The organism is Polyangium jinanense, assembly GCF_028435265.1.
Classification (GTDB): Bacteria; Myxococcota_A; Polyangia; order Polyangiales; family Polyangiaceae; genus Polyangium; species Polyangium jinanense.
Window position 1 is genome coordinate 461,373 of the sequence record NZ_JAGTJK010000003.1, and the last position, 115,343, is coordinate 576,715.

Annotated in this window: 90 protein-coding genes and 1 tRNA gene (2 of these 91 cut by a window edge); 53 read left to right on the top strand and 38 right to left on the bottom strand. The window is 68.3% G+C overall.

Annotated features, from left to right (window positions below; translation table 11 throughout):
- The 4 genes from KEG38_RS10500 to KEG38_RS10515 all read right to left on the bottom strand — a co-directional run.
- Positions 1–300, bottom strand: partial view of a roadblock/LC7 domain-containing protein gene (locus KEG38_RS10500; protein ID WP_272419090.1) — the 5' portion only. The gene continues 75 nt to the left of window position 1, outside the view; 300 of the gene's 375 nt are visible here — the first part of the coding sequence; it begins with the start codon at positions 298–300; the stop codon falls past the left edge of the window.
- A gap of 192 nt (positions 301–492) precedes the next feature.
- A complete protein-coding gene (locus KEG38_RS10505; protein WP_272419092.1) occupies positions 493–906 on the bottom strand; it encodes a V4R domain-containing protein in 414 nt (137 codons plus the stop codon).
- A gap of 689 nt (positions 907–1,595) precedes the next feature.
- The gene (locus tag KEG38_RS10510) at positions 1,596–3,710 is read right to left on the bottom strand and encodes an ATP-binding protein (protein ID WP_272419094.1); all 2,115 of its coding nucleotides are present in this window, start codon (positions 3,708–3,710) and stop codon (positions 1,596–1,598) included.
- 41 nt (positions 3,711–3,751) lie between these two features.
- The gene (locus tag KEG38_RS10515) at positions 3,752–5,470 is read right to left on the bottom strand and encodes an ATP-binding protein (RefSeq protein WP_272419095.1); all 1,719 of its coding nucleotides are present in this window, start codon (positions 5,468–5,470) and stop codon (positions 3,752–3,754) included.
- Between the two features lie 193 nt (positions 5,471–5,663).
- On the opposite strand from KEG38_RS10515, the gene KEG38_RS10520 reads away from it, so the two are divergent.
- Positions 5,664–7,040: a vWA domain-containing protein gene (locus tag KEG38_RS10520; protein WP_272419097.1), complete on the top strand. Its 1,377-nt coding sequence runs from the start codon at positions 5,664–5,666 to the stop codon at positions 7,038–7,040.
- 124 nt (positions 7,041–7,164) lie between these two features.
- The gene (locus tag KEG38_RS10525) at positions 7,165–7,629 is read left to right on the top strand and encodes a DoxX family protein (protein ID WP_272419098.1); all 465 of its coding nucleotides are present in this window, start codon (positions 7,165–7,167) and stop codon (positions 7,627–7,629) included.
- Here the strand turns inward: KEG38_RS10525 and KEG38_RS10530 are convergent.
- The 3 genes from KEG38_RS10530 to groES form a co-directional block, all read right to left on the bottom strand.
- Positions 7,569–8,495: a YihY/virulence factor BrkB family protein gene (locus KEG38_RS10530; protein WP_272419100.1), complete on the bottom strand. Its 927-nt coding sequence runs from the start codon at positions 8,493–8,495 to the stop codon at positions 7,569–7,571. The genes KEG38_RS10525 and KEG38_RS10530 overlap by 61 nt on opposite strands.
- A 146-nt stretch (positions 8,496–8,641) precedes the next feature.
- On the bottom strand, positions 8,642–10,270 hold the full coding sequence (gene groL, locus KEG38_RS10535; RefSeq protein ID WP_272419102.1) for a chaperonin GroEL: 1,629 nt from the start codon (positions 10,268–10,270) through the stop codon (positions 8,642–8,644).
- Positions 10,271–10,307: 37 nt separating this feature from the next.
- Complete coding sequence (groES, locus tag KEG38_RS10540) at positions 10,308–10,604, bottom strand: co-chaperone GroES (protein WP_272419104.1); 297 nt, start codon at positions 10,602–10,604, stop codon at positions 10,308–10,310.
- Positions 10,605–11,109: 505 nt separating this feature from the next.
- On the opposite strand from groES, the gene KEG38_RS10545 reads away from it, so the two are divergent.
- Positions 11,110–11,667 (top strand): hypothetical protein, encoded by a 558-nt coding sequence (locus tag KEG38_RS10545; RefSeq protein WP_272419106.1) that lies wholly within the window; start codon positions 11,110–11,112, stop codon positions 11,665–11,667.
- A complete protein-coding gene (locus tag KEG38_RS10550) occupies positions 11,667–12,275 on the top strand; it encodes a hypothetical protein (RefSeq protein ID WP_272419108.1) in 609 nt (202 codons plus the stop codon). Before KEG38_RS10545 ends, KEG38_RS10550 begins: the two co-directional genes overlap by 1 nt.
- Here KEG38_RS10550 and KEG38_RS10555 read toward each other — a convergent pair.
- Complete coding sequence (locus tag KEG38_RS10555; RefSeq protein WP_272419111.1) at positions 12,272–13,279, bottom strand: NAD-dependent epimerase/dehydratase family protein; 1,008 nt, start codon at positions 13,277–13,279, stop codon at positions 12,272–12,274. The two genes, KEG38_RS10550 and KEG38_RS10555, sit on opposite strands and share 4 nt — an antisense overlap.
- A 251-nt stretch (positions 13,280–13,530) precedes the next feature.
- Between KEG38_RS10555 and KEG38_RS10560 the strand changes: the two genes are divergently transcribed.
- From KEG38_RS10560 to KEG38_RS10610, 11 genes are all read left to right on the top strand, one after another.
- A complete protein-coding gene (locus tag KEG38_RS10560; RefSeq protein ID WP_272419112.1) occupies positions 13,531–14,301 on the top strand; it encodes a response regulator transcription factor in 771 nt (256 codons plus the stop codon).
- Between the two features lie 289 nt (positions 14,302–14,590).
- Positions 14,591–16,588: a DUF8809 domain-containing protein gene (locus KEG38_RS10565; RefSeq protein ID WP_272419113.1), complete on the top strand. Its 1,998-nt coding sequence runs from the start codon at positions 14,591–14,593 to the stop codon at positions 16,586–16,588.
- Between the two features lie 52 nt (positions 16,589–16,640).
- Positions 16,641–17,642 (top strand): AAA family ATPase, encoded by a 1,002-nt coding sequence (locus KEG38_RS10570; RefSeq protein WP_272419115.1) that lies wholly within the window; start codon positions 16,641–16,643, stop codon positions 17,640–17,642.
- Positions 17,643–17,656: 14 nt separating this feature from the next.
- A complete protein-coding gene (locus KEG38_RS10575) occupies positions 17,657–18,604 on the top strand; it encodes a DUF58 domain-containing protein (protein ID WP_272419116.1) in 948 nt (315 codons plus the stop codon).
- A gap of 3 nt (positions 18,605–18,607) precedes the next feature.
- Positions 18,608–20,503 (top strand): vWA domain-containing protein, encoded by a 1,896-nt coding sequence (locus tag KEG38_RS10580; protein ID WP_272419117.1) that lies wholly within the window; start codon positions 18,608–18,610, stop codon positions 20,501–20,503.
- Complete coding sequence (locus KEG38_RS10585) at positions 20,500–23,304, top strand: VWA domain-containing protein (protein ID WP_272419118.1); 2,805 nt, start codon at positions 20,500–20,502, stop codon at positions 23,302–23,304. Before KEG38_RS10580 ends, KEG38_RS10585 begins: the two co-directional genes overlap by 4 nt.
- A 196-nt stretch (positions 23,305–23,500) precedes the next feature.
- Positions 23,501–24,445 carry a homocysteine S-methyltransferase family protein gene (locus KEG38_RS10590; protein WP_272419120.1) on the top strand — a complete coding sequence of 315 codons (945 nt, stop codon included), beginning with the start codon at positions 23,501–23,503 and terminating at the stop codon, positions 24,443–24,445.
- Positions 24,446–24,494: 49 nt separating this feature from the next.
- Entirely contained in the window at positions 24,495–25,856 is a 1,362-nt protein-coding gene (locus KEG38_RS10595; RefSeq protein WP_272419122.1) for a glutamate--cysteine ligase, read from the top strand.
- Positions 25,857–25,927: 71 nt separating this feature from the next.
- Positions 25,928–27,280: a hemolysin family protein gene (locus KEG38_RS10600; protein WP_272419123.1), complete on the top strand. Its 1,353-nt coding sequence runs from the start codon at positions 25,928–25,930 to the stop codon at positions 27,278–27,280.
- A 43-nt stretch (positions 27,281–27,323) separates the two neighbouring features.
- Positions 27,324–29,645 (top strand): S9 family peptidase, encoded by a 2,322-nt coding sequence (locus KEG38_RS10605; protein WP_272419125.1) that lies wholly within the window; start codon positions 27,324–27,326, stop codon positions 29,643–29,645.
- 283 nt (positions 29,646–29,928) lie between these two features.
- A tRNA-Pro gene (locus KEG38_RS10610) sits at positions 29,929–30,005 on the top strand.
- A 7-nt stretch (positions 30,006–30,012) separates the two neighbouring features.
- Here the strand turns inward: KEG38_RS10610 and KEG38_RS10615 are convergent.
- From KEG38_RS10615 to KEG38_RS10625, 3 genes are all read right to left on the bottom strand, one after another.
- Positions 30,013–31,020, bottom strand: coding sequence for a glycoside hydrolase family 19 protein (locus tag KEG38_RS10615; protein WP_272419127.1), 1,008 nt, complete (start codon positions 31,018–31,020; stop codon positions 30,013–30,015).
- Between the two features lie 63 nt (positions 31,021–31,083).
- Positions 31,084–31,500 (bottom strand): SpoIIAA family protein, encoded by a 417-nt coding sequence (locus KEG38_RS10620; protein ID WP_272419128.1) that lies wholly within the window; start codon positions 31,498–31,500, stop codon positions 31,084–31,086.
- Between the two features lie 433 nt (positions 31,501–31,933).
- On the bottom strand, positions 31,934–32,707 hold the full coding sequence (locus KEG38_RS10625) for a TetR/AcrR family transcriptional regulator (RefSeq protein WP_272419130.1): 774 nt from the start codon (positions 32,705–32,707) through the stop codon (positions 31,934–31,936).
- 43 nt (positions 32,708–32,750) lie between these two features.
- Here KEG38_RS10625 and KEG38_RS10630 point away from each other — a divergent pair, with 43 nt between their 5' ends.
- The 3 genes from KEG38_RS10630 to KEG38_RS10640 all read left to right on the top strand — a co-directional run bounded on the left by KEG38_RS10630 (position 32,751) and on the right by KEG38_RS10640 (position 37,373).
- The gene (locus KEG38_RS10630; protein WP_272419132.1) at positions 32,751–34,325 is read left to right on the top strand and encodes an FAD-dependent oxidoreductase; all 1,575 of its coding nucleotides are present in this window, start codon (positions 32,751–32,753) and stop codon (positions 34,323–34,325) included.
- Positions 34,326–34,483: 158 nt separating this feature from the next.
- On the top strand, positions 34,484–37,003 hold the full coding sequence (locus tag KEG38_RS10635) for a S8 family serine peptidase (protein ID WP_272419135.1): 2,520 nt from the start codon (positions 34,484–34,486) through the stop codon (positions 37,001–37,003).
- Positions 36,990–37,373, top strand: a complete 384-nt coding sequence (locus KEG38_RS10640) for a hypothetical protein (RefSeq protein ID WP_272419137.1) — start codon at positions 36,990–36,992, stop codon at positions 37,371–37,373. Before KEG38_RS10635 ends, KEG38_RS10640 begins: the two co-directional genes overlap by 14 nt.
- Before the next feature lie 87 nt (positions 37,374–37,460).
- Here the strand turns inward: KEG38_RS10640 and KEG38_RS10645 are convergent, their stop codons facing one another.
- From KEG38_RS10645 to KEG38_RS10655, 3 genes are read right to left on the bottom strand one after another with little or no spacing between them, the layout of a single operon-like run.
- Positions 37,461–38,261, bottom strand: a complete 801-nt coding sequence (locus KEG38_RS10645) for an SDR family NAD(P)-dependent oxidoreductase (RefSeq protein ID WP_272419139.1) — start codon at positions 38,259–38,261, stop codon at positions 37,461–37,463.
- A gap of 27 nt (positions 38,262–38,288) precedes the next feature.
- Positions 38,289–40,007 carry an SMP-30/gluconolactonase/LRE family protein gene (locus KEG38_RS10650; RefSeq protein WP_272419140.1) on the bottom strand — a complete coding sequence of 573 codons (1,719 nt, stop codon included), beginning with the start codon at positions 40,005–40,007 and terminating at the stop codon, positions 38,289–38,291.
- 45 nt (positions 40,008–40,052) lie between these two features.
- Positions 40,053–41,849: a flavin-containing monooxygenase gene (locus tag KEG38_RS10655; RefSeq protein WP_272419142.1), complete on the bottom strand. Its 1,797-nt coding sequence runs from the start codon at positions 41,847–41,849 to the stop codon at positions 40,053–40,055.
- 118 nt (positions 41,850–41,967) lie between these two features.
- On the opposite strand from KEG38_RS10655, the gene KEG38_RS10660 reads away from it, so the two are divergent.
- Complete coding sequence (locus KEG38_RS10660) at positions 41,968–42,522, top strand: TetR/AcrR family transcriptional regulator (protein ID WP_272419143.1); 555 nt, start codon at positions 41,968–41,970, stop codon at positions 42,520–42,522.
- A 21-nt stretch (positions 42,523–42,543) separates the two neighbouring features.
- Here KEG38_RS10660 and KEG38_RS10665 read toward each other — a convergent pair whose 3' ends face one another.
- On the bottom strand, positions 42,544–43,620 hold the full coding sequence (locus KEG38_RS10665; protein WP_272419145.1) for a glycosyltransferase: 1,077 nt from the start codon (positions 43,618–43,620) through the stop codon (positions 42,544–42,546).
- A gap of 1 nt (position 43,621) precedes the next feature.
- Entirely contained in the window at positions 43,622–46,186 is a 2,565-nt protein-coding gene (locus KEG38_RS10670) for an efflux RND transporter permease subunit (RefSeq protein WP_272419148.1), read from the bottom strand.
- Between the two features lie 275 nt (positions 46,187–46,461).
- Between KEG38_RS10670 and KEG38_RS10675 the strand changes: the two genes are divergently transcribed.
- The 4 genes from KEG38_RS10675 (at position 46,462) to KEG38_RS10690 (ending at position 51,161) form a co-directional block, all read left to right on the top strand.
- Complete coding sequence (locus tag KEG38_RS10675; RefSeq protein ID WP_272419151.1) at positions 46,462–47,358, top strand: CDP-alcohol phosphatidyltransferase family protein; 897 nt, start codon at positions 46,462–46,464, stop codon at positions 47,356–47,358.
- Positions 47,355–49,226 carry an ArnT family glycosyltransferase gene (locus KEG38_RS10680; protein WP_272419152.1) on the top strand — a complete coding sequence of 624 codons (1,872 nt, stop codon included), beginning with the start codon at positions 47,355–47,357 and terminating at the stop codon, positions 49,224–49,226. Before KEG38_RS10675 ends, KEG38_RS10680 begins: the two co-directional genes overlap by 4 nt.
- Positions 49,227–49,731: 505 nt before the next feature.
- A complete protein-coding gene (locus KEG38_RS10685) occupies positions 49,732–50,280 on the top strand; it encodes a hypothetical protein (RefSeq protein WP_272419154.1) in 549 nt (182 codons plus the stop codon).
- A gap of 8 nt (positions 50,281–50,288) precedes the next feature.
- Positions 50,289–51,161: a hypothetical protein gene (locus KEG38_RS10690; protein WP_272419156.1), complete on the top strand. Its 873-nt coding sequence runs from the start codon at positions 50,289–50,291 to the stop codon at positions 51,159–51,161.
- 9 nt (positions 51,162–51,170) lie between these two features.
- Here KEG38_RS10690 and KEG38_RS10695 read toward each other — a convergent pair whose 3' ends face one another.
- From KEG38_RS10695 to KEG38_RS10715, 5 genes are all read right to left on the bottom strand, one after another.
- On the bottom strand, positions 51,171–51,812 hold the full coding sequence (locus KEG38_RS10695) for a hypothetical protein (protein ID WP_272419158.1): 642 nt from the start codon (positions 51,810–51,812) through the stop codon (positions 51,171–51,173).
- A 7-nt stretch (positions 51,813–51,819) separates the two neighbouring features.
- A complete protein-coding gene (locus KEG38_RS10700) occupies positions 51,820–52,410 on the bottom strand; it encodes a hypothetical protein (protein WP_272419159.1) in 591 nt (196 codons plus the stop codon).
- Positions 52,411–52,505: 95 nt separating this feature from the next.
- Positions 52,506–53,867: a sigma 54-interacting transcriptional regulator gene (locus KEG38_RS10705; protein ID WP_272419160.1), complete on the bottom strand. Its 1,362-nt coding sequence runs from the start codon at positions 53,865–53,867 to the stop codon at positions 52,506–52,508.
- A gap of 7 nt (positions 53,868–53,874) precedes the next feature.
- The gene (locus KEG38_RS10710; RefSeq protein ID WP_272419161.1) at positions 53,875–55,308 is read right to left on the bottom strand and encodes a serine/threonine-protein kinase; all 1,434 of its coding nucleotides are present in this window, start codon (positions 55,306–55,308) and stop codon (positions 53,875–53,877) included.
- Entirely contained in the window at positions 55,305–56,234 is a 930-nt protein-coding gene (locus tag KEG38_RS10715) for a hypothetical protein (protein WP_272419162.1), read from the bottom strand. Before KEG38_RS10715 ends, KEG38_RS10710 begins: the two co-directional genes overlap by 4 nt.
- Positions 56,235–56,370: 136 nt before the next feature.
- On the opposite strand from KEG38_RS10715, the gene KEG38_RS10720 reads away from it, so the two are divergent.
- The 4 genes from KEG38_RS10720 (at position 56,371) to KEG38_RS10735 (ending at position 60,683) form a co-directional block, all read left to right on the top strand.
- On the top strand, positions 56,371–56,781 hold the full coding sequence (locus KEG38_RS10720; protein WP_272419164.1) for a hypothetical protein: 411 nt from the start codon (positions 56,371–56,373) through the stop codon (positions 56,779–56,781).
- A 125-nt stretch (positions 56,782–56,906) separates the two neighbouring features.
- The gene (locus KEG38_RS10725) at positions 56,907–58,229 is read left to right on the top strand and encodes a fibronectin type III domain-containing protein (RefSeq protein WP_272419166.1); all 1,323 of its coding nucleotides are present in this window, start codon (positions 56,907–56,909) and stop codon (positions 58,227–58,229) included.
- Between the two features lie 177 nt (positions 58,230–58,406).
- Positions 58,407–59,753 carry an extracellular catalytic domain type 1 short-chain-length polyhydroxyalkanoate depolymerase gene (locus KEG38_RS10730; protein ID WP_272419168.1) on the top strand — a complete coding sequence of 449 codons (1,347 nt, stop codon included), beginning with the start codon at positions 58,407–58,409 and terminating at the stop codon, positions 59,751–59,753.
- Positions 59,754–59,831: 78 nt separating this feature from the next.
- Positions 59,832–60,683 carry a hypothetical protein gene (locus KEG38_RS10735; RefSeq protein WP_272419170.1) on the top strand — a complete coding sequence of 284 codons (852 nt, stop codon included), beginning with the start codon at positions 59,832–59,834 and terminating at the stop codon, positions 60,681–60,683.
- A 3-nt stretch (positions 60,684–60,686) separates the two neighbouring features.
- Here the strand turns inward: KEG38_RS10735 and KEG38_RS10740 are convergent, their stop codons facing one another.
- The 4 genes from KEG38_RS10740 to KEG38_RS10755 are packed head-to-tail and all read right to left on the bottom strand — an operon-like array spanning position 60,687 to position 65,050.
- Entirely contained in the window at positions 60,687–61,451 is a 765-nt protein-coding gene (locus KEG38_RS10740) for a hypothetical protein (RefSeq protein ID WP_272419172.1), read from the bottom strand.
- Positions 61,452–61,491: 40 nt separating this feature from the next.
- Entirely contained in the window at positions 61,492–62,103 is a 612-nt protein-coding gene (locus KEG38_RS10745; protein WP_272419174.1) for a hypothetical protein, read from the bottom strand.
- Positions 62,104–62,120: 17 nt separating this feature from the next.
- Positions 62,121–63,194 carry a type IV pilus twitching motility protein PilT gene (locus KEG38_RS10750; protein ID WP_272419176.1) on the bottom strand — a complete coding sequence of 358 codons (1,074 nt, stop codon included), beginning with the start codon at positions 63,192–63,194 and terminating at the stop codon, positions 62,121–62,123.
- Positions 63,194–65,050 carry a type IV pilus twitching motility protein PilT gene (locus tag KEG38_RS10755; RefSeq protein WP_272419178.1) on the bottom strand — a complete coding sequence of 619 codons (1,857 nt, stop codon included), beginning with the start codon at positions 65,048–65,050 and terminating at the stop codon, positions 63,194–63,196. The genes KEG38_RS10750 and KEG38_RS10755 overlap by 1 nt, the downstream gene beginning before the upstream one ends.
- 106 nt (positions 65,051–65,156) lie before the next feature.
- Between KEG38_RS10755 and KEG38_RS10760 the strand changes: the two genes are divergently transcribed.
- The gene (locus tag KEG38_RS10760) at positions 65,157–65,447 is read left to right on the top strand and encodes a hypothetical protein (RefSeq protein WP_272419181.1); all 291 of its coding nucleotides are present in this window, start codon (positions 65,157–65,159) and stop codon (positions 65,445–65,447) included.
- A 124-nt stretch (positions 65,448–65,571) separates the two neighbouring features.
- A complete protein-coding gene (gene ung / locus KEG38_RS10765; protein ID WP_272419183.1) occupies positions 65,572–66,306 on the top strand; it encodes a uracil-DNA glycosylase in 735 nt (244 codons plus the stop codon).
- Here ung and KEG38_RS10770 read toward each other — a convergent pair.
- The gene (locus KEG38_RS10770; protein WP_272419185.1) at positions 66,285–67,784 is read right to left on the bottom strand and encodes a serine/threonine-protein kinase; all 1,500 of its coding nucleotides are present in this window, start codon (positions 67,782–67,784) and stop codon (positions 66,285–66,287) included. The genes ung and KEG38_RS10770 overlap by 22 nt on opposite strands.
- A gap of 303 nt (positions 67,785–68,087) precedes the next feature.
- Between KEG38_RS10770 and KEG38_RS10775 the strand changes: the two genes are divergently transcribed.
- The 16 genes from KEG38_RS10775 to KEG38_RS10850 all read left to right on the top strand — a co-directional run bounded on the left by KEG38_RS10775 (position 68,088) and on the right by KEG38_RS10850 (position 89,102).
- A complete protein-coding gene (locus KEG38_RS10775) occupies positions 68,088–68,945 on the top strand; it encodes a hypothetical protein (protein ID WP_272419186.1) in 858 nt (285 codons plus the stop codon).
- A gap of 59 nt (positions 68,946–69,004) precedes the next feature.
- On the top strand, positions 69,005–73,072 hold the full coding sequence (locus KEG38_RS10780) for a serine/threonine-protein kinase (protein WP_272419188.1): 4,068 nt from the start codon (positions 69,005–69,007) through the stop codon (positions 73,070–73,072).
- Between the two features lie 41 nt (positions 73,073–73,113).
- Positions 73,114–73,641: a hypothetical protein gene (locus KEG38_RS10785; protein WP_272419189.1), complete on the top strand. Its 528-nt coding sequence runs from the start codon at positions 73,114–73,116 to the stop codon at positions 73,639–73,641.
- A 387-nt stretch (positions 73,642–74,028) separates the two neighbouring features.
- Positions 74,029–74,436 (top strand): RNA recognition motif domain-containing protein, encoded by a 408-nt coding sequence (locus KEG38_RS10790; RefSeq protein WP_272419191.1) that lies wholly within the window; start codon positions 74,029–74,031, stop codon positions 74,434–74,436.
- Positions 74,437–74,560: 124 nt separating this feature from the next.
- Entirely contained in the window at positions 74,561–74,743 is a 183-nt protein-coding gene (locus tag KEG38_RS10795; protein WP_272419193.1) for a hypothetical protein, read from the top strand.
- A 121-nt stretch (positions 74,744–74,864) separates the two neighbouring features.
- Positions 74,865–76,046: a hypothetical protein gene (locus KEG38_RS10800; RefSeq protein WP_272419195.1), complete on the top strand. Its 1,182-nt coding sequence runs from the start codon at positions 74,865–74,867 to the stop codon at positions 76,044–76,046.
- Positions 76,016–76,978, top strand: coding sequence for an AEC family transporter (locus KEG38_RS10805; RefSeq protein WP_272419197.1), 963 nt, complete (start codon positions 76,016–76,018; stop codon positions 76,976–76,978). Before KEG38_RS10800 ends, KEG38_RS10805 begins: the two co-directional genes overlap by 31 nt.
- Before the next feature lie 143 nt (positions 76,979–77,121).
- On the top strand, positions 77,122–77,595 hold the full coding sequence (gene greB, locus KEG38_RS10810; RefSeq protein ID WP_272419199.1) for a transcription elongation factor GreB: 474 nt from the start codon (positions 77,122–77,124) through the stop codon (positions 77,593–77,595).
- 59 nt (positions 77,596–77,654) lie between these two features.
- Positions 77,655–78,431 carry a hypothetical protein gene (locus KEG38_RS10815; protein ID WP_272419201.1) on the top strand — a complete coding sequence of 259 codons (777 nt, stop codon included), beginning with the start codon at positions 77,655–77,657 and terminating at the stop codon, positions 78,429–78,431.
- A 14-nt stretch (positions 78,432–78,445) separates the two neighbouring features.
- Entirely contained in the window at positions 78,446–79,426 is a 981-nt protein-coding gene (locus tag KEG38_RS10820) for a fatty acid desaturase family protein (protein WP_272419202.1), read from the top strand.
- Positions 79,427–79,439: 13 nt separating this feature from the next.
- Positions 79,440–80,012 carry a CDP-archaeol synthase gene (locus KEG38_RS10825; RefSeq protein ID WP_272419204.1) on the top strand — a complete coding sequence of 191 codons (573 nt, stop codon included), beginning with the start codon at positions 79,440–79,442 and terminating at the stop codon, positions 80,010–80,012.
- A complete protein-coding gene (locus KEG38_RS10830; protein WP_272419207.1) occupies positions 80,009–82,564 on the top strand; it encodes a PEP/pyruvate-binding domain-containing protein in 2,556 nt (851 codons plus the stop codon). Before KEG38_RS10825 ends, KEG38_RS10830 begins: the two co-directional genes overlap by 4 nt.
- Positions 82,548–83,210 (top strand): hypothetical protein, encoded by a 663-nt coding sequence (locus tag KEG38_RS10835; RefSeq protein ID WP_272419208.1) that lies wholly within the window; start codon positions 82,548–82,550, stop codon positions 83,208–83,210. Before KEG38_RS10830 ends, KEG38_RS10835 begins: the two co-directional genes overlap by 17 nt.
- An 11-nt stretch (positions 83,211–83,221) precedes the next feature.
- Complete coding sequence (locus KEG38_RS10840) at positions 83,222–84,199, top strand: class I SAM-dependent methyltransferase (RefSeq protein WP_272419210.1); 978 nt, start codon at positions 83,222–83,224, stop codon at positions 84,197–84,199.
- On the top strand, positions 84,196–84,945 hold the full coding sequence (locus KEG38_RS10845) for a lysophospholipid acyltransferase family protein (protein ID WP_272419212.1): 750 nt from the start codon (positions 84,196–84,198) through the stop codon (positions 84,943–84,945). The genes KEG38_RS10840 and KEG38_RS10845 overlap by 4 nt, the downstream gene beginning before the upstream one ends.
- Positions 84,942–89,102: an AMP-binding protein gene (locus KEG38_RS10850; RefSeq protein WP_272419214.1), complete on the top strand. Its 4,161-nt coding sequence runs from the start codon at positions 84,942–84,944 to the stop codon at positions 89,100–89,102. The genes KEG38_RS10845 and KEG38_RS10850 overlap by 4 nt, the downstream gene beginning before the upstream one ends.
- Positions 89,103–89,127: 25 nt before the next feature.
- Here the strand turns inward: KEG38_RS10850 and KEG38_RS10855 are convergent, their stop codons facing one another.
- Positions 89,128–89,640 (bottom strand): response regulator, encoded by a 513-nt coding sequence (locus KEG38_RS10855; RefSeq protein ID WP_272419216.1) that lies wholly within the window; start codon positions 89,638–89,640, stop codon positions 89,128–89,130.
- A gap of 174 nt (positions 89,641–89,814) precedes the next feature.
- The gene (locus KEG38_RS10860) at positions 89,815–90,360 is read right to left on the bottom strand and encodes a GNAT family N-acetyltransferase (RefSeq protein WP_272419218.1); all 546 of its coding nucleotides are present in this window, start codon (positions 90,358–90,360) and stop codon (positions 89,815–89,817) included.
- Between the two features lie 171 nt (positions 90,361–90,531).
- Between KEG38_RS10860 and KEG38_RS10865 the strand changes: the two genes are divergently transcribed.
- From KEG38_RS10865 to KEG38_RS10875, 3 genes are read left to right on the top strand one after another with little or no spacing between them, the layout of a single operon-like run.
- Entirely contained in the window at positions 90,532–91,152 is a 621-nt protein-coding gene (locus tag KEG38_RS10865) for a hypothetical protein (RefSeq protein WP_272419220.1), read from the top strand.
- Entirely contained in the window at positions 91,152–91,925 is a 774-nt protein-coding gene (locus KEG38_RS10870) for a DUF4159 domain-containing protein (RefSeq protein WP_272419222.1), read from the top strand. Before KEG38_RS10865 ends, KEG38_RS10870 begins: the two co-directional genes overlap by 1 nt.
- Positions 91,922–94,231 carry a glutamine amidotransferase gene (locus tag KEG38_RS10875; RefSeq protein ID WP_272419223.1) on the top strand — a complete coding sequence of 770 codons (2,310 nt, stop codon included), beginning with the start codon at positions 91,922–91,924 and terminating at the stop codon, positions 94,229–94,231. Before KEG38_RS10870 ends, KEG38_RS10875 begins: the two co-directional genes overlap by 4 nt.
- A 16-nt stretch (positions 94,232–94,247) precedes the next feature.
- Here the strand turns inward: KEG38_RS10875 and KEG38_RS10880 are convergent, their stop codons facing one another.
- Complete coding sequence (locus KEG38_RS10880; protein ID WP_272419225.1) at positions 94,248–96,563, bottom strand: nitric-oxide reductase large subunit; 2,316 nt, start codon at positions 96,561–96,563, stop codon at positions 94,248–94,250.
- Between the two features lie 145 nt (positions 96,564–96,708).
- On the bottom strand, positions 96,709–97,401 hold the full coding sequence (locus KEG38_RS10885; RefSeq protein ID WP_272419227.1) for a hemerythrin domain-containing protein: 693 nt from the start codon (positions 97,399–97,401) through the stop codon (positions 96,709–96,711).
- Positions 97,402–97,528: 127 nt separating this feature from the next.
- On the opposite strand from KEG38_RS10885, the gene KEG38_RS10890 reads away from it, so the two are divergent.
- On the top strand, positions 97,529–98,659 hold the full coding sequence (locus KEG38_RS10890; RefSeq protein WP_272419229.1) for a TauD/TfdA family dioxygenase: 1,131 nt from the start codon (positions 97,529–97,531) through the stop codon (positions 98,657–98,659).
- Positions 98,660–98,724: 65 nt separating this feature from the next.
- On the opposite strand, the gene KEG38_RS10895 is transcribed toward KEG38_RS10890, so the two are convergent.
- Together KEG38_RS10895 and KEG38_RS10900 are read right to left on the bottom strand one after the other, a co-directional pair.
- On the bottom strand, positions 98,725–99,015 hold the full coding sequence (locus KEG38_RS10895; protein ID WP_272419231.1) for a hypothetical protein: 291 nt from the start codon (positions 99,013–99,015) through the stop codon (positions 98,725–98,727).
- Between the two features lie 145 nt (positions 99,016–99,160).
- Entirely contained in the window at positions 99,161–99,799 is a 639-nt protein-coding gene (locus KEG38_RS10900) for a peroxiredoxin (RefSeq protein ID WP_272419232.1), read from the bottom strand.
- Positions 99,800–100,187: 388 nt separating this feature from the next.
- Here KEG38_RS10900 and KEG38_RS10905 point away from each other — a divergent pair, with 388 nt between their 5' ends.
- Positions 100,188–100,475 (top strand): hypothetical protein, encoded by a 288-nt coding sequence (locus tag KEG38_RS10905; RefSeq protein ID WP_272419235.1) that lies wholly within the window; start codon positions 100,188–100,190, stop codon positions 100,473–100,475.
- A gap of 24 nt (positions 100,476–100,499) precedes the next feature.
- Here the strand turns inward: KEG38_RS10905 and KEG38_RS10910 are convergent, their stop codons facing one another.
- Together KEG38_RS10910 and KEG38_RS10915 are read right to left on the bottom strand one after the other, a co-directional pair.
- Positions 100,500–101,402 carry a hypothetical protein gene (locus tag KEG38_RS10910; RefSeq protein ID WP_272419237.1) on the bottom strand — a complete coding sequence of 301 codons (903 nt, stop codon included), beginning with the start codon at positions 101,400–101,402 and terminating at the stop codon, positions 100,500–100,502.
- A gap of 62 nt (positions 101,403–101,464) precedes the next feature.
- Positions 101,465–102,382 (bottom strand): alpha/beta fold hydrolase, encoded by a 918-nt coding sequence (locus KEG38_RS10915; protein ID WP_272419239.1) that lies wholly within the window; start codon positions 102,380–102,382, stop codon positions 101,465–101,467.
- Between the two features lie 82 nt (positions 102,383–102,464).
- Between KEG38_RS10915 and KEG38_RS10920 the strand changes: the two genes are divergently transcribed.
- The gene (locus KEG38_RS10920; RefSeq protein ID WP_272419241.1) at positions 102,465–104,315 is read left to right on the top strand and encodes a hypothetical protein; all 1,851 of its coding nucleotides are present in this window, start codon (positions 102,465–102,467) and stop codon (positions 104,313–104,315) included.
- A gap of 119 nt (positions 104,316–104,434) precedes the next feature.
- On the opposite strand, the gene KEG38_RS10925 is transcribed toward KEG38_RS10920, so the two are convergent.
- From KEG38_RS10925 to KEG38_RS10940, 4 genes are all read right to left on the bottom strand, one after another.
- A complete protein-coding gene (locus tag KEG38_RS10925; RefSeq protein WP_272419243.1) occupies positions 104,435–109,360 on the bottom strand; it encodes an AAA family ATPase in 4,926 nt (1,641 codons plus the stop codon).
- A gap of 297 nt (positions 109,361–109,657) precedes the next feature.
- Positions 109,658–109,987 (bottom strand): DUF6968 family protein, encoded by a 330-nt coding sequence (locus tag KEG38_RS10930; protein ID WP_272419245.1) that lies wholly within the window; start codon positions 109,985–109,987, stop codon positions 109,658–109,660.
- A gap of 3,145 nt (positions 109,988–113,132) precedes the next feature.
- On the bottom strand, positions 113,133–114,335 hold the full coding sequence (locus tag KEG38_RS10935) for a hypothetical protein (RefSeq protein ID WP_272419247.1): 1,203 nt from the start codon (positions 114,333–114,335) through the stop codon (positions 113,133–113,135).
- A 14-nt stretch (positions 114,336–114,349) separates the two neighbouring features.
- Positions 114,350–114,808 carry a hypothetical protein gene (locus KEG38_RS10940; RefSeq protein ID WP_272419248.1) on the bottom strand — a complete coding sequence of 153 codons (459 nt, stop codon included), beginning with the start codon at positions 114,806–114,808 and terminating at the stop codon, positions 114,350–114,352.
- 138 nt (positions 114,809–114,946) lie between these two features.
- Between KEG38_RS10940 and KEG38_RS10945 the strand changes: the two genes are divergently transcribed.
- A complete protein-coding gene (locus KEG38_RS10945; protein WP_272419250.1) occupies positions 114,947–115,189 on the top strand; it encodes a hypothetical protein in 243 nt (80 codons plus the stop codon).
- Between the two features lie 73 nt (positions 115,190–115,262).
- Positions 115,263–115,343, top strand: partial view of a hypothetical protein gene (locus KEG38_RS10950; protein WP_272419251.1) — the start only. The gene runs 303 nt beyond the window's last position; the window shows 81 of its 384 coding nt (coding positions 1–81); it begins with the start codon at positions 115,263–115,265; the stop codon falls past the right edge of the window.

Sequence of the window (115,343 nt, forward strand, 5' to 3'; positions counted from 1 at the left end):
CGTGAGCACGATGAGCAGCGATTCCGCGCCGACCGCGTTCAGGATGACGTAGCCCTGACGGCCACGCACGTACGTCTGCTCCATGGCGCCACCCATGAGCTCGTGGGCGATACGCTCACCGACACCGAGGAGCGCGGCGGCCATACCGGACACCAACTCTTCGTCGATCTCGTTCGGGAGCAGCGAGGCGATGATGAAGCCGTCGGTGCTCACCATGGCCGACCCGATGATGTCGGGCGATACCGAACGAAGATTGCGAAGAATTTCCTGGATTTTTTCGACTCGACTTCCAGCTGCCACGTCTCCTCCTGTGCGGGCAAGCCGAGCCCGAGTTCGTGCTCGAGCTCATCAATCAACCCGGGCGCCGCGTCCGGGACATGTTCTGCCCTCTCGCACTGCTCTCCGGAATCCCTCGGGCCACCGTCCTACGCCGAGGGCCTATCGGAAAACCGGTGAGTGGGCGAGGCCGCCACCACCACGTGGCGGCGTCGTCTAGCCCAATTCGACCGTCACCTGGCACGTACCTTCGCCGTTGGCGCCGCACTTCGTCTCGTACGCCTTCGGCTTCTTCTTGATCAGGACCTCGGTGATCCCTGCGACGAAGCCGACCTCGAAGTGGCAAATACGCTTCGAGATGCTCGCCATGCCCGCGCACGTGATGCACTCGTCCAGGTCCACCACGAGAAGCTTGTCGTCGAGCTGGCGAGGGATGAGAATGCCAATACGTGAATCGCGCACGAACTGGACGACCTCCTTGAGGTATTCGTCCGTGCTCGGCTTGTACAGCATCTGGCCGGCTTCCTTGCCGAGCTCCCTACCACCGTTCTGGAAAACGACCGCCGCCCCGCGTCCCAGCACCTCCTCCACGTAACCCGCGGAGAAGTGACGGAACACGCGAAAGACCAACAGCGGAATGTCGTTTCCCAGAATCGGCCTGTGGGTCTGAGCGACTTCTTGGATGAGACCCATTAGAGCACCTCATTGTCCTTGGATTGACCTGGACTCACACCAACCTCCCTGTGATGCGGACCCAACCCTGCGCGGCCGGCGCGGGGACACCCGCCACCCACCGTCTGCACACGCCCTCGCACAGGCAGGACAGCGGGCGAACCCACGTGCCAGCTCGGCGGGGTAGAAGCAGAGTGTACCGTCGGTTCGACCATCGCGTGAAAAATCGGCGGGAAATCCAAGCGTTGACGTTGCACCCCGGGGCGTGTGCCTACGAGGTCGCGGAGGCCGGGTGCGGTCCATGGACCCGCCCCGGGTTCCGCAGAATACCTTGAACCAAGGCAGGATAGACTGAAACGGACCCCGATGCTAGCCAAGAAATCCCCGCCAAGGGGCTCCGGGCACCGCGAGGATACGCGGCATCGCACGCGATCACAAGAAAGCATCCAGCTCGCCGATCAGGTCCGACAGACCCGCTCGGAAAACCGGACGAACAGTGGGTCATCTCGCTTCGGATGACTCTTGTGATCTAATTGTGTGAATTGAGATGCTGATTTGGATCGCCGGCACATGCGCATCCATGTGCCGGACTGTGTGAGACTGGGCCTCCGAAGGGCGAGGACCAGGGGGGCGGACGGGAAAAACCGTCAGGCAGCGACCGAAGGTACGGACTGGAACGTGGCAGCAAGGACGTCGGGCGCAGGTAGGGCAACCGACGAAAGTCCACGCCGCGCCGCCGGGAGCCACGAGGACGGATCGCCCACGAGGCCCCGCGCCATCGACTCGAGGAGCCGTCGCCGCAGGAGATCCTTGCGCCGGTAAAAACTCGCCCCGTGCTCAGCGTTCGCATGCGGGACGTAACTCGCAAGCGAGACGTGCGTCTTCTCGTGCAGCATCAGATCCACGAGCGCCCCGAACGCCGCCGGATCGTCCTGCTGCAGCACGGACACGAGCAGCGCACGCACCCGCGCCGACGCGAGGTTGACGCTGATGCCGCTGCCGTCCGTGTGCGCCATCTCGTCCGGGCCGTAGAGATCCTGATGCACCGAGATCGGCGAGGGCGTGAGCTCCGCCGCGATCGAGATCGCCGCGTCGATCCCCTCGAGCACCGTCATCGCCGCCGCGAGCGCATCGACACCCGGCACCGCCTTCGCCGTCGCGAGCAAGGTCTCCCGATCGATGCGCTGCATCGCGAGCGCGCCGATGCGTCGGCCCCGACGGTCCTGCGAGCTCGCCGCCGCCGCCGCCGCGGAGGTCGCGACGAGCCGCCGCCAGAGTGCGTCCGCGAGCGGATCGTCGAGCGAGATGTACGTGCGACCCGGCAGCTGCGGCTCGCCCATAGGCCGGAGCGTGCCCGCACGGTAAGCGCCAAGAAGATGGCGCAAGGTGACGATGCGCGGGTGCTGCTCGTGCTCGTCGTCGATGGTGAGCACGCGGATGGCCGGCGTGTCGAGCAGCGCGTCCGCGAACCGCACGACCTCCTCGGGCGCGGCCACCGTGGGGCGCCGCTGCGGTCGTCGCTCGGACTCCGGCGGCACGGAGCTCGGCGGCGTGATGAGCGGCCAGGGCTTCGACGAGCGGGTCGCCTCCGTGAGCTCCTCGGGTGCGCTCGCCGTCGCAGGCTGCGTGGGCTGGCCCGCGAGCGCAGCACAGAGCAGGCGATCGAGGACCGACGAGAGGCGATGATCCACGGCGCGGAGGAGTTCGCGATCGTAGAGCGCGTCGTGGAGCACGAAGCGCTCGAACGCCGCGATGAGCGCGGACTCGACGGCCGCGGATGCATGCGCGGCCACCGCAGATCGACCCTTGTTGAGCGGCACCTCGGCGGGCAGCTCGACGACGATGCCGAAGCCCGCCGACACGATCGCCCGCGCGAGGTCGCGGTGGAGCGAGAGCTCGGGCGCGGTGAAGAGATCCTGGCGGACCGCGACGAGCAATCCGCGCTGCGTGATCGTGACGTGCGGCAAGGCGCCGTCGCCGCGGCCGACCCAGATCGAGAGCTCGCCAAGTGGGCCGGTGAGCGGGCCCGCGACGTGCGCGCGCGCGACGCGGCGCATGCGCGTGCGGGCGACGTTGATGAGCACACCGTCGACGTAGATCCGAGCGACGGCGGGATCGACGAACGAGGCGGCCGCAGCGACCTCCGAGGCGAGGACCGAGCGGCTGATCGGCTCGTCGAGCAGGAGCCGCACCGACGTGCCCGTCCAGCCCTCGACGTGCGGCAGCGGCCGAAGTGACCAGGCGAAATCGGCGTAGGGCGGGCCCTTGCCGAGTGGCTCGACGCGCAGGAGGTGGCCCTCGGTGCGCGTGCGTGTCTTCACCTCGAGCCGCGGCGCGATCTCGAGCGCGCTGAAGAAGCCGATGCCGTGCTCGCCGATCGCGAGCTCCTCGCCTTCCTTGCCGCTGCGAAACGGGACGAGCAGATCGCCGAGGACCTCGTCGGCCGTCATGCCGCGCCCGCGATCCGTCACGATGATCTCGGTGCCGCCGAGGCCCGACTGCACGTCGATCGCGGAGCCGCGCGGCGAGGCGTCGAGCGCGTTCTGCACGAGCTCACGCAGCGGCGCGATGCGCGAGGCGCTCTGCGCGTAGATCGTGCGAGAGAGGATCCGCTCGGCGAGATCGGGGACCGTCGCCTCTCTGCGGCAAGCCTCCACGATGCCCGGGCGGGCCGCGCGACTCGCCGCGAGGTAGGCCGCGGAGCGACCATGCACGCGTACGAGGAGCAGGTCCGAGAGACGGCCAGCGTAGACTTCGGTCATCGGTTCCCCCCTGATTTCCCCACCGTCCGAGGCGCGCTCGGTTACGCCGCTCCCATGACCCCGATCGGCTCGCTGACGATGAGCTCGCGCTCGAGATCCGGTTCACGCATGCCCGTCGCGCGATCGAACGCGACGCGCAGCGCGTACTGCTCCGCCCAGCCCACGCGCCGCGCGACCGCAGGCGCGTCCTCGCGCACGAGCAGCGCATGACGTGTCCCGAGGCAAGGCAGCGGACCCGGCGCGTTCTTGCGGCCGCGCGCGAGCGCCACGGGGACGGCCTCGGGCCGCTCGGATCGACGCGCGAGCTCCAGGATCCCGGGCAGATCTGGGCGGCGACGCGCGAGGCTCGAGAGGCTCTCGGCGTGATCGATCTCGAGCTCGCGCGCGAGCAGCTCCCGCTCGCCGGGGATGAACCCTTGCCACTCGCGTTCGGCCCAGAAGCTCTCGGGGACGAAGAGCCGGCTCTCCACGTTGCTGCCGAGGAAGCCGATGAGAGGCTCGCGCCGCTCCGGCCCGACGAGGTACCGATCGGGGCCGAGCAAGGCCCGCGCGAGCTCGGGCGCGACCTCGTTCCACGCCGCGGATTGCAGCATCAGCGCGCTGATCTGCGCGGCGACCTCCGCGAGGCGATCGGCTGTCTTGCGGGTCGTCCCCGGGGCGCGGGCGAGGTCCGTGAGCTTGCGGTAGAACGCCGCCGCGGTCGCGCGGAAGTTGCGGCAAGGCTTGAGCGCGTCGCGACCCTCGGTGAGCTCTACCGCGGAGGGAAAGTCGATCAGCGCGAGCTCCGGGATCGCTAGGCAGCCTTCGACCTTCACGCCGGCGTGGTACGTCGCGGCGCAGATCCCCGTCACGAGCGAACGGCCGCCCACGTAGAAGCGCGCGACGCGACTCGGATCCTCGGGCGCGAGCGGGTCGGTGAAGTGCGTGCCTCCCGAGAGGTAACGGCCGTCGTTCAACGGCACGCCGTCGAGGTTCACGATCGCGCGCTCCTTCGGGAAGAAGTGCAGCGCGTCGCGCAGGTACGCGCGGAGCGACTCGGCCTCGATGAGCGACGAGCGCACCTGCACGCGCGTCCCGGCGCGCGGCGTGAGCCTGCGGATCGCGCAGATGAGCGATGAAGGCTCCGGTCCGTCGGCGAGCACCGACAGCGACCAGCCCGACGCACCGTCACCCGTCTCCACCTCGATCGACAGGCTGGCCGGATCGGGCAGCCCCAGGCCGATGACCGAGAAGAAGCCCACGCCGAAGCGCCCGAGGTCCAGGCCTGGCCGCTTGTCGGTGGCGAACGGCACGAGCAGACGTGACAGGATCGTCCGCAGATCCATGCCGATCCCATCGTCGGTCACGGTCACCACGCCCTCGCGCACCCGTACGTCCACGCGTGCGGGGTGCTCGGGTGTCGCGTCGATCGCGTTCAGCACGAGCTCGACGACCGGCCGCAGCGGGTGGCCGAACTGCCGGCCCACCTCCTCATCGAGGATCTTGAGCAGGTAGGCTCGATCCATCGGCGGGCGGGCCGGCGTCCCGGTGCCCGAGACGAGCGCCGAGAGTGCGGGCCGGTAGAGCCCGATGGCGACGAGCTCGTGCAGCGAGCCCAGGAAGCAGAGCTCGCCCTCGCGCACCCCGCCGCGGGCGATTCCGCCGGCGCGGGCTGCGGCGAGGTCGATGTGCGTCCTCGTGAACGGCCCTGCGTGCGCCGATTGCTCGGCCGGAGGCGTCCCGAGGGGCGAGGAATCCGGAGCGCTGCGTGCCGTCGCCATCGAGCAAGCAATGGTGGGCCAAGTTACCTCCCGCGCAAGGGGGGGTTCCGCTGCCGAGCGTTCTCTTTGGCGTGTGTTCTGGGCGTCGCGACGCGATCCGCCCATTTCGTTCACAGCGCGCTCGTCGTGGTCGATTTCGAGGTCTGGCTTCTGATACGCTCGGGTCGTTTTCCTTACGACTGAGGAGGAAACGATGGGGCGCGTTCTGCGGTGGCTCGGCGTGAGCCTGGGGCTTTTCGTTTCGATTGGAATCGGGCTCGGGGGAGGCTGCGCGGCGGGCGGCAACAGTCGGCCTGGCAGCGGGGGAGAAGGCGGCGAGGATGGCTCGGGGGGATCGGGCAATGGTCCTGTCGGGCCTGGAGGCGGCGGCGTTGGTGGATTCGGCGGAGGCGTGGGCGGCGGCGGCCCGGCTTGCGCGAAGTTCACGGCCGAGGCCACGCAGGCGCCCGCGGCCATGCTCACCGTGCTCGACGCGAGCGCCAGCATGAACAAATCGTCCAAGTGGGGGACGGCGCAACTCGCGGTCAAATCGGCCATCGACAAGGACGTCTTCGATACGATGTCCCTCGGCCTCACGGTCTTTCCGTCGAGCTTCGTCAACCCCCCGCCTTGCGTTTGCGCCTATGTGGGGCTCGATCAGGCGACGTGCAATGCCCTCCTCGCCCCGGGTGTCTCATGCGGCGTCTCCGTCCTGCCGCAGGTGCCCGTCGCGCCGGCCGGGAAAGACAAGACGAACGCCCCGACCGGCGTGCGCCGCCAGATGTACGATTGGCTCGTCGCCCATCCGCCGCTCAGCAACGGCGACGACGGATCCCCGATTTACGACGCTCTCCGGGCCGGCTACGAATCGCTGAAATCCGAGAACATCGCCCGGCGCATGCTCGTTTTGATCACGGACGGCGGCTTCTCGTGCACCTCCGTCGCGAGCCCGACCCGGCCCGGGTACGCCGACGATTACAGCTGCCCCGACTGGGAGTACCCGGACAGCGTCAATACGCTGATCGCGGCCGCGCGCACCGACCCGAACAAGCCCATTTTCACGTTCATCGTGGGCGTGCCCGGCTCGAACAGCACGGGCGTCGCCGTCGACGGGTTCGCCACGCCGCCCTACAACATGCTCCTCGCGCTCTCGACCTACGCCGTCAGCGGCTCGCCGGACACCGTGGATCCGGCCTGCTCGAAGGACGCCACCTTCACGCAAGGGGGGGCCGCCCCTGCCAAACCTTGCCATATCGATCTCTCGAACGGCGCGCAGTTCAACGCCGACGCGCTGGCCCAGGCGATCGCCGACGTCCGCGGCAAGGCGCTCGGCTGCATCTACGACCTGCCGCCCCCGCCGCCCGGCGAGCAGATCGACAAGAACCAGGTCAACGTGAACCTCACGCTCGACGGGATGCTACAAAACCTGAAGAAGCGCACGGATCCGCTGGATTTGTGCCCGCAGGACGGCTGCTGGGACTACACCCCGGATGGCAAGGTTGAGCTCCTGGGCAAGGCCTGCGAGGGCCTCGGCGCCGCCACCGATGCGAAGGTCGACATCCAGGTCGGCTGCGAGACGATCCTCAAATAGAAAACGGTTTTTCGAGCCAATCGTTTTTCCTGCGTGTCCTCCCCTCACGTCGCATTCGTGCGCCCCGCCGCGTAGCTCGCCCGGCTCTCGCCTCGCTTGGCGTGCGCCGTGCTACGCCACGGACATGAAGTTCCGATCCCTCCTCTATCCCGATCCGAGCCGCACGGGCTCACTGGGCCTTTTGCTCGTCCGGCTCGCGACGGGCGTGCTCCTCGCCGCGCACGGGCTCTCCAAGCTCACGGCCGGCCCCGCCGGGCTCGCCGGTGGCCTCGCGGCGAAGGGGTTTCCGGCGCCGACGCTGCTCGCCTGGTGTGCGACCCTCGCCGAATTCCTCGGCGGCGTCTGCGTGATGCTCGGCCTGCTCACGCGCCCCGCGGCCGCGGTCGTCGCGTTCAACATGGTCGTCGCCTGGGCCTCGATGCACATGGCGGACGCCGCGCACTTCGGCTCGGCCAAGGGCGGGGCCTTCGAGTATCCGTTCCTGCTCTCGATCCTCGGCCTCGCGCTCGCCCTCACGGGCGGCGGCCGTTACTCGCTCGACGCCGTCCTCTTCGGTCGCAAGACCGACGCCGGCGGCGGAGGCGGCTGAATCGAGCGCGGCCCCTCGGCTTTCGGCGAGAGCCAGCGCTCGGGCGCGTCGTCGTGCGGATCGCGCACGCCTTCGAGCTGCGCATTCACCTCACCGCCGACGAGCAGCGATATCGAGAGGAGCCAGAGCCAGAACAGGAGCACCGCGACGTTCGCGAGCGTGCCGTAGAGCGTCGCGTACCGCGCCAAACTCCGCACGTAGACCGAGAACAACGTCGAGACGATCGCCCAGAGCGACACGGTCACGATCGCGCCCGGCCAGACGCGCCTCCGCACCGTGGGCGGACGCGTGATCGTGAAGCGGAAGAACCCCGCGACCAGCGCGATCAGGATCACCCCAGGCCCGAGCGCGGCCACGAGCGCGTCGCCGAGCGAGCCGGTCACACGCGTGAACACGATGCCCACGAAGGTGGCGATCCCGACCGCCGGGATCGCGCCGAGCACGAGCCCGAGACCCACGAGGCGCCGCTTCCACCAGGGACGGGGCGTGCACACGAACATCGTCTCGAACACGCCGATCGCTGTCGCCGCGCCCGCCGACGAGACCCACAGGAAGGCGAGGAGCCCGAGCGGCGCGAGCACGAGGGCCTTCGCGTCGGAGATGCGGAAGAAGTCCTCACCGAGCGCGGCCGAGACGGACGGCGGGGCCGCGCTGAGCAGCGAGCCGAGCAGCTCCGCCGCGGCGTCGCGCAGCCGATGCAGTGCCCAGCCGGCCACGGCGAGCAGCGGGATGATGCTGAGGAACGCGTCGAACGCCATCGCGCTCGCCGCCCGCGGCGCCTCGTGCAGATCGAGGTAATGGACCAGCCGGCCGAGCGCCCGGAAGGCGGAGCTCGCCAACCCGGAGAGGTGCCGCCGATCCCACATGCCTCCACTGTAGCAAGGCTCCGGCCTCGATGGCGCGCTGCATCGTCGGGTTCGTGCGCCATGGAAAGCAAAAGGCCGACCCCTCACAGGGCCGGCCTTCGCTGTGCTTTCACGATTGCGTCGTGGGTGTCACGACGCCCGTCGGATCAGAAGTCGTGGTTGTGGCCCGCGTGCGCGCCACCTGCCGCCGCCTTCTCCTCCTTCGGACGCTCCGCGATGAGCGCCTCGGTGGTGAGCATGAGGCTCGCCACGCTCGCGGCGTTCTGGAGCGCCGAGCGCACGACCTTCACCGGGTCGATGACGCCCATCGCGAGGAGGTCGCCGTACTCGCCGCTCGCGGCGTTGTAGCCGAACGAGCCCTGACCGTCGCGAACCTTCTGGACCACGATCGAGCCCTCTTCGCCGGCGTTCGCCGAGATCTGGCGGAGCGGCTCCTCGATCGAGCGACGGATGATGTTCACGCCGAACCGCTGCTCGTCGTTCACCTCGAGCGAGCCGAGCGAGGCCTGCGCGCGGATGAGCGCGACGCCGCCGCCGGGGACGATGCCCTCTTCCACGGCCGCGCGGGTCGCGTGGAGCGCGTCCTCGACGCGGGCCTTCTTCTCCTTCATCTCGGTCTCGGTCGCGGCGCCGACCTTGATCACGGCCACGCCGCCGACGAGCTTCGCGAGGCGCTCCTGGAGCTTCTCGCGATCGTAGTCGCTCGTCGTGTGCTCGATCTGGGCGCGGATCTCCTGCTGGCGCGCCTTGATCTTGTCCTTCTTGCCCTGGCCGCCGACGATCGTCGTGTTGTCCTTGTCGATGATCACGGTCTTGGCGCGGCCGAGATCCGAGATCGTGACGTTCTCGAGCTTGAGGCCGAGCTCCTCCGCGATCACCTGGCCGTCGGTCAGGACCGCGATGTCCTTCAGCATCTCCTTGCGGCGATCACCGAAGCCGGGCGCCTTCACGGCCGCGCAGTGCAGCGTGCCGCGGAGCTTGTTCACGACGAGCGTCGCGAGCGCCTCGCCCTCGACGTCCTCGGCGATGATGAGCAGGTTCTTCTGCTGCTTCGCGATCGCCTCGAGGACCGGGAGGAGGTCCTTCATGTTGGAGATCTTCTTCTCCGAGATGAGGATGTAGGCGTCCTCCATGACGCACTTCATCGCCTCGGCGTCCGTCACGAAGTACGGGCTGAGGTAGCCGCGGTCGAACTGCATGCCCTCGACCACGTCGAGCGTCGTGTCGGCGCTCTTCGCCTCCTCGACCGTGATGACGCCTTCCTTGCCGACCTTCTCCATCGCGTCCGCGAGGAGCTTGCCGATCGTCAGGTCGCCGTTCGCGCTGATCGTGCCGACCTGGGCGATCTCCTTCGCGTCCTGCGTGAGCTTCGCCGAGCCCTTGAGGTTCGCGACGATGGCCTCGACCGCCTTGTCGATGCCGCGCTTGATCTCCATCGGGTTGTGGCCCGCCGCGACGAGCTTGGAGCCCTCGCGGTAGATCGCCTGGGCGAGCACCGTCGCCGTCGTGGTGCCGTCGCCGGCGATGTCGCTCGTCTTCGAGGCCACCTCGCGCACCATCTGCGCGCCCATGTTCTCGAAGCGGTTCTCGAGCTCGATCTCCTTCGCGACCGTGACGCCGTCCTTGGTCACGGTGGGCGAGCCGAAGCTCTTCTCGATGACGACGTTGCGACCCTTCGGGCCGAGCGTGACCTTCACGGCGTCGGCGAGGGCGTTGACGCCCGCGAGGATCATGCTGCGGGCCGACTCGTTGTAGATGATCTCTTTGGCAGCCATCTCGATATCTCCAAAATTCAGGGGGCCACGGCCCGCGTCACGACTCGATCACGCCCAGGATGTCGTCCTCGCGCAGGATGAGGTGCTCTTCCCCATCGAGCTTCACCTCGGTCCCCGAGTACTTTCCGAAGAGGACGCGGTCGCCTTCCTTCACGTCGAGCTTGCGCACCGTGCCGTCCTCGAGGACCTTGCCGTTGCCCACGGCGAGGACCGTGCCCTCCACGGGCTTCTCCTTGGCGGAGTCCGGGATGTAGAGCCCGCCCTTGGTCTTCTCTTCTTCCTTGAGTCGCTTGACGATCACGCGGTCCTGCAGCGGCCTGATCTTCGTCGCCATCGTGAAACCCTCCGGGGGTGGCCGAGAGCCACCAGATCCCATTCGCAATGGGCAGGCGCGGGGCGCGCATTCATCTGTGGGCGCCCCCGCCACATGCCCGATGAGCTTGCGGTTTTTCGATTGTTAGCACTCACGGGGGGTGAGTGCTAACGAACGGCGCGGAAGATAGTCATGGTCGTTCGGCTGTCAAGCGGCTGCAAATCACGGCCTTCGCGATCGCTGGCAGCCGCCCCTGGGGGTGGCCACAAATCCTCGGAATCCCACGTAAAACCATCTGCCGTCCGCTGGGCGTCGTGCGCCCGCTGCGGTAGATTCCGTTCATGAGGCCCGCGTCCGGCCCCGAGCCGTCCGCGAAGCCTCTGTCTCCGGTCTTTCGAGGACGAGCTGTTCAACCGGGCGCGTGGCGCCTGCTGGATCCCGGTCCCGAGGCGCCCCGTCCAGGACGAGGTGCCCCGTGAGCCGTACAACCAGCATTGCGATCTCTCCCAGTATCTCTGACTACTTCATGAGCGCCGTTGGCGATGCGCTGCGCTCGCGGAAGATGGAGGCCTCCGCGGCGGCGTCTCATTACCTCGTCGGTGTTCTCTGTGACTATGCCCACCCTAGCGAGGAAAACGAGTCGGCTTTTTCCCGACCCCTCGCCTTCCAGCTCCACGACGCGCTCAAGGCCTCGGGGGCCACGCGTTTCCGGCGCCTGCGCGCGCTCGGCGACGGCGTGCTCTACGGGGTCGGCTTCTTCGGCAGCCATGTCGAGCTGCGCGGCATCGATCGCGGCTACGTGATCCGCGTCGGCGCGACCGCGTACGACAACGCCTCGGCCATGCTGCGCACGCCGGGCCAGCGCGCGACCCACGACGTCCTGTCGGAGCTCGCCGACCGATTCGAGCAATTCGTGGAGGTCCTGAACGAGGTCGCCGACGGCGCCATCGCAAAGGGCGCGCAAGGCCAGCGCGGGCTGCTCAAGCTCTACGAGCGCTGGCTGCGCACGGGATCGTCACGCCTCGCGGAAGAGCTCGGCGCGCGTGGGCTCGTGCCCGTGCGTGGAAAGGAGGGCGTCCACTGATGGCGCCCTCGCTGCCCGCGCGCATTCAGGCAGCGCTCGAAGGCACGTACGGCATCCCGGAGGCGCCCTCGGTGGAGGACTTCATCCGGCCGATCGACGCGTCGGAAGACGAAGGGCGCGAGGTGCTTTTCGTGCGCGAGGACGAGGATGGCGTCTCGCTCTTGCTCCACCTGCCGCGCGCGGCGCTCGAATCGAAGAACCTCCCGTTCGATCTGCTCTGCCAGGTGGTGGAGGGAGTGAGCCATTTCCTCTGCCTGGCCGAGCGTGCGCGACGTGAGCTGCCGGTCACGCAGCTCGAGCTCGAGCTCCAGGCCGAGGTCGACAAGTACGTGCTCTTCGTGCACGGCCCGCTCGCCGCGCGCCGCTTCGATCCGGACCGCGCGGCCCGCATCCGCGCGCGGCTCTTCGAAGCCGTCGAGTATCTCCATCCGCCGGGCACCGAACGCGGCGATCGCTACCGCCTCGCGAACGATCTCGCCGCCCGCTTCGCCGGCAGGCTCGAAGAGACCTTCGCGCGGCGTGGCCACTTCGATCGCATGCGCCGCGCGCTTCGCTCTTTCTACGCGGCCGGACAATCCGACAAGATCACCCTCGCGCGCGCCGCCTAGACCATCCCGTTCGTCCGGAAATACTCGACCGCGCGCTCCACCGAGGTCCGGAGCGGCGTACACGGCATGCCGAGCTCGCGCCGCGCCTTCTCGCCGCTGAAGTACGCGTACTCCTGCATGTAGCGGACGCTCTTGTACGTGGCGATCGGCGGCGCGTGGCTCACGTGATCGGACCAGAATTCGAGGCCTGCGGCCATGGTCCGCGCGAGGCCCGAGGGGATCGGTAGCCGCGGCGGCTTCCTCCCCGAGACCTCGGCCACGAGCTCGAGGAACGCGCGGAACGTGACGTTGTGGTTTCCCAGGATGTACCGCTCGCCGAACCGCCCGCGCGTCTCGGCCGCGACGTGCGCCGTCGCGACGTCGTCCACGTCCACCGCGCAGAACCCGCCTTTCCCCACGCCGGGCATCTTTCCCTGGAGGAACGAGAGGATGATCCCGCCCGTCGGCGTGGGCCCGATGTCGCGCGGGCCGAAGGGGAACGCGGGGTTCACGATCACCACGGGAAAACCCGCCTCGGCGAGGCGCGTGACGACCCGTTCGGCGTGGTACTTCGAGGAGATGTAGTCGTTCGCGATGTTCCAGAGGTTCCACGGCGTCGACTCGTCCGCGGGCGTCCCGTCCTCCTTCAAGCCGACGGCCGCGATCGAGGACGTGTAGATCACGCGGCGCACGCCGACATCGCGGGCCGCGAGGAGCGAGGTCAACGTGCCCTCGATGTTGACGCGGTGGATCGGCGTCGGATCGGGCATCCACACCTTGTAGATCGCCGCGAGGTGGTAAAACGCGCTCGCGCCTTCGAGTGCCTTGCGCATGCCTTTCGCATCGCAGACGTCGACCTCGACCTGCTCGACACGATCCGCGGGCAAACCCGCGAGGTTTTTCGGATTGGCGCCGGGCTCGACGAGCGCGCGTACCTTGCGCCCCGCGTCGAGCAATTTGCGAACGACGGCCGAGCCGATGAATCCCGTGGCGCCGCTCACGGCGGCGAGGTCCTGGGTGGTCATGGTGCGCCTCCATGCTCGCCCGAGTTTGCGTCCGAGGGAACGAGGTACGTCGCGGCGAAGTTCGTCCGGCGCTCCCCGATGCGCGTCCGCGTGTAGGTGCAGGACTCTACGACGGCATCGGGAATGTCCAGGCGTCCTCGTTGCTTCCGGGCCGGGGCGCCTGCGCCGGGGCTCCGAAGCGCTGCGGTGAAAGTGCCCGGCGCATGTAGGCCTTGACCTTCTCCCCTTCGGCGTACTCTCATCCCGAAACGATGTCGTCCGCCAGCACCAGCACGAAGCCTCTCACCGTCGTCGTCGCCGAGGACGAGCCCGCCATGCTGAGCCTGGTGGCGCGGCATTTGAAGACCCTCGGCTTCCAGGTTCACGATGCCGCCGACGGCGAGACCGCCTGGCGCCTGACGCAGCAGCATCACCCGGATCTGGTGATGCTCGACGTGATGATGCCGCAGATGAGCGGCTGGGAAGTCGCGAAGCTCGTCAAGGCACCGGGCGCCGCGGGCGGAACGCTCGCGAACACGCCCGTCCTCATGCTCACGGGGATCGGCGAGAGCATGAACGCGATGACCTCGCCGCTCTTCGCCGACGGGTGGCTCGACAAGCCGTTCGAGTTCGCCAAGCTCGACGAGAAGATCGGCGAGCTGCTCGCGAAGTACGGCAAGGAGATGCCGGCGCGCCGCGCGCTCGACGACGCCGACCTCGACGAGGAGCCGGCCGAGGAAGCCGCGCCCGCGCCCGCGCCGAAGCCCGCGCGCGTCGCGAAGAAGGCCGCGAAGAAGCCGGTGAAGAAGGCCGCCGCGAAGAAGGCCGGAAAGGCCACGGCGAAGGCCGCAAAGACCACGAAGAAGCCGGCCGCGAAGGCCGCGGCGCCGGCGAAGAAGGCAGCCGCGAAGAAGGCCACGAAGAAGGCTTCGGGCGGCAAGGCGGCTGCGACGAAGAAGGCGGCGCCCACGAAGGCGAAGTCGACGGCGGGGCGGAAGTCGACGGCGAAGAAGCCCCGCGCGGCCGCGCGTCGATCGAGCTGACGACACGAGGGCCGGCACGAGGAGGGCGCGGCGGACGGTCTTCGTCCGAAGCGCCCTTCGTCGTTTGTGGCTGCTTGCGAGCTGCGAGGTTCCTGGAGGCGGGTAGGGGGCAGCCCCGAACGTGCTTGCGCCGTGGGGGAATCATCCAGGCACATGGCGCGTAAGATCGCGATGCGCGGCGCGTTCCCAAGGTTAGGAACTTACGAGCGCTCGAAACGTCAACAGCTACAATGACGCCCCTCACCACCCGGCGATCGGTCCTCCCGGGGCGATCGGAGCGACTTCTACCGTGAGCGATCACCGTACCCAAGGGCTCTCTCGCATCCGCCGCGCCGCAGCGATCGTCTCGCTCCGGCTGCGCATCGCGCGGGCCGTACGTTACGTGCCGAACGCGCTCACGCTGGCGTTTGCCGTCGTCGCAGGCACCCTCGCGTGCCGCAAGTTGTTCCCCGACCACCTCTCCGAGCAGCGCGCGCGCCACATCCTGATCGGCGCCGCCGCGGCCGTCGTCGCCGTGGCGCTCGTGGGGCTCCTCCGAAAGCTCCCGCCGCGGGCCGGGACGATCGCGCTCGATCGCCATCACAAACTCCACGACCGGCTCACGAACGCGCTCGCGTTCGACGCGATCAAGACCTCCGAGCGCACGCCGCTGATGGAGGTCGCCATCGATGACGCGGTCGAGAACGCGCGGGATCTGAAGCCTAGCAAGGCCGCGCCGATCCGTTTGCCCTCGGACTATCTCGCGGCGCTTTTCGTGGGCATCGGCGCCGTCGCGCTCGCGCTCTTCGAGATCCGCACGCCGATCAAGGAGGCGCCGCCGCAGCTCCGCACGATCGACGCGGTCGCGCTCTCGGACGACGATCTGGAGCTCTTCCGCGAGGCCGCGAAGGAGCTCGCGAAGAAGGATCAGACGCCCGAGGTGCAGGCCGCGATCGAGAGGTTCAACCAGCTCGTCGAGGACATCGCGAACAAGCGGCTCGATCGCACCGAGGCCTTCCGCAAGATGGAGGCCATCGAGCGTGACCTTCTGAAGGGCGCCGAGGCCGATCGGAAGGCGCTCGAAGAGGCGCTCGAGCAGATGGGCAAGGACCTCGAATCGAGCGAGCTCTCGAAGCCCGTCGGCGAGTCGCTGAAGAAGAAGGACCTCGAGAAGGCGAAGAAGGACCTGAAGGAGCTCGCCGAGCGGCTGCGCGACGGGAAGAAGAAGCCCGACAAGGCCTCGCTCGAGCGGCTCAAGGACGCGCTGAAGAAGGCCTCCGATCGGCAGAAGGAGGCGCTCGCCGCGATCAACGAGAAGCGCGCCGAGGCCCGCGAGGAGCTGCTCAAGAAGAAGCAAAAGAAGAACGAGCAGGACGGCGGCCCGCAGGACGAGCAAGAGGAGCGCCTGCTCAAGAAGAAGGAGCGCGAGCTCGAGCGGCTCGATCGCGAGGCGGAGAAGCAGGAACGCCTCGGGCGGCAGCTCGACAAACTCGATCGCGCGCTCGCGAAGGCGGCCGAGGATCTGATGCGCGAGCTCGGCGCGTCCGCCGAGGATCTCGAACAGGCTGCCGAGGACATCAACCGCATGCAGCAGGAGGAGATGTCCGAGAAGGAGAAGGAAGAGCTAAGGCAGCGGCTCGAAGAGCTGCGCGAGATGCTCCGGCAGCAGGGGCAATCGGGCAAGCAGCGCATGGCCCGCATGCTTCGCTTCGGCAAACGCGCGCGGGGCGGGCAGGGGCAAGGTCAGCCGCAACAAGGCCAGGGTCAGGAAGGCCAAGGCCAAGAGGGTCAGGACGGTCAAGAGGGCCAGGATGGCGAGGGCCAGGATGGTCAGAACGGCCAGAACGGCGGCCAGCAGAGCGGTGGTCAGGGCAAACAGTGGGTGATCGGCCCCGGCGGCAAGAAGATGCTCGTGCTCTCGCAAGGCAGTGGGCAGGGGCAGGGGCAAGGCCAGGGCGAGGGCCAGGGGCAAGGCCAGGGCGAGGGCCAGGGGCAGGGCGGTCAGGGCACGGAGCCGGGCGGTAAGGGCGTCGGCTCGGGGCACGACGGCGACATCGCCGGCAAGCGCACCGATCCCAAGATGGGGACGCAGGACGTGCAGGCCCAGGGGCTCGATTCCGGCGGCGGTCCTTCGAACAGCGAGGTGATCCTCGCGGCGGCCGAGAAGGGCTTCCGGGGCGGCGGCTACAAGAAGGTCTTCACGCAGTACAGGACCGTCGCCGAGGAGCAAATCAACAAAGAAAAGGTGCCCGACGGGTACCGATTCTACGTGCACCGCTATTTCCAGCTCATTCGACCCAGGGAGTGAGCGGCGCGCGCGGGCACGATTGGTTTTTCCAAGTAGAACGATAGGGGAAGAGATGGCCGAGAAAAACAAGGATCTCGCGCGCGCCGAGGTCGCCGATTTTCAGAAGAGCATCGGCGGGCTGCGTGAGGAGGTGGGGAAGGTCATCGTCGGCAACCGCGAGGTCGTCGACGGCGTGCTCACGTGCATGCTGGCCGGTTCCCACGCGCTGCTCGAAGGCGTGCCGGGCCTCGGCAAGACGATGCTCGTCCGGACGATGGCGCAGGCGCTGGAGCTCCAGTTCTCGCGCATCCAGTTCACGCCCGACATGATGCCGGCCGACATCCTCGGCACGACGATGATCGACGAGGGCGCGGGCGGGCAGCGCTCGCTCTCGTTCCGCAAGGGCCCGATCTTCGCGAACATCGTGCTCGCCGACGAGATCAACCGCGCCACGCCGAAGACGCAGAGCGCGTTGCTCGAAGCGATGCAGGAGCATCGCGTCACGGTTTCAAAGACGAGCTACACGCTCGAAGAGCCGTTCTTCGTCCTCGCCACGCAGAACCCGTTGGAGAGCGAGGGCACGTATCCGCTCCCCGAGGCGCAGCTCGATCGCTTCTTCTTCAAGCTCCACGTGCCGTTCCCCGGCCGCGAGGAGCTGCACGCGATCCTCGATCGCACGACGGGCATGGACGCGCCCGAGGCGAAGCCGGTGGTCGACAAGAAGCGGCTGCTCGCGATGCAGAAGCTCGTGCGCGAGGTGCCGGTCGCGCGGCACGTCCAGGACTACGCGGTGCGGCTGCTCCAGTCGACGCATCCGGAGGGCAAGTCGCTCGATCTCGTGAAGCGTTTCGTCAAGTTCGGCTCGTCGCCGCGCGGCGCGCAGGCGCTCCTGCTCGCGGCGAAGATCCGCGCGCTCTTCGAGGGGCGGTTCGCGGCGTCGGTCGATGACGTGAAGGCCGTGTGCTTGCCGGCGCTCCGGCACCGCGTGCTCCTCAACTTCGAGGGCGAGGCCGAGGGCGTGAAGACCGACGACGTCCTCCTCGCGATCATGAAGCAGCTCCCCGATACCGAGTAGGGATCGTCCTCGCCATGGGTGTGCTCGAGTTCCTGGGGCTCCGGCCCGACAAGCCGTCCTTGCGCCGCGGCGGCGCGGCCGGCGAAGACGACCTCTTCGACGACGAGTTCCAGCGCAAGCTCGAGTACCTCGCGATGGTGAGCCGCCGCGTCTTCTCGGGCGCGATGCGCGCCGAGCGGCGGACGAAGAAGACGGGCTCGGGCATCGAGTTCGCCGATCACCGCGACTACGCGCCCGGCGACGACATCCGCTACCTCGACTGGAACGCCTACCAGAAGTTCGATCGGCTGCTGATCCGGCTCTACGAGGAGGAAGAGGATCTCGCGATCTACTTCATCCTCGATACGTCCTCGTCGATGGGCTTCGGCGAAGGCGAGAAGCTCCGGCAGGCGAAGCGGCTTTGTGCGGCGCTCGCGTACGTCGGCCTCGCGAACCTCGATCGGATCGCGATCGTCGCGGCCACGGACGAGATCAGCGGGCGGATGCCGACGACGCGCGGCAAGGCGCGCATCTTCCGCATCTTCCGCTTCCTCAACGGCGTGAAGGCCGAGGGCCCGACGGACCTCGGCACGGCGATGAAGACGTTCGTCGCGCAGCACAAACGGCGCGGACTCGCCGTGCTGCTCACCGATCTCTACGATCCGGAGGGCTTCGAGCGCGGCATCAACGTGCTGCGTTTCAACCGCTTCGAGCCGTACGTGATCCATCTCGTCGATCCGCACGACGCGCGGCCCGACATCAAGGGCGACGTGCGCGTGTACGACTGCGAGACGGGCACGGAGCGCGAGGTCACGGTCACGGCCAAGGTGCTCGAAAAATACCAGCAGGCGTACGACGGGTACCTGGACGAGGTGCAGCGGTTCTGCACGACGCGCCAGGTGAGTTACTTCCGCGCCGACGTCGACGTGTCCTTCGACGAGCTCATCCTCCGCGTCTTCCGCCGCGGCGGCTTCCTCCGGTAGGCCATGCATTTCGTCGGCGTCCCGCTCGCGACCCTGCTCCAGATCGGCGCCCTCGCCGGCAGCGTGGTCGTCGTCTTCTACATCCTGAAGCTGCGCCGGCGTCCCGTCGCCGTGCCCTTCGAGAAGCTCTGGGAGCGCATCCTGCGCGACAAGGAGGCGACGAGCCTCTTCTCGCAGTTGAAGCGCTTCCTCTCGCTCCTCCTGCAGCTCGCGCTCCTCGCGCTCCTCCTCCTCGCGCTTGGCGATCCGCGCCCTGCGGCGAACATCCTCGAAGGCCGGAATATCATCGTGCTCGTCGACGCGAGCGCGAGCATGAAGGCCACGGACGCCGCACCGTCGCGCATCGATGCCGCGAAGGACGAGGTCAAGCGCATGGTCCGCGGCCTCTCGGGCAGCGATCGCATGCTCATCGCGCAGATGGATGCGGCCGTGACGCCGCTCTCCACGATGACGAGCGAGATCCCCGATCTCGAAGCGGCCGTCGCGTCGATCAAGGCCACGGACGCGAGCGCCGACTTCGCGCGGGCTTTGCGCTTCGGGGCCGACACGCTGCGTGGCCTCTCCTCGCCGGAGATCATCGTCGTGTCCGACGGCGCGCTCGGCCCCGCGGTCGACGGGGCCGGGCCCGTGGAGCTCGGCGACGTGCGGATCTCGTACCTGCCCATCGGATCACGCGCGACGAACGTCGCGATCACGGGCTTCTCGGTGCGGCGTTACCCGCTCGACAAGAGCCGCTACGAGGTGATGCTCGAGGTCACGAACACGAACGAAGAGCCGGTCGACGTCGAGCTCTCGCTCTTCGGCGACGGGCAGCTCACGGACCTCTCGCAGATCCGGCTCGGGCCGAAGGAGCGGCTGCCACGCTTCTATCCGAATCTCTCGGGCGCATCGAAGACGCTCGAAGCGAAGATCGCCTACGCGAACGGCAGCCGCGACGATCTGCCCGCCGACGATCACGCCTTCGCGCTCTTGCCCGAGCGCAGGCGGGCCCGCGTGCAGGTCGTCACGACGGGCAACATGTTCCTCGAAGCCGCGCTCCTGCTCGACGAGTATCTCGAGGTCACGTCGATCGATCCGTCGCGTTACCCGGCCAAGGGCAACTTCGACGTGACCATCTTCGACGGCGTGACGCCGAACGTCGCGCCGGGTAGCGGCAGCCTGCTCTACCTGAACCCCTCGGGCGAGAACGTGCCGTTCGAGGTGGGCAAGCCCGTCGAAGATACGGATCCGAACTATCGGCTCGGCTTCGACGAGCTCGACGAGAAGCACCCGATCCTCCGCTACACGGTCCTCTCGGACGTCAACATTGGGCGCGCGCGTCCGCTGAAGGGCGAGAAGGAGGACAAGGTGATCGGCAAGAGCTACAAGGGGCCGATCCTCATCGCCGGCAGCCGCGCGGGGGTGAAGTTCGTCGCGCTCGGCTTCGACGTCCGCGAGAGCGATTTCCCGCTCCGGATCTCCTGGCCGCTCTTTTTGCTCAACACGATCAACGAGTTCGTCGAGGAGGACGTGCAGTACATCTCCTCGTTCCGCACGGGCACGGTCTGGCAGATCCCGGCCTCGTCCGCGGCGGCGACAGCGACGCTCGAATTGCCCGATGGAACGAAGCGCGAGGTGCCCGTGAAGGACGGCCGCGCGGTCTTCCTCGGCCAGCAAGCGGGTTTCTACAAGCTGTCCACGGGCCCGGACGAGACCACGACCTTCGCGGCAAACCTCGTCGATCCGGCCGAGAGCGTGATCAAACCGGCAACTGAGCTCGTCGTCGGCGGGCGCGCCGCGGGCCCCGTTGGGGAGTTCAAGGTCGGCGTGCGGCGCGAGATCTGGATCTACTTGCTCGCCGCGGTGCTCCTCGTCACCGCGATCGAGTGGCTCACGTACCATCGGAGGGTGACGGTGTGAACAAGCGCCTCCGGGTCATCGCTTGGGTCTCGACCTGCGTCGCGCTCGCAGGGCTCCTCTTCTGGGCCTATCGGCGCTTCGTCCTCCTGCACCCCGATCCCACGCTGACGTGGGTTCGCGGCGGGATCACCTACGAGCTGCTCAACCCGAAGATGCTCGGGGCGATCCTGCTCGCGCCGTGGTTCGTCGGCGTCCTCTCGCAGTCGCTCGCCGATCTGCCGTGGCCGCAGCGCGTGCTCTCGGTGCTGCTCCGCATCTCGTTCGTCGCGCTCCTCGCGCTCGGCCTCTCGCGCCTCGCGCGCACGGCCACGACCGAGAAGGTGTGCACGGTCTACCTCGTCGACGTCTCGGACTCCGTCACGGACGAGGCGCTCGACGACGCGCGCGCGGCCGTGCAACGGGCCTGGGCCGAGAAGCCGAAGGACGCGGTCGTCAAGCTCGTCACGTTCGCGAAGCGGCCACGCGTCGTGGAGGTGCCCGAGGTCGAGGGCGAGGAAAACGCAAAACCACCGCCGATCACGCGGCACGAGAGCGCCGACAAGGCGCAGTCGGAGTCGCTCGGCGCGGGCTCGAACCTGCAGGCGGCGCTCCAGCTCGCGTACGGCCTCTATCCGCAGGGCTACCTCAAGCGCGCCGTGCTCCTCACGGACGGCGTGCAGACCGAAGGCGACATCCTCGCCGAGTCGAACCGCGCCAAGGAGCTCGGGATCAAGCTCTTCACGATCCCGTATCGCAGGCCCGCGCCGCCCGAGGTCGCCGTGCGCGAGCTCAAGATGCCGGAGCGCGTGAAGGTCGGCGAGACGTTTGCGATCCACGCCGACATCTACGCGACGCGGGCGACGAAGGCGCGCGCGCGGCTCTACCAGGGCGAGGCGCTGAACGGGCTCGAAGGCATCAAGGAGCTCGATCTCAAGGCCGGCCCGAACGACGTCATCTTCAAGAGCGTCGTGCGCTTGCCGGGCCAGGTGACGTACGCGTTCGAGGTCGACGAGATCCCGGCCGACAAGTTCAAGGAGAACAACAAGTACGCGACGACGATCGACGTCCCCGGACGTCCTGCAGTGCTCTACATCGAGGGCACGCCGCAGCACGCGGGGCCGCTTTCGAGCGCGCTCACGGCACAGCAGCTCGACGTCGACGTGCGTCCGCCCGCGGGCTTTCCGGCCTCGGTCAAGGAGATCGAGCGCTTCGACTTCGTGATCCTGAGCGACACGCCGAAGGACGCCGTGTCGCTGCAGGCGCAGGAGCTCATCGAGACGTACGTCCGTGATCTCGGCGGCGGCTTCCTCTTCGCAGGCGGCGAGGCGGGCTATGGGCTCGGCGGCTGGTATCACTCGACGATCGAGCGGATCTTGCCGGTCCGCATGGACAACGAGCGCAAGAAGGAGATGCCGAGCGTCGCGCTGGCGCTCGTCATCGATCGCTCGGGCTCGATGACCGGCCTGCCGCTGGAGATGGCGAAGGCCGCGGCGAAGGCGACGGCCGGCGTGCTCTCGTCGGATGATCTGATCGAGGTGATCGCCTTCGACTCGGCGCCGACGCGTTACGTGAAGTTCCAGCCGGCGCGAAACCGCTCGCGCATCACGGGCGACATCGCGCGCATCCAGCCGGGCGGCGGCACCGAGATCTTCCCGGCGCTCGACGCGGCCTACCAGGACCTCACGGTCACGCAGGCTCGCAAGAAGCACGTCGTGCTGCTGACGGACGGCAAGGCGTCGAGCTCGGGCATTCGTGATCTCGTCTCGGCCATGATCGCCGAGTCGATCACGGTGACGACCGTCGGCCTCGGCGGCGACGTGGACGAGCAGCTCCTCAAGATGATCGCGGACGTCGGCGGCGGCCGTTATCACGCCGTCGCGGACGCGAACAACCTGCCGCGCATCTTCACGAAAGAGACGGAGATGATCGCGCGCGCGGCCGCGGTCGAGGAGTGGTTCCCCGTCACGCAGGTCGGCGACGCGGCCTTCCTGCGCGGCGTCGACGTGCGCACCGCGCCGAACCTGCACGGCTACGTCTCGACGAAGATGAAGCCGCCGCCTGCGGTGGAGCTGCTCCAGAGCGACACGCAGGAGCCCATCCTCGCGCGCTGGCGCGTGGGCCTTGGCTGGACACTCGCGTGGACGAGCGACGTGAAGTCGCGCTGGGCCGTCGAGTGGCTCCGGTGGCCGGGCTTCGAGCGCTTCTGGGGCCAGCTCGTGCACGAGCACATGCGGCAGAAGCACCGGCGCGAGCTCGACATGAAGGCCGACGTCGTGGGCGGGCGGTTGCGCGCGTCGGTCGATGCCTTCGGGGCCGACGAGCGCTTCGAGAACAACCTGACCTCGAAGCTCTCGATCATCGTGCCGGGCGGCGAGACGAAGGTCGTCGACTTCCGGCAGACGGCGCCCGGTCGTTACGAGGTCGACGAGCCGCTCGACAAGTACGGCTCGTTCCTGCTCAGGGCCGAGCACATGCGCGAGGCCGAGGGCGGCGCGATGAAGCAGGTCGCCGTGAGCTTCGGCCACGTGTCGAACCCGTATCCGAAGGAGTACGCAAGCTTCGAAGCCGATCTCCCGACGCTCGAGAAGGCGGCCCTCGCCACGGGTGCGGCCGTCGATCCCGCGTCCGTGCAGGCGATCTTCGACCCCGGCGGGGAGAAGGTGACGTACCACGAGGAGCTTTGGACGCGCTTCGTGTATGCGGCCATCGTGGTCTTCCTCCTCGACCTCTTCGTCCGTCGCGTCCGCTTGTTCGATCGGAAGTTCCTCCCGAAGCGTGGGGCGCGCCCGTCCGGGCAAGCGGCCTCTGCGCGAGGGGCTTGATGCGTGGAGCGAAGCGTTGTGACGAGCACGTGAAGGCTTGCTCGCCGACCCGGACGGGAAATGCACGTGGCAGCCGCGTCTCGGGTTCCGTGTTTCCAGGTGAAGTGGTAGAAGGGGACGAAGGTTCGTCCTGTTGTCGACGGCCTTCGGCCGATCTTGGATTCCCGGCTCGGCCCTCGAACCCCTGCGTGATGACGTGAGCTCTCTCGATGCCCTCCTGACCCGCCTCGAAGCGGGGCGCCCGCTCGTCCTGGGTGGCGATCCGGTCTCGTCCTTCGTGGCGAGGGGCGTGGAGACCTCCGGCGCGGCGCCCCTCGGTCGCGCCGTGCGCGAGAACCCCGGCGCTGTTTCCGAGCACTACCGCCAGGAGATCGCGGCCGGATCGGACGTGATCGTCGCGGTCACGGACGAGACGATGCCGCGGGCGCTCGCGCAGATCGGCATGGCGTTCCGCTCCGCCGCGCTCACGGGCGCCGCGGTCGATCTCGCGATCGAAGCGGTCGGCACCGCGCATCGTCCGGTCGTCGTGGCGGGCCTGCTCGGCGCGCGCTGGATAGCTCCGGCGCTCCCCGAGCGGATCACCGAAGAGTACGCGATGCACGCGACGCGCCTGTCGACGTCGGGCTGCGAGCTCATCATCGCGCGTGGTTTCTCGCCGGAGGCTTTCCCGCACGGCACGCAGCTGGCGCGCATGGCGCGGCTCTCGGCCATCGTGAGCGCGTGCGCGACGCAACTCCCCACGTGGGCGCTGCTCGAAACATCCGACGGCGAGCGTGTCGTCGATGGGGACTCGCTGGAAGAGGGGACACGCGCTGCGGTCGAGGCGGGCGTGCATGCCGTGCTCGTCGACGTCCCGAGCGAGAGCGCGGCCAAGGCTGCGCTGGAGATCGTGACGCGCGCGGGGGCTCCTCGCGTCGGGGTTCTGCTCGCGGCGAGCCCCGAGTGCCAACATGGCGTACCTGACACCACGACATCGGTGGATGCGTGGGCCGCGGCGTGCAAACGTCTGGTGGACGCAGGGGCGAGGTTCGTCGGCGGTGGTGCTGGGACCACGGCAAAACACGTCGCTGTCCTCGCGCGTGTGCTTGGTCCGAAGGGATCCGGCTCGGAGCGCTCCCCGATGTGGCCGCAGGCCGTCTAGGCCTGATCTGCGCCCCCCAACTCCCCGAACAGTTTGAGAACCACGAACGATGGCCGAAGCGAGCCTTTCGAATCAGGCGGAGATCATCCGCGGCATCGATGACCTCCTGATCCCCTTCCACGCGGCGATGAAGCCGCGAGATCGTTACCGTATCGGCGCGGAAGCCGAAAAATTCGGCGTCGACACGACGACCGGGGCGCCCCTCCCTTACGAGGGCCCGCGCAGCGTCCTCACGGTGCTCGAAGCGCTCGTCGAGCGCCATGGCTGGAAGATCGATCGCGAGTCGCCCACGGGCCCGATCATCGCCCTCGAACGCGCGGGCGCCTCCGTCACCCTGGAGCCCGGCGGCCAGCTCGAGCTCTCCGGCGCCGCGTTCGACAACGTCCACCAGATCTGCCTGGAGATGAGCGGTCATCTCGCGGAGCTGCGCGACATCTCGGGCGAGCTCAACCTGAGCTGGCTCGGCGTCGGCTTTCATCCGCTCGCGCGGCAGGACGAGCTGCCGTGGGTGCCGAAGTCTCGATACGGCATCATGCGCCGCTACCTGCCGACACGCGGCACCGGCGGCCTCGACATGATGCGCCGCACGGCCACGGTGCAGGCGAACTTCGACTACTCGAGCGAAGAGGGCGCGATGCGCGCGCTTCGCGTCTCGCTCCGGCTCTCGCCCGTCACCACGGCGATGTTCGCGAACTCCCCGTTCGTCGAGGGCGCACTCTGGGGCGGCAAGAGCCGGCGCGCGCTCACGTGGCTCAGCGTGGATCCCGCGCGGCAAGGGCTGCTCGAGAACGTGCTCGAGCGCGGCAAGCGCTTCGTCGACTACGTCGAGTGGGCGCTCGACGCGCCGATGTTCCTCATCAAGCGCGGCGACACGGTCCTCGAGAACACGGGGCAGTCCTTCCGCAGCTTCTTGAAGCACGGCTTCCGCGGCCACCGCGCGACCTCGACGGACTGGCAGACGCACCTGAACACGCTCTTCCCCGAGGTGCGCCTCAAGCGCACGATCGAGGTCCGCGGCGCGGACTCGCAGTCGGCCGCGCTCACGTGTGCGCTGCCTGCGCTTTGGACGGGCATCCTCTACGACGAGCGCGCCCTCGACGAAGCCGAGGCACTCACCGAGAGTTTCACCTATGCCGAGCTCGAAGCGCTCCGTCCGGCGCTCGCCGAGAAGGGGCTCGGGGCGACGTTCCGCGGCGAGAAGCTCGCAGCGCTCGCGGAGCGCGTGCTCGTCATCGCCGAGGGCGGGCTCGCGCGGCGGGCTCGGATGCGCAACGGCAAGGACGAACGCGTGCACCTCGCGCGCCTCGGCAGCCTCATCGAGAAGGGCCAGTGTCCCGCGGACGCGCTCGTCGAGGGGCTCTCCGCCGACTCGGATCTCCGTAGCGAGATCCTCGTGCGGGCTCGCATCTAGAGCCGCCATCGCAGGGAGAACGAGCCCTCGTTCGGCGCGCTCTCTCGCTTCTGGGGGACGGGGTTCGGACGATGTCGACGATTCTCTATCTGCTCGCGACGGCGCTTCTCATCCTGCTGAACGCGTTCTTCGTCGCCTCCGAGTTCGCCATCGTCAAGATGCGCCCCTCGCGGCTCGAACAGCTCGTGCGCAGCGGTGATGCGCGGGCCAAACGGGCGCTCACGATGTCGCAGCGCCTCGACGCCTACCTCTCGGCGAATCAGCTCGGCATCACGCTCGCGAGCCTCGGCCTCGGCTGGATCGGCGAGCCTGCGGTCGCGCACCTCCTCGAGCCTGCGCTCCTCCGGTTCGGCGTCGGCCCCGAGGCCACGCGCGCGATCGCCCTCGGCGTCGCCTTCACCCTGATCATGTCGCTGCACACGATCATCGGTGAGCTCGCGCCGAAGACGCTCGCCATCCAGCGCACCGAGAAGGTCACGCTCTTCGCCGCGCAGCCGCTCCACGTCTTCTTCGTCCTGATGTGGCCCATCATCTGGGTCTTGAACTCCGCGGCGAACGGCTTCGTCCGGCTCTTCGGCCTCCAGCCCGCGCACGAGGAGGAGATTGCGCACACGTCCGAGGAGCTCCGCATCCTCCTCACGCGCAGCCCCGCCGGCCTTGATCCCGCGCTGCGCAGCATGCTCGTGCGCATCTTCGATCTCCGCCGCCGCACCGCGCGCCACGTCATGTCGCTGCGCAGCGAGGCCGCGACGCTGCGGGCCGCGATGAGCATCGACGAGGCCGTGAAGATCGTCGCGGAGGCCGGCTACTCGCGGTATCCCGTCCTCGACGCCCAGGGCCACACCGTGCTCGGGTACCTGCACCTGCGCGACCTCTTCGACGTCCTCTCGGGACGCCGCAAGGCCGCGCGTGTCGCCGAGCTCCTCCGCAAGCCGATCTTCGCCCGCGAGACCACCTCCGTCGAGCGCCTGCGCCTGGAGATGCAGGCCAAGCAGATCCCCGTGGCGATCGTGACGAGCCCGACCGGCGAGTTCGTCGGACTCGTCACGATCGAGGACGTGCTCGAAGAGATCGTCGGCGAGATCCGGGACGAGAACGACGAGGAGGTGCCGCCGATCCATCGCCGTGGTCCGGGCATCGTGGAGGTCGACGGCCGCGTCCTGCTCGCGGACCTCGAGCGCGACGCGGGCATCGTCCTCCTGCCCGAGGCGAAGACCGTCGAGACCGTGGGCGGCTACATCCTCGAGCGTCTCGAACATCCGGCCGAGCCTGGGGATCGTGTCGAGTGCGAGGGCTACACGCTCGTCGTGACGGACGTCGTCGGCCGGCGCGTGCGCCGCGTCCGCATCGTCACGACCGACAAGTCGGTGCCGCCGCCGCCGCCTTCAGCGGCCGAGGCGGACGGCGGCGTGTTACCCGATTGATGGCCGGAGTGGACTCGCGCTCGGTCTCGGTCTAACCGGGGGCATGCACAAGGCACAGGGTTTGGCGGGCGTGCTCGTGCTCGCGGGGGTGCTCTCCGGTTGTGGCGGGGCCGGCGAGCCGTGGCCGAAGCGGCCGCTCTTGAACGAGATGACGAAGGACCGCGCGGCGGAGGGCGCGCCCAAGGCGGCGGCGCAAGAAGCCGATCCGACGCGCGGCGCGATCCTCGGTCCCGAGAAGAGCGCCATCACGTACGAGCGTTTGGTGAAGATGCCGGAGCCCGGGTGGAACATCCCGCGCGCGGTCCAGCCTTCGCCCGACGGCAAGCTCGTCACGTACCTCGCGAGCGAGTCGGGCGACATGACGATGTCGCTCTACGGGTTCGACCTTTCGACGCGCACGTCGAAGGTGTTGCTCCGCGCCTCGGATCTGCCGGGCAGCTCGAAGCCGCTCTCGCGCGAGGAGGAGCTCCGACGCGAGCGCCAGCGGCAGAAGACGATGGGCATCGTCGCGTACCAGTGGGCCGAGAAGGCGCCCGTGATGATCGTGCCTTCGTCGGGGGACGTCTTCGTGCGGCAAGGGGCGGGCACGATCACGCGGCTCACGGAGACGAAGGAGCCCGAGCTCGACCCGCAGATCTGCGCCACGGGTGAGCGTGTCGCGTTCGTCCGGTCGGATGACCTCTGGGTCGTGGACGTCGCGACGCGCAAGGAGACGCGGCTCACGACGGGCGGACCTGCTGGCACGACGCGCGGCCAGAGTGATTTCCTCGGCCAGGAGGAGTTCGACGAGCCGCACGGGTTTTTCTGGTCCCCGGGCTGCGACAAGATTGCGTATCTCGAGGTCGACGAGCGCGAGGTCCCCGAGCATCCGGTGCTCGGGTATCGCGGCGACAAGCCCGACCTCATGATGCAGAAGTATCCTGCCGTGGGCGACAAGAACCCCAAGGTCCGCGCGGGGATCGTCGATCTCAAGACGAAGAAGACGACCTGGTTGAAATGGCCCGCCGAGGCCGAGCGCTACATGGTCCGCTTCCACTGGGCGCCCGACGGCAATGCGCTTTATTTGCAGACGCTCGACCGGCTCCAGAAGCGCCTCGCGCTCGTGCGTGTGGACGCGAAGAACGGCGAGACGAAGGAGCTCTTCGCCGAGACCTCGGCCACGTGGCTCGATCCGGCCTCGTTCAAGCCGCTCGACGATTCCAAGCGGTTCCTCTGGACGCGCGACATCGGCGGGCACACCCACCTCGAAGTCCGCGACGCCGCCACGGGCGCGCCGATCAAGCAGCTCACCTCGGGCGAATGGGACGTGCATCTCCTCAGCCGCGTCGACGAGGCGAACGGGCGCGTCTTTTACATCGCGGACAGCAAAGAGGCGCCGCTCGATCGGAACCTTTATTCGGTGAAGTTCGACGGCAGAGAGACGAAGCGCTGGACCGAGGAGCCTGGCGTGCATTTCGCGGGCGTCGATCGGAACGGGAAGATCGTCATGGACATCCATTCGGCGAAGGATCGGCCGCCGAAGGTGGTCATTCGTGAGCTCGGGGGCGCCGTGATCGGCGATCTCACGTTCCCGATGGATGCCGATTTCGCTTCGCTCGGCGTGCGTACGCCCGAGATCTTCTCGGTGGACGCCCCCGGCGGCGTGAAGCTTTATGGCACGCTCCTTCCGCCGCGCGTGATCGAGCCCGGGAAGAAGTATCCGGTCATCGTCATGGTGTATGGCGGCCCGGGTGTGCAGACGGTGCTGAACATGTGGTCGCCGTACCTCCTGTGGCAGCACCTCGCGGATCGCGGGTTCGTCGTCTACCAGCTCGACAACCGCGGCACCGCGGGGCGCGGCCCGGCGTTCGAGGCGCCGCTCTACAAGAACGTGGGCCACGTCGAGCTCGAGGACCAGATCGCCGGCCTCGACGCCGTCGCCAAGCACCCGTACGTCGACGCGAGCCGCGTCGGAATCATCGGCCACAGTTATGGCGGGTACATGGCGACGCTCGCGTTGCTCAAGGCGCCCGATCGGTTCCACGTGGGCGTCGCGGGTTCGCTCGTGACGGACTTCCGGCTCTACGACAGCGCATACACCGAGCGGTACCTCGGCGACCCCAAGGCGGACGCGAAGGCGTACGAGGCGGCGGACCTGACGAAGCTCGCGGGGAACCTCCGCGGCAAGCTCTTCCTCCTGCACGCGCTCATGGATGAGAACGTGCATTTCCAGAACACGGCGGAGCTCATCGACGCGCTCGTCGCGGCGAACAAGCGCTTCGACCTGCTCGTGTTCCCCGGCGAGCGCCACGGCTACCGGGCGCCGGCTGCGAAGCTCTACGCGACCCAGCGGTCGATCGAATACTTCGTGGAGAACCTGCGGTAGAGCGCCGAACAGTTCGGCGCTCTGCGAGATCGCGAAGCGGTTTTCGCCTCGGGGGGTGAATCGGCCGGGCTTTGCCCGGACGAGAGGGGGACGCGAGGCGTCCCCCACGGGACGAAAGAAGGCTAGAACATCGAGCGGTTGTCAAACCGATCGATGTTCTAGGCGTCCTGCAGGGGAGGGGACTCGGCTCGGACGAGCTCCGCCGAGCCCCTTCGAGGCCCTTGCTCTGGACCCGGACGTCGTCTAGAGTGCCGCCGCGCGGTGCCCGACAGCGGGCGGCGTCCGGGGAGTCGCACAGTCCGGTAGTGCACGAGCTTTGGGTGCTCGTTGTCGTGGGTTCAAATCCCACCTCCCCGACCAGTTTCGCTCAATACGATTTCATCGTGTCGCAATAAAGGTTCGGGCCGGGATCCACGCCGAGTAGCTGCGTGTATCGGTGGTAGAACCCGACGCGGTCCTCGACCTTGGCGTTCGTCGGCTGGTTGCACTCGAGCCCGCCGTTGATGATGTTGATCGTCATCCCGAACCCGGGCACGCGGCCGAGCATTTGATCCTGCGACGACGGCGTCCACTTCCCGGTCATCACGTCGTGGCAGGACGGCTTCGGCGATTGCGGCGTCATCCAGAACCACCCGCCCGTCCGGAAGGCCACCGTGCCATTCGAAATCACCTGATCTGGATCGGTCAGGAGCGGCAGCCCCAGCGCGTCGCCCGCTTGCCCGTAGTTGTAGTTCCACGAGAGCTGGATGGGCCCGCGCCCGTGATACGTCTTTCCGGCCGCGCAAGGCCATTGCTGGTAGGTCGGGTTGCAATAACCGGTGCAGCCCCCGTTCTCGCAGCCGACCTCCTGCGTGAAATAGAGGCCCCACGCATATGGACCGTCCGGGGCCGCGGGCCAGCCGCCCGTGGTCTCGTGCGAGATGTTCGCGAGGAACGCGGCCGCTTCGCGCTTCCGGTCGTCGAGGCTGCCCTCGTTGCAGAACGCCGGGAACGTCTCCGCCGCGGCGACGAGCGATTCGTACGCGTAAAGAGCGTTCCGGTGCAGGAACATCGCGTCGTAGACCTCTTTCGAGACGATCGCCGCGAATCCATTGCCGCCGCCGCCGCCGCTGCCGCCCATTCCACCGGCGCCGCCCATTCCGCCGGCGCCGCCGCTTCCGCCAACGCCGCCGCTGCCGCCCGCGCCGCCGCTTCCGCCCGCGCCGCCGCTGCCGCCCGCGCCACCGCTGCCGCCAACGCCACCGCTGCCGCCAACGCCACCGCTGCCGCCGGCGCCGCCGCTTCCGCCGCTGCCGCCCGCGCCTCCTTCACCGTTGCCGCACGCCACGCCGAGCAGGGCCATGGCCACGATCAAGCTCGTCCACCGGGTCTTCATGGGCCGCCATCGTCACTCGGGCTGCCCTCGAAATCCACACCAGCGTGGCCGGCTGCGCGCGCCTCAATGCGCGCGGCGTTGCTCCGCGAGCCACGCCCGCGCCGCGCGTTCATCCTTCACGCAGACGGGCATCGGCTTGCCGAGCGCTCGCCCCCGCAGAAACCAGCCTGCCGTCGTCGCGAGCTTCGCCACGAGCTGCTGCTGGAACGTCCCCCCGAAGACCACGAGCCCTGCGTACGCGGGTGGCAATTGCCGCATCGCCGCGACGCGCCTCGCTTCGGGGGTCACGCGCCCCACGTCCGCCACGTCGATCAGCAGATACGCGCGCCCCGACGCCGTCGCGAACGCCGAGAACGCATCCAGAATGCGTTCGACATCCGCGTCGGTCACATCTCCCACGAATCGCACGAGCGCGGTATCGGGCGGCTCGAACGCGAGCTGATGCGCCCCGACCCTCACGGTCTCGTGGTCCGCGCTCACCGGCGCCTGAGACCCCTCGCCCCCACCACGTCGACTCTCTCCGCGCTCGTACGTCGACCCTCCCCGAGGGTCAAGCTCGTCTGCGACGGATACGTTTGACCATCGCGTGCGGGGCCTGCCCGCACGTCCTGGTCATCTTGGGCCCCGGCCTTCCGGAGCCCGTCCCCGCTTCAACCCTGGCCGTCCTGGGACGTGATCTCCACGCCCGGGCCGAGGAAGACCACGGCAAGGGCCAGTCCCACGAACTTCAGAACTTGGTGAACGCGCTCGCGCATCATGGCCGCCTCCATGTCAAGTCGAAGGACTGATTGTTACAGGACGGTGACACACGTGCAAGTTTCTTTTAGCGCGCCTTGACTTTTTATTCTCCCGGGTCACGCGCCGCGTTAGGGGTGTTTTCCGCGGAGCGGGCAGCGTGAAAGCCCGTCTTTCGTCATCGGGCGCGCTTCACGCTGGCAGCGATGCCGTCGAGGACGCAGTCGAGGCCTTGCTCGAACACGACGTCTGCCGGCGGATGCTTCGCATCGTGGACGACACGCGCGAGCGTCGGGAAGCGGCCCGTTGCGATCAGACGCTCGATGTACGGACCCGTCGCCTCCTGCCACTCCTTCTCGGTCATGCCCGTCGCACGCTGGGCGAGGAGCTCGCTCGCCTCGCTGCGGATCGCGCCGACGACGTACGCGTTCACGGTGCCCAGCGCAGTGACCACGTGGTCGATGTCATCGAAGCCTTTCGCCCCGCTCAGCGCGGCGAGACCGGCTTCGAGATGCGCGAGCGCGTTCGGGCCGAGCTGCGGACGACCGCCGAGCAGCTCGACGAACCACGGATGCTTCTTGCTCGCGTCGCGCGTGCGATGTGACAGCGTGCGCAGCGCCGTCTTCCAGTCGCCCTTCGGCGCGCCCGCCGCGTTCATCTCTCCGTAGACCGCGTCGACCATGAGCTCGAGCAGCTCGTCCTTCGACTCCATGTAGCCGTAGAGGCGCATCGGTCCCGCGCCGAGCGCCGCCGCGACGTTGCGCAAAGACACCGCCTCGAGGCCGTCGCGATCGGCGAGCGCGATCGCAGCCGTCACGATCCGCTCGCGGCTCAGCGGCTCCGGCGCGGGTCGCTTCGGCGGCTCGGGGCGTTCCCAGAGAAGCGCAGCTCCTTCTGCTTTCGTGCGTGCAGCCATCGCGCTCGTCTTGCCCGTCTTGCGCGTGGTTGACAATGTCTCTAGACGATACACTGTATCTTGTAGATACAGTGTATCGATGGAAGGAGCAACGATGAACCTGGAGAAGACCGACGTGCTCGTCGTCGGCGGGAGCCTGGTGGGGCTCTCTGCCGCCGTGTTTCTGGCCGCGCGCGGCGTGCGCCCGATCGTCGTGGAGCGGCATGCCGGTAGCTCGCCGCATCCGCGAGCGATCGGCTACACGCGGCGGACGATGGAGCTGTTCCGTGGCGTCGGCCTCGGCGACGCCATCCCGCAAGCGCCTCGGGATCACCGCGTGCGTCGCGTGCGCGTGCGGAGCCTCGCGGGCGCGTGGTTCGAGGAGTCGTCGTGGTCGTCAGCCGCTCCCGCGCCCTCCGAAGAGCGCCCGCCGTGCTCGCCGGTGAACGCGGCAGGCATCGCGCAGGATCGCCTCGAGCCGATGCTCCGCGCGCGCGCCATCGAGCTCGGGGCCGACGTGCGGACGCGGACCGAGCTCGTGTCGTTCGAGCAGGACGCCGCGGGCGTCACCGCGGTCCTCCGCGGGCACGACGGCACGGAGACGACCGTGCGCGCGGCTCATCTCGTGGCCGCCGACGGCGCGCGCAGCACGATCCGCGACGCGCTCGGGATCGGCCGAAGCGGCCGCGGATACCTGCGCACGGCGCGGAGCGTCCTCTTCCGTGCTCCGCTCGACGCGTACCTCCGCGAGGGCATCGTGCAGTTCTCGATCGACCAGCCCGGTTTCCAAGCCTTCCTGGCGAGCTACGGCGACGGTCGCTGGGTGCTCATCTTCTCTGACGACGTCGACCGCGACGAGGCCGACCTCCGCACGATGATCATGCGGGCGATCGGCCGCGACGATATGCCCATCGAGATCGTCGCCACCGGGCGCTGGGAGATCTGCGCGCTCATCGCCGACCGCTTTTCCGCAGGCCGCGTCTTCCTCGCGGGCGACGCGGCGCATGCGCTGCCGCCGAACCGCGGAGGCTTCGGCGCCAACACCGGCATCGAGGACGCGCACAACCTCGCGTGGAAGCTCGCGTCCGTGATCGACGGCGTCTCTTCCCCCGCGCTGCTCGACACGTACGACGCCGAGCGCCGACCCATCGCGTGGCTTCGCCATCAGCAGATCTTCGCGCGCGACGACTTCAAGGCATTCGCCGACGAATCCGCCCGCGCGGCGCCCATTTACGACGACGATGCGATGGAGCTCGGCCAGCTCTATCGATCCGCGGCCGTCCTCGGCGCCGGTCCCGATCTCCCGCCGGCGCGCCATCCCGACGCGTGGCGTGGCCAGCCCGGCACGCGCGCGCCGCATGCGTGGCTCGAGCGAGACGGCGCACGCCTCTCGACGCTCGACCTCTTCGGCCGAGGCTGGGTGCTCGTCACGGGCGAGGGCGAAGGGGAGCGCTGGTCCGCCGCCGCCGCGGCCGCGCGAGATGCCCTCGGCATCGACGTCACCGTCGAGGTCCTCCTGCCCGACGTGTGCGCGTCCTTTGGCCTCGAAGAAGGAGGCGCGTCGCTCGTGCGGCCGGACGGCTACGTCGCGTGGCGCGCGCCGCCGCCGCCGATCGATGCGAAAACGGCGCTGCGTGATGCGCTCGCGCAGGTGGCGCTCGCGACGCGCGGGTAACGACAGGGAGCGATCGATTGTCACGTGGCCGCGACAGGTGATATGGCCACGTGACAGTCGACTGACATGGCCGCGTGACACCGCTCTCCGCGGTACCGCGCACGCAGGTGGATCACGATTGGCAAGCACATTGCTTTGCATGCCTGGCGGAGGCCAACATGCACTGGCATTTCTTGCATTCTTTACGTGGGCGATCTCGTTCGAATCCGACGTTCTGCAGCGCCCTCGCGCTCGGCGTCTTGACGCTCGGCGCCGCCGCATGCGAGCAGGGCGACCCGGAAGAGGCGCGGCTCGAAGCTGCCGCGGCGGAGGCGCAGGCGCCGATGATCGCGAAGGCCGCGGTGGAGGCTCCGCAGCAAGAGAGGATGGAGCTCGTCTTCCAATCGCGCGTCGAGGAGACGGCCGAAAAGAAGGTCGTGAGGACCGACGTGGTCGGCGAGCTCGACGAGGACCAGCGGGATCGCGTCGCGCGGCCCTATCGGTTCGTCGACGAGCCTTACCTGTATGCCGAAGAGGCGTGGTCCAAGGGCGGTAAGGACGGCGTGACCGAGCGCGGCTATCGGGTTTGGCGGCACGAAAATACGACGCCCTTGAGAGCCGAGCGAAAATCCGGCCCGCCGAAGATCAACGACAATGTGGCGCAGTTCGTCGAAAGGCCGGAGGCGAAGGCCGAGGGGAAGCTAGAGCTCGATCTCAAGCTCCAAAACTTTCCGGAGTGGAACATCCCCTTGGCGCCGCGCGCCGAGGACATGGCTCCTGCCGACGTCGAGGCGCAGACGAACCGGCGCTCCCGCGCGATGGCGGAGCGCGAGGCGCTGTTCGACAGGATGGCCGCGGGCATCGTCGCGGAGGTGACGGAGCGCGGCGGGCGCGTCGTCGCGCGTCACAAAAAGACCGGGTGGTTGAGCGTCGAGGTGCCCTTCGCGATGTTCGATTCTCTGGCGAGGAACACCGCCCTCGCGCGCATCGACGGGCCGTACGGCAAGACCGGCGGGCCGACGTGGAGCCTCGGCGGGGGCAGGGACCCGAATTATCTCGACGTCGACAGGTTCCATGCGGCCGGATATCTCGGCGAGCAACCGAACGCGGCGAGGCACGCATTCGGGGACATCGTCATCGGCGTGAACGAGCCCGGGGGCTTCGAGAGCGGCGCGTGCGCATTCAAGGAGGGCGCAGGCTGCACGGGCGCGAGCCGCATCATCGAGACCTACCGATGCGACCACACGGGGACCGTCTGCCAGCCGGACCCGGTGGAGACGAACTTCTGCGATTCCGACGGCTGCACGGATAGCCACGGCACCATGACGGCTTCGATCGCCCTCGGCGATTACACGGACGGGCAGGGCAATGGAAAGGCCCTCGGCGACACCTGGGCATCGAATACCTGCACGTCGAGCGCGGATTGCGTCGGCCAGCCGTGCGAGGCCGGCCTCTGCGCCCACAGCGCCGCCTGGGAGGATGCGCGTACGGGAATGGCCCCCGAGGCCAGGGCCGTGCTGTTCGGGATCACCCTGCCCGGGACGGCAAAAGAAAGCAGCTTCACGTCCATGTTCGAGGAGTCCACCACGCTCCGCCTCGATATCTCGAGCAACTCGTGGAGCTGGGGCTCCCCGAACTGCGACATCGCGGCGATCTCGTCCACGGAGGATGCGATCGAAAACGCCTACGACGACGGGATGCTCGTCGTGTTCTCAGCGGGCAACCAGAACGGCGACGACGCGACCTCCTGCACGATGAGCGATCCCGGGGACACCCCGAAGGCGCTCGCCGTCAATGCATTCGATGGGAACACCACCGATTGCCTGAACACGCCGTCCACGCGTTGCCTCCTGGACAGGGACCACTGCAAGGACTCCTCGGGCAACATCATTGGCTGCTCCGCGCGGGGCGGCGGGAACGTCGTCGTGGCAGGGCGCGGCCTGCAAACCGACGCCGTGTCCATCGTGGACCTCGTCGGGCCCAACAACGTCACCAATTATACGACGCAAGTCACCACGAGCAGCGACGGAATCGCGGCGAACACCGGACGGTTCGTCGGCACGAGCGCGGCGGCGCCGCACGTGGCGGGTATGGCGGCGGTCGTGAAGGATTGGTACCTGCACAATGGTCAGAGCTGGGTGAACTCGCCGGGTCGCCTGCAGACGATCATGCTCGCGATGGGCGATCGGCATTTCAGCGCCGATCCCTCGAGCGGCACGACGTGGACCGACCAGATCGCGGCCACGCCCGACAAGTGGTACGGGGTCGGCCGCGCGCGCCTGCGCCTGCTCGAAGGCACGGACCTCGGCCCGTGGGCCAACCATTTCGCCACGTACACGTTCACGTCGCAGCAGACCGTGACGTATTACCCCTTCGGCACGTCCCCGATGCCGGACGGAATCGAGCTCGTGAAGTGCGTCGCGATGCAGGCGGAGGACATGTCGGACAAGAGCGACATCAGCGAGATCAAGCTGTCCGTGCGCGTCCGGCCGACCGCGGGGTCGACCTGCACGGGCACCGCGACGGCGACGAGGATCAGCGACAACTTCGACACGAAGAAAGTCGCCGCGCTCGAGGGCTTCACCTTCACGAATCGCTGCGTCGAGGTGCAGATCGAGGCCGAAAACGTGACCACCCAGGGCGTGACCGTGCAGGCGATGTGTTACTACGCGGGGGTGAACGACGATGCGTCGCCTTGATTCGACGTGGGTCTCCGGAGCGCGCGTGGTTTTCGCAGGGCTCCTCGCGCTCGCCTCCGGTTGCGCAGAGGCGCGCAGCGCGCCCCATGACGAGCCGGATTGCACCGTGGCCCGCGTGGGTGACGACGTGGTGACTGTCCGGGATGCCGAGGTCCTGCGCGCCGTCCTTCAGCCGCCTCCGACGCGCGGCGAGGCCAAGCGCCTGGCGGTCTCCGCGACGGCCGCATATCGCCAGGAGCACCCGTCGGGAGCCCTGGCGGCGATGGACGAGCGATTGATCGCGTATCGGCAGGCCATCCGTGGGAAATCGGACCTCGCCGCGCTGCCCGTCCAGCCCGGTGCGTGCTGGGATAGCCACTCCGCCCGCTAGAGCGAACGCCGGGCGCCGAGGCCTACCCGGCTGCGGCGCCCTTTCGACTCATTCCTTGCCAGCCGAGGCGCCTTCCTCGGCCCGCGCCTACTTCGGCAACAAGCCGGCCATCTGCTTGTAGATGAACCGCGCCGCGCGTTGCGGATCCAGCCTGTAGAGGGCATCCATGAGCATGGCATCGGGGCCCACGAGGACGCGGTAACGGTCATTCTCGATGCCCTCGATGATGATCCGCGCGGCCTTGTCGGCTGGAAGCATCCTGGCCGACCCCTCTCCGCCCTTCGTCTCCACGCTGACTCCCGAGTTCTGCACGATCTTCGTGTGAACCGCTCCCGGGAAGACGACCGTGACCTTCACGTTCGTCCCCTGGAGCTCCGAGTTCAAGCCCTCCGTCAAGAGCTTCACGGACGCCTTGGCCGCTCCGTAAATCGTTTGTCCCGGAACGGGCAAAAATCCTCCCATGCTCGAGACGTTCGTGATGTGCGCCTCGGGCCGCGCGAGCAGGTGCGGCAGGAACGCCTTGATCATGTAGAGCGTCCCGAACAGGTTGACGTTCATCACCCGGTCGATCGCCGCATAGTCGAGGTCCTTCAATCGGACGAACGGTTGAATGACCCCCGCATTGTTGATGATGCCGTCGACGGCGCCGAAGCGGGAGATGACCTCGGCCGGGAGCGCGTCCACCGCGGCCCGATCCGTGATGTTCACGACGTAGGTGCCGAGCCTGTCCCGGTTCTTCCCCGAACGCGCGAGCGTCTCTTCCAGGGCAGACGCGTCGACGTCGACGGCTGCGACGCTCGCGCCCTTCGACAGGAGGCCGAGGCAGAGCTCTCTGCCGATGCCATTTCCGCCGCCGGTCACGACGACGACCTTGTTCCGGACCTTCATGGCCGTATACTCCTTCGAAATCGGTTTTCAGGGCGCTGGCACGAATCGATAAAGTGCGCTCTCGATGTCCGACGACACGTAGATGGTGCCCGAGCGGCCCACGGCAACCCCCGTGGGAATGTAGCCCGGCGGCAGGCCCTCGCTCTCGGGCAAACCGATGGGCAGGTCGCTCGCGAGCACGGTCGACTGCCCCGTGGCCGGATCGATGCGCACGAGCTGCTTTCGGCCCACCTCGGCGACGATCAATCCGCCGTCGGGATGCCGGGCAATCCCCTCGGGCGCCCGAAGATCGCTGGCCACCGTTTGCCGCGATCCATCCGACAAACGCACCCGGGTCACCTTCCCCGAGCCCACTTCGGTGACGTACACCGCCGGCTCCTTCGCCTCCGTGTCTGCCACGAGCCCCACCGGCCCCGAAAGGCCCTCGGTGAGCACCGTGGTCTTTGCGGGCTCGGCGTTATCGATACGCACGAGCTTGCCCGTGCTCGCCTCGGCGATGAGCAGCGTGCCATCGGGCAGCTCGAGCGCGCCCTGGGCGCCATTCGGGGTGGGAATCGTCCGCAGGAGCTCTCCCGAGGCCCGATCCAGCACCTGCACGCTGCTGTGCCCGCCGAGGTAGGCCGTGCTCAGCACCACGTGCTTCGCGCTCAGGCTCACGTTCATGGGGAAATTCAACCGGGTGGAGAGGACGCGGGTCGTCTGGTTGATTTTCCCATCACGCCCTCCCACCCGGCGAAAGGCATACACATCCGCCACGTAAAGCTGCTCGTCCGGATCCTCCGGCGCGACGGCGAGCCCGGAGGGCACGCTCAATCGAGCCTCGACGAGGGGCCGGACGGAGCCGTCGGCGGGATTGACGACACGAATGTCGTTATCCACCATGTTCGACACGTACACCTGGTCGTCGGGGCCGACCGCCAGGTTATCGAGCCCGGTGGGCAGCTTCGCGACGACCTCCTTGCTTCCCTTGGGCAACCGGACGCGGACGAGCTCGCCGCGCGCCGCGTCGACCACGTAGAGGTGCTCCTTGCGCGCGTCGAAATTGACGGCGGTCGGCATGGCGAAGCCCTCCGCCACGGGCTCCATTTTCCCCGTGTCCACGTCCATCCGGACAATCTGCCCTTTGAGCAGGATCGGGCCGTAGAGCCGATCGTCCTTGCCAAACTCGAATCCGTTGAGGAAGCCGACCGGGGAGAGGATCTTGCGCGGAGGCTTTTTCCCTTCTGGATCCGCCTCCCACAGCGTATCGCCCCGGCCGAGCTGGGTGATGTAGAGCCGGCCGTCGCGGCGGAAGGCCAGCGAGTTGAGGCCCGGCAGATCCTTGGCAATGATGTGCGTCTTGCCATCCGGCGTGCGCCGCATCAACTGACCGGAGAAATAGCCGGTCCAGTAGACGGAGCCATCGGGCCCCAGGGTCACGTCATCCGCGCCGCCGAGAGGAGGCCCCACCAACGTGGACACCGCGCCGCTCTTCAAGTCGACGGAATGGACCGTCTGGCCGAGCAGATTGCTGGCCAAAAGGTGTCCCTTGCCATCGACGGCCATCCCATGGACGCCCTGGAAGGGAGAACCGGCCACGACCACCTCCTTGCGATACACCTTGGGAGGGGCCTGTGGAGACGCCTGCGGAGACGCCTGTGCAGAAGCCTGCGGAGGCGTCTCGGGCGGGGTCTGGGGAGGCGCGGCCGAGGGCTGGCATCCCAAAAGCAGCAAGGCGAACAGGGACTTGGAGAGGAATCGGTTCACGGGTGGGGACCTCCGGGTGGGGCTCAGGCGCTCATGCTCGACCGATCAGCCACGCGTCACTTCGAGCCCCGCGAGATCGTCGGCCTTGCGCCAGTTCTGCAGGATCTCGAAGAACTCGAGCGTGCCGCCCGCATACGCGGCGAAGCGCGCCAAGCTCGGGCTGAGGTGGCCCTCGTTGTTGTAATAGCCGGGCGTGCATTCCGGGCCGCCGAAGTGAATGGTGCTCTTCATGAGGCTACCGAGGATCACCTCCCACCACTTCTGCTGCGCCTCTTCCGTCGGCTCGATGGTCTCGATGCCCCGCGTGAGGCAACGCTCGATGATGTAGGCGGCGTGCTTCGACTGCTCGTCGATGACGTGGACGAAGTTGATCGCCCAACCGCTCTGGGTGGGGCTGAACATCAGGAGGTTCGGATAGCCGCGGGTCTGCATGCCGTGGAGCGTCGCCGGGCCGTCGGCCCAGCTCTCGCGCAGGGACTTGCCGCCGCGCCCGCGAATGTCGAAGCCGAGCCGTCGGGTGTATTCGCTCGAGATCTCGAAGCCCGTGGAGTAAATGAGGCAGTCGACCGCGTACTCCTTGCCATTCACGACCACGCCGGTGGGCGTGATACGCTCCACGCCCTTGCCGTCGGTGTCGACGAGCTGCACGTTCGGGCGGTTGAACGTCTGCAGGTATTCGTCGTGGAAGCACGGCCGCTTGCAGAGCTGGTTGTAATAGGGCTTGAGCGCCTCGGCCGCGGCCGGATCCTCGACGATGGTGGTCACCCGCGTGCGGATCTCCTCCATCTTGCGGAAATCGGCCATCTGGCGAAGCTTTGCCGCCTCCTCGGGGGTCGTGGCGCCGCGGGTCGCGGGATCATCGAAGATGTAGGTCCAGCCGTCCCGCACGAGATCGACGTTCTGCGGGTTGCCCGAGACGATCGCGGTGAAGTTCTCCATGCGCTCTTTTTGCCAGCCGGGCTTCAGCGTCTTCGCCCAGGCCTCGTCCGTCGGCTGGTTGTTCCGTTCGCCGACGCCCGAGGGCGTGCGCTGAAAGACGTACAATTGCTTGGCCGAAGCGCCGAGGTGGGGGATCGCCTGCACCGCGGTCGCGCCCGTCCCGATGATGCCCACGCGTTTGTCCGCGAGCCGGGTCATGTTGCCGCTCGGGCTGCCGCCGGTATAGGAATAGTCCCACCGGCTCGTGTGGAAGCTATGGCCCTTGAAGGTCTCGATCCCCGGGATGCCGGGCAGCTTCGCCTTGTGGAGGATGCCACCGGCGATGACCACGAACCGCGCCGCGAGCCTGTCACCGCGGCTTGTCGTGACAATCCAGCGCCGCTCGTTCTCGTCCCAGTCCATCTGCTCGACTTCGGTCTGGAACAGCGCCGCTTTGTAGAGATCGAACTGCCGACCGATCCGCTGACAGTGGGCGAAGATCTCGGTCGCCTTGGCGTACTTCTCCGTCGGGATGTAGCCGGTCTCTTCGAGCAGCGGCATGTAAATGTAGGATTCGACGTCGCAGGCGGCGCCCGGATAGCGATTCCAGTACCAAGTGCCGCCGAAGTCGCCGCCCTTCTCGACGACGCGGAAGGAATGCACCCCCGCCTGGCGCAGCCGCACCGCCGCCAGCATGCCGCCGAAGCCACCGCCGACGATGAGCACGTCGATCGTCTCGGTCACCGCCGGACGGGTGAAGCCGGGCTCGACGTAGGGATCCTTGTCGAAGTCCGCGTAGACCCGGCTGAGCTCGATGTACTGGGTGCTGCCGTCAGCGCGCAGCCGCTTCTCGCGCTCGAGCCGGTACTTCTCTTTCAGCGCTTCCGGGGAAAAGGTGACCTCGCCCTTCGTCGTCGCATCCATCGGTACGCATCCTTTCGACTCTGTCGCCGTAGTACACGGCTGTGTACATGGCTGGACGTACCTCATCCTCCGTCGTAAGTAAACAGTTGTGTACAAACCCCCGACCGAGCCTGAGACGTTGGCGCGCCAGCGCGATGCCGACCGCACGCGCGCCGCGCTCCTCGTCGCCGCGAGGACGCTGTTTTCCACGCGAGGCTTCGCCAACACCGGCGTGCGCGACGTGGCGGACCTCGCCGGGGTGAACTCCTCGCTCGTCGGCCGCTACTTCGGCTCGAAGCAGGGGCTGTTCCGAGCGGCGCTCGACTCCGTGCTCGACATCACGCCGGTGCTCCAAGGAGATCGGCGCCGCTTCTGCGCGGACATGGTGTCGGCCCTCTGCGACACGCCGGATGCCCGGGGCCCGCTCGCGATGATGATCCTCTCCGCGGCCGATCCCGAGGCCCACGCGACGAGCGTCGAGCTGCTTCAGACGAAGGTGCTCACGCCTTTGGCCGAGTGGCTCGGACCCCCCGACGGCGAGTGGCGCGCGGCGCGGCTCCACATTCTCTGGAGCGGCTTTCTCACGAGCTGGAGACTCTTGCCCATCCAGGCGCTCGACGACACGCGCATCGCTTCCGCCCGCCGGTGGCTGGAGGACGCGACCCAAGCGATCGTCGACGAAGGCGCGCCCTGAGTCTTTCGCCGGGCGAAACGCTCAGCGCCGAACGACCTCGCCGAACACGGCTTCGAGCTCCTCGGCGTGGTGGCTCCACGTGTACCGCGATCGCACGAGCGAGGCGCCGGCCGCGCCGACACGCGCGCGAAGATCCCCGTCCGTGAGCACTTTTTCGAGCGTTTGCCGCAAGGCATCCGGGTCCTCGGCCCGGTAAAGGAGCACCTCGTCATCGGCGCGGAAAAGCTCCCGCATGCGCGGCGTATCGATCGTCACGGCCACCTTCCCGAGCGCCATGTACTCGAGCACCTTGATGGGGTCCCGGTTCATGCCGTACACGCGGAAAATCGGGTGCTTCGAGGGCGCATACGGCGCGACGCACACGTCCGCCGCGTCGATGTACGCGCCGATCTCCCCGTGCGGCACCCGCCCCGCGAACACGACCCGCCCTCGGGCCCCGCGCGCCGCGGCCAGCCGCTCCACGCGCCGTTTGTCTTGTCCATCCCCGACGAGCAAAAACACCACGTCCGGCCCCGCCCACGACCGTGCGACCTCGACCAGCACCTCGACCCCGTGCCAGTCCGGGAAGCTGCCCGTGTACAGCACGATTCGCTCCCCGCGCGGCGCATATCGCGCCCGCACGGCCTCGCCGCTCTTGCCGACGAGCCCGTCCACGTCGACGCCCCAGTGCACGATCCGCAGTTTGTCCCGGTATTCCTGGGGAATGAACTCCGCGCTCGTGGCCACGATACGATCCGAGTACCGGAACGAGAGCGCGCTCGCGTCCCGGTCGAGCGTCATGAGCACGCACGGCGCGCCCGTGGCCCGCGCGAGCAAGGGCCCGAGCCCGAACGCCGAGTATCGCTCGTAGATCACGTCGGGCCGGAAGCGCCGCACCGCCCCGACCACACGCGCGAACGCCACGGGCAAGAAGCCTTTTTGCAGCACCGGGTGGAGGTTGAATCCACGCGCGAGCGCGCCCTCCTCGGTCGAGCCCGAGCGGCAATAGAGCAGCACGTCGTGGCGCTTCGAGAGCTCGCGATACACGTGGGTCACGTGCGTCGAGCCGCCATGCGTGCCCGGGACCGGGATGTTCGGGGCGAGATAAACGATACGCATTTCAGGCCGCCTGACCGCCGCTGCCCTCGGCCGAAGGCGTCGCGTTTTGCGCCGCCTTGCGCCGGCGGTCCAGCCACACGAGGAACGCCGGCAGGATCAGCACCGCGGAGAGCAAGCAGGCGATCTCCCCGACCGCCGCCGCCAGCCCGAAGCTCGCGATCCCTTTGTTGATGGAGAACATCAGCGCGAAGTACCCGATGCACGTGGTCATCGAGCAGAGCACGAGCGCGCCGCCCGTCTCCGTGAAGACCCGATCGAGCCGCTCACCGCCCTCCGAGAGATATCGCTGCATCAGGTTGTGCGAATACTCGGCCCCGATCCCGAACGTGATCGGCAGGACGATGAAGTTCAAGAAATTGAGCTTGATGCCCCGCAGATGGAGGAACCCGAGCAGCATCGACACGCCGAAGAGCCACGGGACGAACACCCCGAGCGACTGCGCGCTGCCCCGGAACGCAATCAGGATGATCACCACGACCCCGATCGCCGCGAGCCCCACCGCCTTCGGCGCGTCCTCCACCACGGCCTGGATCATGTCCGCATAGATGACCGCGCGGCCCGACCCCTTGATCACGTCGCCGTTCGGCAGCGTCGTCGACCGGAAACTATCGGCCCAGCGGATGAGGTAATGCGCGTCCCACACGCTCTGGCCTTGCTTCGGCACGATGTACACGATCCGCCCGCGCGTCCCGTCCTTCTCCGTGAACGGCCGCGCCACGGTCTCCGGCAGATTCGCGATCGCGATCGGCTTCAGGTTCTCCGCGGGCATGTACGGCCCGATCTCGGCCCAGTCCGCGTCCGAGATCAGGTTCCGCTTCCGCGCCTTTTGCACGATGCGCCGGATGTCCTCGACGAGCGGGATCTTTCGCTCCTGCTCCTTCGGGATCAGCGAATGGATCGTCACCACCTTCTCGAACGGTTTCGCGTCGGCGGGCGCCGCATCGAGCCGTTTTTGCAGCTCCGTTTCGAGCAGCGGGACCTGATCCAGGCGGTCCGTCATGACCGCCATTCCGTCCTGCGACATCCGCCCGACGATGTACCCCACGCGCACCGACAGCGACAGCGCCGCGCTCTTGTCGCGCCGCTCGCTGCGGATGTTGCGCATGTCGTACTCGATCGGATCCTTCGTCAAATACCGATAGGTGAGCCCCACCGAGATGAGCCCCACCACGACGCCGATCGCCCCGAGCGTGCGTGGCGCCGCCTGCGCGAGCTTCGCGAACAGCACGCCGTAATACCCGCGCGCCTTCGTCTTCTCCTTGCTCGGGAAATACACCGGGCGCACCCGCTCCGTCGCCGCGAGCAGGGCCGGCGTGAAGAGGTACGTCGCGAGCCAGCAGAGCAGCATCCCGTAGGCGCCGATGACCCCGAAGTGCTTGAAGCCCCGGAAATCCGTCAGCATCAGCGAGCCGTACGCCAGCATCGTCGTCGCCGAGCCCGAGAGCGTCGGCAGCCACGTGTCCTTGTGCGCCGCCTCGATCGCCCCCTCGACGTCGGCCCCATCGTCACGGCGCGCCTCGAGATACCGCGCCATGTACATGATGCCGTAGTTGATGCCATTGCCGGCGATGATCGTGACCAGAAAGCCCGTCGAGCTGTTCAGGTATCCGATCGTGAAGTACGTCAGGCCAAACGTCCACACGAGCCCCACGAGCAGGCTACCCGCCATCACGAGCACCGTGCGCACCCGCAGGAAGAACAAGAGCACCGGCACGAGCACGCCGAGCACGCCGCCCACGCCGACCTCGCCGAGGTCACGCACGATCGCGTCGTACTCCTCGCCGCTGATGACGAGATCTCCCGTGTATCCGACCTCCATCGTCGCATCGAGCTTCTTCGGGTCGATCTCCGCGACGATCCCTTCGACCTTGCGCCGGAGCTCCTCGCGATCCGCCTTCTTCGACAGGCTCGTCCGCGCGATGACGGCGGCGAACTTGCCGTCGGCGCTCATGTAATACCCGTTCGGGTGCGGGCCTCGATCGATCTCCGCTTGGCTCTTCGGTTTTGCCGGCGCTTCGCCCGCCTTTTTCCCCGTCAGCCGCTCCTTCAGCGATGCGGCGGTGATCGGCGGCGGTGGATCCGCGTCGTCGAGCAGGAGGCCCGTTTCCTTCTGGACCTCGTACTCGTACCTCGCGACGACCTCGTCACGCGCCTTCTCGAGGTCCGCGACATCCGCGAAGAGCAGCTTGTTCTCTTCGACGAACTTCTTCGTCTCCCCCGCGCTCCAGTCGACCTGCTCGACCCACGGTTGCCCGAGCGCCTGGAGCTTCGGCGCGAGCGCGTCCACGAATGCCCTGAGGGCCGCCTCGTTTTTCCCGTCCGCGATCTCGGCGGTGATCGTCAGCGTGGTGATGCCCGAGAGGCGCGCCGACACCCGGCGCATCTCGATCACGCTGTCCTTGTTGTCGGGCAATAACTCCGAGAAGTCGGGCCGAAAGCCGATCTTCGTGGCGAAGAAGCCCGTCGGCACGAGCGAAAGCAGGGCGAAGAGAAGGACCAGAAAAGGCCGACGCGCCTGGAATCGACCGAGGGCGCGAAGAGGCCGGGGGGAGGTACGTTCGTGCATTGGAAAAGCGCGTCTCGGCGCGGGATCCACGGCCGCCGGACGCGGCAGGATAGTGCACGCCGGAGAGGGCCTGCAAGCCCGCGGGCCGGAAAGCCCCGGCGGAGAACGTGCTCGCCGCTACCTTGCCTACGCACCGTCCTCGGGGGCGTGAACCACGTTCACACCGTGTGCCGTGCGGCGACGGTTTCTTTCCGTCGTCCTTCATGCCAAATGGGGCCTCGCTCGCGCCTCCCCCGGGCGCGCGGCAGACCTCTCCTTCTTTTGCGTTCCAAGCGATGACCATCCGCCTCAGCGACGTGATCAAATCTCCCGACGTGGAGGACCCCGTGAACCTCCACGTCCACCGGCCGCTCCAGCTCCTGCTCGCGCGGCCGCTCGTGAAGACCTCCATCACGCCGAACCAGGTCACGTTCCTGTCCCTCTGCGCGGGCCTCGGCGCCGCCGCTTGCATCGCCTGGGGCAGCCTCTACGTGCGGCTCGCGGGTGCGCTCCTGCTCTTCGCGTCGGCCATCCTCGACGGCGTCGACGGCATGATCGCGCGGCTGAAAAAGACCTCGTCCGAGACGGGCCACGCGATCGACGGCGCCTCGGACTACGCGGTCAACATCACCACGACCCTCGCGGCCATCTACCACCTCGGGCAGACCTCGGGCCGCCCCCTGCTCGCGGCGGCGCTTGGCCTCGGCGCGCATCTTGCGTGGGCGCACCACCTCATGCTCTACGATTTCCACTGCGCCCTCTATCTGCGCTTCTACTCGGGTGGCAAACACCAGGGCGGTGATCGCGAGCGGGCGCAGAAGACGCTGGAAAACGTGCGGCAGGGGGGCTCGCTCTTCCAGCGCGTCCTCATGACGGTCTTCGTCTGGCAACTCGGCAACCGTCAATCCTTGCTCGCCAAGGTGAGCCCTCTTGGCGTGCGCCTCTCGGAGCGACCGGCCGATGACGCGTTCGGCAAGACGTACGTCGCGACGCACCGCGCGCCCATGCGGTTATGGGCGCTCTGCGGCAACGCCCCGCACATGGATCTGATGGTCCTCGCCATCGTGCTCGATCGTTTCGAGGTTTATTTCGTGCTTCGTATCGTGGTCTTCACGCTGATCGCCCTCTTCGCGACCGTATGGGAGCGCCGCGTCCTTGCGAGTCACGCCGAGCCTGGCGAGGTCCTTTCGTGACGACGGCGCTCACGGCCCAGGAGGAGAAAGCCGCGCCCTCGGAAGAGTCCCTCGCGCGGGCGAAGGTGCGGCGCGCGGTCGCGTTCGTCGCGCTCTTCACGGCGATCTTCTACATCCCCTCGCTTCGCTGCGGCTTCTTCGCGGACGACTGGCTGCACCGGCTCGCGCTCGATCAGTTCCCGGACATCTTCCGCGAGCACCTGAACCTCTTTGGCCTCATCCGTTCGACGGAGGAGGTCGTCGCATTCAAGAAGTTCGGCCTCGCGCCCTGGTGGACCGATCCGGACATGCGGATCAACTTCTGGCGCCCGATCCCGTCGATCACGCACTGGCTCGAGTACCAGCTCTTCGGCCACAGCGCGATCGCGGCGCACCTCATCAACATCGGGTTTTACACGGTCACCGTTTTCCTCGTCCACCGCCTCCTCGCGCGTTACCTCTCGCCGTCCCGCTGGCCGCTCGTCTTTGCGGTCGCCGTCTTCGCGCTCGACGACGCGCACGCCCTCAACATCGTGTGGAGCGCGAACCGCAACGAGACCGTCGGCGCGATCTTCGTCCTTGCGTCGCTGCTCTCATTCATCCGGTACCGCGAGGGATCGGGCCGCGCTTTCGCGGGCCTCTCGCTGCTCTCGTACACCTGCGCCCTGCTCTCCAAGGAGTCGGGCTTCGTGCTCCCGCTTTTCGTGCTCGCGCACGTCGTGGTCTTCCCTGAGCGCCCCGGACAACCCTTTTTCGCGCGCATTCGCCCCCACCTCGGCATGCTGGCCGGGTTTTTCCTGGTCAGCGTGGCGTTCATCGTCCTCTACTTCGTGGTGCTCGGGCACGGCGCGAACTCGGTCTATTACATCAACCCGCTGAAGAACCCGGGCCTCTGGGCCGAGCATTTCTTCCGGTCCGGCTTCTTCCACGCCGTGATCCTCGCGACGGGCGTGCCCCTGCACGTGCTCTCGAGCACGCCCGTGCGTGACTATCCGCTCGCGGCGCTCGCGCTCGGCGTGGTCACGGTCGGCTTCTGGACGCTCGCGTGGCGCTGGCTCCGGAACGACAGGCCGCTCCGCTTCTTCGTGCTCACGATGGTCGCGGGCCAGGTCATCGTCACGACGAGCTTCCCCGACCCGCGCAACCTCTTCTTGCCCTCGATCGGCTTCGCCTACATGGTCGCGCGTGTCCTCGAAGAGGCCGTGGCGCGTTTCCCCAAGGGCCGCCCGTATCGCGCCGTCGCTGGCACGCTGGTCTTCTTGCACCTCGTGCTCGCGCCCGTGCTCTGCCAGGTGTGCATTTACATCGTCGCCACGTTCGACGGCCGTTTCCGGGTGATCTCGGACTCGCTCGCGAAGTCGATCGATTACCGGCGTTTGCCCGAGGACAAGCTCGAGGTCTACTTCCTGAACTGGCACCAGCGCGAGATGACCGCGCTCTACGGCCTCTACCTCCGCCGCGTGCTCCCGACGGGCGTAACCGATTACAAGCCGATCACGCACAACCCGAACATCTCCTACGTCGACAAGCTTTACCAGGGCCTCGGCGGCGAGCGGATCCATTACTACTCGCTGTCGTACGTGACGGGCGAGGTCGACGTGGAGGTCCTCTCGGAGTACGAGATCGCGGTTCGCCCGAAGCAGGGCCATTTCTTCCCGACGCTCTTCGAGCAGCTCTACACGACGGGCAAACCGTGGCGGGCGGGGCAGGTCTTCGAGCCCGGCACGCACCGCGCGACGATCGAGGAGGTCTCGCCGGCGGGGGAGGTCCTGAAGGTGCGCTTCACCTTCCCGGAGCCCCTGAGCTCGCCGCGGTATCGCTTCATGAAATGGGACGGCGAGCGATTCGTGCCGGTCTCGTTCGTGGCGGTCGCCGGGCGGAGCGATTGAGGCTCAGCGCCGTCTGCGCTCGTAGACGGCGCCGCCGCTAGCCGTACCTCGACGGCCCGGAGCCGTACCTTGACGGCCCGGAGCCGTACCTTGACGGCCCGGAGCCGCTTCGAGACGGCGCCTCGCGTTTCCCTCGACGGCCCGGAGCCGTACCTTGACGGCCCGGAGCCGTACCTTGACGGCCCGGAGCCGCTTCGAGACGGCGCCTCGCGTTTCCCTCGACGGTCCGGAGCCACTTCGAGACGGTCCGAAGCCACTTCGAGACGGCCCCTCGGGTTTCCCTCGACGGCCCGAAGCCGCTTCGAGACGGCCCGAAGCAGCTTCGAGACAGCGCGGAGCCGCTTCGAGACGGCCCGAAGCCGCTTCGAGACGGCCCGGAGCCGCCCAGGGATCCCCGTGTCCTTTTCGGACGCGTTGCATCGGCCGCAGCGCCCGCCTTCGCACACGTTGGAGGCGTGTTGGTAGGATCTCCCTGGTCTCGTCGTCCCGTCGATCGTGAGGCGAGGTGGCCGAGAGCACAGACGCGGATGAAGTCAAGGGGGAAGCGGGTGGAGAGATGAGCCGGCGGGACGTGGGGGGCGTGGTTCGAGGGACGGGGATGGTGAGCGCCACGGCCGTGGCGGCGCTCACCCTGGCGGGGTGCACGTTCGGCGATGAGCCGATGGAAGCGCCCCCCAGCAGCGTCATCAACTGGCCGCAGGACAACTGCGTCCCTGTGGAGTGCTTACGCGAGTGCTGCAATGGGTGGCATTGGAGTCCAACACCCCTGTTCCACGGGGGATCCGTCATAGCCCAAGAATGCGGCACCTACCAAAACAGGCCGGAGTACCTGGAGTACGAAAACCTGATGAGGGAGGACTGGAACCAGTGCATTCAGGAATTTGCCCACTTCGAAGGGGGGTTATGCACGGTCATTTACCCGCCCGACGTCATAAGAAAGATCAACCCTGATGGCACCCGCGAGTATTCGGGGTTGAAACTCTCGGTGTGCCCGCCGAGGGGCCAGAAAGCGGCACATCCACTGGAAGGAATCGAGTTCACCTTCCAGGAGTGAGCGAGATCGTGGTCTACCGCGCCCGTACCTTTGCGACCTTCACCGTCATCGCCGGCCTTACCGGTACCTCGGCTGTCGTCGCCCAGGAGGATCCCTGCGCGGCACCCGTGAAGCCATACAACGGGTTCTGGGGCGGGGGTCAGGTCCAGGTGAGCAAGCGCGTGGCGGGGATTCCAGTCCTCGCTACGGCGCGGTTCTCGTACAGGGAGATACGGTATTCGACCTGCGGCGGCGGGAGGGCTGTACTGCCCCCAGGGGTCGGCCAAGCGAGCGTCATGGTTGGAATCCCGCTATTCAACAACCGTCGAGGTGGGTGGGTCCTGCAAATGGCCGCCCAAGGACAGGGCTCGCAGAAGGCGGGCGATCCCGTCCGGGGGACGATCACCGGGGCGCCCGCCACGGCCGGCCACATCAACCTCTGGGAGACGCCGCTGCCGTTGATCCAGCTCACGGGAGCAGTGTCCGCGGCGATCGTGCCGCAATCGCCGGATATTCCCCTGTCGTTCGCGTATCTCGGAGGGGTACGGGTCTATCCTCTCCACGGTAGGCACACGCAAGCGAACCTGGGGATGACGATCGGCGGTAGCAACGCGGCCGTCATGCTCGTCCCCTCCCTCGCGTTTCGGGTCAGCGACCTCGCGATATGGGGCTACAAGGTGGCGATTGGCTTCGAGTTTCGCTCGCCCATCGAGCTGGCCAGCGCCCCCACGCCCTTCCGATGGCGGCTCTGGGGTGCCTTGACCTTCTTGCTCGACGAAATGAACGATGGGAGGGATGACCGCTTCCATGGAGCGCATGACGCCTCGCCTCGCTTCGATCTGGTCCGTTCGCCCGCCGAAGCCGCCCCACCCACCCAGACGCCCTGGGAAATGACGTTATGACCAATTCGTCTATTCGCTGGGCAACACATTTCGCTTGCGGCATTCACTGACAACACTATCCCTCCACCGTTCCATTTTTTCTCTGCTCATCAGGCGCCGATTGCTCTCGGACTCCGCGAGTCTAATCCTTTCTCCTTTGTTGATCTCGTCCTCATCCAAATGCCCCGGGAAGTCTTCGAACTCGGCGCACTTGTCGAAACTATTCACCATGTACTCATCGACCCCGCCCGTCTCCACGCATCCCGAGTGATTCATGAAGACGCTCAGCATGGTGATATGGTCCATCATGGTGCCGCAGACATGGGCATTGACCAAAGTCGCGCGGACCCTGCATTCCTGGACCTCCTTTTCCAGCGCCTCGACCTTGGCGGGGCTCTCCGCCCCCGCGTCGTTCGCTTCTCCCGCCGTAGGAACGACGGTCGGGATCACGCGAGGCCTCGAGAGCTCCGCCCATTCGCGCCGACACGCCTTGAGCTCTCTCTTCACCTCCTGCGGATCCGGCGCGGAAGCCGCGCTCGTCTCCGGGGCCTTCGGCTTGCGCTCCCGCGTCGCCCAGCCGAAAAGCACGCCGCCACCAAAGGCGAGAGTCAAGACGCTCGCCGCCGCGAGGAGAGGCACCCGAAGGCCCGCGCTCTTGGGGCGTTCATTCATGCCAACCTCATAAAGGCCTCGGAGCCTCGGGCTCCGTCGTGCTCTTCGGCGTCTCGGTGCACGTCCAGACGAACTCTTTCAGGCGGCGGAGCACCTCGTCTTCCGGAAGGGTCTTGTGAATCCGGATCGCCTCGGAGACGAGGCTCGACTGCTCCTTCGTGAGGTCATTCGATCGAAAGTCCTCTGGGACGTCTGCCAAGGTGGCACAATGCTCGAAGTTCTCCTCGATGAGATCCGCGGCCCTCGACTTGGGCCCGCACCACCTTCCATTCTGCGGCAAGGACAGGAGCGCGCGGTACTGACGAGCGGCCGCGACGCAGACCTCCGCGCTCACCACGACCTCGCTCTTTCTGCACTGCGCGAGCTCGGCTTCGAGCTCCAAGGCCGTGGCGATTCGCTCGCCCGCGTCTTCTGGCGTATCCCCCGGAGGCGCCGCAGGGGCCGATGAGGTTCCACGCGCCCCCGAACGAGCCGCCACTTTCTCTCGGCACGCAGCCAGATCTTGCCGATCCGCTTCCTCCGCGGCGCGCTCCAGCCCGGTCTTCCGCTTCGTCTCGGTCTTCGTCGTCGGCGCGCTCCGCTCCCTCCGCTCCAGCATCGTACGGCTGACCCAAACGCCGGCCCCAAAGGCAGGAATCAGCAAAACCGCTGCGGCAATGCCGGCGCCCCTCCTGATTCTCTGCGCCTCCTCCATCACGCCCCCTCGTCACTCGCCCGGATCCCGAGCCGCGCCGCGAGCCGTTGCAAAAACCTCCGGCTCACGCCCGCGAGCTCCGCCGCCCGCGTCACGTTCCCGCCCGTCTTTTTCAGCATCGCCCGCAGATACACCTCCTCGAACCGCTCGGTCCACGCCTGCCGCGCGTCTTTCAGCGGCAGGTGCAGCGGCACGAGGTCATCGAGCTCGGCGTGCGGCCGCTCCACCGAGGGCGAAGGCGCCGAGGGCGGCCCGTGTGGCGAGACGAACCCGAGCGAGACGCTTCGCTCGATGAAGTTCCGGAGCTCGCGCACGTTGCCCGGAAAACTCCGCGAGGCGAGCAGGCGCAAGAAATCCTGCGGCAAGGGACCCGCGCCGGGGGAGAGTTTGTCGTAGAAATGCTGCGCCAGGAGTGGCACGTCCTCCGGGCGCTCGCGCAAGGAGGGCAGGGAGACCTCGACGACGGCCAGCCGATAATAAAGATCCTCGCGGAACGTCCCCTCGTTCACGCGTCGCGCAAGATCCCGGTTCGTCGCGGCCACGATCCGCACGTCGACGCGTTTCGCCGTATTGCCCCCGACACGCCTCACCGTGCGGGTCTCGATCGCCCGGAGCAGCTTCGCCTGGAGCGCCAGCGGCATCTCGCCGATCTCGTCGAGGAACAACGTCCCTCCGTCGGCCTCCTCGAACACGCCGCGCCGATCCGAGGTCGCGCCGCTGAACGCGCCGCGCATGTGCCCGAAGAGCTCGCTTTCGAAGAGCGCCTCCGGAATGGCGCCGCAATCGATCGGCACATACGACCCCGCATTCCGCCGCGACATCGCGTGCACCGATCGCGCGACCACGTCCTTGCCCGTTCCGGTCTCGCCCGTCACGAGTAGCGTCGTATCCATCGGCGCGACCCGCTCGAGCACTGCATAAAGCTGCCGCATCGGCAGGCTCGCGCCCACGAGCTCGCCGAACGAGGTTCGCGGCGAGACCTCGACGAACGAAGGCGCGTCCCCCACGTCCACCCGGATCGACGTCGCCCCCACGCGCAGCACCGTGCCCGCGGGCACGTCCGCGTCGCGGATCCGCGCCCCGCCCACGTACGTACCATTCGTGCTGCCGTGATCCTTCACGGTCATCGTCCCCGCGCGGACGCGGAGCTCGCAATGCATGCGCGACACCGTGGGATCCGTGAGCACGAGGTCGCAGTTGCCCGCCGTTCCGATGCGCGAGAGTGAGGCCTGTACGGTGACCCGTTTGCCCCGGTCCTTGCCCTCGACGACGACGAGGTCGACCGACGGAAGTCTGAGCCCCGTCACCGGCGCCGGGACACGCGTCGTGGAGCCTTGCTCGAAATCGTCGAAATCGCTCATGCGGCTCTCACTTTGCGTAGGGGTTCGGCGGCAGGCGGCTTTTGGTCTTGCCGGTGGCGGTCGCCGTGGATTTCGGGCGCGCGGGGCTCGGCGCAGAGGCGGGAGCGAAAGCGGAAGCGGGAGCGGGAGCGGAAGCGGGAGCGGGAGCGGAAGCGGGAGCGGGAGCGGAAGCGGAAGCGGAAGCGGTCACGGAAGCGGAGGCGGAAGCGGTCGCGCTCGCGGTCACGGAAGCGGTCGCGCTCGCGGTCCCCGTTTCTTCGTGGTTCTTTCTTCCAAACAGGAAAACGCCTCCGCCCACGGCCACCATCAACACCGCCCCCGCCACCCCCAAAACGATCCCGCGCCGCGGCTCGTTCGCAGGCATCGCCGCGATTTCCCGCGCCAGCATCTTGTGGGTCGTCGTCTCCGCGACGGCCACCTCGTTCCGCGGCGTCGCGACCTCCAACATCGACGCCGACGGCGCGCGCACCGAAGGCAAACCGAGCTCCGAAAGCCTCGCGCGCACCTCCTTTCGCCGCTCGGCCAGCGTGTCGCCGACGGTCTCCCGCACGACCCGCGACACCTCCGCCGCGCTTGCGAAATACCCCGCGCGCCTTGCCGCCTCTTCGAGCGCCGCGGCAAACTCGTCCGCGCTCTGAAATCGCACCGCCGGATCCTTTTCGAGCGCCCGCCGCACCACCGCGTCGAGCGCATCCCCCATCTCCGGCAACACCACGCTGATGAGCGGCGCCTCCTCCTTGAGCGCGCGATCGAGCGCCTGACCCTCGTTTTGGCCTTTGAACAGGCGCTTGCCCACGAGCGCCTCCCAGAGCACCACGCCCATCGCGAACACGTCGACCCGTGCGTCCGGACGCTCGCCCCGGATGTATTCGGGCGCCATGTACCCGACCTTTCCCTTGAGCGTGCCCACCGTCGTCGGCGCGCGGGAATCGTCCTCCGCTTTCGCCACGCCGAAATCCGTGATCTTCGAGACCCCGTCGAGGCCAACCAGAATGTTCTGCGGCGACACGTCGCGATGCACGAGCCCGAGTGGCCTGCCCTCGTCATCCGCGAGCGCGTGCGCCGCCGCGAGCCCCGCGCACGCGTCGAGCGCGATACGCACGACCACGCCCGGCGCGAGCCTTTGGCCGGCGCGCCCCGCGGCCGCCATGAGCTGACCGAGCGACGCGCCCTCGACGTAGTCCATGACGAGCTTCATCGACGCGCCCGTGAGCTCGACGTCCCGCACGTCGACCACGTTCGCGTGGTGGATCCGCGCGGCGATCTGCGCCTCGCGGACGAGCGCCTCGCGGAAGCCGGGGTCTTCGAGCAGGTGCTCGTGCGGCCGCTTGATCGCCACGAGCTGCTGAAAGCCGAGCGGCCCGCGCAGCACGCCGACGTACACCGTCGCCATGCCGCCGGAGGCAATCTTCACGAGCGGCTCGTAACGAGGGGCGCTCACGGCAGGGATACGGAGACCTTGGCGACGCCGCCGCCGGGCTGGGTTTCAAAGGACAAACGAGCGGACGCCGGCTCGTCACCGCCGCCGAACGAGAAGAGGCCGAGGGGGATGGTCGCGAGGCCGAAGACGGCCGTCAGACCGACGAACACGTTCGTCCGGACCTGCGCGCCTTCCCCGTCGCTCGCGATCCCACGGCAATCGCTCGGGGCCGCGGGGCCGGGACACCCGCGCGCCACGAAGTCGTCGTGCAAGCCCTTGGTTTGCAGGCCCGACACGGTGAGCGCCGCGCCGGACGCCACCGTCGCGCCGAGGCCCACGAAGAACCACACGGGCGAACGTCGACGTGATCCATCCGCGGGTTTCTGCGTATCGGGCGGACGTTTCGGCGTGACCGTGAGAGATGCGCCGGCGGAGACCTCCGCCGCAATCTCCTCACGCGCGGCGCCTTGCTCGATCGTCACCACACGCGGACCCGCGCGCACGTAGCGTTCCTCGTTCGCCTCGAAAGGCGCGCCGTCGACGGACACACGACATGCCCCCGGACAAATCACGCGGAGTTTTCCCACGCGTGCCCCGAAGCGCGCGCGTGCCGTGCGCGCGAGCTCGACGAGCGTTGCATCCTCGCTCCGCGCGGACGCGCGCGCCGCGAGCTCCATTCCGAGCACCGGCTCGTCGCCTTCGATCGCGGCCCGCAGCGCCGACGCGAGCGCCACGGGGTTCGGCAGGAGCGCGTCGGCGCGGGCAAGCTCCCGCGCGGCCGTCGCCATGTCGCCGCGCTCGTAGGCGGCCGCGCCGCGATCGTAGGCCGCCTTCGCCTCGGTCGCGGCGTCGGGCTCGGCCGCTCCGCTCGTGGTCACGCAGAGGAGCATGAGCGCGGCTGCGGCGAGGGCAAAGGTCATCCGGCCGTGCGAGCGCTCGCGTCGCATGAGGGCCCGAGCCTACCACAAGACCCGGTGCGCAGAGCGTCCCGGATAAACGTTTGCCGTGGCAACGCTTGGCGGCGGCGGGCCTCTCTTGGTAGCCTGCCCGTTCGTGTCCCCCGTCCCTGGTATAACGCGCTGCGTGATCGTCCTTTGCGCCACGATTTCTGCGTTCGTGGCGAGCTGCGTATACGACTGGGAGGTCGGCGCGCCTGCGTCGACGGACGCCGGCCCGGGGACGGGCGGCGCGGGCGGCAGCGGCGGCGGCGGCGCCGATTGCGCGGATCTGCTGGCCGACCTCGACGCCGCGCGGATCGCGGCGAAGTCGTGTGTCCTCGGCGCCTCGGGGCAGTGCGCGGAGAAGGTCACGGACGAATGCGGCTGCCATTCGTTCGTGAAGGCCGGCGGCAGCGCCGAGGCGCAGAGCTTCGCCGCGGCGGTCGAAGCGTTCCTTTCGGCCGACTGCAAACCGTCGTGCGCGGGAGGCTGCTCCGTCGTGGTCTCGGGGATGTGCCTCATCGTGGGCGGCCAGGGTCCGTACTGCACGCCTTGAACTTGTTCGTCCTGTAAAACGTATCCGTTCCGCAGCGAAACGGGTCTCCCGACAGGCGCGAATCTCCGTGCGGCGAGCACATCCTGCGACGATGTGGCAGATGGTGTGTTCGAGGGGAGGGATGTATGCGTTCCATTCGCAAGGGGACGGGTGCATGCGTCGTGACCATGTTCCTGGCTTCGTGTGGGTATGAGGATTGGTTCGTCCGGACGGACGAATCGGCCCATGCGCATGCCATCGGGGTCGCCACGTCCGCGATCGCGACGGTCGAAATCGGGTGCCGCCCGGCCGAGACGTTGCGCGAGCTCGCCACGTGTATCCGCGACACGATGCCGAGATCGGGGTCCGAGGGGTACATCGCGCCGTCCGCCACGGCCCTCGCCGATCTCCGCACGGCCGTGTCGCGCATGCTGAACGGACATTGCGATTTTGCTCTCGGGGCGAGCATCGCCCCGGTCATGGATCTCCGGACGTTCAGGGACGTCGAGAACGGCAAGACGTATTGCGTGCTCTTGGAGGACACCGACGCGAACGGCGACGGCGTCGTGGATCGAGGCTGGGGCACGTTCATCGTCGACCCCACCGCCTCGCGCGAGGTCTCGCACCAGGCGCCGCACCCGCTCGCGGATCTCGATACCGACATCGAGGCCATCGAGATCTTCAAGCGAACGGATTCGCGGAGCTTCCTCCTCTGCGGCGCGCATCGCAATGCAAATGCGACGCGTGCTTGCGATGCCGACTACCAGAAGGCGGATTGCGCGCACGACACGGCGGGCCTGTTCTACGCGGCGTCGCGCGAGATCTCCGCGTTTTACGGCTCTCGCTCGCATCACCAGGTGCAGTGGCACGGCATGGGGACCGACACGTGCCCGGGCGTCACGGCGTACATCTCGCCAGGCCTCGCGAGCGCGCCCGCGGCGAACGCTCTCGTGCGTACGCTCGAGGCCCAGGCCAAGGCCACGAATCCGACGTGGAACGTCACGCTGCCCGGCAGCGGCACCTGCGGGCTGAACGCCACCGACAACGTCGAGGGGCGATTCTTGAACGGCGTCGTGATCAACCAGGTGTGCAGCACCGCCGCGACGGCCGCCAGCGGCGCCTTCATTCACGTCGAGCAGAAGCGCGAGGCGCGCGACCCGCTCCTCTGGCTCACCCCCGTGACGCGGACCTTTCCCATTCCGGACGCCACGCCGCCGACCTCGCTCGCCGCCGCCGCGACCCTGGGTCGCATCACGTTGTCCTGGGTCGCCTCGAATGGCGCGAGCCGCTATGAGGTTCGGCGCAGCCTGGTCAACGGTGGCCCGTACAACGTCTTGGCGAACGTCTCCGCCACGAGCTGGGTCGATACGAACGTGGTCTCACGTACCCAGTATTTTTACGTGGTGGCTGCGGCGAACTCTCGCGGCACGAGCGCGCCTTCGAGTCCGGCCAGCGCCCGCGCCCTTTGACCTCGACCTGCCTGCGTCACGCGTGACGCCCCCCTCTGCCGGGACCGGGTGCGACGCGCGTGACGCCCCCCCGGGCCATTTCCCGCGAATTTTCGCGAAGACCGCGGCGCTGCGTCGTGGCATGCCGCCTGCTCATGGGTCGTCTCCGACCGCCCCGGAAACCAAGGAGAACGACCCATGCCGCGCTCGATGACCCGCTCTGCTCTTTTCGCCCTCGCCCTCGTCACCCTCGGCGCCGGTTGCCTCGGCACCCCCTCGGACGACGGCGAAACGCTCGACGGTCCCATTGCGACCGACGCCTCGGGCCTCACGACCGTGACCAGCTTCGGCACGAACCCGGGCAACCTGAAGATGTACACGTATTCCCCGGCGGGCGTGGGCGCGGACGCGCCGCTCGTCGTCGTGATGCATGGCTGTACACAATCGGCGCTCGATTACGTCAAGGCAGGCTGGAACAGCCTCGCGGACACGTGGAAGTTCCACGTGATCTACCCCGAGCAGCAAACGGCAAACAGCAGCACGCGTTGTTTCAACTGGTACGAGCTCGGCGACATTCAGCGTGGTCAGGGCGAGGCGCTCTCGATCAAGCAGATGGTCGACTGGATGAAAGGCCAGGTCTCGATCGACGACGAGCGCGTCTTCGCGACGGGCCTCTCGGCGGGCGGGGCCATGACGGCGGTCATGATCGCGACGTACCCGGACGTGTTCTCGGGCGGCGCGATCGTTGGCGGCATTCCGTACCGCTGTGCCGCGGGCTCGGCGGATCTCACGAAATGCATGGGCGGCTTCGATCGCACGGCGACGGTCCACGGCGACGCCGTGCGAAACGCGGTGCCGGGTTACGTCGGTCCGCGGCCGAAGGTCTCGATCTGGCACGGCACGAGCGACATCGTCGTGAAGCCGCTCAACGCGACCGAGCTCGTCGAGCAATGGACGAACGTGCACGGCGTCGACGCGACGGCCGACGCGACGTGGACGGTCGACGGCGCGTCGCGGAAGGAATACCGCGACGCGAACGGGGAGACGGTCGTCGAATCTTGGTCGATCCCGAACATGGGCCACGGGACCCCGGTCGACCCCGGATTCGCCGCGGCGGGCGGCTGCGGGACCGCGGGCGCGTACATTCTCGACGTCAATCTCTGCTCGACGTATCGTATTGGCCAATTCTTCGGCCTCGACCAGGGCGTGCCGGGTGGCGGGACCGGCGGCACGGGCGGCACGGGCGGGACCGGCGGGACCGGTGGCACGGGCGGCACGGGCGGCGCTGGGGGCACGGGCGGGACCGGCGGAACGGGCGGGACCGGCGGCAGCGGCGGCAGCGGCGGCGACCCCGCCCCGGTCTGCGAGGAGTTTTACGAGGGAAACTATTACCACGTGCAGAAGGGGCGCGCGGTCGTGTGCGGCGCATTCAACAGTTATGCGTGCGCCGTCGGCTCGAACCAGAACCTCGGCCTCAACAACGTGCTGCCCACCTGGATCCGCAAGACCGGCCCGAATTATTACGAAGCCGGCCGGTGCCCCTGAGCATCGCCGCCCTCGTGCTCCTCGGGGTGACGAGCCGCGCTGCAAAGCGTACAATCTCGTCCTCCGAGGAGCGCAGGCATGACCTATCGTGATGAAAGAGATGCCCTCCGCGGGCGGATCCAGGGCCTCGAGCAGGACCTGGACGAAGCCCGCAGGTCCCAGCAGACGGCCGAGGAGAAACGCGCGCGCATCGAGCAGATCGAAGGCCGCATGCGCGAGGCCGAGCAGGATCTGCAAGCCCTGCGGAGCGAGCTCGCCTCGCTCCGGGGAGCGCCGCCGCCGAACAAGCGCGCCCGCGTGTTGCCGTTCCTCATCGGCGGCACGTTCACGCTCTTCGCCCTCGGCGGCGCCTTCCTCGCCATAGTCTACAAGGCGCCGCCGCCGCGCCCACACGAGCGTATCGCCCCGCCCCCCGCGGTCGTCACCGCGCCCGCCCCTCCCGGAGAACCGCCTGGAACGGAGGCGCCCCCTGCGCCGCCGCCCGCGCCCGCGCGTCAGGTCGCGGCGCGCTGGAAGGGCAAGGTCACCCGCGCGAATGGATTGCCGTTCGGCGCCGGCGCCGCCTGCGACGTGGATTCGACCCTCGAAGGCAACGGCGAAAAGGGCAGCGTCGTGGATCTCTCGGTGACGTGCGGCGGACGCCCCGTGTATCGCTCGACGGACCAGCTCGAAGGAATGAGCATGAACGGATACGGCCTCGGCGAGCAGCCGGGCAAGGAAGCCGGGACGTTCACGTACGCCGTGCGATACAGCGACACCGGCACGCGCTCCGGGCCCCGCACGCAGATCTCGCTCGACTCCTCGCAGGGCCAGGGCGCCGTCTGGAGCGACGTCGTCCCGATCTTCCGCGTCGAGTTCCAGCTCCCGACGTTCAGCGCGCCGGTGCGCGGCGAGCGCCTCCTTTCGCCCGCGCCCGCGAAGGAGCCCTGACGCTCAGAACGGATAGACGACCGAGTACAGCCGAAACTCCGCAATCCCGTCGCCGGCGACGGTCGGCTCCGCGGAATCGGCGAGGCTGAAGCGCGCCTCGCCCATGAAGGCGATCCAGTTCTTGGGGCGGTAGGCAAGGCCAAACCCGAGCCCGCCCTGGAAGAGGATGTCCTTTTTCTTGTTCTCCTCGGAGAACGACACGCCGAGCGAGGCGAGGACCAGGTACGGCTGGAGGCGTTTGTCCTCGCGATAAAAGATGAACGTGTTGAAGAGCAGCGGCATGTCGTTGCGATCGATGCCGAGATAGCTGTTGTAGCCGAACTCGAGCTCGAGCTCGAGATACCCTCCGTAGAAGCGGAGCCCGCCCCCGCCGCCAATCCCGAATTCATTGCGGTTGACCATCCAGAGCGACGAGAACCGCCCGGACATGGCGAATCTCGGCCCGTACCCGCCGATCGGCGGGGGGCCACTCTTCGCCGGCGTGGTAGGCGTCACCGGCGGCGTATAGACCGGCGGAGGCGGTGGCGGAGGCGGCGGCGGGGGCGGCGGCGGCATGGTCCACGGCGGCGGGGGCGGCGGAGGCGGAGGCGGCGGCGTGGTCCACGGCGGCGGAGGCGGCGGAGGCGGAGGCGGAGGCGGAGGCGGAGGCGGAGGCGGAGGCGGAGGCGGCGGCGGAGGCGGCTTCATCCCCGTGCCCATCGGCCCCGTCGCATGCACGTCGGGCACCGAGATCATCTGGCTCGTCGCCGCGACCGAGACGACGATCACCGCCGGCAGGAGGCGAACACAGAAACTGGAACGGCGGCGCTCAGAAGACATAAACGACCCCCACGAGCTTCGCCTCGACGAACCCTTCGGCCCCGAGGGGGCCCCCTGGCGGGCCCGGGACGACGTACCCGCCGCCTTTCACCTGGGCGCCCACGGTAAACGTCCTCGTCCGATACCCGACGCCGAATCCACCGCCCAGGTGCCACCGCGTGTCGCGCCCCGCGTCCACCTGACCGAGCGACCGGCCTGCAGAGGCGAGGATGTACGGCTGCCACTTCCCCGACGCCATGTGAAGGAGGAACGACCCGCCATAACTGAGCTCGTAATGGTTCGTCCCGAGATAACGGTCGTAGCCGATGTCGAACTCGACCTCGAGCGGCATGTAGCTCGCCGGCCTCGACGGATACGAGATCGGATGCATGCGGATCACCGCGCCGCCGCCCATCGCGAATTTCCCGCGCGGGATGTTGTAGAGCGTCGCGAACCGCGGGCCGAATCCGAGCGTGCCCCAGTAGACCTCCCGCCCGCGGTAGCGCATGTACGTGGCCTGCGACGGCCCCGGCGGCATGGGCGCGGGCGCGGGCGTGACTTGCTGCGCGAACGCCGCCGCCGGCGCGAGCAGCGAGCCCGCCACGATTGCGAATGCCCCCATTCTCCGTGAGATTCCCATCATCCTCCCGCGAGCCGCTGCGCGACGACCTTCTGGAAGCTCTCCTTGTCGATCGCCTTTTCGAGCGCGACCTCCGGCGAGATCGTCCCTTTTTGCACGAGCCGCTCGAGCGCCATATCCATCGTCTGCATCCCCTGCGCCTGGCCCGCCTGCATGATGTTCGGGATCTGAAACGTCTTGCCCTCGCGGATCATCGCCGCGAGCGCCGACGAGCCCACGAGGATCTCGTGCGCGGCCACGCGCCCCTTGCCGTCCGCCGTCTTGAGGAGCTGCTGCGCCACGATCGCCACGAGGCTCTCGGCGAGCATGCCCCGCACCTGCGGTTGCTCGTCGGCGGGAAAGGCGTTGATGATGCGGTCGATCGTCGCCGCCGCGCTGTTCGTGTGCACGGTGCCGAAGACGAGGACGCCGAAGCTCGCGAGCTGCAGCGCAAGCTTCATGGTCTCGTTCGTGCGCAGCTCGCCGATGAGGATGACGTCCGCGTTCTCGCGCCCCGCGCTGCGGATCGCGGCCGCGAAGCTCGACGCGTGGGGCCCGACCTCGCGATGCGTGACCTGCGACGTCTTCGGCGGGTGCACGAACTCGACCGGATCCTCGATCGTCAGGATGTGGCAGGGCCGCGTCGTGTTGATGTGATCGATCATCGCCGCGAGCGTCGTCGACTTGCCGCTGCCCGTCGGGCCCGTGACGAGCAAGAGCCCGCTGCGTTTGTCCGCGAGCTTGCGGACGACCGGCGGACAGCCGAGATCGTCGAGCGTGAGGATCTTCGTGGGGATGATGCGGAAGACCGCGGCGAGCCCCGTGATCTTGTAGAAATAGTTCGCCCGGAAGCGCGCCTTGTCCTCGTACTGGTAGGCGAAATCGAGGTCGAGCTCGTTCGTGATCTTTTCGCGCTCCTCGGCCGAGGTGATCTCGAAGAGAAGCTCCTCCATCTCGGCCGTGTCGAGCGGCGCGTCGCGCAGTGGCACGAGCTCGCCGCGCGCGCGGAGGAGCGGCGGATACCCGACGCCGAGGTGCAGGTCGCTGCCCTTTTTCGCGAGCAGCTCGTCGAAGAGCCGGTCGATGCGGGCCACTACGCGCCTCCCTTCTTGCCGAAGAGCGCGCCGGCGCGCCCGAGCAGGCCCTTGTTCGCCTCGGGCTCGGCGGGTTTGGGCGGCTCGGCGGGCGCCGCCTGAGGAACTGCCGACGCGCGTTTGCCCGCGAGCGCGGCTTCGAGCTCGTCCGGGGCTTCGGCGACGAGCAGCGCGTCTTCGAGCGAGGCCTTGCCGGCGCGGACGAGATCGGCGAGCGAGTCGTCGAGCCGCACGATGCCGAAGCCCTTGCCGCGCTGTTGCAAGCTCGGGATCTGCCAGGTCTTGCTCTCGCGGATGAGGTTCCAGAGGGGCACGGATCCGGGGAGCATCTCGGCGGCGGCGATCATGCCGGGGCCGTCCTTTCGCGGCAAAAGGCGCTGGCTCACGACGAGCCTGAGGCCGCCGGCGAGCGTCACGCGCACCTGCTGCTGATCGCCGGGCGGGAAAAGGTCGATGAGCCGATCGATGGTCTTCGCCGCGCTCGGCGTGTTCATCGTGCCGAGCACGAGGTGCCCGGTCTCGCTCGCGGAGAGCGCCATGCGCACGGTCTCCGTGTCGCGCAGCTCGCCCACGACGATGACGTCCGGATCCTCGCGCAGCGATGCTTTGAGGGCCGATTGAAAGTCCCGCGTGTGCGATCCGACCTCGCGCTGGCTCATCATGGCCTTCTTGCGCGGGTGGACGTACTCGATCGGGTCCTCGACCGTGATGATGTGGTGCGAGGTCTCGCTGTTGATGATGTCGACGATGGCCGCGAGGGTCGTGGTTTTCCCGTGCCCCGTGGGCCCGGTGATCACGATGAGGCCCTGGTGATGGCGCGTCGCCAGCGCGATGGCGTCGGGCAGACCGAGCTCGGCGAGCGTCGGGATCTCCCGCGAAACGAGGCGGAACGACGCCTTGAGGCCGGTGCGCTGGCGCGTGACGTTGACGCGCGAGCGGCCGAAACGTGGATCGTCGAGCGCGAAATCGCAGGAGCCTTCGATCGCGAGCTGGGCGCGCAGGCGCTCGGGGATACGTGACTCCAGCATGCGCTCGAGGGCCTGCGGCTCGACCTCGGGGCCCCGCGGCAGGAGCTTTCCACCGATGCGGAGGAGCGGCGGCCGGCTCGCGACGAGGTGCACATCACTCGCGCCGTCCGCGCGCGCCCGGAGCAGGACGTCATCGAGCGCGAGCGCTGCGAAATGGGCGGCGCTCGCCGCGGCCGCGAGCAGCGTGGGGTCGGCCGGATCGTCCAGCGTGATGGCGAGGCTGTGCGGACGCGGCGTGTCTTTCCGCGTCCGCGCGGGCGCGGGCGGGCGGTCGTCGTCGAGATCGAGCTCGAACGAGGGCGACGCGGTGATCACGGGCGCCGCCGCGGTGATCTTCTCCGCGGTCGGGAGCGTGGCCTGCGCGGGCGCCTGCGGAGGCGCATCCTCGTTGAGGTCGCTCCACGAGAACTCCGACGGAGGTGCGCCCGGCTTCGACGGGCTCGCGGGCGCGGGGCGCGCGGGGACGGGCTGGAGTGGCGTGGGTTTCGGCGCGGGGACGGCGGAGGCGGCTACCGTGCGTGGATCCTGGGCGAGCCGCGTCAGCCGTGCTTGCACGGCGTTCGGGTTGCGCACGGCCGCGATGGCGATCGGGCCGATGCCGTCGACGCGGCAGCCCCACTGCACGGGCTTCGGGCCGAGGTTGTCGACGTGGCGGCTGCCTCCGGCCGTCGTGAGCATCTGCAGGATGTCGTCGGACGAGAGGATTTTCCGATCGATGATCTCGTAGACGCCGCCGATCTTGACGCAGGGATTTCGGCCTGTGGCGAGGGCGATCTCGGTGACGTCGGGCCGGAGGAGGTTCTCGAGCAGGGCTTTGAGCTGGGACATCGCGTTGGCGCAGCGCGGGGGAGGGTCATCGTACCGGACGGCTCGATGTTTCGGCAAGGACGGCGCCGTGCGCGATACAATCGCTGTACGATCGCTCGGGTTCGCCATGGTACACGCCCCCTTTCTCGCCGCGCTGCTCTCGGCCCTCGCGGGCGTGATCGAGGGCTTCGTGCTCGCGATCCTCGTGGCACATCACCAGCACCCGCACGGCGTGAAATCCGGCGTGTCATTCCTCGTCTACCTCCTCTTCGGCGCGTTGTTGGGCGGGATCACGGGCGCCATCGCGGGGGTCTTCCTCCCGCTCGGCCGGGCCGTGGGCGTGGGCGCGGCGGCGTGGCCGCTCGTGTTCGGGATCTTGTGGCTCGTCACGCAGACCGCGGGAGGCAGGCGGGCTTGATCGCGGGCATTCCGCAGAAAATGGCAGGGTTCGTCCGGGCGCACCTGCCCGCGGGCCCTTTCGGCGGCGCGTTTTCGTGGTTCGAGGCGGTTCCACCTGGCCAAACCCGTCGCGATGCCTTACGATGCGACGTGTTCACGTCATGAAGATCGATTTGCCCCGCTCCTGGCGAAAGGTCCTCGCGGACGAGCTCTCGCGCCCCTCGTTCGCCGAGCTCGCCGTGTTCGTCGACGAGGAGCGGAAAAACCACGAGGTTTTCCCGCCCGAGGACGAGGTGTGGAATGCGTTCAAGAAAACCCCGTTCGAGAAGGTCCGCGTGGCCCTGCTCGGCCAGGACCCGTACGTCGGCAAAGGGCAGGCGCACGGGCTCTGCTTTTCGGTTTGTCACTCCCAACGCATCCCGCCCTCGCTCGCCAACATGTTCCGCGAACTGCGCGAGGACATTCCCGGCTTCGAGGTGCCCGACCACGGCTGCCTCGAGCCCTGGGCCGAGCAGGGCGTCTTCCTGCTGAACACCATCCTCACGGTGCGGGCGGGCGAGGTGGGATCCCACCGCGGCAAGGGCTGGGAGACATTCACGGACGGCGTGATTTCGGCCCTCTCTGCGCGAAAAGAACCGGTCATTTTCGCGCTCTTCGGGGCGCACGCGCAGAAAAAGGCGCGCCTCGTGGACGCCTCGCGGCACCCGATCATCAAGACCGGCCATCCTTCGCCGCTCTCGGTGCGGAGTTTTTCCGGGACGAGGCCGTTCTCCGCCATCAACGCGGCGCTGCGCTCGATTGGAAAAACCGAAATCGATTGGAGGTTGCCGCCGCGCCGAGAGCTCGGCGCCGCCGCTCAGGCGTCCGGCCTGCCCTGACCCGAGACCATCGTGAGCGAGGGCTTCGAGCGGCGTGTCGAGGCCCGCCGGACGATCGTCAAGCCGGGCGGCCCCGGTTCGAGGAAGAAGCCGCCCGCGCTGCCGCTCAGGCCCTCGATGGCGGCGTCCGTCGCCGCGAGCGCGTCCACGTTGCCGCGTGGCGCCCACGCCTCCGTGCGCGCGAGGTTGCCCGAAGCAATGTCGAGCTCCGACGCGAGGCGCACGTTCACCGCGTCCACGTGCACGGCCACGTTCGCGTGCACCGCGCTCCCTTCGTCCTGCTGCTGCAGGGCGGCGTGGAGCGTCAGGGCAAACTGCACGGCGGAGCGGCGCTCGGTCTTCGCGTGCACCGGATCGGCCGAGAGCAGCTTGAGCCCGAGGAGCTGCGTGCTCGTGACCGTGGCGAGCAGGAAGCCGCCCGAGCGCATGCATTCCTCGGCGCGTTCGAGGGTCTGGGCGAGGGCCGTGACGAGCGATTCGTCGGCCTCGTCCGCGCCCTCGGGGAAACGCAGATCCACATGGATCCCGACCGCGCGCCGCTCCGCCTCGGCGCGGGCCGTCTCCTCGGATCGGCCTGCATGCACGGCTTCGCGGAGGGTTTCGAGGAAGGCGCCCACGGATTCGAATCGGCGATCGGGCTTTTTTTCGAGGCACCGGAGCACGATGGCGTCGAGCGCGGGGCTCACGGGGGCGCGCTGGCTCGGGCGTGGCGGCGGCGCCGCGAGGTGTTGCTCGACGAGGCCCTCGTGCGCATTCGATTCGAAAGGCGCGCGTCCCGTGAGCAGGACGTGCAGGAGCGCGCCGAGCGCGTAAATGTCGGTGCGCACGTCGATGGGACCACAAAGAATCTGCTCGGGCGCCATGATCGAGGGCGTGCCGAGCTGCTGGCCCATCGAGGTGAGCCCGGCCCGGCCCGGCTCGGGTGCGAGCAGCTTCGCGATCCCGAAATCGAGGAGTTTTACCACGCGCGGCGGGCCCTCGCAGATCATGATGTTGCTCGCCTTCACGTCCCTGTGCACGATCCCGGCCTCGTGCGCGACGGCGAGGGCGGCGCAGACGGGCTCGAGGATTGCGAGCACCTCCTCGGGCGCGAGCCTGCCGCGCGCGCCGAGGTAATTGCGCAGCGTCGTGCCTTCGAGGTATTCCATCACGTAATACGGGGTGCCGTCGGACAACGTGCCGAGCTCGTGGACCTTCACGATGTTCGGGTGGTGGAGACGTAGAATGACCTCGACCTCCCGCACGAATCGCTCGGCCATGCGCGGCAGCGCCATGAGCGCCGGGTGCATCACCTTGATGGCGACGCGCCCGCCTTGGATGCGGTGACGCGCGCGATACACCGATCCGTGCCCGCCTGACGACGCGAGCTCCTCGATCACGTGGTCCCCGAGGATCGTCCCTGCCCGAAGCTCGCCCGAGCGCCCGATTTCTCGGACCTTGCCGTGCGGCAGCGTGGTTTTGTCGTTCTTCCCCCCCATGGCCTGCCCCCTGCTCTCCGTCCTCGAACAGTGCGCCTGAATTCGTAGGAATCAGCGAAAACGGAGATTAATCAGGATAGCACGTCCCGCGCGGCTCCGCGCGTCCACGAGCGGAATTTTCCTGCGTCTACGAGCGATTTCATAATGGCGGTGTCGCGGACGGAGCGGCGGTGTGCTCGGGCACCTCTTTTTCGACCCGCTGCATTTTCAGTCTCTGCACTCTTTTCGAATGCTAGAGTAGCGCCGGCTTTCTTCCTGATTTCATATTTTTCATGTTCGTGCAGGGGTGGGGGGGAAGAAAACATGCAACGCAACACGCTCGCTTTGCTGATGATTTCGTTGGGGACGCTCGTGGGCTGCGGAGACGCGGAGGGTGTCTACGAGGAGGAGGAAGGGGCCGTCGAGGAAGTGGCGGAAGCCATCGTCGAGGGCAACGCGATCCAGCCGAACGCGATCCAGCCAAATGCCATTCAACCGAATGCGATCCAGCCGAACGCGATCCAGCCGAACGCGCTGGCGCCGTCGACGCTCAGCCCGAGCTCGCTCGCCGCGCTGCGGGACCCAGGCGAGGCAGGGCAGTTGTCCCGGCTATTCGTGCGGTATGCCGTGGGCTGCGCGCTGGAGCCGTCGCAGTCGTTCACCGTGACGTGGACGGACGAGCTGGGCGTCACGCGGACCGAGATTTACGTCGGCCAGCTCGGGCTCGCGCCGTCATGGGCGACCGGGCCGCTCGACGAGACGGGGCAACGCTGGGTCTCGGCCTGCATCGCGGCCCGGACGAACTGGTATGGCGTGACGGTCACGCTCTCGATGCGCGCCGTCCACGACGCCATCAAGCACGCGGGGATCGTCGAGCGATATAGCTATCCAAAAGAGGAGGGGGCTTTCTGGGGAAATCTGTTCGCGCCGACACCGTACCTGCATTCCTGCGTGTATGTCCCGAACACAGATTACGTCCGTAGCCGCATGCGGGACTGCGCCGCGGGGCACATCGGCACGAACGGAATCGAGAGCTGCGGCATCATCGAGCGCCGCGGTTCCTGCGATGCCGTTTGTGATTCGCTCGATTCGAACAATGGATTTCGTCCGAAATGCGTTTACGATGCAACGGTGAGCCCCCCTCGAAAGACCACGGAGGTCGTGACGGTGTTCCTGCAATGACGTTGGTCCACGGCGCGCCGCTCGACCCGGGCCCGGTTTCCCTGGGCCCGAGGCGAGGCATGCGATGCCTCGCGTGCGGGCGGCGCGTGCCCGTGGACGGTTGCCCCGAGCATGGCGCGAAGCCGCCGGATTCGAGCACGCCCGAGCGCGTCGAGCTGCCCGCGCCGCCGTTTCCCGGCTACGAGGTCACGGGCACGCTCGGCCGCGGGGGGTTTGGCGTGGTGTACGCGGCACGGCGTATCGCAGGCGGCGAGCGCGTCGCCATCAAGCTCGCGCATCCGGACATGGCCGAAGCCGCGCCGCGCCTCGTGCGCGAGGTCGAGGTGATGCGCGCGGTCGGACCGCCCCACGTGCCGGCGTTTGTCGCGCTCGAAGAGCACGCCTCCGCGGGGACGTACATGGTCATGGAGCTCGTCGCGGAGCGGACGCTCGCCGACCATCTGCTCGCCCGCGCGGGGCCACTTGCAGCGCGCGAGGCGATCGCGCTCGGGCTCGCCGTGCTGCGCGCGCTCGAAGCGATCCACGCGCGGGGCTACGTGCACCGCGATCTGAAGCCGGAGAACATCCTCGTCGACGCCGAAGGCAAACGCGCCGTGTTGCTCGATTTCGGCCTCGCACACGCGGTCTGGCCGGCGGCCCCCGCGCTCACCGCCGCAGGCGCGATCGTGGGCACGAGCGAGTACATGGCGCCCGAGTCGTGCGAGGGGCACCACGGCGAGGACACGCGCGCCGACATCTACGCGATGGGCGTCTTGTTGTATGAGATGCTCACGGGGCGCCCGCCGTTCTTCGGTCCCGCGCCGCTCGTGCGCGAGGGCCACGCGAGCCAGAGGCCGCCGCCCCCTTCGGCCGTCGCGCCTCCGCCGTTCGCCCGATCGATCCCGCCCTTGGTCGAGGAGCTCGTGCTCCGTTGCCTCGCCAAGGCCCCGGCCGATCGGCCCCCATCGGCCGCCTACCTGCGCGCGACCCTCGCCGCCGCGCTCGCATTACCTGACGAGGAGCAGCTCGTGCTCGCCGTGCCCATGAGCGAGCCGCCGCCCGGCACGAAGCCGCCGAAGAGCGCCGAGCGGCGCGTCGTGTGCATCGCCTGCTTCGAGTCGAGCCTCGACGCGATCGCCCTCCGGCGCGCGCTCGAGCCGTTCGGCGCGCAGATCGTTCATGCCTCCGCGGGCCGGTGTGTCGCGGCCTTCGGCCACGAGGTCGACGAGAACCCCGCGCGGCGCGCCCTCGAAGCCGCGCGCGCGCTCACGGAGCAAGGCGCGTGTGAGCGCGTCGCGCTCGATCTCGCGTCCGTCGCGGTCCACCTCGGGCCCGATGGATCACGCCGCATCCTGGCGCCGCGGATCGCCCGCGATGACCGGTTCCCGAAGCCCTCGTCGCCGCGCGGCGTCTCGCTTTCGGCCACCGCGCGCGCCGTGCTCGAGGCCTCGGGCGTCGCGCCGGATCCCCTGCCTGTGGACCTCGATCTCGGCGTCGAGGAGACGCCGCCGACGTCGTCGGGCGAGGGCACGGAGGCCACGCCGTCGCGCATCTCGATCCCGCTCTCCGGGCGCGAGCGCGTGCTCGACGCGCTCACGGAGCTCGGGCGGCAGGCCATCGAGGAGTCGCTGCCTGCGGTCGCCGTCGTGCTGGCCGAGGCGGGCTGCGGAAAGAGTTTTCTGAAGCGCGCACTTCTGGAGCGGCTCGGGCAGGTTTTACCGAGGACGCGGCTCATCGTGTTCTCCGCGCACGAGCCGGTGCACGGCGCGGCGGGGAGCGTGCGCGATCTCTTGCAACGCGCCCTCGGTTTGCCCGCGGAGGCGCCCGAGGACGGCGGGCGGAAGCTGCTTGCGGCGACGCTCGGCCCCGCGCGTCATGCCGAGGCCGGCGCGAGCGTGGCCCTCTCGCTCGGGTGGATCTCGAAGGGCAACGGCGCGACGATCACGGGGTCTTCCACGCTGCACGCGATCGAGGCCGCGCCGGGCGCGCTCCGGACGCTGCTCACGGTGAGCGTGGGCGAGGCGCTTCGGCGCAGGGCGCTCGAGGAGCCGCTCTGCGTGATCCTCGACGACGCGCATTTCGCCGACGACGCGACGCTCGCGATCCTGGATCTCGCCGCGCGGGCAGAAGCGCGCGCGCCGCTCTTCGTATGCGTGCTCGGCAGACCCTCGTTCGAGGAAGACCACCCGTCGTGGGGCGCGCGAGCACATCGCCGCACCGTGCATCGACTCGGCCCGCTCGATCCCGCGAGCGCCGCCGCGCTCTGCCGCGAGCTTTTGCGACCCGCGGAGAACGTGCCGGAGTCGGCGGTCGCGCGGATCGCGGCGCGTGCCGAGGGCGTGCCGCTCCTGCTCGTCGAGCTCGTGCGAGGACTCAAGGCGCAGGGGATCGTCCGGAAGCACCCCTCGGGCAGCGGGTATTTCCTCGCCACCGACGAGCTCGACGATCTGCCGGATCTTCCGCTCATCGAGTGGCTCGCGCATCGCGAGCTCGACGCGCTGCCGCCTGCGGCGCGCGCGCATGCGTGCCTCGCAGCCGTCCTCGGCGCGGAGGTCACGGTCGCCGAGATGCAAGGCGTGCTCGGTCGGCTCGATCGGATGAGCGCGGGCGGGGATTTTCCGCTCGACGCGCGGGTCGGCTCGGAGAGGCTCGTCGCCGCGGGGCTGCTCGCGCGCCACGGACCGGGCCGGTATGCGTTCCGGCACGCGCTCGTGCGCGAGGCGATCGCGCGGTCGGTGCCGGAGGCCCAGCGCGCCCGCATTCATCTCGCGGCCACGGCACATTTGCAGCAAGCCTCGGGCTGGGACGGCCGCTCGCCTCCGCGCGGCGACGAGCGTCACCTCGCGCAGCTCGCGCACCATGCGACGAACGCGGGCGAGCGCGCCCTCGGCGAGCGGGCGTATCTCGCGCTCGCCGACGCGGCGCGGGCGCGGCACGACTGGCTCGACGCGGAGCGCTGCTACACGCGCGCCCTGGAGGCGTCGGCTGCGAGCGCGGGGGCCCCGGACAAACCTCTCGATTTGCGTCAGCGTGCGCTCCGGGGACGGGGTCTCATGCGCTACCGGCTCGGCCGGTATCCGGACGCGCTCGACGACCTCGCCCTCGCGTGTGACGCCGCCGCCGGAGATCACCTCGCGGAGGCCGAGATCCTGCTCGACCAGGCCACGGTCCTCGACTGGATGGCCGACTACGAGGCGTCGCGCGCGCGTGTCGTCTCGGTCCTCGCGATCCTCCCGGAATCGCCGCCGCCCGCGCTCCTCGCGCGCCTCCTGCTCGGCCAGGGTTTGTCGCTCCTCCGCTTCAGCCGCGAGCACGAGGCCGTCCCGTTGCTCGAGCGCGTGATCGAGGTCGCGGACGCGATCGGGGACGAGGCGTACGAGCCTCGCATCGTCGCGCTCTTCATGCTCGGTTTCGTGCTGCCGGCGCTCGGCCGCCTCGTCGATGCCGAGCGGGCGATCGAACGAGCGGTCGAGCTTTGCGAATCGCACGGCGACGACCTCCACCTCGCCAGCGTGATCAACGCGCGGGCGTTTCTCGCGGCGCTCGTCGGGGACAAGGCGCGCATGGTCGCCGACTTCGAGCGGGTCGCCTGGCTCGGCCGCGAGCTTGGCCAGGACTGGCTGGAGATCGCCGCGCACCACAACCTCGGCGAGTACCTCTACCTCTGGGACGATCTCGACGCGGCCGAGCCCCACGCGGCGCGCGCGCTCGCGCTCGAAGTGCGTCACACGGGCGGCGCGCCGCGGCCCGTGATCGCGCTGCTCGACGGCCGCCTGCGGTACTTTCGTGGCGACCTCGAGGGCGCGCGCGAGGCGGCGGCGCGCATCCGGGAGCAGGCAGGCCCGACGCTGCCCGTGCCGGCGGAGGACGTGCTTTGCGTCATGCTGGAGCTCGCCACCAGCGACGCGGACGACGCGGCGTGGGACGCGCTCGAAGCGCGCTCGCGCGAGTTTTCCGTGGGGCAGGAGCGCCTCGAGGTGACGGAGGCCCGCGGTTTGTCGGCGCTCCGTCGCGGGCGCGCGGCCGACGCGCGTCGCCATTTCGAGCGCGCGCTCGAAATCGGGCGGACTCTGCCGAACGTCATGACCCCGCGGATCGAGCGTCTCCTCGCGCGGACGCGGGCGGACGAGGTCACGTTGCGGTCGTAATGCTGATACCCTGGCCGCCGTGGACGGCGTATCGTGCGGGCATGGATGTCGACCGCAATGGGTGGGCGAGCTTTCGGGTTGCGCCGCTCCCCGTGTCGAGCGCGTACACGCTCCTCGCGCCCGATCCTTCGGCGCGCGTCGACATCGCGGTCTGGGCGCACAAGGCCCGCACGTTCTTCGGCGTGGCGCTCGAGCTGCTCCAGCCGAAGGCGTATCCGAACGGCGAGGCGCCCGCGGCGGACGCGGCCGTCGTCCTCGTGCAGCGCAAAGGGCGCAGCGCGGCCACACGTGTGCTCGTCGTGACCGTGCCCGTGGAGGAGGCGCCCGAGGCGCGCGTCTCTGCGGAGGCGGGCGCGGCGGCGATTGGCGGCGCGGGCATGGATGTGCTCGTTCAGCGCGGCAGGCGCGTCTGGCAGGTGTCGAGCGAGGTCGCGGCGGGAGACGATCCGGACGCGCCGCTCGCGCTCGCCGCGATCCTTGCGTCGATCCTGCTCGCGCCGATCGTCCCGCCGGGTGGCGGCACGATCTTCGGCGTGAAGGGGGCGCGGGAGCGGCTGGGATTGGCGTGACGAACGTCGTTCCTGGACGAACCCGGAAGCCCGCACACGACGCGGCCTCCTCGCGTGATCGCGAGCACCTCTTTTTTTCGCGTCTTCTGCGATCTCCGTCCGCACGGGGCCTCCAGCGTCCCCGAGAAAAGGCGGCGACAGGCTTGCGACCGCCTCCGCGTCGGGGTACGGTAGGTGCCTCACGAACGTCACTGGCCCTCGACACGACGCTTTCTTTCCTCCCTCCACTCGGAGGGGGACGGGCTCGCCTCGAACGACTGGCAGACGCAGCGTGTGCTGGCGCGGACTGACCCGCGCGGCACGTCCCCGTTCGATCGCTACGGCTTCGTCGAATGGTCGGCAGAGATGGCGCGCAGCGCGCGAAGGAAGCCGTGAAAGCATCATGTCATGGGAAATCGTCTCTACGTAGGCAACCTCTCCTACAGCACCACCCGCGAGACCCTCGAGCAGGCGTTCTCGGCTGCCGGTGAGGTTCGCGAGATTGCGATGCCGACCGACCGTGAGACCGGTCAGCCGCGCGGCTTCGCGTTCGTCACGATGGGTTCGGCGAGCGCGGCGACGAACGCGATCTCGCAGCTCAACGGGGTGATGCTCGACGGCCGTACGCTCAAGGTCAACGAGGCCCAGGAGCGTCCCCCGCGTGAGGGTGGCGGCGGCGGCGGCGGCGGCCGTGGCTTCGGCGGCGGCGGCGGTGGCGGCTTCGGCGGCGGCGGCGGCGGCGGTGGCCGCGGCGGCTACGGCGGCGGCGGCGGTGGCCGCGGCGGTCGTGGCGGCGGCGGGCGCGATCGTTACTGATCGGTAACGGCCGATCGGCCACGAGCGGCGCGGCGGTTGCCAGAAGGCACCGCCGCGCCGATGCGTCTTTACATCCCCCACGTCCTTCGGGACGCGCAGAACCCCAAGCGAAAGGCAAAGCCGCATGCAGAGGCAGGGAGCGCTGAAGCGCCAGAAGGAACGCGCGCGTCAGGAAAAGCAGCGCGAGAAGACCGCGAACAAACTCGAGCGTCGCAAGGAAAAGGACACGCGCGATACGCACGCGCCGGGTGAAGATCCGGACATCGCCGGCATCGTCCCGGGGCCCCAGCCGCCTCCGGTGGACTGAGCTCGCGAACGCGAATCACCCGCTCTTCTGCGCCTCTCGCGCGCCCTCCGCGCGCTCGCCTGCACCCGAAGCTCGACCTCCCATTTGTGCGGGAGCGGAGCGTCGTGATACGCACCCTCCCATGCGGAACGTGAGACACGTGGGAGTCGTGCTCGTCCTCGGAGTCGCGGCGTGCGGCGGCGCGCCGGGCGCCGGCGGGGCGAACCCCGTGACCACGACGGCGGGTTCTGCGGAGAAGGCGACGAAAGGCGCGGGCGAAGCCGGGGACGCGATCCCGAAGGCACCCGAATCGCAGCAGCCGAACCGATGCGCGAAGGGTGGGCCGTTTCCGGCGCTCTCGGCGACGCCGAAGCCCGCGACAGAGCCTACGCCGCTCCCGTGCCGCGCAAGCGACAAGGCGGCCGAGAGCTCGGTCGCCGCGGAGATGCGGGCGCAGTTCAAGCCCACGCGGCCGGGCAGCACGCTCGACGTCTCGTTCGGATGTGACGGGCTCGATCAGCCCATTGCGAAGCTCGTCTACGAGCGAGGCGCCGGGCACGGCAACCAGCTCGAGATCGTGCAGATCTCCCGTTCGGATCCCGCGGCCGCGTCGTACGACGTGATCGGGATCCGTGAGCCGTCGCCGTTCATGAGCAACCCGAAGACGCCTCCGTTCCAGGTCGTGCGCGCAAAGGTCCCGACCGACGCGGTGCACGCGAGAATGCCTTTCGTACGCGCGGCGCTCCGGACGACGCTGCGCGAGGTCCTGCCGAAGTCGGGGCTCACCGGGTACGCGGCGTTCGGCTCGTCGTCGACCATGCACGCGCTCGTGCGTATCGAGGATGCCGCGGGGCGATCGATCGAGAAAAAATACTCGGACGCGATCGACAGCGACGGCCAGGGCCAGTACCTGCCGCTCCTGCGTGCCGACGCGGAGATCCGGCAGATCGTCGACAAACTTCCGTGGCAGGACGGCCCGGCATCGGGCGACGAGCTCGAGCTCTTCGAGGAGCGCTTCCTCGCGGCGATGGTCGAGTCCCCGGCGCAGGACGCGTGGTGGGTGCGTGCTGCTCATCTGGAGCTCGCCGGCCGCGCCGGGGCACGATCGCTCGTGCCGTCGATCCTCGGACTGCTCGACACGCCTCGTCCCGAGGGGCCTTCCTCGGACGCCTGGGAGCGGAAGCAGGAAGCCGCGATGGAGGCGCTCGCGAAGCTCACGGGGTGGGACCCGCGGAAGGACGCAAAGGGCGCGACGCGCCCGATCGAGGCGGCGGCGCGTGATTTCGTGGCCGAATGCGGAAAGGTCTCGCCCGCGGCGCGATGACACAAGCGCTCGGTCCGCTCCTCGGGGGGCTCTCGCTGGTGCTCGCGCTGGGCTTCGTGCTCGCGCGCGTGCGGGGCCTCGGCGCGCGCGAGGCTGACGTGCTCAATGGGCTCGTCGTCGACGTCACGATGCCCGCGCTGCTCTTCGCCGTGCTCGCGCGGGACGGCATGGCGTGGGGCGCGGCGCGCGTGCTGCCGTGGTCGGCGATCGCGCTCCTCGCCTCGCTCGGCGTGGGTGCTGCCGTGGCGCGGGGCTTCGGCCTCGATGCGCGCGCGATCGGCAGTGCGGGGATCGTCGCGTCCTTCAGCAACACGGGTTTCCTCGGTTTGCCGCTCCTGCTCACGTTGTTCCCGGGCGACGCGGACGCGAGCTCGGCGGCGATGATGATCGACCTCGTCATCACGACGATCCTGCTCTGGACCCTGGGCCAGGCGTACGCCGAGCGCTTCGGCCGCGGCGCGAGCTTCGACGCGAAAGCCGCGCTCCGCATCTTCAAGAAGCCGCTGGTCCTTGCCGTCCCGCTCGGCGCGCTCGTGCACGCGCTTCACCTGCCGATCCCGCCGTTCTTGCTCACCACGCTCGAAGGGCTCGGGCGCACCACGACGTACCTCGTGTTCCTCTCGCTCGGCCTCTCGCTCGACGTGCGCGCTCTCTCGGGCCGCGTCGCGCCGGCCATCGCGATCTGCGCGGTCAAACTCCTCTTCGCGCCGGCCGTGGCGCTCCTCTGCGTCCGCGTCTTCTCGGTGTCCGAGCCGCTCGCCACGGTTGCCGTGCTGCAGTCGGCGATGCCCTCGGCGCTCGCCAGCGTGATCATCGTCGCGCTCACGGGGTGTGATCGTCCGCTTGCGGCGGCGGTTTGCACTCTGGCGTCGCTCGCCTCGATGGCGACCTTGCCTCTGGTCGCCTGGATCATCGACGCCACGCGGCCCTGAGAGGGTGCTCCACAGGCTGCTGCGCGGCTCGATGCGTCGGTCGGCCTCGCTCGACGTACAGTGTACGCCTCGCTCGGCCTCCCTAGCCTCGAGCCGCTCGCTACGCCTGTGGAACACCCTCCGAGCCTGCTAAGGTCGCGGCCGTGCCGAACCCGAACTACATCACGCCCGAGGGGGCGCGTCGGCTCTCGGAGGAGCTCGGCCGGCTCCGCTCGGTGGACCGACCGCGGATCGTCCAGGAGGTCGCGGACGCGGCCGCGCAGGGCGATCGGAGCGAGAACGCCGAGTACATCTACGGCAAGAAGAAGCTGCGCGAGATCGACCGCCGCATGCATTACCTGACCAAACGGCTCGAGAGCGCGGTCGTCGTGGATCCGAAGGAGCAGAAGGGGGACAAGGTCTTCTTCGGCGCGGCCGTCGAGGTCGAGGACGAGGACGGCAAGCGGCACACCTATCGGATCATCGGCGAGGACGAGATCGACAGCAAAACTGGGCACATCAGCTGGAAGTCGCCGGTGGGCCGGGCGCTGCTCGGCAAGAGGCCGGGCGATGTGGTGACGGTGCGTCGTCCGGCGGGCGACATCGAGATGGAGATCGTGAGCGTCAAGTACACGTGAGGTGATACGATGTCCGCGTTTTCCGTCGTAGCGTTCTGCCCGACGGACCGGAGCCATCGATGCCGCCGCGTGCCTTCTTGTCTCTTGCTTCCCTCGCGTTCGTCGCTGTAGGCGCTTCTGCCGCGCTCGCGGCGCCTCCGCTGCCGCCGCCCGCGTCGAGCCCCCCGCCAGCGTCCCCGGCCACGCCGGCTGCTGCTCCTGATGCAGCGTCCGCACCCGCCGCTGCGCCCGCGCCCGCCACGCCTGCGCCCGCGCCCGATTCCATTTCCGCGCCTCCACCTCTCGCCGCGCCGCCGCCAGCGCCTCCGGGCGCCGCGCCTCCTCCGTGGATGTGGCGTCCGCCTCCGCCGGCCTATGGGCTTTATCCTGGCTGGAGGCTCGAAGAGGATCGGCCGTCGAAGGAGACGGACGCGCGGACGTGGTACGGCTGGCAATCGCTGATCGGGGTCATTCCCTCGCACGCGCTCTTCGCGTTCAGCACCTTCGACAACGACCTCGAGTTTCTCATGGTCGCCGGCGTCCTCGGGCATTGCTTGACCTCGCCGATCGTGCACTGGGCGCACGGGAACGTGGGGCGTGGTTTCCTGAGCCTCGGGCTCAACGCGACCCTGCCGCTCGCGGGCATGGCGCTCGCATTCGAGACCGGATCGACCGAGATGCTCATTGCGGCGGGGCTCATCACGATCGTGGGCTGGCCGATCGTCGATACGGTCGCGCTGAGCTACGAGGAGGCTCCGAAATCGAAGGACAAGAGCACGAGCCTGATCCATTCGTTCGGGGTCGTGCCGATGATCGACAGCGATACAAAGGGTTTGTCGCTCGTCGGCCAGTTCTGACGAATGATTTCGGTATGGCTCCCCGAAGCGATCCTTCCGCCCGCCCCCCGTCTCCGCGCGACGCGGCCGTGACGATCCTCCGGCCGCGGGACGCCGAGGGCGCCCTGCATACGTTCGTCGCGGTATTTCTCACGGCTGCCGGGATCTGGTTGTCCTCGCGTTCGTCGTGGGCCGCGTGGTTCGGCGGACAGATCGTGTTCGCGATCTCCTTCGTGAAATGGTTCTCCCTGCTGCATGAGGCCGGGCACCACACGCTTTTCGCGACGCGGGGCCTGAATACCCTCGCCGGCCACCTCGCCTCGGTGATCTCGGTGCTCCCGTATACGAGCTGGAAAGCCATCCATCGCATGCACCACAAATGGACCGGCTTTCAGGACAAGGATCCCACGACATCCTCGCTCGTCCCGCGCCCGCTCGGCGCCTTCGAGCGCGCCGCCATCAACATCGCCTGGCGAGCCTGGATCCCGCTGTTTTCGTTCCTCTACCGGGCACAGAGCTTCTGGCACCTGCCGCGCCTCTTCCGGCTCTTCCCCGATGCACGCGCCCGCCGCGCCTTCGTCGTCAATGCGATCGCCTTGCTCGCGCTGTATGCCGCGGCTTTCGTGTTCGTTGGACCTCTGGCGATGCTACGGCTCTTCGGGCTCGGCCTCTTTCTCGGGTTCGCGTGGATGGACGTCATCATGTTGAGCCAGCACACGCACATCCCGCTCGAACTCTCCCACGGCGCCGACGTCGCGCCGATTCCCGCGCCCGAGCAGGCGCCGTATACGCGTTCGCTGCGGTTTTCGTGGTTCCTCTCGACGTTCGTGCTGACGGGATTCGACGCGCACGAATTGCACCACGTCTTTCCTTTCGTGCCGGGCCCGCGCCTTCGGAACATCCCGTGGACGCCGCCGAACGAGGCGCCCGCGTGGGCCTGGATTCGCGCGGCCAAGGCCGTCCCGGCCGAGGTTTTTCTCTTCAAGAACCGGAGCACCTCCGGCCTCTCGATCTAGACCCGTGGAACCCGTGGCGCTCTCTCCGCTCGCTTGTGCCGGGCTCCTCGTCGGGAGCTTCGTCCTCGGCGGCGCCTGCCAGTCCGCGTGGTTCGCGCACCCGCTCTCGAAACGTTTCACGCGTCCGCTCGACGGCGGATGCACGTTCCGGGGGCGACGCATCTTCGGCGACAACAAGACCACGCGTGGCTTCGTGGTCATCGTGCCCGCGACCGCGCTCGCCATGGCCGGCCTCGGGACCGCGGCTCCGCGCCTCGGCCTCGCCGTGTGGCCTCTTTCGTTGTCCGGGCTTTTTCTGCTCGGTGCGGTCTCGGCGCTCGGGTTGATGCTCGGGGAGCTGCCGAATTCGTTCGTCAAACGTCAGCTCGACGTCGAGCCCGGCGCGCCGCCGAAGCATCGCGTGGGACGCGTGATCTCGGCCGTGGCGGATCGGCTGGACTCGGTCGTGGGCGCGCTCGTCGGCGCATCGTTGGTGGTCGAACTATCCTGGAGGACGGCGTTTTACTGCCTCCTGATCGGGCCGCCGATCCACGGGCTTTTCAGTGCCCTTTTGTGGGTGCTGGGCGTGAAGAAGAGGGCAGGATGAAGGGGCGCGGGGGGATCGAGGGGATGCTGCGGAGACGGCCGTTCGTGCGTGGGTTCGACGGCGTCGACGACGTCGCGCTCGTCGGCGGGAAGGGGCGATCGCTGCAGGAGCTCCGCGCCGTGGGGGCACCAGTGCCCGAAGGCGTGATCCTGACGACCGCGTTCTCCGCGGCGCTGACGGACGAGGGCAAACCCGTGCCTGCGCGCTGCGTGGAGGCGCTCGACGAGGTGCGCCGGAGGCTCGGCGGTGGCCCGCTGATCGTGCGGAGCTCGGCCGTCGGCGAGGACGGGACGACCGCGGCTTTTGCGGGGCTTCTCGAATCGATCTTTCCGGTCGACGGCGCGGATTCTGCGGCGCTCGTCGCGGCTGTACGGCGCTCTGTGGCCTCGCGCGCGGCGCTTCGCGTGCGCGCGTACGAGGAGGCCCGCAAGGTGCGTTTGCAGGGCGTCGCCGTCGTCGTACAGCGGCTCGTTCCCAGCGCGGCGGCCGGCGTTCTTTTCACCGACGGCGTCATGCTTCGTGGCGAATGGTGCCGCGGGCACGGGCAAGCGCTCGTCGACGGCGCGATCACGCCGGGCGCTTTCCGCCTGGATCGCCGTGCTTCGGAAGGCACGCGGCGCATCGCGCACGTGGAGCGTTTGCCGGAGGACGGGAGCCCGTTTCCGCTGACGAACGATGCCGCGCGTGAGCTCGTGAAACACGCGACCACGCTCGAACGGCGGCGAGGCCTCTCGCTCGATGTCGAGTGGGCCGTCGATCCCGAGGGCGCGCTCTGGATCGTGCAGGCGCGGCCCGTCACGGATCGGCGCACGTTCCTCTGGTCGAACGCGAACATCAGCGAGAACTTCCCGGCGCCGGTGACGCCGCTGGTCGTCTCATTCGCCCGCGCGGGGTACGACGCGTACTTCCGCAACCTGGCACGCGAGTTCGGCATCGAGGACGCGCGCATCGCGGCCCACGACGAGGCGTTCCGGGGCATCGTCGACGCGCTCGGCGCGCGGCTCTACTACAACCTCTCGCACATCCACGCGGTCCTCCGGCTCATGCCGTTCGGCGACTGGTTCGTGGACAGCTTCGACGTCTTCGTCGGTGCAGGCGCTTCCTCGCCCGAGGGGCGGCGCGTGACCGACGAGATCACGGCGCTCGGCCGCGTGATCACGCACGTGGCGCGCGCGTATCGTGATCTGCCGGCGCGCGTGGCCCGCTTCGAACGTGCGGTCGACGACGTCGCGTCGCGTTTTCATCCGCGCGAGGTCGCGACGATGCCGGAGCGCGCGCTTGCCGAAGGACTCGAAGCGATCCTCGACGTGCGGCTGCGGCGCTGGGTCGACGCCTCGCTCGCCGATTGCGCGGCCGCCGTCACGTACCGGGCGCTGCAAGCGCTGCTTCGCGTGATCGATCGCGACGACGCGGGCGCGAGCGTGCATGGCACGGACGATCCTGCGGCGCGGCATCATGCGCTTCTGAAGGGGCTCGACGTCGCCGGCGCGTGGTCGCTGCGTTCGCTCTGGGAGCTTGCGGTCGTGGTGCACGCGGATGCACCTGCGCGGGAGGCGCTCGCCACGTGTGGCGGGAGGTTTGCCGTGTTTCGCGGTGCGCTCGATCCGGAGCTCGGCGCGCGTGTCGATGAATGGCTCGATCGGTTCGGCTTTCGCGGATCGGGCGAGCTCTTGCTCACCGAGCCCTCGCTCGCGGAGGAGCCCGACCGCCTCTTGCTGCTGCTCTCGCGGTACGTGGAAGCCGTTGGAGATCCAAGCATCGAGAGCCCCGCGCGTGCCTTCGAGCGCCAGCGGGCCGAGCGGGAGCGCGAGACAGCGCGGCTTCGCGCGCGGCTCACGGGACCTCGTCGCGCCTTGCGACCGCTCTTCGACGCGCTCGTGCTCGCGACGCAGACCTCCGTGCAGCTCCGCGAGCGCGCGCGATTTCGGCAGGCCTTGCTGTATACGCGCCTGCGCGGCGTCGCGCTCGCCCTCGGCCGGCGGCTTGTCGCGGCAGGCATCACGGACGCCGTCGACGACGTATTTTTCTTTCGGTTCGACGAGCTCGCGGATCTCGCGGCGGACCGCGCTTCCCCGAGCGATGTGCGTGTGCTCGTCGCGACGCGCCGCGACGAACATGCCGCGCTCTCCGCGCTCGATCTACCCGACGTCTTCACCCTCGCCGCGGGCACGTTCGTCGCGCCTTCCGCGCTCGAAACGTCTGCCGCACCCGCGCCCGATCTCTCGACCGACGACGGCGTTCTGCGCGGCGTCCCGGCGAGCGGTGGCCGCGTCTCGGGGCGCGCCGCGGTGCTCGGAGGCCTCGCGGATGCGGCGAGGCTCGCGCCCGGCGACGTGCTCGTCGCGCGACAAACGGATCCCGGCTGGGCACCGCTGTTTTTCCTGGTAAAGGGCCTCGTCCTCGAGCGTGGCGGCATGCTCTCGCATGGTTCGATCCTCGCGCGGGAGCTCGGCATTCCTTCGGTCGTCGGTGTCCCCGAGGCGACCACGCGGATCTCCCACGGGCGCGACATCGTCGTCGATGGAGACACGGGACATGTCCGATTCCCCTGAACACGAGCGGCTCGACGTGGGCCCGTGGGCCTGGGACTGGTTCTGCGAGCGCGTGCTCGCGTCGTGGTATCTGCTCGTGCCTCTTGCGCTCCTGATCACGCTCGCGGGCGGCGCAAGGAACATGCTCGTCCGCGGCCTGGTGGCGTTCGTGTGCATCGTCGCGCTTCGGTTGTGGGACGACGTCGAGGACCTCGCGCACGATCGCCGTCACTACCCCATGCGTGTGCTCTGCCGCCTCCCTTCTTCGAAAGGGCCTCGGAGCCTCGCGTATGTCGGCCTCGTCGCCTCCTGCGTCCCCACCCTCGTGCTCGGCGGTGAGTACGCTCCTCTCGCAGGCGCCACCTTTGCCGCTGCGGCGGGCGTCTATGAAGCGCGCTCGGTGTGGCCCCACCTGCGTGTGGTCTTCGCCCACGTGATTCTGCTCAAGGTGCCCGCGCTCGCGATTGCGCTCGCGTTCCCCGCCATGCCTCCGCGCGTGGTTCTCGGCCGCGCTCTGGCGCTTTACGGCGTGGTTGGCTCCTACGAGCTCCTGCACGACGCGGAGGCGCGCCGCTCGCCTTTCGCGCTCGCGCTTGCCCTCGTCGACCTTGTTTGCCTCTGCGCCGGACTCGCCGTCTGGCTGCTTCACGACCGCATTTTCCCCTGAAGGACACGACGATGACGATCGAGGCCACGCTCCCGGAGACGAAGCACCGCATGGAAGACAATGCCTGCCCAGGCTGCGGCGGGCGCGACGCCGATTTCCTGATCGAAGCCGAGGACGACCTCACCGGTAAACCCGGCCGGTTCCGCTTCGTGCGCTGCTGCTCGTGTGACCTCGCCTATCAGCGGCCGCGCATCCTCCAGGACGACATCGGCGCCTATTACGACTCCGAGTACATCGCCCACCGCAAAAAGAAAGATTGGGGCGTGTTCACGCCTCTTTATGAATGGGGCATGAACGGCCACGATCGCCGCAAGGTCGAGCTTTGTGGTCGGTACGTCTCCCTGCGGCGTGGCATGCGCGTGCTCGACATCGGCTGCGCCGTGGGCAGCTTCCTGCAGATGCTCCGCCGGAAGCACGGCGCCGTCGTGACCGGCGTGGATTTCAAGGATCTCCGGGACAATCCGCTGCTCGAAGGCGTCGATTTTCGTCTCGGCGTCTTCTCCGACATCGACTTCGGCGACGCGCGCTTCGATCTGATCACGATGTGGCATTTCCTCGAGCACGATTACGAGCCGCTGCAGACGCTCACGCGCGCGCGCAGCCTGCTCGCGCCCGGGGGACGTGTCGTGATCGAGGTGCCGCGCCTCGATTCGGTGAGCTTCCGGCTCTTCAAGGATCGCTGGCCAGGGCTCCAGGCGCCGCAACACACGGTGCTCTTCGATTGGCAAACGCTCCGGGCGATGTGCGAAAAGAGCGGCCTTTCGATCGTTGACCACGTGCCCTGGGGCGCCTTCCCGGCCTATTTTTATCTCTTCGCGGGCACGGCGTTCCACGTGCTGCGTGGCAAGGGGCTCGACGTGGGCAAGGCGATCGGCCCGTATTTCGCGGGACAACTCGCGCTCTCCCCGGTCTTGCTCTTCGAGAAACAGCTCAACCTGGCCATGCAGACGATCGTCCTCGAACGGCCGGCGTCGGGGGCTTCGCCGTGAGCCTGAAGCGTATTCGGGGCCTCGTCGCCCTCCTTTTGACCATTGTCTTCGTCACGGCGCTCTCGCCGCTTTTCGTCCTCGTGCGTCTCCTCCTCGGCCGGCGCGCCGTGGCCGAAGGGCTCGGGGCCTGGGCCGCTTCCGTCGTGCTTCGCCTCTCCGGCGTCTCCGTCGAGGTGCGTGCTCCCGTGCTTCCGCTCCCGGAGCGCCGCGTGGTGTACGTCTCGAACCACACCTCGTCGATCGACCTCTTCGTGCTCCTCTCGCTACGCCTGCCGCGAGCGCGATTCTTCATGAAGCGCGGCGCGTGGGTGTTTCCGCCGGGCGCGCTCGTGGCGGTGTGTGTCGGCACGTTTTTCACGGTGCCGCAGACGTACACCGAAAAACGACGCAAGCTCTTCGCGGCCGCGTGCAAGGTGCTCCGAAAGACGGGCGACGCCGTGTATTTGAGCCCGGAAGGGACACGCGTGATTTCGGGCGGCGTCGGGCCTTTCAACAAGGGCGCGTTTCACCTGGCGGCGGCCCTCGGGGCGCCGATGGTGCCGGTGTACCTCGAGATTCCGCGGGCCGAGAATCCCGGAAAAAGCTGGGTCATGACGCGGACGAAGGTCATCGTGCACGTCTTGCCCGAGATCGACACGAGCGGCTGGCGGCCCGAGACCGCCCGCGAGCACGCCGACCACGTGCGTGGCATCTTCCAGGCCTTCGAGGCCGAGCTTGCCGCGCCAAACCAGCGAGCAGCGGCGTGACCGGCGAGCTCACGTTCCTGCCCCTGAAATTGCGCCGGCGCGCCGAGGCGCGGGGGGACGAGCACGCGCTCGGGTTTCTCGACGACGGCGAGGTTGTCTCGGCCTCGCTCTCGTTGGGCGCGCTCGATGCGCGCGTCGACGACGTGGCCGCTGCGTTGGTCGAGCGTTTTCCCGAGGACGCGCGGGTGCTCCTGCTTTTCCCGCCGGGGCTCGATTTCGTGGTCGCTTTCCTCGCTTGCCTTCGCGCGGGGAGGGTCGCGGTGCCCGCGATCCCGCCCGATCCACACAAGCCGGCGCGCAGCCTCGCGCGGCTTGGCCATCTCGTCGCGAATGCAGCGCCCGCGGGCGTGCTCACGACGGCCGTGATTTTGCCGTATCGCCCGATCCTCGACGAGACCGTGCCCGCGCTCGCGTGTTTGCCCTGGATCGACGTGACCGAGGTCCCACGCGCGGGCCGCCGCGTCGAGGAGCCGCGCGAGGATGGCCTCGCGTTTCTCCAATACACCTCGGGATCGACGGCTGCGCCGAAGGGCGTGCGTATTCTGCGGAGCAACCTCTCGCACAACCTGCACGTCATTCATGGCGTCGCGCCCATGATTCCGCGCGCCTCCGTGAGCTGGCTCCCTCAATTTCACGACATGGGGCTCATCGAGGGAATCTTGCTCCCGCTCGACGGCGGCTGGCCGGCTTGGTTGATGCCGCCGTGGGTTTTTCTGGAACGACCGCTGCGGTGGCTTCGGGCCATCGAGCGCTTCGGGGCGATGCGGAGCGGCGGGCCGAACTTTGCCTATGATCTATGCATGCGAAAAATCGATCCGGCCGCGCGCGAAAAGCTCGATCTCTCCTGCTGGGCCCAGGCGTATTGCGGCGCCGAGCCCATTCGCGCGAGCACGCTCGCGGCGTTCGCCGAGGCGTTCGCGCCGTCGCGTTTCTCCGCGGCTGCGTGGTTTCCCTGTTACGGGCTCGCCGAGCATACCGTGCTCGCTTCGTGCCGCACGCACGCGCCGTACACCGTGGAGCGCCTGTCGGCCGCTGCCCTTGCGCGTGGCGAAGCCGAGGAGGCGGGCGGCGAGCGCGCGATCGACGTCGTTTGCGTGGGAGAAATCCCGCCGCTCGTCACGGTGCGGGTGGTGGATCTGGAGACGCAGCGGCCGCTCCCGGACGGGCGTATCGGGGAGATCTGGCTCCAGAGCGGGAGCGTCGCCGATGGGTACTGGGGCGACGAAGAGGCGACACGTGGGGTGTTTGGCGCGACGCTCGCGGGGTCGGAGCAGACCTTTTTGCGGACGGGGGATCTCGGATATCGACGCGCGGACAAACTCTTCCTCGTGGGCCGGCAAAAGGACGTGCTCATCGTCCGCGGCGAGAATCATCACGCGCACGACGTCGAGCGTGCGGCCGAGGGCGCGCATCCGGCGATTCGGCGGGGATGCGTCTGCGCCGTGTTGCTCGAGGATGTCGCGGGGGGAGGGGAGCCGCGGCCCGTCGTGGTTTGCGAGGTCGACGGTCGGCTCGACGACGCCGGCCGCGCCGCGGTGAGGGCCGCCGTTCATCGCGCCGTGGCGTTCGAGCACGGGATCTTCGTGGATGTCGCGCTCGTCCCGAAACACACGTTGCCGAAGACGTCTTCGGGCAAGCTCCAGCGACGGGCGACCGAGGCCATGTTGCGCGCTGGTGAAATCGAAATGCCCGTTCGTCCGCCGCCGGCGCTGGAGGGGTCGCCAGGGGAGGGGAGTCGGCTGCGCGCGGCGCATCTCATGCTTGCGAGGGTCACGGGCCTTTCGCTCGACGAAATCGACATCGACGAGCCGCCCGCGCGGTTGCCGCTCGATTCGCTGAAGGCCGCAGACGCCGCGGCCGTGCTCGGGGATCTGCTCGGTCGCACGATTTCGCTCGACGTGTGGGGCGGCGCGCCGTCCCTGCGCGCCCTCGTCGAGGGAACGATAGCGCTCGATGCGCCCTGGATAAAGGATCTGGAGCACCCCCTGCCGCGCCCGAAACCACGTCGATCGGGCGGCGGCGTGATTCTCGTCACCGGCGGGACGGGGTTCGTCGGGCGCGCCGTCGTCGCCGAGCTCGTGCGTCGTGACAAACGAGTGCTCGTGCTGGCGAGGGGCGCGGACGGCGCTCGGGGTTTGGCCGGGGACGTCTGCCTGCCGAACCTCGGGCTCGGGGAGGAGCGTCATCGTGCGCTCGCCCGAGAGCTCGACGTGGTCGTGCACGTGGCGGGGGCCGTGAATTGGGTCTTGCCGTATTCGTCGCTCGCGCCCACGAATGCCTGCGGGACGGCCGAGGTGATCGCCCTTTGCGCCGCCGCGGGGGCGCGGCTCGTCCATGTATCCTCGCAGATCGTGTGTCACGACGGCGCGGCCGCGCCGGGGGCCGTGCTCGGCGACGACGAGCCGCCCTCGGCCCTTCGCGCGCGGCTCCCGCGGTTGCCGCTCGGGTATGCATCCTCGAAGGCCGTGGCCGAGCTCCTCGTGGATCGAGCGCGAAAGGAGGGGCTCTCGGCCACGATCGTGCGGCCTTCGCTCGTGCTCGGCGGGAAGGACGGCGAGGCGAGCGTGGACGACGTGGTGGCCATTTTGCTCCGCGCGTGCATCGAGGCGGGCGCGGCCCCGGACCTCGATTTGCCGTTTTCGGTTTGCCCACGGGACCACCTCGCCCGGGTCCTCGCGGATCTCGTCGATGCGGGGCCTCTGCTCGTCCACGTGGGGGACGAGTCACGCTCGCTCCGGGAGGTGGTCGCGTGGCTGGCGCTCGCGGGGTATGATGTCGCGTTGATTCCGTGGGAAGCATGGCTCGCCCGCGTCGAAGGAATAGGCCTTCATCGCCGGGGGCGATTGCGAGGGCTGTGGCCGTTTTTCCGCGCCGGCACATTGCGAACGTACGAGCGAGCGCGGCGCGCCGTGATATCGATCGCACCCGCCTATCGCGGGACCGAGCCCGTCGATCCCGCTTTCCTCGATGATCGCGTCGCCGCGTGGCAAGCGGCCTCCGCGCTTCCGCTCCCGCCCCGGCGCCGCGCGCGCGCGACCGCGGCGTCCCGCGCGCTTCCGGAGGCACCTCGGCGGGTCGTCGTCGACGGCGTATCGCGCGAGGTCACCTCGGCCCGCGTGATGCCCGCGATCACGGGCAGCGGTCTGTTGAGCCGCCTCGCTTGTGGTTTTTGCGATCGCCCCGTCGGCGTTTACCCCGCGATGTTGATGCTCGACGATGGCCGCGAGCTCGACGTCGTGCTCAAAGCGTCGGCCCGCGGTGACGAGCTCCGCGCCCTTTGCACCGACGTGGCGCGCGCTTCGAGCCCCACGCTCGCCGCCGCGCTGGAAATGCACGGCCATTGGCTCGACGTCGCATCTGCCCATACACGCGAACGTGCACTCTATGGCCTCGACCATGCGGAGCTCGCGCGCGTGCGGCCTCGCTGTTTTTCCCCGCACGACGACGCGATCGACGCTCCGCTCATCCTCGAACGATTGCGCGAAGGCGACCAGGTGGAAGCGCTCGACGCCGTCGCCGAGCCCTGGCCGCTCGATGCGGTGCGGCGCGCGGTGCGGGGACTCGCTCGATTGCATGCGGATTTGCAAGGCCCTGCCGCGGCGCTGTCCGTGGTGCCCTGGGCGCGGGCCGCCGGGACCGTCGCGGCGGAGCTCGTGCCGCTCTGGGAGGCGCTCTTCGGGCACGCGCGAACGCGCATCGACGCGGACGTTGCAGCTCTGGCGGCGCGTCTGCTCGACGACGTCCGTTGGGCCGATGCGCTCGCTGCGGTGCCGGCGACGCTGCTGCACAATGACGTCAATCCGCGGAACCTCGCATTACGACGAGGACCCTCGGACGCGGGGATCGTCCTCTACGACTGGGAGCTCTCGGCGCTCGGCCCTGGGACGCGTGATCTCGCGGAGCTTCTTTGCTGGACGCTTTCCCCGGACACGACCGCCGAAGAGGCGTTTGCCCTCGTGCGTGTCCACGCCGAGATGGTCGCGCCGGGCCTCGACGACGAGGCATTACGAGCTGCATTCGGCGCCTCGCTCGCGTGGTTCTTCCTGGATCGATTGACCACGTACACCGTGGTCTCGCCGGTGTTCGATCTGCCCTGGCTCGGGCGCGTGCTTTCGACGTGGCGTACGCTCATCCGAGGGTTTGCGCCTACAGAATGAGCTTCCGGGACCGCGCGGGATGCAATCAACGACCACGTACGCGGCGCGGCGTCGGTCGACGACGCCCCACCTCGGGTGTGACGGGACGAACCGAGGACGGGACGCACGAGGTGTCGCTGTCGCAGGCGGGGTTCGCCTCGTCGGGCGCGTCGGGCCCACGAACGCGCGGCTCGCGGAGGGCCGCACGCACGCTCTCGACGAGCACTTCGAAGCCCGCGCTCTTCGCGACAGAAGGCACCTGCAGGGCCTTGGCGAGCGCCGTGAGCACGTCTTGCCGCATGTCGGAGCAGAGCATCACGCGGGTACGACCGAGGCCAAAGGCGTCCCGGATCATTCGCACGAGAAGTCCCCCATCGACCTTCGGCATGTTGACGTCGATCACGACGAGCTCGCAACGCGTGGCTTTCACCGCCTGGAGCGTGCCGAGAGGCCCTTGATGAAACGTGACGTCGAGATCCGCGGCGCGGAGCCATCGCACGGCTTCCGCGCCGAACATCGGATCGTCGTCGACCAAAAGAATCCGCGATTCTCCCCCCATACAGAATGTAGTCGTTCACGACCGGAAGACGTTCGTCAAGTAGGTGCACGTACTACTTTCGTACCGCCTTCGACGAACGTTCCATTACATGTTCGTACGCTTGGAGTGGAGCGCAGGAAGTGTACGACTCGGACACAAAGCATTCATGACGTCGAATTCGCTGTCGAATCCGTGTCAGCCGATCCGGAGCGACATCGAAATGTCCGTCACGTGCATTCCCGAATCGATCCGGAAGGCGTCCTTGCGCTTGCCGTTCTCCACGAAGCCCATCCGCTGGTAGAGGCTCCGGGCGGGGAGGTTGTGCTCGAAGACGCCGAGGTCGATCCAGGCGATCTTGCCCGTGCGTTTCGCCCATCCGATCGCGGCCTCCATCAATTGCTGGCCGTGGCCCTTGCGCGTGTAGCCCCGCTCGATGCCCATGCCGAGGATCGCCCGGTGCATCTCCGCCGAGAAGCGCCCGCCGCGCAGCTCGAGGTGCCCCACGACCCAGCCCCGCACGGGCTCGACGAGCAGGAAACACCGGCCCCAGAGCGACTCCTCCAGCGCGCGCTCCCAGCGCTGTCGCGCATGCTCGCGGACGCTCGCGCGCTCGGGCGAACGCGAGATCGCGAAATGCAAGGAGCCCTCGCGTCCGCTCTCGGCCGAGTGGCGGACGATGTGATCGGAGAACCCGTCGAGGTCCGTGAGGTCCGCGAGGCGGATGAAAGGGCGGCCCGACATGCGAGATCCGCTCCAACGTGTACAGCGCTCCGGCTCAAGTCACCAGGGGGTTTGGAGGCAGTGCTCGGCTTTGCCGAGCGGAGCCCCAACCATCGCAAGGAGAACAGGGGTCGAGGTCGTCCGCCGCGAGGTCGAGGCCCCGGGTCGTCCGTTTTGTACTAGGCTCCGCCCGTGCCCCGGTTCGTGACCTTCGCGTGCCTCGCCTTCGCCCTCGCCGCGTGCGGCGGCTCCGACATGCCCGACCCGAAGGACGCCGTGAAGGCCTACGCCGACGCAGCCGCCCGCGGCGACGCCGACGCGATCCACGGCATGATGAGCGCGAAAGCCCAGCGGAGCCTGTCCCGCGAGGACGTGCGCCGCATCGTGGCCGAGGAGCGCAGCGAGCTCGCCGATCAGGCCAAGGCCCTCGCCGCGCCCGGCGTGACGATCAAAGCCCACGCCCGCATGCGTTACGCCGATGGCGAAGACGCGACGCTGGAGCTCGAAGGCGGCGTCTTCCGGATCTCGGCTGCCGACGCGCTCCCCGCAGGCGCGAAGACGCCCGCGCAGGCGCTCGAACAGCTCCGGCGTGTCCTCGCGCGGCGCAGTTATGCGGGCCTTCTGCGTGTGCTCTCGCCGTCCACGCGGAGCGCGATCGAGAACGATCTGCGCTCGCTCGTTGAGGGGCTCGAGCACCCGGAGGGCCTCGAGGTTCAGGTCTCCGGCGATCGCGCGACCGTGCAGGTGCCGGGCGGCCACGAGGTGAAGCTGCGTCGCGAGGCGGGCGTGTGGCACGTGGAGGATTTCGATTGATGCGCGCGCGGGTGAGCTCGGTGCTCCTCGTGATCGTGGCGCTCCTGCTCGTCGCGCTCGTACCGCGGCCGTCGCGGGCGTTCGGGGAGGAAGGGGCGTTCAACCCGCGGATCCTGCTCACGGGGACGGCGCGATGGGAGGGCGCGCGAACGACCGGACCCGCGCGCTGGTCCGAGGAGCTGACGCGGCGCACGAGCGCGCCCGCACGCCTTTCGCCCACGACGGTGCGCGCTGACGCGCCCGCGCTGCTCGCCGAGCCTTTCGCGATCTGGGGCGGCGAGGACGACGTGCCGGCCCTGACCGAGCGCGAGGTGCTTGGCATCCGGCGCTTCCTCGCACTCGGCGGCGTGCTCTTCGTCGACGACTTCGCGCCCGAGTCGGGCACGTTCGGGAAAGCCGCGCGGCGCGAGCTCGCCCGCGTCTTGCCCGACGGCGCGCCCATCCCGATCGGCACGGAGAACGTGCTTTTCCGATCGTTTTACCTGCTCCGCCGCGCCGTTGGCCGCGTCGAGGGCGAACCCAAGCTCGAAGCGATTTTGCGCGGCGGCGTGCCGCAGGTGATCTTCGCCAAGCACGACGTGCTCGGCGCGCTCGCCCGCGCGGCGAACGGGACGCATCCGTTCGTCGTGGTGCCGAACGGCGAGCCGCAGCGTGAGCAGGCCGCACGGCTCGCGGTGAACGTCGCGATGTTCGTGCTCTGCTCGAACTACAAGGACGACCAGGTGCACGCGCCCTTCCTGATGCGACGCCGCGCGGCGGAGCCTTCGCCATGACGACGAGCCTCGCGCCGTCGGGGGATCTCGCGCCGTCCTACCAGCTCCTCGCCGCCCTGCTCACGGTCCTCGGCATCGTGCTGCTCGCGCTCGAGCTCAAGCGCTCGCGGGGCTCGCGGCTGCTCGCATTCGCCACGGGATCCCTCGCCTCGCTCGGGCTGCTCTGCGCGGTGCTGCGGCCGGTGGCGATCCAGAGCAAGGGCAGCCTCGTGGGGCCACGCGTGGTCGTGCTGGCCGACGCGTCGCGCTCGATCGATTTGCCCGGGCCCGCGGGAAAGACGCGCCGGGAGGAGGCCGTGCGCGCGCTCGGCGAGCTCTCGAAGCACGGCGCCGAGGTGCGGCTCTACGGGCTCGCGTTTGGCAAAGGAGCGCCGACGCCGCTCACGGCCGCGCTCGCGAATGGGGCGGCCGAGGGAGCGTCAACCGGGCCGGAAGGTCGGCTCGGGCAGGCGCTGCTCGCGGCGCGGCCGATGCCACGATCGGATCTCGCCGGCGCGATCGAGTCGGTCGCGCGCGCGGCGGACGAGCGGCCCGCGGCGATCGTCGTGCTCTCGGATGGAAGGTTGGATCGGCCCGGGGAGGCGCAGGCCGGCGAGGCGATCCGCGCCGCGCTGGGGACGCTGACGGTGCCGGTGCACGCGGTCTCGCTCGCGACGGAGGCGCCGCGCGATGCGAGCGTGCGGGCGGTGCGAGCGGCAGGCGCGGCGGTCGCGCATCAGCCGCTCACGTTGCGGGTCGAGATCGGCTGCGCGGGCGGGCTCGATTGCGACGAGATCCCGGTGTCGCTGCGCGAGCTGCGCGAGAGCGGCGAGCCGACGCTCCTCGCGTCGGGCAAGGCGAACGCGTCTTCCGGATCGGCGACACTGGAGCTCGAAGTCACGCTCGACCGCGCCGGCGCGCGGATCCTCGAGGTGTCGATCGACGCGCCGGACGGCGACGCGGTGCCGGACAACGACACGCGGTACATGACGATCGACGTCGCGCGCGATCGCGTGCGCGTGCTGCACGTGGCCGGGCGGCCGACGTACGACGTGCGCGCGCTCCGCATGTGGCTCAAGGCGGATGCGTCGGTCGACGTCGTGGCCTTCTTCATCCTGCGCACGCCGACCGACGACGTGGTCGCGCCGTCCGAGGAGCTCGCGCTCATCCCGTTCCCGGTCGACGAGCTCTTCAGCGAGCACCTCCCGAGCTTCGACGCCGTGGTGCTCCAGGACTTCAACGCCGCGCCGTATGGCCTCGCGAAGCATCTGCGATCGCTCGCGCGGTACGTCGACAAGGGCGGCGGCTTGATCATGGTCGGCGGCCCGGACGCGTTCGTCCCGGGGAACTACGCGGGCACGCCGCTCGCCGAGGTCCTGCCCGTCGGGCTCGATCGTGGGCCGGATGCGCAGGGCGTGGACGTGGCCTCGTTCGTCCCGCGCACGACCGAGGCGGGACGCGCCGCGCCGGTGCTCGGGCCGCTCCGGGATCTCATCGGCGAGGAATGGCCCGAGATGCCGGGCGCGAACGTGGTCGGCGACGCGCGGCCGGGCGCGACGGTGCTGCTCGAGCACCCGACGCGCAGGACGCCGAAAGGCGGGCCGATGCCGATCCTCGCGCTTGGTGAGCACGGCAGTGGGCGCACGATCGCGCTCGCCATCGACGGCTCGCACCGGCTGCTCTTCAGCGCGTTCGCGGCGAACGCGGCGGGCCGGGCGCACGGCGCGTTCTGGGATGCGCTGCTCGGCTGGCTCATGCGGGATCCGCGCTTCGAGCCCGCGGTCGTGGAGCTCGCGGACGGGTGCATCGCCGGGGAGGACACGACCCTCACGCTCCGGCCGCTGCCCGGACAGAAGGGCGACGCGAAGATCACGATCCGCAAGCTCGGCACGGGCGAAGAGGCGCGCACGCTGTCGGCGAAGCTCGATGGCAAGGGCGAGCCGCTCTCGCTCGACGCGGGCAAATTGCAGCCGGGCGGCTACTCGGCGACGGTGGAGATCGTGCCGAGCGAGACGGGCGCGCTCTCGGACGGCGCGACCTCGGCGCAGCGCGGTCCGACGACCCGTCGGGACTTCGCCTGCGAGCGCGGCGGCGACGAGTGGGCGGACACGCGTCCCGATCCGGAGCGGCTCGCGGCCATTGCGGCGGCGACCGGGGGCAAGAGCGTGACGGTGGATCAGATCGGGAGCCTGCCGCTGCCGGCGGCGACGCAGATCGCGGCGGAGAGGCGGGTCTCGCCGCTCCTGCCGCCCTGGGCGTGGACGCTCGGGGCAGCGATGCTCGTCGGGGTGCACTGGATCGTGCGGAGGCGGGGCGGTTTGTCGTAGCCAGGCGAGGGTTTCGTCAGGTCTTTTTTTCGGCCGGCTGCCCGATCAGGAGCGCCTCGCGCTCGCGCTCGAGGCCCGGATCGCCTTCGGCGCGCAGCGACCACCCCGTCTTCAGCCCCAGGACGAACCACCCGAGCGCGAGCGCGCCCGCGGCGAACGTCGTGTCTCCAATGACGCGCAGCCACCGCAACGTGTCCATTCGCGGCGTCTGCAGGAACTCGGCCGAGCGCGCATACCACATCCCGTGCTCAACGCTGGCCCAAGTCTGGAGCAGTCCGAGTGGCAGGAGGCTCAGGAGCACCATCAACACGAGCCCGATGTTGATCGACCAGAACGCGAAGGAGAGCGCGCCGGTCTTCCACGCGCGGTGCGTCGACAAACCCTTCAGGCAGAACAGCATGAGGCCGATGCCGAGCATGCCGTAGACGCCGAAGAGCGCGGTATGGCCGTGGACGGGCGTCGTGTTCAGGCCCTGCATGTAATAGAGGGCGATCGGCGGGTTGATGAAGAAGCCGAAGAGCCCCGCGCCGACGAGGTTCCAGAATGCGACGGCCACAAAGAAGTAAATCGGCCACTTGTACGCCGCGACCCACGGCCTCGCGCGCGTGAGCGTGAGGTTTTCGTAGGCCTCGAAGCCAATGAGGACGAGCGGCACGACCTCGAGCGCGCTGAACGTCGCGCCGAGGGCGAGGATCGAGGTGGGCGTGCCCGTGAAATAGAGGTGGTGGAAGGTGCCGATGATGCCGCCCGAGAGGAACAGCACCGTCGAGAAGAGCACGGCCGAGGTAGCGGTCGCGACACGCAAAAGGCCCATGCGCGTGAAGAGGAATGCGATCACGACCGTGGCGAAGACCTCGAAGAAGCCCTCGACCCAGAGGTGAACGACCCACCAGCGCCAGTACTCGGCCATCGCGAGGTTCGTCTGCCGGCCCCACATGAGGCCCGCGCCGTAGAAGAGGCCGATCGCCGCGGAGGCAAGAAGGAAGAGCGCGAGCAGATTCTTGTTTTCGCCGCCCTTCTTGAAGGCCGGCCACATCGCGCGCCCGACCAAGAAGAGCCAGAGGAACAGGCCTACGAACAGGAAGATTTGCCAGAAACGGCCGAGGTCGACGTATTCGTAGCCCTGGTGGCCAAACCAGAAATTCGCTTCGAGCCCGAGCTTCTGCTGGATCGCGAACCACTGGCCGGCGAGGGAGCCGACGACGATGACGAGCAGGCAGACGAACAAGACGTTGACGCCCGCGCGCTGGAATTTCGGCTCGTGGCCGCCGACGGCCGGCGCCATGAAGAGGCCGGTCGCGAGCCACGCCGTGGCGATCCAGAAAATGCCGAGCTGCACGTGCCACGTGCGCGTGACGGCATAAGGCAACCACCGGTCGAGGGGGATGCCGTAGAAGCCCGAGCCCTCGACGCCGTAATGCGCGCTCACCGCGCCGAGCCCGATCTGCGCGACGATGAGCGCGGCGACGACCCAGAAATACTTGCGTGTCGCCCGCATCGAGGGCGTCGCCTCGAGGCCGACCAGCGGGTCACGTTCGGGATAGACGGGGTCCTCCGTCGGGCGGTGGCGCTGCGCCGCGAAATACCACGAGAGGGCGCCGATCCCGGCGAGCAAGAGGACGAAGCTCACGACCGACCACACGACGACCGCGCCCGAGGGGTGATTGCCGATGAGCGGCTCGGAGGGCCAGTTGTTGCTGTACGTAATGCTCGCCCCGGGCCGCTCGGTCGCGCACGCCCAGGCCGCCCAGAAAAAGAAGGCGTTCATGCGGCGCTGGCGCTCGGGGTCCTTGATCGTCTCGGCGGGAATGGCGTAAGCGTCGCGTAGCTCGGCCATCGCGGGATCGGCGCCGAACACTGCGGCGTAATGCTTCGATACCGCCTCGATCGCGCGGGCGCGGAGCGGGCTCACTGTGAGCGTGCCAGACGTCGCGTCGTAGGTGTTCGTGCGCATCTCGGCCTTGAGCCGCTCGATGAGCGCGGCGCGCTCCGGGGCGGGGAGGTTTTCGAAGGTGGTCCCTTTCTCGCCCTGCGCCCACACGTCGAGGATCCATGTCGCCTCGCGGTGCAGCCAATCCGCCGACCAGTCGGGCGCGACGTACGCGCCGTGCCCCCAGATCGAGCCGACCTCTTGGCCGCCGAGCGATTGCCAGACGTTCTGACCATCACGAATATCCTGACCCGTGAAGAGCGTGCGACCGTCCGAGGCCACGACGACGCGATCCGGCACCGGCGGTGCTTTGCGATAAATCTCGAATCCGAAGTAACCGAGGACCGCGAAGGAAAGGGCGATCACTGCGCCGAACGCCGTCCACAGCCTCGTATGACGCATTGGACACCTCCCGCGTCGAATGGAACCGTTGTGGTCGCACGGATGGCCAAGTTCGAGATCAAACGCATGTCGAATTCGAGCGGAGCCGCGGAAAAAACTCCGTTGCGTTGCGTCCGTCTCGTCGGATTCGATTGCGAGGAGCGGGCTACCGGCTCCCGCCCGCCTTTCGCGCGCCTTCTTCCTCGGTGGTCTCGGCGAGTTTGCTGCGGTGACCGCTCGACGGTTCCTGGTCTTCGGCCACGTTCGCCGCGGCGTGTCGGATCGCCGCCGGCGCGTCTTTCCGGATATGGATGTCGGGCTCCTTCATGGGCACGGTGCGGCGGGCTGCGCGTTCGCGGCGCTGGAAGGCGTACCGCTCGAGATCGCCCTCCTCCACGGCGCCCTCGGCGAGGAAGGGCTCGAACCCCTGCTCCATCCCCTCCGCGTGCGCGGTCTCGAGCTCACCGCCGAGGTCTTCGAGGGCCTTTTCGCCCATGATGGCCTCGATTCTCACGTAAAACTCGCTCTCCTCTGCGAAATGGTCCTGAAGGGCCAGCTCGACCTCACGGGCCAGCGAGCGCACGGTATCGACGTCGCCCTTGGACGTCGCGACGCTCCGAAGCTTGTTCACGAGGTCGACTTGCCGAAGGTAAGGCGGGCGCATGACGTCGAGGTCGTTCAGCGCCTCTGCGCACTCGGGATAAAAGATCTCCCGCTCGGCGCGCAAATGCGCGGCGAGCAGCGTGGCGAGCTCGCGTTGCAGGGGCTCGATCTCGGGCGTGCCGAGGTTCTTGTGGAAGCGCTGGAGAACCTCGACGATTTCGCGATGGTGGGATCGCAGCAGATCGGTCGCCTTCATATGCCCTCCCGATGCGAACGTATCGCTCCGGGGGCGGAGGCGGGAGCGGGAGGCGAAAGCGGAGGGGCCCAGCCGAATGCCTCTTCCCGAGGTGACCGATGTCCGCTATGGTGGATGGGTGTCCGCCATGTTGCCAGCTCCTCTTGACCTCGTCCCTGGACCGGACACCGGCCCCTCGCTCGTCGCCCACGAGGGGTGGCTGCGTGTCCATTTCGGCGGCGGGAGCCCCGCGCACGCCGATTTCCACTGGTTCTGGCTACGCCACCAATGCTACGTCGATCGGCATCCGCGGACCGGCGAGCGCACGCTCGATGCGTCGGAGGTCCCGCTCGGCATTCGCCCGCGGAGCGTGGGGCTCGATGCGCAGCGCCGCCGCGTGCTCGTCACCTGGGACGAACCCTCCGGCCGGCAAAGCAGCTACGACCTCGAATGGCTCCGCGTCCATGCCTATGCGCCGGGCCGCGTCGAGGTTGCGCCGCCGCCCTCGGACCTCGCGCGGGTGACGCTCGAAGCCGGTCGATTCCCGAACGTCGCCGCGCTCGTGAATGCGTGCCTCGACCGTTTGCGTCACGAGGGGCTTTGCGTGGTGCAGGGTTCGTCCGTGGCGTGGGGGCGCTCGCCCGAGGACGATACCGAGCCGCTCATCGAGGCGTTCTCCACCGCCGGCCTCGCCATTGTCGGCACGCATTTTGGTCGCGTGGAGGACCTGCGCACCGACAACACGACGAACCAGAACACCGATCAGCTCGGCTATACCGACGCGGGGATCGAGCTCCACACCGATCAGCCCTTCCTCGACGTGCCGCCGCGTTATCAGCTCCTCCAATGCATCCGTACGGCGGATGCCGGCGGAGAGAGCTTTTTCTGCGATGCGCTCGCCGCAGCGCGGTACGTCGCGTCGATCGACGCGACGGCCTTCGAGCGACTGACGACGCTCCCTGTGCGATTTCACCGGAAGCAAAAATCGTTCGAGCGGATCGTGGATTCGCCGCTGCTCACGATGAAGGGCCCGAGCGGCTTTCTCGTGCGGTATTCGTATTTCACGCTCGCCCCCTTTCAGGCCTCGTTCGCTGAAATGGAGGCCTGGTACCGGGCGTACACCCGGTTCGCCGAGATCGTACGGGATCCGCGGCACCAGGTTCGTCTCCGGCTCGAACCCGGGGATTTCGTGATCTACGACAACCACCGGATGCTGCACGGAAGGACGGCCTTCTCGGGCGCGCGGTGGGTCCGCGGGGTCTATTTCGATTCGAAATGACTCGTGCGAGATCGAGCGGCGAGGGGCGCGAGAAAGCGCCCCCCGTGCTCACGGGCATGCCTCGATTACTTGCTGCCTTGCCCGCCGGCGCCGCCCTGGCCACCCGCGCCGCCCGCGCCGCCTGCGCCGCCTGCGCCGCCCTGGCCACCCGCGCCACCTGCGCCGCCCTGGCCGCCTGCGCCGCCCGTGCCGCCGCCGGCACCACCGGTGCCGCCCGAACCCGAGCTCGAGCTGCTGGACGTCGTGTCACCCGTCTTCTCGTCGTCGCCGCAACCGGTCATGCCAGCCAGTGCGACCACGGCGAGCAACGAGCCAAAACCCAGGGCGAAAACCGAGCTTGTTCGCGAATTCTTCATGCAAGCGCTCCTCGACGTCCCAACACGAGGCAAGGAAGAAAGCGACCTCTGTCGTGACGTCCGCTAAAACGGATATTACGATGTGTTAACGGACGAGGCAAGCGCCTTGACGCCAAGTTTACGCGCTGCGTTCACGCGAGCCGGTTCACTTGTTGGGCTGCGGCGTGAGGCGGAGGTAGGGACGCACGGCGTTGTAACCCTTGGGGAATTTCTTGGCGATGACGTCCGGGTCCTGGAGCGAGGGGACGATGACCACCTCGTCGCCGTCCTTCCAGTTGGCAGGCGTCGCGACGGAGTGGTTGTCCGTGAGCTGCAGCGAGTCGATCAGCCGCAGGATCTCGTCGAAGTTCCGGCCGGTGCTCGCCGGATACGTGATCGTGGCGCGGACCTTCTTGTTCGGATCGATCACGAAGACCGAGCGGACCGTGAGCGTGTCGTTCGCCTGCGGATGAATCATCCCGTACAAATGCGAGACCTTGCGGTCCACGTCGGCGAGGATCGGGTAGTTCAATTTCGTGTTCTGGGTCTCCTCGATGTCGCTGATCCAGCGCCGATGCGAGTCGACGTCGTCCACGCTGAGGGCGATGGCCTTGACGCCGCGCTTGTCGAACTCGCCCTCGAGCTTGGCGACGGTGCCGAGCTCGGTGGTGCAGACGGGGGTGAAGTCCTTCGGATGGGAGAACAGGATCACCCAGGAACTGCCGGCCCACGCGTGGAACCGGAGGGTCCCCTCGGTGGACTCCTGCTCGAAATCAGGGGCGATGCTTCCAAGCTGCAGGCTCATGACGAGAACCTCCTCTTCCTGTGGGCGAGTTTGTCCACCATGGCGGACGGGTGTCCGTCATAGTGACATGGTGTCGCCGCTGTCAAGTCCCGCGGAGGCGGGACGGGCGCGTCTCCACGCGTCCTCGACGGTCGTTTCGTCCAGCGGGGCCATGAGGGAAACCAAGAACACGTGGGAAGGAGACACGACGAGCTTCCGCGTGCGCGCCACCATCATCGATTCGAGGGGCCTCCCGCGTGGATTCGAAGCATTGGTCGTACGGCGTGGCTGTGCGCTCCAGGGCTAGACTGCGCGCATCGGTCAGCGGGGCCAGGGCGCAGCGCATTCGCGCGCTGTGCGGGCGTTGGCTTCATCGGGCATCGAGCTGCCGACAGGGAAGGGGAACGATATGCGAGCCAAGTTCCGGTCTCACGTCCTCGCGCTCGGCGCAGCCCTGGGTTGGGTCGTGCTCGGGACGCCGCCGTCGATGGCGGCCCAACCCGAGGGAAGCTGCCCCCCGGGATGGGAACTCTGGACGGTTCGGAAGCTCGTCAACTTCGCGGCGCCGCGATTCGAGGACGCCATCCGAGGTACCGACAACAACGATGACAACTTCCTCTGTGTCAAGTTCGACAAACGCGACCCCCGCGTGTTCACCTACATCGACAACAGCCTTCCGGAAGAGGAAGACCCGTAGCGTTTCACGTGCCCGGGCGGCTCGTCAGCCTCCTCCACCTTTTCGACGCAGGGCGATTCCCACGCCGAGCAGGCACATGAGCGCGGCCCAGCCGACCATGTCGTCCTCCGACCCGCCCACCTCGCACCCCGCGCATCCGCCGCTGCTCGGCGGTTTGGGTGACGCCTGTGGCACGTCGACCGGCTTCGTATCGCCGGGACCGGGATCGGCGGGCGTGGGGGCCGCGCCGGCATCCTCGGGCGCTTCGGGGGCGGGGGGCGTCTGCGGCGTATCGTCGGGCGGCTCGGGGACGTCGGGCAGGGCCGGGAGGTTTTGGCCGTCCTTGAGAAGACGATATCGCGGCGGATCGCCGCCCATCGGGCTCGCCACGTACGGCGCGGGGACGGCGCTCGCGGGCACGTTTTTGGCGGCTTCGATGCGCGCGGCCTCGTGTTTCCGCGACGCCGAGTCGGTGCAGGTCAATCGTTTTTCGCACGTGGTGCCCGGAGTCCCGGCGCAATCGGCCTGGGTTCGACACGTGCCGTGGGCGACTTGTATGATGTGGCGGTGCGTTGGCCGGCGCTCGATGCAGAACGAGAGCCGCTCACATTGGCCGTTGTCGCACGTCTCGCCCACCTTTTCGCAGCTGTAGTTCAGCTGGCACGAGGCCTCGTTCGGCCCGTCCGACTCCCAGTGCAGACCCTTGGGGCAAGGCGTGGGGGGAGGCGCCTCGCAATAGGACGTCGAGTGGCGGACCTTCGGCACGTACCCGGCCGGGCAATCCGCGCGCATCGGCGGGATGCAATAAGGACCGTTGTGGCTCAGGTGCTTCTCGGTGCCTCTCGGACACGTGATCGGCATGTCGTGGACGACGTCGGCAATGGCCGCGGTCGTCCACGAAGCCACGCTGAAGCCAAGGGCAAGAGCCATCGCGAGGGGGCGGTGCATCGGTATCGTTTCCGTTCCGAAATGAAGGAGGAGCGCCATGATCCACCCGGCGCCGGGCCGCGTCAAGTTACCGGGCCGAAGGAGGCGGCGATCGCGGTAAGGACCTCCTCCGCGCAGCGTATGCCGAGCGCGTGCCCCGCGCCTTCGACGAAATGGGTGACGCAGCTCGGCAGCCGCGCGGCGAGCGCGTGGCCGACCTCGACGGGGACGTTGCCATCACGCGTGCCATGCCACAACGCGACCGGCGCAATCACGTCTTCCACGACGAACCCCCAGGGGCTCGCGAGCACGCGGAAGTCGTCCGCGCCGCCGCGCGGCCCCGGCCGCGCCGCCTCCGTCGCCCCCTCGAACCCCGCCACCTGGAGCCGTCGGTTCGTGAGGAGCTCCGCGTCCGGAGAGGTTTTCTTGATCATCCGCCGCGTGCTCTCGAGCCATTTGTCGAACCCGCGCTCCCCGAGGTAAGGCGCCATCATTCGACCCATCATCGCCCGAAGGAGGCGCGGCGAGCGGACCGCGAGCCAGAACAATGGGCGATTCAAGCCTCGGACGAGGCGCGCTCTTTGGTACCAGGGCTCGGCCATGGGGCCGGGGGAGGCGAGGAGGACCGCGAGCGTCACGCGATTGCGCAGACCGTGCGCCACGGAAAGGGCGTGTGGCCCGCCTCCGGATTCGCCGAGGACGGCGAATCGATCCACGCCGAGGTGATCCACGAGGGCCCCGACATCGGAGGCCCAGTCGACGAGGACGCGGTCGGGCTTGAAATCGCTCTTCCCGAGGCCCGGACGGTCGAGGCAGATCAGCCGGATGCCCTGCGCGCGCGCCACCTCGTCGTAGAGGAGCCCGGCGACGCCCGACACCGGGCTCCCCGGCATGTAGACGCAAGGGCGCCCGGCGGGCTCGCCGTATTCGTACCAGGCGAGGCGACGGCCATCGGGCAGCGTCATCGTCGAGACGGGCGGAATGGCGTAACGTTCGGTCATCGTCGTCCTCCAGGCCAGCGGATGCCTAAAGACATCTCATTCGTCGTGATGTCAAGCGTTCCTTCGGCATCCAAAGGGGATCATGCTCGAGCGCTTTCCGTCTCGGCTGCCTTTCTTCCGGCGCGTAAAACCGCTCGCCGCGTTGCTCCTCGGCCTTTCCTCGATCGCGTGCACGCCTCTCCTGCCTTCCCGTACGTTTCATGCGCCCGGCGCCCCTGTCGGCCGCGTCTCCGCGACGCTCGTGCCCGCGCCCGGCGTCCGCGCGGGTGGGCCCCACCTCGTCACGTTCGGCCTCCCATTGCCGCCGGAATCGCTCACGCGCTCGGGCCTCTCGACCGTGCGTATCCTCCGGGACGGCGTCGAGATTCCCGCGCACGTCGACGAGCTCACCCCTTATCGGGACATCACCGATCCCGAGCGCTCCGGACGCTGGGTCCGCGTCGCGCGGATCCAGCTCACCCATACCTTCCAGACGAGCCCCCCGGCGCCCGAGTCCGTCGTCGTCGAATGGGGCAGCTCGGAGCGCACGCGCGATGTCGCCGAGCTCGTCGAGCCGCGTCGTGGATTTCATTCCGTGACGGGAGGCAGCTTCGCGCCCGAGGACCTCGTGACCGAGCCCGAGGTTTACGTCGTTTTGCCCAAGGCGTTCCTCTCGCAAGGGGCGTTGCGCACGCCGTTCGTGCCGCTCGACGATCGCGTCGGCGAGGAAATGGATCCCCCGGCGCTCCTCCATGGCCGGCGCCTGCCGTGGCCGCTCGTGTACGACTTTGCTCAAAAAAACTATTTTTATGGTCTCCTGAACGAGCCGGTCGGCGACAATCCCTATCGGACGAACCTCGACAACAACGGCGAGGCGTGGCTTTACGATCGCGCGTCGGCGATGTTCGTCCTGTACCTCCGGGGCGGGTCGGCTCGGGTCCTACGCGAGGCCGTGCGGGCGTCGGTCTTTTACGAGCGGCTCCTCGTGCTCGCGCGGCAACATCGGGGCGATCCATCGGCGAAAGCAAGCCCTCTCGGGGCCTTCTTTTCGTGGCGCAAGCCGAGGCCCGACCCGAAGGACGCGGCCAAGGAGCCCGCCTGGGACCCGAAATACTCGTACGCCGAGTGTCTCGCCCTCACGCATTGGCTCACGGGGGATCCGCGTATCCTCGATAAACTCGACGCCGTGATCGCGGCCTTCGAGGACGTGCCCTCGCGCTGGTCGCCCGCGTATGCGCCCGTCCGCAAGAGCACGGGCGAGCGTCTGCGGGAGGCGTGGACGGAGAGGCACGTGGCGTTCAAGCTGCTCGCCGCGACAATCGCGTTCGAGCTTCGGGGGCGGGAGGAGGACCGCGCGCGGGTCGTTCGTATCGTGGAGGATTTGCTCTGGCATCAGGATCAGAGCCGCCCCGGGGGCTTTTTCGCGCGGGCTGGGGAGGTCGTGGACGGCGGGCTTTACCATTTCGGCACGCAACACGATCCGGACGAGGCCGGCGAGGAGCTGGTCGCTTCGCCGTGGATGTCCGCGCTGCTCGTCGATGCCATGGTGCGCGTTCATTCGTCCTGGGACGACCCGCGCATTGCCCGGTTCATCGTGCGCATGGGAACCATGCTCGCCGCGGCCTCGAAGGTGCGATCGCAGCCGGACGGCTCGCGGCTCGTCACGCCCGATTACCTGATTCGCGCGGACGGCTCCACGCACACCGATCACGACGGAGCCGCGCACGCGGCGGACGTGATGGGGGCGCTCGCCTGGGCGGATGCATTCGCGCGTCTTCTGGGCGAGCCGGATCCGCGGTTTCGTCGGGTGGTTCTGGGTTCGCCGGGGCTCTATGAGACGTTCGCGGGAGAGGTTTTCCAGAGGCCGGACGACTGGATGCTGCGGCCTTATCGGCGGTATGCGTGGATGTTTCGGACCTCGGCTGCGTTTTCGTTTGCGCTGGGGGCGCGGTGAGGGGAGCGGGAGCGGGAGCGCAGCGGCTCGGCGAGAAATACCGGGAGCACCTCGAGGCGCCGATGCCTTACCTGAATCTCTCGCAGGTCGAGCTGGAAAAACTCCTCCGCGAGCGTGTTTCACCTCCGCGTCGAAAATCCCCCTGCACCCTCCGACCGCATATACGCGCGCAGCGCGTCCCGCAGCGTCGCCCGCGTCGTCAGCTCCTTCAGGCCCGCGTCGAACGCCACCATCGTCTGCGCAACGGCCGCGCGAATCCCCGTGATCACCACGCTCGCCCCGAGCAGCCGCGTCGCGCCGACAATCCGCATGATGCGCTCGCCCGTCTCGGAATCGACGCTCTCCACCCCCGTCAAATCAAGGATCACCTGGCGGCACGAAGCGGAGCCAATCCGATGCAGCACCCGCTCCATGATCTCCTCGCCCCGCCGCGCGTCGAGCACCCCCACCAGCGGGACCGCGATAACCCCGTACCAGACCTCGATGATCGGCGCCGACAGCGCATGGATCACCTCCTCCTGCTGGCTGATGACCGCGCGCTGGTCGAGAGCCTCCTGCTCCCTGCGCTCCTGCTCGGCGCGACTCAAACGAACGAGCGCCTCATTCGCGTGCCGTAGCTCCGCCGTCCGCTCCTCCACCTGCCGCTCCAGCTCCCCATACAACCGCGCATTCTCGATCGCGATCGCAGCCTGCGTGCAGATGAGCCCCACCACCTCGACCCGCGCAGGCGTGAATGCTCCCCGCGCGAGGTCATTCTCCAGATAAATCACGCCCGAAAGCCGACCTTTGCCGATGATGGGCGCAGCCAGCGCCGAGCGCGGAGGCGCGTCCACGAGGTAAGGGTCGCGCCCAAAGGGGCCATCCAGCGCGCGATCCTCCAGGAGCACGCTCTCACGCGTGCGTGCCACGTACGCGAGCACGGTCGCAGGCAGATCCGAGCGTTGCCCGAGATCTCGCTCGATCGCCGTCGATGCAGGCGCGTCTTCCTCGCCAAACGCGCGCTGCTCCGCTTCGACGACGAGGCTGCCATCCCGCAAAAGGAGCAAGACCCCTCGCCGCGCGCCGGCGTTCTCCAGCGCCACGCGCAAGAGGGCGTCGATCAGTCGGGGCAGCGCAATCTCGCCCGAGATCGCTTGCGCCGCCTTGAGCACCGACCCGATGTCCAGGGCGTCCGCCGAAGGCGCAGGCGTGCTCGGCAAGGGCGCGTCGAACGTCTCGTCGCGCGCGACAAGCTCGGGATAGGCGCGGGCGAGGCGGCGCGAGGCAACGGTTGCGCCCCAGCGGGCATAGAGCCGGCGCGCCTCGCTGAGGTGAGCGCGCGCGAGCGTCGTTTTCCCGGCGTCCATCCAGTGCCTCGCGCACAGCTCGTTCGCGAGCGCCTCGTCATGGATGTAGCCGCCGCGATGCGCGAGCGAGATCGCAGTGTCGTAGAGCTCCGCCGTCACGAACCTGTCTTCGCCGCGGGCGCGGGCGAGCTCGGCGCGAACCAAGGCCGCGCGGGGGGCGAAGTTTTCCGGACAGATCTCCGCCCAAGCATCGAGCTTCTCCGCGTAGGCCGCGGCGCGCGAGAGCATGACCGCGCGCTCTTCAGGCGCGGCGCTCGTCGAGGCGCGCGTGAGCGCGAGGGCCGCGTAGGCGCGGAAAACAGGCGTGCCGTGCCAGACCGCGATGCTGACGAGCTCGGGGTTCGACTCGAGCACGACGCGCGCCGCCTCCTCGAAGGCGCCCTGGAAGACGAGCAAAAAGACGATGTAGAGCTGCGCGAAGAAGAACGCGCTTTCGTTCTTGATCCGGCGACACGCGGCCATGACCTCCTCGATGTCCACGAGGGGCCCGACAAGGCGGCAGGGGTCGTCTGTCTCGACCGAGAGGTTGTAGGCGATCTGTCCGGCCGCGCCGGCCATCCAGGTGATCGCGTCGAAGCGGTCGAGCTTGCGGATCGGCTGGTAGCTCTTCGCCTCGGCGATGATGTCCTCGATGGGCAAACCGCGCATGAAGCTGTTCGTGACGGCGTTGACCGTGTTGTAGAACGACCAGATGTACTGGCCTGTCTCCAGGCCCGCGTCCTTGCCCCTGATCAGCGTGTCCCAGCAAGCGCTGTAGCCGTCTCCCCAGTACTGGACGAAGCCACCCCACATGTTGCGGATCATCGCTTCGTTCTTCTTGTCGCCGAGCTTCTCGCCGAGCCTGACAGCGATGCGGCCAAGCTCGTAGCCAAGCTTGATATGGCCGCGGACGCACAAGAGCATGCCGAAATTGATACAGCCGTAGGTCGTGCTTCGCGACAAACCGTGGCGGTAGGACAGCTCGAGGATCTTGGCGATGCTGATGCTGAAGTTGTTTGTCGCGAGGAAGTACGTCGGCGCGAACAGCTCCTCCAGGACCTCGAGCAGCGCGGCGATCTCGGGGTCCTCGAGCGGCGGCAGGTTGAGTAGCGCTTCGGGCGAGCGCTCGACGACGAGGTCGAGTGTCACGCGCATCTGCTCCTCGAGCGTCGCTTCGTCCGGGAACGCGGGCAGGTCGAGGCCGAAGGAGTGCATCACCACGAGCCCCTCGGCGAGCGCCGCGGGCAGGTCGTTCTTGAGCACCTGCGCTTTCATCTTGAGCCGCAGGATCTCGGTTCGAGCGAGCCTCGTCGTGGCGCGCTCAAGGGCCTCTCCGAGCGCGGCGAGCGCGTCATCGTGATGGCCGAGCAAGGACAGCGTGACGCCGAGCTTCCTCGCGTAGGCGAGGCGGAGTTGATGCTTCGACGTCCAGGCATCTTCGGGGAGGCATTGCAGGCCGAGTTCGAGGAAGCTGCGCGCGGCGCCAAACGCGGCGGATTCTTCGGCTCGCGTGGCGGCGACGAGGTTCATTCGGGCGAGCGTCTCGCGTTCGTGTGGATCGTCGATGAGCTCGAGCGCGCTGTTCAGGTGGCCGACCACGTCGAAGAGGTTGCGGCTCTCGGACAAGGGCGTGCTCTCGGCGAGCAGCCTGCCGATGCGCAGGTGGAACGCGGGCCGGCCTGCGACCGGGATCATCGCGTACGCGCCTTCCTGGACCTTGTCGTGAGCGAAGCGGTAGCCGCTCCTGCCCGGGATGATGAGCCCTTCAGCGGCGGCGGGCTCGAGGCGGCCGTAGGCCTGTTCGTGCGTACATTCGAGCACGGTGGCGAGCACGCCGAGGTCGAACTCGCTCCCGATGGCGGCGGCGAGGCGGAGGGCTTCCTGCGTGGTTTTCGGCAGGCGGGCGATGGTGCGCACCATCAGATCGACGACGTTTTCGCTGTAGGCGAGCTCGTCGAGTCGTTTGAGGTCCCAGTAAAAACCCGTCCCGGGCTTGAAGGTGAGCACGCCGTGGTCGCCGAGCGAGTGCAAGAAGCGGCGGACGAAGAAGGGGTTGCCGGCGGTTTTTTTGAGGATGGCGTCGGCGAGCGGGCCGGTGTCCGAGCGTCGCAGGCTGTCGCTGAGCATGTCGACGATGTGCCGACGCTCGAGCGGGCCGAGGACGATGTCGCAGACGGAGAGGCCTGCGCGTTTGTGCTCTTCGAGCGCCGCGATGAACGGGTGGGCGGGGGAGACTTCGTTGTCGCGGTAGGCGCCGCAGAAGAAGAACGACTCGAGGGAGTCGTCGGCGAGCAGGGCGCGCAGGAGGTCGAGGCTCGCGAGGTCGATCCACTGCAAGTCGTCGAGAAAAAACACGAGCGGGTGGGCCCTGCGCGCGACGACCGAGACGAACTGCACGAAGCATCGGCTCAGGCGGTTTTGCGCCTCGACGGGTCCGAGCGCGGGCACGACTGGCTGCGGGCCGAGCACGTGTGCCATCGAGGGCAGGACGTCGCAGATGACCTGGCCGTTTTGTCCGAGCGCCTCGAGCCATGCGCGCTGCCAGGCTTGGATCCGCTCGGTGCTCTCGGTGAGGATCTGCCGCACGAGGCCGTCGAAGGCCTGGATGACGGCGCTGTAGGGGGTGTCGCGGTTGAACTGATCGAATTTGCCGCTCGTGTAGTAGCCCTTCGCGCGGGCGAGTGGCTTGAGGATCTCGTGCACGAGCGCGGATTTGCCGATGCCCGAGTAACCGGAGACGAGGACGATGGAGCGTTCGCCGCCGAGCGAGCGTGTGAAGGTCGAGGTGAGCGCGTCGATGTCGCGCTCGCGACCGTAGAGCTTCTGGTGGATGCGCAGCCCGCCTTCGTGGTCGTGCTCGGCGGGCGTGAAGAGGGAGATCGTGCCGAGGGTCTTGAGCTCGTGGCTACAGCGGCGCAGGTCGACGAGCAGGCCTTCGGCGCTTTGGTAGCGGTCTTCGGCGTTTTTCTCGAGCAGCTTGAGGATGAGACGCGAGAGGGTCTCGGGCACCGAGCTGTCGATGTGCGCGGGGGGTTTGGCCTGAAGGGCGAGGTGCGCGTGGATGAGCTCCATGGGCTCGCGGGCTTCGAAGGGGCGACGACCGGTGAGGGCTTCGTAGAGGATGATGCCGAGGGCGTAGAGATCGGCGCGGTGGTCGACGCTGCGGTTCATGCGGCCGGTTTGCTCGGGCGCGGTGTAGGGCAGGACGTCGTGGAGGACCTCGTACGCGTAGAGTCGCTCGTGTGCGCGCGTGACCTCGGCGTCGACGCCGGAGCCGGTGAGCTTGAGCGCGCCTGCATCGCCGACGAGGATGTTCTGGGGGCGGACGTCGCGGTGGGTGATGCCGCGTCCGTGCAGGGCGGCGAGGGCTTCGGCGATCGCGGTGGCGATGGCGAGGGCCTCGGAGACGGGGAGCTTGTTGCCTGGGCGCGCGGCGAGGGTGTGGGCGAGGGTTTGGCCTGGGAAGTGTTCGCGTATGACGACGAGGCTGTCTTCACGCGCCTCTACGCCGAGGACGGAGACGAGGCTTTGCGAGCTGAGCTGCACGAGTTGCGCGTACTCGTGTTTGAATCGCGCGATCTCGGCGCTCCGGGCGCGTCCGATGGACAGGCTTTGGAGCACGACGGGCAGGCCGTCATGCACCCGCCGCGCGCGAAACGTCTTCGCGAACGGCGTTACTTCCACGCGTTCGAAGGCTGTATACCCTGCAATGTCGAGCATCAAGAAGACCACCGAAGAGTGACCGAGGAAACGTCTCGGGCAGGTCGGGGCGATGCCCTCCGCTCGAGCGAAACAACGAGCCTACCAAACTTTGCGGGATGATGCGTTGAAGTAGTTGAGCCATTCAAGGCGTATGCTTGGCTACGTGCCCCGCAGCGTCGGCGCGTGCGGCCGAGGAGCGCTGGTGAAGGAATGGGAGGCGGAAGCGGTAGCGGGAGCGGAAGCGGAAGCGGAGGCGGGAGCGGGAGCGGCTGCGCCGCGCGTCGCATCGAGCCTCGCGAGGATTCTGCCGTCCCGTTACGGCTTTCGTTCGGTAGACGTATGCACGACAAATCCGAGATCGTCGCTTTTCATGAACAACAGACGACCCCCGACGAAATCCGCAAGGTTTTCCAGTTGGGCTGGGATGATGACGTTCAATGCCGTAACGAGGACCTGGATGGCGTCGATACCTAGCACACGCCGCCGTATGACACGGTCCCGGCCGGGACCGATGATCTCGTATTCAACGACCCAATCAGGGCCGCGCTCGTCGCGCCGCGGGAGCCCGATTCGGACGCGCACAACGCGCCTGCGCCCTGTGCCGTTTTCGACAAATGTGAGTTTACGCTCCGCCATTATTTGCATTTGCGCATTCTCACGCAGTTTCTATCGCGGATTCGCTTTGATATTGTAGCCTCCCCACCGATTGCTTTGCATTCGGCCTTCGGTATCGTACGGGGTAGGGAGCGTTCTGTCTAGCTTCTGACTCCTACGACATACGAGGGCTGCGCTGTGAGTACGAGCGTTCTGAACGTCGAGCACGCGCCGAGGGATGCGCCGTCGAGCACGACCGCGCCGAGCGCGCAAGCCCGATCCGCTGCGCCGAGCGCGGCACGCCGTGTGATGTGTGATCGCGTGGGTGGATGCTCCGGCCTTATCGGCGGTATGCGTGGATGTTCCGGACGTCGGCTGCGTTCTCGTTGGCGCTGGGGGCGCGGTGAGGGGAGAGAGAACTTCCGGACCTCACCCACCCCAACCCTCCCTCTCCACGGTGTGGAGAGGGAGGGCGTTTCCGGCTCGATCCAGCGCCTTTCACCCCCTCTCCGCCGCGCGGAGAGGGGGTCGGGGGGTGAGGTTCTGGGGCCGACGACGTTTGTAGAGCACCCTCTCAGAGCGCCTTCAAATCGATGTACCGGGTCGAACCGTTGTCCCACTGGAATTCGTAGCCTCTCCCGCGCTCGCAGCTCTCCTCCGCCGCGTCTCGTTTTCGGCGCCGGCCCTCTGCAGATCTCCGGCGCATCGCGGAGCCCGGCGGCGGCGCGGCAGAGCGCGCCCTGGGCGAGGGGCGTGCACGCGCCCAGCGCGCGGGGGACGTTGCAGGCTCGGCAATCGTTGGCCGCGCCGCCGCCGCAGGCGGTGTTGCAGCAATAGCCGTCGACACAGAGACCGTTCGCGCAATCGGCCGCCTGGGTGCAGGTGACGATCGCGGGGCCGGTGTAGAGCTTGGCGCTGGCGATGTACGCCTGCACCGCCGACCCGCCGGCAACGAGCCCCCTCCCGTCGAGTAGCAGCGTGGCCGAATGCCCCGCGCGACCGTTGCTCATCGAGGCCGTCGGCGACCACGCGCCGAGCGCTACCCCGGGGGCCCGGCCGTGTTCCTCGCTTTCGATTGGAGGTAGCTAGCAGCGATCCGCCGGATAGACATACCCTTCCACACGGGCGAAGCTATAGCCGGCGTGAACCGCGGACCACCCGCCGTCCGCAGTCGCGGTGGTATAGTTATCCCCGCGCTCCGGGAATGGGCAGTGCGCAAGCCGTTTACTTGGCGGGCCAATGGGTCCGGTGACTGGTTCCGCACGTCACCGTGGCGACATGTCCATCAAAAGCAGTGGTGGCGGGAACTCCGGCGAGTAGATCAGTGGCAGGGTTGCGCTAACGTATGTACATAGGCCCGCGATTGGACAATTCGCTCGGGTAGTACCACTCTCCGGAGATTGTACTGCCGCACGTGCCAGACCAGTTCTGCACCGTAGAGTCCCGCGTGACGAATCGCCGGAATGATATGCTCGTTCCACTGTACGAACCACTGATGCTATCATCGTATCCTTGGAAATGGATGGATCCCGTAAAGCACGTTTCTGCCCCGCATGAAAACGTATTGTGGATGCGGAGCTGCCCATCTTCTGACCTGCCTGGTCCTCCATGCCAGACATAGCGCGTCGTCCCTGGTACCACGAAACGCGAACAATCCGCCCGAGCGACGGATGAGGCCAATGACACGACGCCGATGGTAATCACTAACAATGACTTAAACATGGGCTTCCTCCTCTTTCATTGAGGCGCGGCCGGATTGCCGGTGGTGCTCGACCCGGACACACACAGGCAAGATGCCATTGTGCGTGCATCTCTCTGTGGCGACCTCCGCGGCATGAGGCTCATGCTCTATACGGATGTGACCAGGACGTTCAGCAAGCCTTGATCCACAACAGAGTGTGCAGGGGCGGCACGCCGGGCACGGCTTGGAAGTCGATTCCTCAGCCACTTCCACCTTCAGCAGGCGGTTGTACGTCGTTAGGCGATGTGCCGGGCTTGGCATATCGACGTGCAATCAATTTGCGGTATGCATCGAGGGGGCGGAGGGCGTCGCGTTTATTTGACCTACGCACCAGACAATCCCGCGTTGAGGCTGCTCCTCCTCTGGATGCTTCTGCCCGTGATCGGGCCGCGCATCACGCTCAGCCCTGGTCGGATGGGAAGCGGCGACCGGTGAGCGAGGTGTTACGGACCCGGCGCGCGCGAAGGAGCTGCACGAAAACGTGTGCAAGGCCGGTTTTTCGCGGAGCTGCCGGCAAATTGGGGCCGAAAGACCCTGAGGTTCTACCGAATCTCCGCGTCTCCCTCCGATCGAGCACCGACCACGCGCCTGTTCTTGTCCAATCTCCTTTTCGTATCTCCTTGCCTCGCTACCCTGACCTCTCGCGCGCGGAGCCGCCTCGCGGAGGTCCCGCCATACCGTGTCGATGCATTATGTTTCAGGGGAAATGCCCGTGACCGGCGCCGCGGTGCAATGGCGGCGACGCGGAATCGCGAGCGTACCGCGGAAGTGATGTAGACGAGAGAGAGGCGGGCGGCGTCAAGCGGACGCGACCGCCCCGGGGGCTTTCCCCCGGGCGCGCCTCATTCTCCGTCCGGCGCTCGTCCGAGCACGTAGTGCCCTGGATGTACTCCAGGAATGCGAACTGTGTGATGTCAGGGGGCGGGCCCCTGCCAGCACGCGCGCGCTTGGGTGCGGCTGTTGTGGCGAGCGCGGTGAGAAGCTTCTCGACCGCTCCGTGCGCGGTGCGCGCGGCATCGGTCGAGGTCTCGCCCTCCGGTATGAGCGCAAGGAGCTTGCTGGCCGCGTTATGGGCGATGCATGCCGCCTCCACGTCCCCTGCTGTGGCGGCCGTGAACTTCCCCTGGACGAGCACCGCGAGGAGAGCGCCCGCGGGTCCGCCCCGGAGACCCCCCAAAGGGCGGCGGCAGGGTCCGAAGTGGCACCAAGATCCGACGGGAAACGCCGAGTCAGGGGTGCCGGAACCCGTAGCGGTAGCGGAAGCGGAAGCGGGGGCGGGCGAGGGGGAGGATGTCGCCGCGCGTACCGCGAAGCGGGTGGTGGCGATATTGAAGCAACAGGGCCGCTCGATCGAAGGTTTATCCGATGGCAAAGAGGGAGGCGATATCGAGCCTGCGCTTGCGGCTTGTTATGACGGAAGGGCGCCGAGTAGATGTCGAGCCCGCGCGTGGTGAGCTACGGAGATCCGGCGCGCGTGGACCAGCGGCGGAAGAATACCCGGGAGCCGCCCCCCGGGGCATCCGAAGTGACGAAGCTGCAGCCGAATCTGTTGCATTGGCCGAGCGAGCCAGGCCCCGGCGCGAACGCGGCGAGCTTCTGGAAGGTGTCGCCGCCGTCCGCCGAGCCGCGCACGTCGTCTCCCCCGTCGGTGAAGAGGAGGCGATCTCCCGAGGCGCCCACCGACGAGAGCAGGCGCGTCGGCATGCGCACCTTCACGACCTTCCACGGCTCGCGGCCTCCGCGCAGCCGGGCCAACGTCATCTCCCCTTCCTCGCGCCCCGAGACCTGGCTCCCGAGGTCGATGGTCCCGTCCTCTTCCACCGCGAATTCGCCGCGCGCCGCGCGTACTGGATTGAACACCTCGTTGTCGAATGGGATCCGGGAGAAGGCCTCGCCCTTGAGCCGATACAGGGCATAGGCCATCTCCCGCCGCGGCGCCGAGCAGATCTGGAGCACCACGAGCTCTTCACTGTTCCGGCGCGCCGCCGCGTCCCAGAAGCAATCGTGCCAGTCCTTCTCGGCGGGCGGCGGCAAATCGATCATCGTCCACGACCCGTTCCGGTGGAGCGCCGCGCGCGGCGCATTGGGGCGATCGACGAACCCTCGCCGGTCCATCTTGCCGAAGAACACCAGGGCCTGCGTCGTCGAGATCGCCGCGCCGCCGAAGAGCGGCACCTGCCCTTCCACGGGCGGTCCGACCTCTCCATTGCTCCAGACGCGCACGCGGATCTTCGGCAGCGTCCCCTCCGCGTAGAGGAAGCGTCGCGCCGAGAGGTTGCTCGCCATGAAGTGCGGCCCCCCCTTCATGTCGCCGGCGAGCGAGAAAGGGAGTTCGATCCGCTCCGGCTTCGATCCGCTCTCGACCGCGACGAACGAGGGAGGCTGTATTTTCGCCGCGTCCGACGCGTCCTTCAGGACGATGCCCCGGAAGCCCGTCGCCGTGAGCTCGGCTTGGAAGGCGTTGTGGAGCTCGTCGGGCGCGAATACCTGCGGCGGAGGCGCCTCGACGGGAGCCGCCGACGGCTGCACGGCCGCGCTCGGCGGCGCGGAGGCGCTTGCCGATGCGATCGGGGATTCTTGGCGTGTCGGCTCGCTCCGGCAAGCCACCGGCAGCATCGAGCACGCCACGAGGACGGCTGCGCGGAGTTTACGATCCATGGTACGTCCGGCGCTCAGGCTTCGATCAGCGCCACGAACTTCAGCTCGCGCACGCTCGCGGCGTCGTTATCGAGCGCGAGGTCCGAGGCCGCCTGCTCGAGCTCGTCCGCGTTCCAGTGCCATGGCCCCGGCACCGCGTCCGGAGCCGCGACGACCGCGGCGCGTTCGTCACGCCGGCACGCCTTTACGACGGCGTACAGCGGCATGTTCGGCCGCAGCCCGAACGGCTTCTGCCAGAAATGATCGGGGTACGGCGCGGCGAGGCACGCGGCGAGCTTGCGCAAGGTCGCGGTCGCCGTCGCCTCGTCGCGCTCGACCAGCGAGGCGACGAGCGAGGCGACGAACGGCTGTTCGAGGCGCGTCCACGTCAGCAGCACGTCGAGCAGCGCGATCCCCGCGTCGAGCGTGGCCGCGGCGACCGCCCCGCGCTGGAGTTCTTTCCTGAGTGCGAAGCCGAGGTCGGCGGGCGTCACGGGCTGCCGCGTACCATGGCCAAAAATTCGAGACAACCGGGAGATCGCGCCGTCGCGCACCCGGTCTCGGACGGGCGTCAGCGATTCGAGAGATACCGCCGAGGAGAGTACTGGAGCCCGTTGGCGCCGTAAAAGCGGGTGACCGAGGCAGTGTCCATCACGAACGCGGCGGGGTCGCGCGCGACGAAGGTGCCCTCTATGTCCGCGGCGCGCCTCCGTACGACGGGCAAGACGATGAAAGAGCTCAGCCATCCTGACCGCGCGGAAGAGCTTCTTCTTCGTGCGTTCGCGGAGGTCGACATGTCGAACGAGGACCCCGGTTACACCAAGGATCCGGAGGAAGATGAGGCGGACAGCTGCTACGACGAGGACGGTGAGTAGCACGCCCTGATGAGGCACTGCGACACTGGAGACTTCGGGGACTGAGTAAGATGACAGGTGGAGGGTACCCGTCATGAGCAACCGGCTGAACCTCTTTGAAAGCATGTACGACGACCAAGGTCAGCCGGCGCCGTTTACACGTGCGGAACTCGAA

Excerpts from the sequence above, each read along its gene's own strand:
- KEG38_RS10510 (WP_272419094.1), bottom strand. The coding sequence starts at position 3,710 with ATGACCGAAGTCTACGCTGGCCGTCTCTCGGACCTGCTCCTCGTACGC.
- KEG38_RS10515 (WP_272419095.1), bottom strand. The coding sequence starts at position 5,470 with ATGGCGACGGCACGCAGCGCTCCGGATTCCTCGCCCCTCGGGACGCCT.
- KEG38_RS10520 (WP_272419097.1), top strand. The coding sequence starts at position 5,664 with ATGGGGCGCGTTCTGCGGTGGCTCGGCGTGAGCCTGGGGCTTTTCGTT.
- KEG38_RS10525 (WP_272419098.1), top strand. The coding sequence starts at position 7,165 with ATGAAGTTCCGATCCCTCCTCTATCCCGATCCGAGCCGCACGGGCTCA.
- KEG38_RS10530 (WP_272419100.1), bottom strand. The coding sequence starts at position 8,495 with ATGTGGGATCGGCGGCACCTCTCCGGGTTGGCGAGCTCCGCCTTCCGG.
- groL (WP_272419102.1), bottom strand. The coding sequence starts at position 10,270 with ATGGCTGCCAAAGAGATCATCTACAACGAGTCGGCCCGCAGCATGATC.
- groES (WP_272419104.1), bottom strand. The coding sequence starts at position 10,604 with ATGGCGACGAAGATCAGGCCGCTGCAGGACCGCGTGATCGTCAAGCGA.
- KEG38_RS10545 (WP_272419106.1), top strand. The coding sequence starts at position 11,110 with ATGAGCGCCGTTGGCGATGCGCTGCGCTCGCGGAAGATGGAGGCCTCC.
- KEG38_RS10550 (WP_272419108.1), top strand. The coding sequence starts at position 11,667 with ATGGCGCCCTCGCTGCCCGCGCGCATTCAGGCAGCGCTCGAAGGCACG.
- KEG38_RS10555 (WP_272419111.1), bottom strand. The coding sequence starts at position 13,279 with ATGACCACCCAGGACCTCGCCGCCGTGAGCGGCGCCACGGGATTCATC.
- KEG38_RS10560 (WP_272419112.1), top strand. The coding sequence starts at position 13,531 with ATGTCGTCCGCCAGCACCAGCACGAAGCCTCTCACCGTCGTCGTCGCC.
- KEG38_RS10570 (WP_272419115.1), top strand. The coding sequence starts at position 16,641 with ATGGCCGAGAAAAACAAGGATCTCGCGCGCGCCGAGGTCGCCGATTTT.
- KEG38_RS10575 (WP_272419116.1), top strand. The coding sequence starts at position 17,657 with ATGGGTGTGCTCGAGTTCCTGGGGCTCCGGCCCGACAAGCCGTCCTTG.
- KEG38_RS10580 (WP_272419117.1), top strand. The coding sequence starts at position 18,608 with ATGCATTTCGTCGGCGTCCCGCTCGCGACCCTGCTCCAGATCGGCGCC.
- KEG38_RS10595 (WP_272419122.1), top strand. The coding sequence starts at position 24,495 with ATGGCCGAAGCGAGCCTTTCGAATCAGGCGGAGATCATCCGCGGCATC.
- KEG38_RS10600 (WP_272419123.1), top strand. The coding sequence starts at position 25,928 with ATGTCGACGATTCTCTATCTGCTCGCGACGGCGCTTCTCATCCTGCTG.
- KEG38_RS10605 (WP_272419125.1), top strand. The coding sequence starts at position 27,324 with ATGCACAAGGCACAGGGTTTGGCGGGCGTGCTCGTGCTCGCGGGGGTG.
- KEG38_RS10615 (WP_272419127.1), bottom strand. The coding sequence starts at position 31,020 with ATGAAGACCCGGTGGACGAGCTTGATCGTGGCCATGGCCCTGCTCGGC.
- KEG38_RS10630 (WP_272419132.1), top strand. The coding sequence starts at position 32,751 with ATGGAAGGAGCAACGATGAACCTGGAGAAGACCGACGTGCTCGTCGTC.
- KEG38_RS10635 (WP_272419135.1), top strand. The coding sequence starts at position 34,484 with ATGCACTGGCATTTCTTGCATTCTTTACGTGGGCGATCTCGTTCGAAT.
- KEG38_RS10640 (WP_272419137.1), top strand. The coding sequence starts at position 36,990 with ATGCGTCGCCTTGATTCGACGTGGGTCTCCGGAGCGCGCGTGGTTTTC.
- KEG38_RS10645 (WP_272419139.1), bottom strand. The coding sequence starts at position 38,261 with ATGAAGGTCCGGAACAAGGTCGTCGTCGTGACCGGCGGCGGAAATGGC.
- KEG38_RS10655 (WP_272419142.1), bottom strand. The coding sequence starts at position 41,849 with ATGGATGCGACGACGAAGGGCGAGGTCACCTTTTCCCCGGAAGCGCTG.
- KEG38_RS10665 (WP_272419145.1), bottom strand. The coding sequence starts at position 43,620 with ATGCGTATCGTTTATCTCGCCCCGAACATCCCGGTCCCGGGCACGCAT.
- KEG38_RS10670 (WP_272419148.1), bottom strand. The coding sequence starts at position 46,186 with ATGCACGAACGTACCTCCCCCCGGCCTCTTCGCGCCCTCGGTCGATTC.
- KEG38_RS10675 (WP_272419151.1), top strand. The coding sequence starts at position 46,462 with ATGACCATCCGCCTCAGCGACGTGATCAAATCTCCCGACGTGGAGGAC.
- KEG38_RS10695 (WP_272419158.1), bottom strand. The coding sequence starts at position 51,812 with ATGAATGAACGCCCCAAGAGCGCGGGCCTTCGGGTGCCTCTCCTCGCG.
- KEG38_RS10700 (WP_272419159.1), bottom strand. The coding sequence starts at position 52,410 with ATGCTGGAGCGGAGGGAGCGGAGCGCGCCGACGACGAAGACCGAGACG.
- KEG38_RS10705 (WP_272419160.1), bottom strand. The coding sequence starts at position 53,867 with ATGAGCGATTTCGACGATTTCGAGCAAGGCTCCACGACGCGTGTCCCG.
- KEG38_RS10715 (WP_272419162.1), bottom strand. The coding sequence starts at position 56,234 with ATGCGACGCGAGCGCTCGCACGGCCGGATGACCTTTGCCCTCGCCGCA.
- KEG38_RS10725 (WP_272419166.1), top strand. The coding sequence starts at position 56,907 with ATGCGTTCCATTCGCAAGGGGACGGGTGCATGCGTCGTGACCATGTTC.
- KEG38_RS10730 (WP_272419168.1), top strand. The coding sequence starts at position 58,407 with ATGCCGCGCTCGATGACCCGCTCTGCTCTTTTCGCCCTCGCCCTCGTC.
- KEG38_RS10735 (WP_272419170.1), top strand. The coding sequence starts at position 59,832 with ATGACCTATCGTGATGAAAGAGATGCCCTCCGCGGGCGGATCCAGGGC.
- KEG38_RS10745 (WP_272419174.1), bottom strand. The coding sequence starts at position 62,103 with ATGGGGGCATTCGCAATCGTGGCGGGCTCGCTGCTCGCGCCGGCGGCG.
- KEG38_RS10755 (WP_272419178.1), bottom strand. The coding sequence starts at position 65,050 with ATGTCCCAGCTCAAAGCCCTGCTCGAGAACCTCCTCCGGCCCGACGTC.
- KEG38_RS10760 (WP_272419181.1), top strand. The coding sequence starts at position 65,157 with ATGGTACACGCCCCCTTTCTCGCCGCGCTGCTCTCGGCCCTCGCGGGC.
- ung (WP_272419183.1), top strand. The coding sequence starts at position 65,572 with ATGCGACGTGTTCACGTCATGAAGATCGATTTGCCCCGCTCCTGGCGA.
- KEG38_RS10770 (WP_272419185.1), bottom strand. The coding sequence starts at position 67,784 with ATGGGGGGGAAGAACGACAAAACCACGCTGCCGCACGGCAAGGTCCGA.
- KEG38_RS10775 (WP_272419186.1), top strand. The coding sequence starts at position 68,088 with ATGCAACGCAACACGCTCGCTTTGCTGATGATTTCGTTGGGGACGCTC.
- KEG38_RS10780 (WP_272419188.1), top strand. The coding sequence starts at position 69,005 with ATGCGATGCCTCGCGTGCGGGCGGCGCGTGCCCGTGGACGGTTGCCCC.
- KEG38_RS10785 (WP_272419189.1), top strand. The coding sequence starts at position 73,114 with ATGGATGTCGACCGCAATGGGTGGGCGAGCTTTCGGGTTGCGCCGCTC.
- KEG38_RS10790 (WP_272419191.1), top strand. The coding sequence starts at position 74,029 with ATGGGAAATCGTCTCTACGTAGGCAACCTCTCCTACAGCACCACCCGC.
- KEG38_RS10795 (WP_272419193.1), top strand. The coding sequence starts at position 74,561 with ATGCAGAGGCAGGGAGCGCTGAAGCGCCAGAAGGAACGCGCGCGTCAG.
- KEG38_RS10800 (WP_272419195.1), top strand. The coding sequence starts at position 74,865 with ATGCGGAACGTGAGACACGTGGGAGTCGTGCTCGTCCTCGGAGTCGCG.
- KEG38_RS10805 (WP_272419197.1), top strand. The coding sequence starts at position 76,016 with ATGCGGAAAGGTCTCGCCCGCGGCGCGATGACACAAGCGCTCGGTCCG.
- KEG38_RS10815 (WP_272419201.1), top strand. The coding sequence starts at position 77,655 with ATGCCGCCGCGTGCCTTCTTGTCTCTTGCTTCCCTCGCGTTCGTCGCT.
- KEG38_RS10820 (WP_272419202.1), top strand. The coding sequence starts at position 78,446 with ATGGCTCCCCGAAGCGATCCTTCCGCCCGCCCCCCGTCTCCGCGCGAC.
- KEG38_RS10830 (WP_272419207.1), top strand. The coding sequence starts at position 80,009 with ATGAAGGGGCGCGGGGGGATCGAGGGGATGCTGCGGAGACGGCCGTTC.
- KEG38_RS10835 (WP_272419208.1), top strand. The coding sequence starts at position 82,548 with ATGTCCGATTCCCCTGAACACGAGCGGCTCGACGTGGGCCCGTGGGCC.
- KEG38_RS10840 (WP_272419210.1), top strand. The coding sequence starts at position 83,222 with ATGACGATCGAGGCCACGCTCCCGGAGACGAAGCACCGCATGGAAGAC.
- KEG38_RS10855 (WP_272419216.1), bottom strand. The coding sequence starts at position 89,640 with ATGGGGGGAGAATCGCGGATTCTTTTGGTCGACGACGATCCGATGTTC.
- KEG38_RS10860 (WP_272419218.1), bottom strand. The coding sequence starts at position 90,360 with ATGTCGGGCCGCCCTTTCATCCGCCTCGCGGACCTCACGGACCTCGAC.
- KEG38_RS10870 (WP_272419222.1), top strand. The coding sequence starts at position 91,152 with ATGCGCGCGCGGGTGAGCTCGGTGCTCCTCGTGATCGTGGCGCTCCTG.
- KEG38_RS10875 (WP_272419223.1), top strand. The coding sequence starts at position 91,922 with ATGACGACGAGCCTCGCGCCGTCGGGGGATCTCGCGCCGTCCTACCAG.
- KEG38_RS10880 (WP_272419225.1), bottom strand. The coding sequence starts at position 96,563 with ATGCGTCATACGAGGCTGTGGACGGCGTTCGGCGCAGTGATCGCCCTT.
- KEG38_RS10885 (WP_272419227.1), bottom strand. The coding sequence starts at position 97,401 with ATGAAGGCGACCGATCTGCTGCGATCCCACCATCGCGAAATCGTCGAG.
- KEG38_RS10890 (WP_272419229.1), top strand. The coding sequence starts at position 97,529 with ATGTTGCCAGCTCCTCTTGACCTCGTCCCTGGACCGGACACCGGCCCC.
- KEG38_RS10895 (WP_272419231.1), bottom strand. The coding sequence starts at position 99,015 with ATGAAGAATTCGCGAACAAGCTCGGTTTTCGCCCTGGGTTTTGGCTCG.
- KEG38_RS10900 (WP_272419232.1), bottom strand. The coding sequence starts at position 99,799 with ATGAGCCTGCAGCTTGGAAGCATCGCCCCTGATTTCGAGCAGGAGTCC.
- KEG38_RS10905 (WP_272419235.1), top strand. The coding sequence starts at position 100,188 with ATGCGAGCCAAGTTCCGGTCTCACGTCCTCGCGCTCGGCGCAGCCCTG.
- KEG38_RS10910 (WP_272419237.1), bottom strand. The coding sequence starts at position 101,402 with ATGCACCGCCCCCTCGCGATGGCTCTTGCCCTTGGCTTCAGCGTGGCT.
- KEG38_RS10915 (WP_272419239.1), bottom strand. The coding sequence starts at position 102,382 with ATGACCGAACGTTACGCCATTCCGCCCGTCTCGACGATGACGCTGCCC.
- KEG38_RS10920 (WP_272419241.1), top strand. The coding sequence starts at position 102,465 with ATGCTCGAGCGCTTTCCGTCTCGGCTGCCTTTCTTCCGGCGCGTAAAA.
- KEG38_RS10925 (WP_272419243.1), bottom strand. The coding sequence starts at position 109,360 with ATGCTCGACATTGCAGGGTATACAGCCTTCGAACGCGTGGAAGTAACG.
- KEG38_RS10930 (WP_272419245.1), bottom strand. The coding sequence starts at position 109,987 with ATGCAAATAATGGCGGAGCGTAAACTCACATTTGTCGAAAACGGCACA.
- KEG38_RS10935 (WP_272419247.1), bottom strand. The coding sequence starts at position 114,335 with ATGGATCGTAAACTCCGCGCAGCCGTCCTCGTGGCGTGCTCGATGCTG.